The organism is Gloeobacter kilaueensis JS1 (assembly GCF_000484535.1).
Lineage (GTDB): Bacteria > Cyanobacteriota > Cyanobacteriia > Gloeobacterales > Gloeobacteraceae > Gloeobacter > Gloeobacter kilaueensis.
On the sequence record NC_022600.1, the window covers coordinates 2,381,201 to 2,495,173 of the forward strand.

Annotated in this window: 106 protein-coding genes and 1 CRISPR repeat array (2 of these 107 only partly in view); of the genes, 59 read left to right on the top strand and 47 right to left on the bottom strand. The window is 61.2% G+C overall.

Annotated elements, in window-relative coordinates; translation table 11 throughout:
- On the top strand, positions 1–1,877 hold the 3' portion of the coding sequence (locus tag GKIL_RS11015; RefSeq protein WP_245595837.1) for a transglycosylase domain-containing protein. 217 nt of this gene lie to the left of the window's left edge; 1,877 of the gene's 2,094 nt are visible here — the last part of the coding sequence; its start codon lies off the left edge, out of view; it ends in the stop codon at positions 1,875–1,877.
- A 51-nt stretch (positions 1,878–1,928) separates the two neighbouring features.
- Here GKIL_RS11015 and GKIL_RS22640 read toward each other — a convergent pair whose 3' ends face one another.
- From GKIL_RS22640 to GKIL_RS25270, 5 genes are all read right to left on the bottom strand, one after another.
- Positions 1,929–3,578: a WD40 repeat domain-containing protein gene (locus tag GKIL_RS22640; RefSeq protein WP_023173669.1), complete on the bottom strand. Its 1,650-nt coding sequence runs from the start codon at positions 3,576–3,578 to the stop codon at positions 1,929–1,931.
- Positions 3,579–3,612: 34 nt separating this feature from the next.
- A complete protein-coding gene (locus tag GKIL_RS11025) occupies positions 3,613–4,467 on the bottom strand; it encodes a hypothetical protein (protein WP_023173670.1) in 855 nt (284 codons plus the stop codon).
- 196 nt (positions 4,468–4,663) lie between these two features.
- Positions 4,664–4,942, bottom strand: a complete 279-nt coding sequence (gene rpsS, locus GKIL_RS11030) for a 30S ribosomal protein S19 (RefSeq protein ID WP_023173671.1) — start codon at positions 4,940–4,942, stop codon at positions 4,664–4,666.
- An 8-nt stretch (positions 4,943–4,950) separates the two neighbouring features.
- Positions 4,951–5,793: a 50S ribosomal protein L2 gene (gene rplB, locus GKIL_RS11035; protein WP_023173672.1), complete on the bottom strand. Its 843-nt coding sequence runs from the start codon at positions 5,791–5,793 to the stop codon at positions 4,951–4,953.
- Positions 5,794–5,913: 120 nt separating this feature from the next.
- On the bottom strand, positions 5,914–6,180 hold the full coding sequence (locus tag GKIL_RS25270; protein WP_023173673.1) for a hypothetical protein: 267 nt from the start codon (positions 6,178–6,180) through the stop codon (positions 5,914–5,916).
- A gap of 347 nt (positions 6,181–6,527) precedes the next feature.
- Between GKIL_RS25270 and GKIL_RS11045 the strand changes: the two genes are divergently transcribed.
- From GKIL_RS11045 to GKIL_RS11060, 4 genes are all read left to right on the top strand, one after another.
- Positions 6,528–7,472 (top strand): ribose-phosphate pyrophosphokinase, encoded by a 945-nt coding sequence (locus GKIL_RS11045; protein ID WP_187293929.1) that lies wholly within the window; start codon positions 6,528–6,530, stop codon positions 7,470–7,472.
- A gap of 76 nt (positions 7,473–7,548) precedes the next feature.
- Positions 7,549–8,268 (top strand): TIGR00297 family protein, encoded by a 720-nt coding sequence (locus GKIL_RS11050; protein ID WP_023173675.1) that lies wholly within the window; start codon positions 7,549–7,551, stop codon positions 8,266–8,268.
- A gap of 145 nt (positions 8,269–8,413) precedes the next feature.
- Positions 8,414–9,067 carry an orange carotenoid protein N-terminal domain-containing protein gene (locus GKIL_RS11055; RefSeq protein ID WP_023173676.1) on the top strand — a complete coding sequence of 218 codons (654 nt, stop codon included), beginning with the start codon at positions 8,414–8,416 and terminating at the stop codon, positions 9,065–9,067.
- A 103-nt stretch (positions 9,068–9,170) separates the two neighbouring features.
- Entirely contained in the window at positions 9,171–9,554 is a 384-nt protein-coding gene (locus tag GKIL_RS11060) for a nuclear transport factor 2 family protein (protein ID WP_023173677.1), read from the top strand.
- Here GKIL_RS11060 and GKIL_RS11065 read toward each other — a convergent pair.
- The gene (locus GKIL_RS11065; protein WP_023173678.1) at positions 9,551–10,411 is read right to left on the bottom strand and encodes an alpha-ketoglutarate decarboxylase; all 861 of its coding nucleotides are present in this window, start codon (positions 10,409–10,411) and stop codon (positions 9,551–9,553) included. The two genes, GKIL_RS11060 and GKIL_RS11065, sit on opposite strands and share 4 nt — an antisense overlap.
- Positions 10,412–10,656: 245 nt before the next feature.
- Between GKIL_RS11065 and GKIL_RS11070 the strand changes: the two genes are divergently transcribed.
- Positions 10,657–10,995, top strand: a complete 339-nt coding sequence (locus GKIL_RS11070) for a P-II family nitrogen regulator (RefSeq protein ID WP_023173679.1) — start codon at positions 10,657–10,659, stop codon at positions 10,993–10,995.
- Positions 10,996–11,051: 56 nt separating this feature from the next.
- Positions 11,052–14,648, top strand: a complete 3,597-nt coding sequence (gene uca, locus GKIL_RS11075; RefSeq protein ID WP_023173680.1) for an urea carboxylase — start codon at positions 11,052–11,054, stop codon at positions 14,646–14,648.
- Positions 14,649–14,697: 49 nt separating this feature from the next.
- Here the strand turns inward: uca and GKIL_RS11080 are convergent, their stop codons facing one another.
- The 3 genes from GKIL_RS11080 to GKIL_RS22645 form a co-directional block, all read right to left on the bottom strand.
- A complete protein-coding gene (locus GKIL_RS11080) occupies positions 14,698–15,666 on the bottom strand; it encodes an orange carotenoid protein N-terminal domain-containing protein (RefSeq protein WP_023173681.1) in 969 nt (322 codons plus the stop codon).
- Positions 15,667–16,023: 357 nt separating this feature from the next.
- Positions 16,024–17,250, bottom strand: coding sequence for a methionine gamma-lyase family protein (locus GKIL_RS11085; RefSeq protein ID WP_023173682.1), 1,227 nt, complete (start codon positions 17,248–17,250; stop codon positions 16,024–16,026).
- A 61-nt stretch (positions 17,251–17,311) separates the two neighbouring features.
- On the bottom strand, positions 17,312–17,755 hold the full coding sequence (locus tag GKIL_RS22645; RefSeq protein WP_023173683.1) for a YybH family protein: 444 nt from the start codon (positions 17,753–17,755) through the stop codon (positions 17,312–17,314).
- A 158-nt stretch (positions 17,756–17,913) separates the two neighbouring features.
- Here GKIL_RS22645 and GKIL_RS11095 point away from each other — a divergent pair, with 158 nt between their 5' ends.
- Complete coding sequence (locus GKIL_RS11095; protein WP_023173684.1) at positions 17,914–18,279, top strand: hypothetical protein; 366 nt, start codon at positions 17,914–17,916, stop codon at positions 18,277–18,279.
- Between the two features lie 95 nt (positions 18,280–18,374).
- Here the strand turns inward: GKIL_RS11095 and GKIL_RS11100 are convergent, their stop codons facing one another.
- The 3 genes from GKIL_RS11100 to GKIL_RS11110 form a co-directional block, all read right to left on the bottom strand.
- Positions 18,375–18,848, bottom strand: coding sequence for a lysozyme inhibitor LprI family protein (locus tag GKIL_RS11100; RefSeq protein WP_023173686.1), 474 nt, complete (start codon positions 18,846–18,848; stop codon positions 18,375–18,377).
- Between the two features lie 62 nt (positions 18,849–18,910).
- Complete coding sequence (locus GKIL_RS11105) at positions 18,911–19,426, bottom strand: DUF2808 domain-containing protein (protein WP_023173687.1); 516 nt, start codon at positions 19,424–19,426, stop codon at positions 18,911–18,913.
- Complete coding sequence (locus GKIL_RS11110) at positions 19,420–19,737, bottom strand: Rieske (2Fe-2S) protein (protein ID WP_051382775.1); 318 nt, start codon at positions 19,735–19,737, stop codon at positions 19,420–19,422. Before GKIL_RS11110 ends, GKIL_RS11105 begins: the two co-directional genes overlap by 7 nt.
- Positions 19,738–19,848: 111 nt before the next feature.
- Here GKIL_RS11110 and GKIL_RS11115 point away from each other — a divergent pair, with 111 nt between their 5' ends.
- Together GKIL_RS11115 and GKIL_RS23595 are read left to right on the top strand one after the other, a co-directional pair.
- On the top strand, positions 19,849–20,097 hold the full coding sequence (locus tag GKIL_RS11115) for a FitA-like ribbon-helix-helix domain-containing protein (protein ID WP_023173689.1): 249 nt from the start codon (positions 19,849–19,851) through the stop codon (positions 20,095–20,097).
- Positions 20,090–20,506, top strand: coding sequence for a type II toxin-antitoxin system VapC family toxin (locus tag GKIL_RS23595; RefSeq protein WP_245595933.1), 417 nt, complete (start codon positions 20,090–20,092; stop codon positions 20,504–20,506). The genes GKIL_RS11115 and GKIL_RS23595 overlap by 8 nt, the downstream gene beginning before the upstream one ends.
- Here the strand turns inward: GKIL_RS23595 and GKIL_RS11125 are convergent.
- The 6 genes from GKIL_RS11125 to ispG all read right to left on the bottom strand — a co-directional run bounded on the left by GKIL_RS11125 (position 20,503) and on the right by ispG (position 27,111).
- Positions 20,503–21,072 (bottom strand): Uma2 family endonuclease, encoded by a 570-nt coding sequence (locus GKIL_RS11125; RefSeq protein WP_023173691.1) that lies wholly within the window; start codon positions 21,070–21,072, stop codon positions 20,503–20,505. The genes GKIL_RS23595 and GKIL_RS11125 overlap by 4 nt on opposite strands.
- A 349-nt stretch (positions 21,073–21,421) precedes the next feature.
- On the bottom strand, positions 21,422–22,165 hold the full coding sequence (locus GKIL_RS11130) for a CE1 family esterase (protein WP_023173692.1): 744 nt from the start codon (positions 22,163–22,165) through the stop codon (positions 21,422–21,424).
- A gap of 108 nt (positions 22,166–22,273) precedes the next feature.
- Positions 22,274–22,993, bottom strand: a complete 720-nt coding sequence (locus GKIL_RS11135; RefSeq protein WP_144080375.1) for a hypothetical protein — start codon at positions 22,991–22,993, stop codon at positions 22,274–22,276.
- 35 nt (positions 22,994–23,028) lie between these two features.
- Complete coding sequence (gene tnpC / locus GKIL_RS11140; protein ID WP_023173055.1) at positions 23,029–24,462, bottom strand: IS66 family transposase; 1,434 nt, start codon at positions 24,460–24,462, stop codon at positions 23,029–23,031.
- Between the two features lie 647 nt (positions 24,463–25,109).
- Positions 25,110–25,685, bottom strand: coding sequence for a HEAT repeat domain-containing protein (locus GKIL_RS23605; protein ID WP_023173695.1), 576 nt, complete (start codon positions 25,683–25,685; stop codon positions 25,110–25,112).
- Positions 25,686–25,911: 226 nt separating this feature from the next.
- Positions 25,912–27,111, bottom strand: a complete 1,200-nt coding sequence (gene ispG / locus GKIL_RS11145; protein WP_023173696.1) for a (E)-4-hydroxy-3-methylbut-2-enyl-diphosphate synthase — start codon at positions 27,109–27,111, stop codon at positions 25,912–25,914.
- A 158-nt stretch (positions 27,112–27,269) separates the two neighbouring features.
- Between ispG and GKIL_RS11150 the strand changes: the two genes are divergently transcribed.
- Positions 27,270–27,563 (top strand): ferredoxin, encoded by a 294-nt coding sequence (locus tag GKIL_RS11150; RefSeq protein WP_023173697.1) that lies wholly within the window; start codon positions 27,270–27,272, stop codon positions 27,561–27,563.
- 48 nt (positions 27,564–27,611) lie between these two features.
- Here the strand turns inward: GKIL_RS11150 and GKIL_RS11155 are convergent, their stop codons facing one another.
- Both GKIL_RS11155 and acsF read right to left on the bottom strand, forming a co-directional pair.
- Entirely contained in the window at positions 27,612–27,953 is a 342-nt protein-coding gene (locus GKIL_RS11155; RefSeq protein WP_023173698.1) for a YtxH domain-containing protein, read from the bottom strand.
- 45 nt (positions 27,954–27,998) lie between these two features.
- Positions 27,999–29,045, bottom strand: a complete 1,047-nt coding sequence (acsF, locus tag GKIL_RS11160) for a magnesium-protoporphyrin IX monomethyl ester (oxidative) cyclase (RefSeq protein ID WP_023173699.1) — start codon at positions 29,043–29,045, stop codon at positions 27,999–28,001.
- Positions 29,046–29,186: 141 nt separating this feature from the next.
- On the opposite strand from acsF, the gene GKIL_RS25275 reads away from it, so the two are divergent.
- Both GKIL_RS25275 and GKIL_RS11165 read left to right on the top strand, forming a co-directional pair.
- Entirely contained in the window at positions 29,187–29,327 is a 141-nt protein-coding gene (locus tag GKIL_RS25275; protein WP_187293802.1) for a hypothetical protein, read from the top strand.
- On the top strand, positions 29,324–29,782 hold the full coding sequence (locus GKIL_RS11165) for a GNAT family N-acetyltransferase (protein ID WP_023173700.1): 459 nt from the start codon (positions 29,324–29,326) through the stop codon (positions 29,780–29,782). The genes GKIL_RS25275 and GKIL_RS11165 overlap by 4 nt, the downstream gene beginning before the upstream one ends.
- Here GKIL_RS11165 and GKIL_RS25280 read toward each other — a convergent pair whose 3' ends face one another.
- Positions 29,783–29,944 (bottom strand): hypothetical protein, encoded by a 162-nt coding sequence (locus GKIL_RS25280; protein WP_023173701.1) that lies wholly within the window; start codon positions 29,942–29,944, stop codon positions 29,783–29,785.
- Between the two features lie 171 nt (positions 29,945–30,115).
- Between GKIL_RS25280 and gltX the strand changes: the two genes are divergently transcribed.
- The gene (gltX, locus tag GKIL_RS11170; RefSeq protein WP_023173702.1) at positions 30,116–31,738 is read left to right on the top strand and encodes a glutamate--tRNA ligase; all 1,623 of its coding nucleotides are present in this window, start codon (positions 30,116–30,118) and stop codon (positions 31,736–31,738) included.
- Positions 31,735–32,205, top strand: coding sequence for a hypothetical protein (locus tag GKIL_RS11175; RefSeq protein ID WP_023173704.1), 471 nt, complete (start codon positions 31,735–31,737; stop codon positions 32,203–32,205). Before gltX ends, GKIL_RS11175 begins: the two co-directional genes overlap by 4 nt.
- Here the strand turns inward: GKIL_RS11175 and GKIL_RS11180 are convergent.
- From GKIL_RS11180 to ndhM, 5 genes are all read right to left on the bottom strand, one after another.
- Complete coding sequence (locus tag GKIL_RS11180; protein WP_023173705.1) at positions 32,202–34,163, bottom strand: hypothetical protein; 1,962 nt, start codon at positions 34,161–34,163, stop codon at positions 32,202–32,204. The genes GKIL_RS11175 and GKIL_RS11180 overlap by 4 nt on opposite strands.
- A gap of 162 nt (positions 34,164–34,325) precedes the next feature.
- Positions 34,326–35,441 carry a glycosyltransferase gene (locus GKIL_RS11185; RefSeq protein WP_023173706.1) on the bottom strand — a complete coding sequence of 372 codons (1,116 nt, stop codon included), beginning with the start codon at positions 35,439–35,441 and terminating at the stop codon, positions 34,326–34,328.
- A gap of 12 nt (positions 35,442–35,453) precedes the next feature.
- Positions 35,454–36,869: a S41 family peptidase gene (locus GKIL_RS11190; RefSeq protein ID WP_023173707.1), complete on the bottom strand. Its 1,416-nt coding sequence runs from the start codon at positions 36,867–36,869 to the stop codon at positions 35,454–35,456.
- Between the two features lie 99 nt (positions 36,870–36,968).
- The gene (locus GKIL_RS11195) at positions 36,969–38,609 is read right to left on the bottom strand and encodes a CTP synthase (RefSeq protein ID WP_041243896.1); all 1,641 of its coding nucleotides are present in this window, start codon (positions 38,607–38,609) and stop codon (positions 36,969–36,971) included.
- Between the two features lie 80 nt (positions 38,610–38,689).
- Positions 38,690–39,028 (bottom strand): NAD(P)H-quinone oxidoreductase subunit M, encoded by a 339-nt coding sequence (gene ndhM, locus GKIL_RS11200; RefSeq protein ID WP_041244670.1) that lies wholly within the window; start codon positions 39,026–39,028, stop codon positions 38,690–38,692.
- 138 nt (positions 39,029–39,166) lie between these two features.
- On the opposite strand from ndhM, the gene typA reads away from it, so the two are divergent.
- Both typA and msrA read left to right on the top strand, forming a co-directional pair.
- Positions 39,167–40,975, top strand: coding sequence for a translational GTPase TypA (typA, locus tag GKIL_RS11205; protein ID WP_023173710.1), 1,809 nt, complete (start codon positions 39,167–39,169; stop codon positions 40,973–40,975).
- Between the two features lie 59 nt (positions 40,976–41,034).
- Positions 41,035–41,697 (top strand): peptide-methionine (S)-S-oxide reductase MsrA, encoded by a 663-nt coding sequence (gene msrA / locus GKIL_RS11210; RefSeq protein ID WP_023173711.1) that lies wholly within the window; start codon positions 41,035–41,037, stop codon positions 41,695–41,697.
- A gap of 20 nt (positions 41,698–41,717) precedes the next feature.
- Here msrA and GKIL_RS11215 read toward each other — a convergent pair whose 3' ends face one another.
- Both GKIL_RS11215 and GKIL_RS11220 read right to left on the bottom strand, forming a co-directional pair.
- Positions 41,718–42,506, bottom strand: coding sequence for an ABC transporter permease (locus tag GKIL_RS11215; RefSeq protein ID WP_023173712.1), 789 nt, complete (start codon positions 42,504–42,506; stop codon positions 41,718–41,720).
- Positions 42,503–43,486 (bottom strand): ABC transporter ATP-binding protein, encoded by a 984-nt coding sequence (locus GKIL_RS11220; RefSeq protein ID WP_023173713.1) that lies wholly within the window; start codon positions 43,484–43,486, stop codon positions 42,503–42,505. Before GKIL_RS11220 ends, GKIL_RS11215 begins: the two co-directional genes overlap by 4 nt.
- 172 nt (positions 43,487–43,658) lie before the next feature.
- Here GKIL_RS11220 and GKIL_RS11225 point away from each other — a divergent pair, with 172 nt between their 5' ends.
- The 7 genes from GKIL_RS11225 (at position 43,659) to thrB (ending at position 49,355) form a co-directional block, all read left to right on the top strand.
- Complete coding sequence (locus GKIL_RS11225; protein WP_023173714.1) at positions 43,659–44,936, top strand: Glu/Leu/Phe/Val family dehydrogenase; 1,278 nt, start codon at positions 43,659–43,661, stop codon at positions 44,934–44,936.
- A gap of 151 nt (positions 44,937–45,087) precedes the next feature.
- Entirely contained in the window at positions 45,088–45,552 is a 465-nt protein-coding gene (gene ruvX, locus GKIL_RS11230) for a Holliday junction resolvase RuvX (protein WP_023173715.1), read from the top strand.
- On the top strand, positions 45,524–46,072 hold the full coding sequence (locus GKIL_RS11235) for a DUF3727 domain-containing protein (protein WP_023173716.1): 549 nt from the start codon (positions 45,524–45,526) through the stop codon (positions 46,070–46,072). The genes ruvX and GKIL_RS11235 overlap by 29 nt, the downstream gene beginning before the upstream one ends.
- Positions 46,072–47,103 carry an endolytic transglycosylase MltG gene (mltG, locus tag GKIL_RS11240; RefSeq protein WP_023173717.1) on the top strand — a complete coding sequence of 344 codons (1,032 nt, stop codon included), beginning with the start codon at positions 46,072–46,074 and terminating at the stop codon, positions 47,101–47,103. Before GKIL_RS11235 ends, mltG begins: the two co-directional genes overlap by 1 nt.
- Before the next feature lie 32 nt (positions 47,104–47,135).
- Positions 47,136–47,669 carry a YqeG family HAD IIIA-type phosphatase gene (locus tag GKIL_RS11245; protein WP_023173719.1) on the top strand — a complete coding sequence of 178 codons (534 nt, stop codon included), beginning with the start codon at positions 47,136–47,138 and terminating at the stop codon, positions 47,667–47,669.
- Between the two features lie 213 nt (positions 47,670–47,882).
- Positions 47,883–48,431, top strand: a complete 549-nt coding sequence (locus GKIL_RS11250) for a hypothetical protein (RefSeq protein WP_041243899.1) — start codon at positions 47,883–47,885, stop codon at positions 48,429–48,431.
- The gene (thrB, locus tag GKIL_RS11255; protein WP_023173722.1) at positions 48,432–49,355 is read left to right on the top strand and encodes a homoserine kinase; all 924 of its coding nucleotides are present in this window, start codon (positions 48,432–48,434) and stop codon (positions 49,353–49,355) included.
- Here the strand turns inward: thrB and GKIL_RS11260 are convergent.
- Both GKIL_RS11260 and GKIL_RS11265 read right to left on the bottom strand, forming a co-directional pair.
- Positions 49,339–50,316 (bottom strand): sulfate ABC transporter substrate-binding protein, encoded by a 978-nt coding sequence (locus GKIL_RS11260; protein WP_023173723.1) that lies wholly within the window; start codon positions 50,314–50,316, stop codon positions 49,339–49,341. The genes thrB and GKIL_RS11260 overlap by 17 nt on opposite strands.
- A gap of 120 nt (positions 50,317–50,436) precedes the next feature.
- Positions 50,437–51,177: a sulfite exporter TauE/SafE family protein gene (locus tag GKIL_RS11265; RefSeq protein WP_223173767.1), complete on the bottom strand. Its 741-nt coding sequence runs from the start codon at positions 51,175–51,177 to the stop codon at positions 50,437–50,439.
- A 553-nt stretch (positions 51,178–51,730) separates the two neighbouring features.
- Here GKIL_RS11265 and GKIL_RS24765 point away from each other — a divergent pair.
- The 4 genes from GKIL_RS24765 (at position 51,731) to GKIL_RS11280 (ending at position 56,924) form a co-directional block, all read left to right on the top strand.
- Positions 51,731–51,937: an FG-GAP repeat domain-containing protein gene (locus GKIL_RS24765; protein WP_023173726.1), complete on the top strand. Its 207-nt coding sequence runs from the start codon at positions 51,731–51,733 to the stop codon at positions 51,935–51,937.
- 2 nt (positions 51,938–51,939) lie between these two features.
- Positions 51,940–53,943 carry an FG-GAP repeat domain-containing protein gene (locus GKIL_RS11270; protein ID WP_023173728.1) on the top strand — a complete coding sequence of 668 codons (2,004 nt, stop codon included), beginning with the start codon at positions 51,940–51,942 and terminating at the stop codon, positions 53,941–53,943.
- A 51-nt stretch (positions 53,944–53,994) separates the two neighbouring features.
- Entirely contained in the window at positions 53,995–54,561 is a 567-nt protein-coding gene (locus GKIL_RS11275; RefSeq protein ID WP_023173729.1) for a Uma2 family endonuclease, read from the top strand.
- Positions 54,562–55,214: 653 nt separating this feature from the next.
- Positions 55,215–56,924, top strand: a complete 1,710-nt coding sequence (locus tag GKIL_RS11280; RefSeq protein WP_023173730.1) for an integrin alpha — start codon at positions 55,215–55,217, stop codon at positions 56,922–56,924.
- A gap of 126 nt (positions 56,925–57,050) precedes the next feature.
- Here the strand turns inward: GKIL_RS11280 and GKIL_RS11285 are convergent, their stop codons facing one another.
- On the bottom strand, positions 57,051–58,730 hold the full coding sequence (locus GKIL_RS11285; RefSeq protein ID WP_023173732.1) for an N-6 DNA methylase family protein: 1,680 nt from the start codon (positions 58,728–58,730) through the stop codon (positions 57,051–57,053).
- A 3-nt stretch (positions 58,731–58,733) separates the two neighbouring features.
- Entirely contained in the window at positions 58,734–60,776 is a 2,043-nt protein-coding gene (uvrB, locus tag GKIL_RS11290; RefSeq protein ID WP_023173733.1) for an excinuclease ABC subunit UvrB, read from the bottom strand.
- Between the two features lie 143 nt (positions 60,777–60,919).
- Between uvrB and GKIL_RS11295 the strand changes: the two genes are divergently transcribed.
- The 6 genes from GKIL_RS11295 to GKIL_RS11320 are packed head-to-tail and all read left to right on the top strand — an operon-like array spanning position 60,920 to position 65,451.
- A complete protein-coding gene (locus tag GKIL_RS11295; RefSeq protein WP_041243901.1) occupies positions 60,920–61,117 on the top strand; it encodes a hypothetical protein in 198 nt (65 codons plus the stop codon).
- Positions 61,118–61,173: 56 nt separating this feature from the next.
- Complete coding sequence (locus GKIL_RS11300; protein WP_023173736.1) at positions 61,174–61,908, top strand: segregation/condensation protein A; 735 nt, start codon at positions 61,174–61,176, stop codon at positions 61,906–61,908.
- On the top strand, positions 61,838–62,314 hold the full coding sequence (gene scpB, locus GKIL_RS11305) for an SMC-Scp complex subunit ScpB (RefSeq protein ID WP_041243902.1): 477 nt from the start codon (positions 61,838–61,840) through the stop codon (positions 62,312–62,314). Before GKIL_RS11300 ends, scpB begins: the two co-directional genes overlap by 71 nt.
- Positions 62,315–62,321: 7 nt before the next feature.
- Positions 62,322–63,260 carry a hypothetical protein gene (locus GKIL_RS11310; RefSeq protein WP_023173738.1) on the top strand — a complete coding sequence of 313 codons (939 nt, stop codon included), beginning with the start codon at positions 62,322–62,324 and terminating at the stop codon, positions 63,258–63,260.
- 53 nt (positions 63,261–63,313) lie between these two features.
- The gene (locus GKIL_RS11315) at positions 63,314–64,345 is read left to right on the top strand and encodes a Gfo/Idh/MocA family protein (RefSeq protein WP_023173739.1); all 1,032 of its coding nucleotides are present in this window, start codon (positions 63,314–63,316) and stop codon (positions 64,343–64,345) included.
- Entirely contained in the window at positions 64,342–65,451 is a 1,110-nt protein-coding gene (locus GKIL_RS11320; protein ID WP_023173740.1) for a DegT/DnrJ/EryC1/StrS family aminotransferase, read from the top strand. The genes GKIL_RS11315 and GKIL_RS11320 overlap by 4 nt, the downstream gene beginning before the upstream one ends.
- Here the strand turns inward: GKIL_RS11320 and GKIL_RS11325 are convergent, their stop codons facing one another.
- Positions 65,452–65,937, bottom strand: coding sequence for a bifunctional nuclease family protein (locus GKIL_RS11325; protein WP_023173741.1), 486 nt, complete (start codon positions 65,935–65,937; stop codon positions 65,452–65,454). It lies immediately after the preceding gene.
- 234 nt (positions 65,938–66,171) lie between these two features.
- On the opposite strand from GKIL_RS11325, the gene GKIL_RS11330 reads away from it, so the two are divergent.
- From GKIL_RS11330 to lpxB, 6 genes are read left to right on the top strand one after another with little or no spacing between them, the layout of a single operon-like run.
- Positions 66,172–68,169 (top strand): BamA/TamA family outer membrane protein, encoded by a 1,998-nt coding sequence (locus GKIL_RS11330; protein WP_245595839.1) that lies wholly within the window; start codon positions 66,172–66,174, stop codon positions 68,167–68,169.
- Positions 68,169–69,215: a UDP-3-O-(3-hydroxymyristoyl)glucosamine N-acyltransferase gene (lpxD, locus tag GKIL_RS11335; RefSeq protein ID WP_023173744.1), complete on the top strand. Its 1,047-nt coding sequence runs from the start codon at positions 68,169–68,171 to the stop codon at positions 69,213–69,215. The genes GKIL_RS11330 and lpxD overlap by 1 nt, the downstream gene beginning before the upstream one ends.
- A 2-nt stretch (positions 69,216–69,217) precedes the next feature.
- Positions 69,218–70,075, top strand: a complete 858-nt coding sequence (gene lpxC, locus GKIL_RS11340; protein WP_023173746.1) for a UDP-3-O-acyl-N-acetylglucosamine deacetylase — start codon at positions 69,218–69,220, stop codon at positions 70,073–70,075.
- Entirely contained in the window at positions 70,072–70,518 is a 447-nt protein-coding gene (gene fabZ / locus GKIL_RS11345) for a 3-hydroxyacyl-ACP dehydratase FabZ (RefSeq protein WP_023173747.1), read from the top strand. The genes lpxC and fabZ overlap by 4 nt, the downstream gene beginning before the upstream one ends.
- Before the next feature lie 37 nt (positions 70,519–70,555).
- The gene (gene lpxA, locus GKIL_RS11350) at positions 70,556–71,419 is read left to right on the top strand and encodes an acyl-ACP--UDP-N-acetylglucosamine O-acyltransferase (protein ID WP_041243904.1); all 864 of its coding nucleotides are present in this window, start codon (positions 70,556–70,558) and stop codon (positions 71,417–71,419) included.
- 4 nt (positions 71,420–71,423) lie between these two features.
- A complete protein-coding gene (gene lpxB / locus GKIL_RS11355; RefSeq protein WP_023173749.1) occupies positions 71,424–72,584 on the top strand; it encodes a lipid-A-disaccharide synthase in 1,161 nt (386 codons plus the stop codon).
- A gap of 166 nt (positions 72,585–72,750) precedes the next feature.
- Here lpxB and GKIL_RS11360 read toward each other — a convergent pair whose 3' ends face one another.
- On the bottom strand, positions 72,751–73,779 hold the full coding sequence (locus GKIL_RS11360) for an IS110 family RNA-guided transposase (RefSeq protein ID WP_023171280.1): 1,029 nt from the start codon (positions 73,777–73,779) through the stop codon (positions 72,751–72,753).
- Positions 73,780–74,167: 388 nt separating this feature from the next.
- Here GKIL_RS11360 and GKIL_RS11365 point away from each other — a divergent pair, with 388 nt between their 5' ends.
- Positions 74,168–74,938: a Uma2 family endonuclease gene (locus GKIL_RS11365; protein ID WP_041243905.1), complete on the top strand. Its 771-nt coding sequence runs from the start codon at positions 74,168–74,170 to the stop codon at positions 74,936–74,938.
- Here GKIL_RS11365 and GKIL_RS11370 read toward each other — a convergent pair.
- On the bottom strand, positions 74,935–76,368 hold the full coding sequence (locus tag GKIL_RS11370; protein WP_023173752.1) for a sensor histidine kinase: 1,434 nt from the start codon (positions 76,366–76,368) through the stop codon (positions 74,935–74,937). The genes GKIL_RS11365 and GKIL_RS11370 overlap by 4 nt on opposite strands.
- Positions 76,369–76,630: 262 nt before the next feature.
- Here GKIL_RS11370 and GKIL_RS11375 point away from each other — a divergent pair, with 262 nt between their 5' ends.
- The gene (locus GKIL_RS11375) at positions 76,631–77,512 is read left to right on the top strand and encodes a hypothetical protein (protein WP_023173753.1); all 882 of its coding nucleotides are present in this window, start codon (positions 76,631–76,633) and stop codon (positions 77,510–77,512) included.
- Here the strand turns inward: GKIL_RS11375 and GKIL_RS11380 are convergent.
- Genes GKIL_RS11380 through pdxA form a run of 4 tightly spaced genes read right to left on the bottom strand, consistent with a single transcriptional unit; the run spans position 77,509 to position 81,051 of the window.
- Complete coding sequence (locus GKIL_RS11380; protein ID WP_023173755.1) at positions 77,509–78,207, bottom strand: peptidylprolyl isomerase; 699 nt, start codon at positions 78,205–78,207, stop codon at positions 77,509–77,511. The two genes, GKIL_RS11375 and GKIL_RS11380, sit on opposite strands and share 4 nt — an antisense overlap.
- A gap of 37 nt (positions 78,208–78,244) precedes the next feature.
- Positions 78,245–78,625, bottom strand: coding sequence for a YkgJ family cysteine cluster protein (locus tag GKIL_RS11385; RefSeq protein ID WP_023173756.1), 381 nt, complete (start codon positions 78,623–78,625; stop codon positions 78,245–78,247).
- Positions 78,622–79,998 (bottom strand): L,D-transpeptidase family protein, encoded by a 1,377-nt coding sequence (locus GKIL_RS11390; protein ID WP_023173757.1) that lies wholly within the window; start codon positions 79,996–79,998, stop codon positions 78,622–78,624. Before GKIL_RS11390 ends, GKIL_RS11385 begins: the two co-directional genes overlap by 4 nt.
- A gap of 3 nt (positions 79,999–80,001) precedes the next feature.
- Positions 80,002–81,051, bottom strand: a complete 1,050-nt coding sequence (gene pdxA / locus GKIL_RS11395; RefSeq protein WP_023173758.1) for a 4-hydroxythreonine-4-phosphate dehydrogenase PdxA — start codon at positions 81,049–81,051, stop codon at positions 80,002–80,004.
- Positions 81,052–81,190: 139 nt separating this feature from the next.
- On the opposite strand from pdxA, the gene GKIL_RS11400 reads away from it, so the two are divergent.
- From GKIL_RS11400 to GKIL_RS22655, 4 genes are all read left to right on the top strand, one after another.
- Entirely contained in the window at positions 81,191–82,567 is a 1,377-nt protein-coding gene (locus GKIL_RS11400) for a UDP-glucose dehydrogenase family protein (protein WP_023173759.1), read from the top strand.
- 217 nt (positions 82,568–82,784) lie between these two features.
- Positions 82,785–83,939, top strand: a complete 1,155-nt coding sequence (locus tag GKIL_RS11405; protein WP_023173760.1) for a cob(I)yrinic acid a,c-diamide adenosyltransferase — start codon at positions 82,785–82,787, stop codon at positions 83,937–83,939.
- 228 nt (positions 83,940–84,167) lie between these two features.
- Positions 84,168–85,715, top strand: a complete 1,548-nt coding sequence (gene amaB, locus GKIL_RS11410) for an L-piperidine-6-carboxylate dehydrogenase (RefSeq protein ID WP_023173761.1) — start codon at positions 84,168–84,170, stop codon at positions 85,713–85,715.
- Between the two features lie 167 nt (positions 85,716–85,882).
- Complete coding sequence (locus GKIL_RS22655; RefSeq protein WP_023173762.1) at positions 85,883–86,722, top strand: phycobilisome rod-core linker polypeptide; 840 nt, start codon at positions 85,883–85,885, stop codon at positions 86,720–86,722.
- On the opposite strand, the gene GKIL_RS11420 is transcribed toward GKIL_RS22655, so the two are convergent.
- The 3 genes from GKIL_RS11420 to GKIL_RS11430 are packed head-to-tail and all read right to left on the bottom strand — an operon-like array spanning position 86,711 to position 89,739.
- Positions 86,711–87,982, bottom strand: a complete 1,272-nt coding sequence (locus GKIL_RS11420) for a glycosyltransferase (protein ID WP_023173763.1) — start codon at positions 87,980–87,982, stop codon at positions 86,711–86,713. The genes GKIL_RS22655 and GKIL_RS11420 overlap by 12 nt on opposite strands.
- Positions 87,979–88,653: a Coq4 family protein gene (locus tag GKIL_RS11425; protein ID WP_023173764.1), complete on the bottom strand. Its 675-nt coding sequence runs from the start codon at positions 88,651–88,653 to the stop codon at positions 87,979–87,981. Before GKIL_RS11425 ends, GKIL_RS11420 begins: the two co-directional genes overlap by 4 nt.
- Positions 88,654–88,695: 42 nt before the next feature.
- Positions 88,696–89,739 carry a choice-of-anchor tandem repeat GloVer-containing protein gene (locus GKIL_RS11430; protein WP_187293803.1) on the bottom strand — a complete coding sequence of 348 codons (1,044 nt, stop codon included), beginning with the start codon at positions 89,737–89,739 and terminating at the stop codon, positions 88,696–88,698.
- Positions 89,740–90,172: 433 nt separating this feature from the next.
- Between GKIL_RS11430 and GKIL_RS11435 the strand changes: the two genes are divergently transcribed.
- A complete protein-coding gene (locus GKIL_RS11435) occupies positions 90,173–91,006 on the top strand; it encodes an aldo/keto reductase (RefSeq protein WP_023173766.1) in 834 nt (277 codons plus the stop codon).
- Here the strand turns inward: GKIL_RS11435 and GKIL_RS11440 are convergent.
- Positions 91,003–91,221: a hypothetical protein gene (locus tag GKIL_RS11440; RefSeq protein ID WP_041244680.1), complete on the bottom strand. Its 219-nt coding sequence runs from the start codon at positions 91,219–91,221 to the stop codon at positions 91,003–91,005. The genes GKIL_RS11435 and GKIL_RS11440 overlap by 4 nt on opposite strands.
- 27 nt (positions 91,222–91,248) lie before the next feature.
- Between GKIL_RS11440 and GKIL_RS11445 the strand changes: the two genes are divergently transcribed.
- Entirely contained in the window at positions 91,249–91,632 is a 384-nt protein-coding gene (locus tag GKIL_RS11445; protein WP_081705227.1) for a GIY-YIG nuclease family protein, read from the top strand.
- A 57-nt stretch (positions 91,633–91,689) separates the two neighbouring features.
- Here the strand turns inward: GKIL_RS11445 and GKIL_RS11450 are convergent, their stop codons facing one another.
- Complete coding sequence (locus tag GKIL_RS11450) at positions 91,690–93,078, bottom strand: TIGR03985 family CRISPR-associated protein (RefSeq protein ID WP_023173769.1); 1,389 nt, start codon at positions 93,076–93,078, stop codon at positions 91,690–91,692.
- Between the two features lie 75 nt (positions 93,079–93,153).
- On the opposite strand from GKIL_RS11450, the gene crn3 reads away from it, so the two are divergent.
- The 9 genes from crn3 (at position 93,154) to GKIL_RS11495 (ending at position 108,946) form a co-directional block, all read left to right on the top strand.
- Positions 93,154–94,116: a CRISPR-associated ring nuclease Crn3/Csx3 gene (gene crn3, locus GKIL_RS25730; protein WP_023173770.1), complete on the top strand. Its 963-nt coding sequence runs from the start codon at positions 93,154–93,156 to the stop codon at positions 94,114–94,116.
- Between the two features lie 93 nt (positions 94,117–94,209).
- Positions 94,210–95,955, top strand: a complete 1,746-nt coding sequence (locus GKIL_RS11460) for a Cas10/Cmr2 second palm domain-containing protein (RefSeq protein ID WP_023173772.1) — start codon at positions 94,210–94,212, stop codon at positions 95,953–95,955.
- A gap of 19 nt (positions 95,956–95,974) precedes the next feature.
- The gene (locus GKIL_RS11465; RefSeq protein ID WP_051382795.1) at positions 95,975–98,485 is read left to right on the top strand and encodes an RAMP superfamily CRISPR-associated protein; all 2,511 of its coding nucleotides are present in this window, start codon (positions 95,975–95,977) and stop codon (positions 98,483–98,485) included.
- Positions 98,475–99,989 carry an RAMP superfamily CRISPR-associated protein gene (locus tag GKIL_RS11470; protein ID WP_023173775.1) on the top strand — a complete coding sequence of 505 codons (1,515 nt, stop codon included), beginning with the start codon at positions 98,475–98,477 and terminating at the stop codon, positions 99,987–99,989. Before GKIL_RS11465 ends, GKIL_RS11470 begins: the two co-directional genes overlap by 11 nt.
- Positions 99,986–100,555: a type III-D CRISPR-associated protein Csx19 gene (gene csx19 / locus GKIL_RS11475; RefSeq protein ID WP_023173777.1), complete on the top strand. Its 570-nt coding sequence runs from the start codon at positions 99,986–99,988 to the stop codon at positions 100,553–100,555. Before GKIL_RS11470 ends, csx19 begins: the two co-directional genes overlap by 4 nt.
- Positions 100,552–102,684 (top strand): TIGR03986 family type III CRISPR-associated RAMP protein, encoded by a 2,133-nt coding sequence (locus GKIL_RS11480; protein WP_023173779.1) that lies wholly within the window; start codon positions 100,552–100,554, stop codon positions 102,682–102,684. The genes csx19 and GKIL_RS11480 overlap by 4 nt, the downstream gene beginning before the upstream one ends.
- A 114-nt stretch (positions 102,685–102,798) precedes the next feature.
- Positions 102,799–103,911, top strand: a complete 1,113-nt coding sequence (locus tag GKIL_RS11485; protein ID WP_023173780.1) for a putative CRISPR-associated protein — start codon at positions 102,799–102,801, stop codon at positions 103,909–103,911.
- A gap of 193 nt (positions 103,912–104,104) precedes the next feature.
- Complete coding sequence (locus tag GKIL_RS22660) at positions 104,105–104,953, top strand: DUF1186 domain-containing protein (protein ID WP_023173781.1); 849 nt, start codon at positions 104,105–104,107, stop codon at positions 104,951–104,953.
- 306 nt (positions 104,954–105,259) lie between these two features.
- Positions 105,260–105,762: a CRISPR direct-repeat array (repeat unit 37 nt; unit sequence GTTTCCGTCCCCTCGCGGGGATTAGGTCCACTCGAAC).
- A gap of 505 nt (positions 105,763–106,267) precedes the next feature.
- Entirely contained in the window at positions 106,268–108,946 is a 2,679-nt protein-coding gene (locus GKIL_RS11495) for a M1 family metallopeptidase (RefSeq protein WP_023173783.1), read from the top strand.
- 239 nt (positions 108,947–109,185) lie between these two features.
- On the opposite strand, the gene GKIL_RS23610 is transcribed toward GKIL_RS11495, so the two are convergent.
- From GKIL_RS23610 to GKIL_RS11520, 3 genes are all read right to left on the bottom strand, one after another.
- Complete coding sequence (locus tag GKIL_RS23610) at positions 109,186–110,466, bottom strand: RNA-guided endonuclease InsQ/TnpB family protein (RefSeq protein WP_023173785.1); 1,281 nt, start codon at positions 110,464–110,466, stop codon at positions 109,186–109,188.
- A gap of 92 nt (positions 110,467–110,558) precedes the next feature.
- Entirely contained in the window at positions 110,559–111,023 is a 465-nt protein-coding gene (locus GKIL_RS11515) for an RpiB/LacA/LacB family sugar-phosphate isomerase (protein ID WP_023173786.1), read from the bottom strand.
- Positions 111,024–111,034: 11 nt separating this feature from the next.
- Positions 111,035–112,519: a TldD/PmbA family protein gene (locus GKIL_RS11520; RefSeq protein WP_023173787.1), complete on the bottom strand. Its 1,485-nt coding sequence runs from the start codon at positions 112,517–112,519 to the stop codon at positions 111,035–111,037.
- 209 nt (positions 112,520–112,728) lie between these two features.
- On the opposite strand from GKIL_RS11520, the gene GKIL_RS25285 reads away from it, so the two are divergent.
- Together GKIL_RS25285 and purB are read left to right on the top strand one after the other, a co-directional pair.
- Positions 112,729–112,872 (top strand): hypothetical protein, encoded by a 144-nt coding sequence (locus GKIL_RS25285; RefSeq protein WP_023173788.1) that lies wholly within the window; start codon positions 112,729–112,731, stop codon positions 112,870–112,872.
- Positions 112,873–112,937: 65 nt separating this feature from the next.
- Positions 112,938–113,973 carry the 5' portion of an adenylosuccinate lyase gene (purB, locus tag GKIL_RS11525; RefSeq protein ID WP_023173789.1) on the top strand. 260 nt of this gene lie beyond the right edge of the window, so the window shows 1,036 of its 1,296 coding nt (coding positions 1–1,036); it begins with the start codon at positions 112,938–112,940; its stop codon lies beyond the right edge, outside the window.

The window sequence follows — 113,973 nt, forward strand, 5'->3', positions numbered from 1 at the left end:
TCGCAGGCCAGCCCATCGCGATCGTGCGCGGGGAGGCGAACCGCCAGGTGGTGCGCCTTGCCAACATCTCCCCCTACTTGAGCCGGGCGGTGCTCGCCATCGAAGACGACCGCTTCTACGAGCACTCGGGCATCCGCATCGACACGCTGCTGCGGGCGGCGGTCGCCAACTTCATGGAGGGCCGCACCGTCCAGGGCGGCTCGACGATCACCCAGCAGCTGATTAAAAATCTTTTTCTCAGTCCCGAGCGCTCGCTCGATCGCAAGGTGGCGGAGGCGGTGCTCGCCCTGCGGCTGGAGCAGTCCTTCGACAAAAAGCAGATCCTCGAGATGTACCTCAATCAGGTCTACTGGGGACACAGCTACTACGGCATCGAGACCGCCGCCCGTGGCTACTTCGACAAGCCCGCCAAAAATCTCAATTTGGCAGAGGCGGCGCTGTTGGCCGGAATGCTGCGCGCTCCGGAGGTCTATTCGCCCGTGCGCAATCTCAATAAGACGATCGTTCGTCAGCGGGTGGTGCTCGATCGGATGGTGGAGCTGGGCTGGATTACCAAAGCCGAAGCGGACAAAGCCAAACTCACAAAGCTCAAAGTGGCCCGCAGCAAGTCGCTCTTTACCCTGACCAAAGCCCCTTACTTCAGCACCTACGTCATCCAGGAATTGATCCGCAAGTACGGGCGCGACAGCGTGCTCAAAGGCGGCCTGCGCGTTCAGACAAGCATCGATCTGCGCCTGCAGAATATCGCCGAGCAGACCGTCAAGCGCGCTGCCGTCTCGCTGCGCGACCGCCGGGTGTCCCAGCTTGCCCTGGTGGCGATGGACCCGCGCACCGGCTATATCAAGGCAATGGTAGGCGGCGTCGATTTTAACAAAAGCCAGTACAACCGGGCGACCCAGGCGGCCCGCCAGCCCGGCTCCACCTTCAAACCCTTCGTCTACTACGCCGCCCTCGCCAGCGGCAGGTACACCCCCGACACGCCGATCGACGATTCACCGGCCTGCTTTGGCGGTTACTGCCCCAAGAACTACGACAGCCGCTACTGGGGCGGGATGACCGTGCGCTACGCCCTGGCCCAGTCGCGCAACGTGCCGGTGGTCAAGATCGCCAACAGCCTCGGCATGAATCAGGTGATCCTCCAGGCGCGCCGGGCCGGGCTTACCAGCCCCCTCGAACCGTACCTCACCACCGCCATCGGGGCGGGGGGGCTCTCACCCCTTGAGCTGGCACGGGGCTACTCGGCCTTTGCCAACGGCGGCTATCGGATCACTCCCACGGCGATCTTGCAGGTGACCGACCAGCAGGGCAATATTCTTGAGCAAAATTTGCCCGTGCGGGAGCACACCCTCAAATCCGGCTCCGTCAAGCTGCTCAACTCGATGCTGATGGGGGTGGTGAGCGGCGGCACTGGGACAGCGGCCCAACTGAATGGCGGCAGGCCGGTGGCGGGCAAGACCGGCACGACCTCCGACTGGCGCGACGCCTGGTTTGCTGGCTACGTTCCGCAACTGGTGACGGTGATCTGGGTCGGAAACGACGACTTTCATAAACCCCTGGTGCGCTCGACCACCGGCGGCACCTACGTCGCCCCGGTCTGGAAAGCCTTTATGGATCAGGCCCTCAAGGGCCAGCCCGTCCTGCCCTTTCCTGGCTACGAACCGGCCAAACCGGACGAAAAAGCGGACAAAGAAGCTAAGAGCGGCACGTCCGACGAAGAAGCCCCCAAACCGCGCCGCCGTCGCCGCCACCGCGCCGCACCGCCCGTCGATGCCGAGGCTGCCCCTGCTGCTCCTTCGACGCCTTCACCGGCAGCAGAACCCGCCCCTGCTGCTCCTTCGGAGTTGCCGCCCCAACAGCCCCAGGAGCCGTCGCCCTAAAGCCTGGTGAGGGGCTATGCCTCCCGTACTGACCCATCCCCCGTACCAGAGTTAGACGGCGCTTGGCCTGTGGCCGGTTGTGGGCACTGCCGAGGTGACGCTCAAGCCGGCGGGCTGCCAGACGCGCAGGGTGGCGTCGCGGATGCCGCCGTAGAGCAGATGGCCATCGGGGCTGAACTTGAGCGATAAGATCCACTCCGGCTGGCGGAAGGTGCGCAGCAGTCGTCCCGAGTCGGCCTGCCAGAAGCGGACGGTGCCGTCGATGCTGCCGCTTGCGACCAGTTTGCCGTCCGGCTCCAGGGCCACCGCCGTTACCCGGTCGCGATGGCCGCGCAGGCGGGTGCGCAGGCGGCGGGTGGGCACATCCCAGAGGGCCACCGTCCCGTCCCAGCTGGCGCTTGCCAGGGTGCGGCCATCCTGGCTCCAGTCGAGGGCGCGCACGGCGTCGGTGTGGCCTGTGAGGGTGGCGAGCAAGCTGCCGGTGGCCGGGTCCCAGAGGCGAATTTTGTGATCTTTGCCGCCACTGGCGAGGAGGCGCTGGTCGGGACTGAAGGCGACTGCAAAAGTCCAGCTCCGGGTGCGCAGACCGCGCAATAGCCTGCCGGTGCGCAGATCCCAAAGCCGAATGGTCCGATCGACGCCGCCGCTTGCAAGCTGGTGGCCGTCGCTGCTGATTGCCAGCGACCAGACCGGCTCGGTGTGGCCGACCAGGCTCGCGAGCAAGCTGCCGGTGGCCGGGTTCCAGAGGCGAATCTGTTGATCGCTGCCGGCACTGACCAGCGTCTTGCCGTCGGGTGTAAAGACAACCGTGCGCACCGGCCCGCGATGGGCGCTCAGCTTGCGCAGCACCAGCCCACCGTCGGCGCTCCAGAGCTTGACCGCGCCGGTGGCATCGCCACCGGCGTAATAGTGGCCGTCGGGGCTGATCGCCGTCGCCCAGATCGGGCTGGTGTGACTGACGAGCAGCCGCTCGCTGGCCCGCACCCAGGGCTGTTGCGGCGGCAGGGCGGCAACAGTTGGTCTGGAGGGGACACTCGCCCTCGGGCCGACTGTTGCAGAAGAGCGATACAGGTTGACGAACCCCGTGGCACAGACGACGATTGCCGCTGCGCTCGCCACCAGCAAAAGCGAGGGCCGCAATCCGCCTGAGCGCTCCTGCGGCAGTACTGCCCCCACTGCACCGAGCCGCTCGCTGGGGGCGAACAGTCGAATCGGCTGCCGTTTGCGGTAGATCGCTACAGCACTTTCTTGCAGTGCCCTGGGCACTGCAATGCCGGGACGGAGGGCCGCGTGGGCGATCAGATCGGCGAAGGCGGACGGGGCAGGCGGCTGTTTTAGATAGCGGCGCTCGATAAATTGGGACGGACCTGCCTCCAGACAGGCAAAGATCGCCGAAAGTTGCTCCTCATCGAGCGGGGCACACAGGCAGTAACACAGAAAGTACGGCACGTTGGCCCGGCCCATCTCATCGCGGCCATCGTTGAACAACCAGCCAAACAGTGTGCGCTCACTCGCCGGATCCCAATGCACGATCGCTGCTCGAAAATCTGGGGGCGGCGGTGCGTAAGCGTCCCAGTAGCGCGCCACGATCTGCTCGCTAAAAGCATCGACCGTATCCGCATCGACGCGGTCGCAGGCCAGGGTGACAAAACCTTTTTCTGGAAGGCTGGTATAGATCAGGGGTTCTAAGGAGACAGACATAGCGATGAAGAGCGATACAGAACAACGATAATCCTCAGCGGGTTTTGATGGGCACAGACTGCTGGGTGGGCGGCACCAGCAACTTTTCCAGCACACCCGGTTCTAGTGGCAGCGCCGTCTTGCCGCCTATCAGTCCAGCCAGCCAGCGACTCATCGCCTGTGCCCAACCGTCGCGCTCAGCAGCATAGATCTCAGAGGCCAGCCAGACAAATGCCTCCGCTGCGTGCTGTACCTCGATGGTAGACTCAGCAGCCTGGGTGCGAATATTGACTCCACTCAAAAAGCCCCGGCACTGACTGCCCAGCGCCTGCAACTGCTCGACAAAAACCTGCAACTTCTGCTGCAGTGCAGCGTACGGATCGCTCGCCTGCAGCTGATCGCACTTGGTAAGCACGATCGCAAAGGGATAGCGCAGGTGATTGAACGCCGCCAGCCGGGCAATCGTCAGCGCCTGATCGCGGATGTCGGCTGTTTTTTCGAAGTAGCCTTCCTCGTGCAGTAGCGCCTGGGCATCGAAGAAGATGCAGCAGCCGTGGGAAGCCCAGGTCAGCTCTTGAAACGCAGCGCTCTGCTGATGGCAGATTTCGCCCGGAACATCCTGCCAGCGAAAGTGGCAGAGGGTGCGCCTGCCAAAAACTCCCCGGCCCTGGAGGGTGAAATAAAAGCTGCTGATACTGGCGGTGGCGGGCGGATACTCGCCGGTGCGGACCATGTAATTTAAAAGTTTGTCGATCCGCTCTTGCGATTCTAGATTGCGGCATTCGAACCAGAAGGGCCGTGCTCGATCCGGGCGGGTGCGTGAGCAACTGGCAGCCAGAAAGACTGTCTTGCCCACTCCCCGCTGACCAATGCTCAAAAGGGTGAAGGTTTTATGGTTTCTGGGGGGCATAAGCGTCGTTGCGCCGTGACGATAAGCTGAACGTTGCGCAGAGCTTACGAAGGTGGAAGGGCAAACTCCCCTCGCCCAGATGTTAGCGCGCATCGCCGCAGTTGATGCACCCTGCCGACAATCTCAATGACTGTTAACGTTCATCGGCGCACAAAAAAACCGGTGGAGTGTCCACCGGTCCTTGCGTGTGGCTCTCTTAGCGTTTGCCCTTTTTGTCTTTGCCTGCGTGGCCTTTGAAGATGCGGGTGGGCACAAACTCGCCCAGCTTGTGGCCGACCATCTGCTCGGTGACGTAGACCGGGATGTGGTCCTTGCCGTTGTGGACCGAGATGGTGTGGCCGATCATCTGCGGTACGACCGTCGAGGCGCGCGACCAGGTCTTGATGATCCGCTTTTCGTTTTTGCTGTTTAGCGTCTCGATCTTGCGCAGCAGGTGATCGGCGACGAATACGCCCTTTTTGAGTGAACGTCCCATGACTGTGATTAACCCCGACCGGAGACGGTTTTACGACGACGAATGATGAACTTGCCCGAGGGCTTTTTGCGGTTGCGGGTCTTGGTGCCGAGGGCACTCTTGCCCCAGGGGGTCTGGGGTTTGCCGCCGATCGGGCTTTTGCCCTCTCCACCACCGTGGGGGTGATCGACCGCGTTCATGACCACGCCCCGGTTGTGGGGCCGCTTACCGAGCCAGCGCTGCCGACCGGCCTTGCCGATCGAGATGTTTTTGGCATCGAGGTTGCCGACCTGACCGAGGGTGGCGTAGCACTCCTTGCGGACGATGCGCACCTCGCCGGAGGGCAGCCGCAAGGTGACGTAATCGCCCTCTCTGGCCACCAGCTGGGCGACAGCCCCCGCAGCGCGGGCCATCTGGCCGCCCCGACCGGGCAACAGCTCGATGTTATGAACGTTGGAACCGAGCGGCATCTTCTCAAGGGGCAGGGCGCAACCGAGTTCGATCGGCGCGTCCTCGCCGGCACTGATCTGCGCTCCTACCTTCAACCCGACTGGATGAAGGATGTAGCGCTTTTCGCCATCGGTGTACTGCACCAGGGCGATGCGGGCGTTGCGGTTGGGATCGTACTCGATGGCGAGCACCTCCGCCGGGATGCCCCGCTTGTCGCGCTTGAAGTCGATCAGGCGATACTTGCGCTTGTGGCCGCCACCGCGAAAGCGGCTGGTGATCACACCCTGGTTGTTGCGGCCCTGCTTGCGGTGGTTGTACTTGGTGAGCTTTTTTTCGGGCTTGCTCTTGGTGACCTCGGCAAAGTCTGCACCGGAGCGCTGGCGCGTGCCCGGTGTCATTGGCCGATATTTACGAATGCCCATAGTGCATCTGCTCCTACTTACTGCCAGACAGGCAGTTCCGGCGGGCGGCTGGACCGGCTTGTTGCCGGTGCCACCACAATAGCGACAATGCACAAGTGTACAGAATTTTGAGACGTTCGTCTAGATCGACGCGGCCTTCTTGTTGAGAAACTGAATATCCGCCGGGTTGACGAAGTGGCAGCGCGCGTGAAAACCGTCTTCGGAATCATCCACGCAAATATAAGCCCAGCCCGCCTCCGTTTCTTCGATGAGCGTATAGGTCTCCTCGGAGACGAAAAATCCCTGGTGGTTGCGCGTGTCCGGCAATACCTTGACGTGGGGCTTGACGCCGTGGACACGGTTTTCGGCCAACTCACCCGCACGCATCTGGATGATCTTGCTCTCCATAGCTCGACACCTCCGAGTATTCCTGGATACCAAACTGGGTGCTGTCAGAGTACCATTCGCCTGCTTCATATGCGCTCACAATCAAGGCATTTTTAATTAAGTTTGAATACGTTTTCAACCTGTGGACTCCGGACATCGATCGCGGTCGTCCCTTTGATCCCCGCGCCCAGATGCCGCTCCAGGTAAGCTGGACGGCAGCGGGACTGTGTTAAACTGTCTGCGGCCCCATCCGGCAATTTGACTGGTGGTAGCGCCTGGCTGGTTCGACACCTCTATATATGGAGTCCGAAGTGGTTCTACCTGCTGATTTGCTGCCGCGCCGGTCGGCCCTGCAACCGGTCCGCCTGATGGGCGACGAGCGCCTGCGCCTGTTCTCCGGTTCAGCCAATGCGGAGCTGGCGCAGCTGGTGGCCCGCTATCTGGGGCTGGCACCGGGGCCGCTGGTGCGCAAGTCCTTCGCCGACGGCGAGGTTTATGTACAGATTCAAGAATCGATTCGTGGCTGCGACGTCTACTTGATCCAGCCCACCTGCGCGCCGGTCAACGATCACCTGATGGAGATGCTGATCTTGATCGACGCCTGCCGCCGCGCTTCGGCCCGCCAGATCACAGCGGTCATTCCTTACTACGGTTACGCCCGCGCCGACCGCAAGACCGCCGGGCGCGAATCGATCACAGCCAAGCTCGTCGCCAACTTGATTACGGCAGCAGGGGTGGACCGGGTGCTGGCGATGGACCTGCACTCCGCCCAGATCCAGGCGTACTTTGACATTCCCCTCGATCACGTCTACGGCTCGCCGGTGCTTTTGCAGTACATCAAGGACCGCCAGCTCGAAGATATCGTGATCGTCTCCCCCGATGTGGGCGGTGTGAGCCGGGCGCGGGCCTTTGCCAAAAAGCTCGACGACGCTCCCCTGGCCTTTGTCGATAAGCGCCGCCAGGCCCACAACGAAGTCGAAGTGATGAATCTGGTGGGCGACGTTCACGGCAAGACGGCGATCCTCGTAGACGACATGATCGACACCGCCGGTACGATCTCCGAGGCGGCCAGAGTGCTCTTAGAGCGCGGTGCCCGCGAGGTCTACGCCTGTGCCACCCACCCGGTCTTTTCGGCCAACGCCATCGAACGGCTCTCCGACGGCACCTTTACCGAAGTGATCGTCACCAACACGATCCCCGTCGCTCCCGAGCGCCGCTTTCCGCAACTGCGCATCCTCTCCGTAGCTGATCTGCTGGGTGAGGCGATCTGGCGCATCCACGAAGATTCTTCCGTAAGCAGTATGTTCCGCTAGCCTGTCTGAATTTTTTGTTGCCCAGATTTGCTGCCGGACCAGGCTACCGCCCACACAAGCGAGGGGGCATCAGCCGATGCAGAGTGTCACCAACTGGCTCGCTGCCCTTGTTGTCAACACGGTTCTGCTGTTGCCGGCGATCCCGGCAAAGTTGCTCACCAACTGGGGCCTTCTCAACGCCTGGATCTTGGGAGTGATCGTCTGGGGCGGTCTGGGCTGGCGCGGCTACTCGATCGTGCTGGTGTACTTTGCTGCCGGTACGCTCATCACCCGCGTCGGCTTTGCGCGCAAGGCCGCCAGGGGCATCGCCGAAAAGCGCGGCGGACAGCGCGGACCCGAGAACGTCTGGGGTTCAGCGGCGGTCGCTGCCTTCTGCACCCTGGGCTATCTGGTCCATCCCCAGCCGCTCTGGCAACTCGCTTACACGGCGAGCCTCGCCACCAAGCTCTCCGATACGACGGCTACCGAGGTCGGCAAAGCCTACGGCAGAACCACCTTTTTGATTACGACCCTCAGGCCCGTCCCAGCCGGTACCGAGGGGGCGGTGAGCGTCGAGGGCACCCTTGCCGGGATCGGGGGTTCGCTCGTCATTGCACTGTGTGGCCTGCTGGTAGGCTTTGTCGATAGCTGGGGCTTCTTATGGTGTCTGGTGGCCGCCTTTGTCGCCACCACCTGCGAAAGCCTGATCGGAGCGACGATTCAGCAGCGCGGCTGGCTCACCAACGAGATGACCAACGTGCTCAACACGGCCATCGGTGCTCTGGTGGCTGCCGCTCTCGCCATCTGGACGCGTTAATCGCGTTAGCAACACTGCCAATCTACGACATCCTTACTGCGATCCCGTTCAGATGTAATAGACAGTGTTCTTTCGCAGGAGGGAAGAACGGCTCTGTAACCTCTCTTAGGGTGGTAGTACAAGCAATTCAGGAGAGCCATTCTTTATGGACGAACAACAGAAGAATCCAGTAGATGTCGAGCGCACCTACGAACAGGCGGCAGAATTGATGCAACCGGCAAAAGAACGGACCGGTCAGACGTTTGCTCCAGCAGGAGAGGGTACCCGCATTTCCAGTCAAGAAGTCTCCGATATCGTCGATAAGGCTCTCGACAGTGAAGCTCCGGAAGCCGCTCGTTCAGAGGTTGTTCAGCAAACGGTCGAGCAATTCAAGACCCTCGATGTCGATAGCAAACTGGCGGTCCTGTACTACCTGTACGAGGCGATGGGCGAATCCGTGACCCCCGCTGCCCCCGGTGCTGCTGATATAGAATTGACCAATGCTTTCTTCAGCGAATTCAATGCTCTACCCCAGGGCGAAGCGCAGTTAGAAGCGATGCGTTCCCTCGTGCGCTGCGACGACAACGCCCTCGGTCGCGAGTACGGCAAGCTCAGCGAGAACAACAAGCTCCTTATCTGGTACCTGCTTGCCGAGCGGATGGGCAAGGACGTGATCGCGATGCCGGAGGACTACCAGCTCAACGACATCGGGCAGCAAAATCTTGTTCACGTCAAGGAACTGGACTTTGAGCAGCAGATCACTTTCCTGCGGGATGTGGTCGAGCCGATGGGCCGCAATCCGATTCAAAGGGCAGTCTAAACTCCTTCGATCAAGACTGGGGCTATTTGTCAGATGGCTCCAGTCCTCGCTGAAAAAAGTTGCATTCATTTTGCCAGCCACTACCAGTCAGGGAAGGCCACAGTTGGAACCACTCACCAGCGAAAAAGCGACCCATTACCCCAGGACCGTTGCCCGCTACGTCGAGGCTTTCAATACTCAGGATCTGGAGACTCTCGGTGCGTTATTTTTGCCGCAGGCGGTGCTTGTAGCACCCGTCGATGTCCAGGTCCGGGGCCGCGAGGCAATTGTCGATTACATCGCCCAAAAGGGCCAGGGAATGCGCATCGAACCGCTCGACATCGAACTGGTAGAAGACACGATTTGCCTGAGCGGCAGAATCCATGCTCCTGCCTTTCACCTGCGCGCCCGCTGGCACTTTCGCCTTATAGACGAACAGATTGCCCGGCTGCACCTGCGCCTTTTGGCCTCGCTGCAGGAGTTGCTGCCGCTCAAAGACCAGGCTTAGCGCAGGCGCAGGGGTTCTGCGAGGGTGAGGGTGAGCGGCTTATCGGATTTGACAATCACGACCGGGGAACTGGCGCTCGCTGCACCGGCTCCGGCTCCGATGCCACCGCCCACCAGAATCGGAATCAGGCCGAGGCCGCCGGTAAAAAGCGAGATGATCGCCCCACCCGCCGCGCCGATCAAAGCGCCGTTGCCCGCCTCCGCCCCGACATTGCGGCGCGGGTCGGTCTGGGTAGGCAGGGTCTCCGTCTGGGCCTTGAAGTTATAGATCCGATCACCTATCGCCACGCGCTCGGCGACAAAGCGCGAACCCTCCGGCCAGTGGGAGCGGTCGCGGAGTTCCCGCCGGGCGGTGGCAGGATCTTCTTCTTTCTCGTTTTTGACCGGCTGGAAGGAGCCCCAGACGGTGCTGCCTTTGGGGATGACCACATCGCCCAGCGTATCGCGCACGTCGTCAGCTACCTGCAGGGTCATCGCCAGGGTGTCGGTCGGGCTGTAGGTCAACTCGCGCAGGACCGAGGCCGTAAACTGGGTGCCCTTCGGCAGATCGTACTGGGTGGTGGTGACCTCGAATTTGGGCACCGCCGGTACCAGCGGCTGGGCGGTCGCCGTCGGTTGAACGGGGGCGGGCGACGAAGTATCGTTTGTGGTACCCGGTGAGGCAGGCTGCGGGGTACGCGGCTGCAGATTCGGCGGCGGCGGGATGATCCGCGTCGCTCCGGGAGACGTCAAAGTGGGTGGATTGGCGCTGCTGTTGGCTGGGGCGGGTGGCTTGGTGAAGTTGAACTCCCGCGCCCAGGCGGCCAGCGGTGCCGCCAGATAGCTCGCGAACAGGGCAGTGGCGATGGCCCGACGCATAATGCCTCCACAAACATCGACTGTAAGGGGTCGGTCAACCAGAACGAATGACAAAAACTTACGCCAAGACTACCAGAAAAACTAGATGTGGTGGAACATTTCATTAGACAAGGGGGTGAATCCCTACTTGTAGGCTTCCATTTTTCGCTGACTATTTCGCTCGAAAAAATGGTAGTCTCACCAACATCGCCCGGTGATGGCGGGTGCTATCTAGTAGGCGGTCTGGAGTCTGGTGGAGTAGAAGCTTGAAAAAAATAGAAGCAATTATTCGACCTTTCAAGCTTGACGAGGTAAAGATCGCCCTCGTCAACGCGGGCATCATCGGCATGACCGTGAGCGAGGTGCGCGGCTTTGGTCGTCAAAAAGGTCAGACAGAGCGCTACCGGGGCTCCGAATATACGGTCGAATTTCTGCAGAAGCTCAAAATCGAGGTTGTCGTCGAAGAAGATCTTGTCGATACGGTGATCGACAAGATCATGGTTGCTGCCCGCACCGGCGAAATCGGCGACGGCAAGATCTTCATCTCCGACATCGACAGAGTTGTGCGCATTCGTACCGGCGAGCGCGACGACGAAGCGCTCTAGAATCCGGGCGCTCTTTGTACCGGATTCGTCGATTTTCTGCATTGCCGACCGCCGCCATGTTTACGAAAGTGCTCGTCGCCAACCGTGGCGAGATCGCCTGCCGCATCATCCGTACCCTCGAACGGCTGGGGATCGCCTCGGTAGCGGTCTACTCGGAGGCGGACGCCTACGCGGCCCATGTAGCGGCGGCCAGCGAGGCGGTGGCGATCGGACCTGGGCCGGTGGCCGAGAGTTACCTGAGAGCCGATCGGATCATCGAGGCAGCCCGGCGCACCGGTGCTGAGGCTGTCCATCCGGGCTATGGTCTTTTGAGCGAGAACGCCGATTTTGCCGGGGCGTGCGAGGGGGAGGGGCTTGTCTTTATCGGGCCGACGCCGGCCCAGTTGCGCAGTTTTGGCCTGAAGCACCGGGCGCGGGAGCTGGCGGCTCAAAGCCAGGTGCCGCTGTTGCCGGGAACGGCGATCCTGCAGAGCCTGGAGGAAGCGCAGCAGGCAGCATCCCGCATCGGCTACCCGGTGATGCTCAAAAGCACTGCCGGTGGCGGCGGTATCGGCCTGCGCCTCTGCCGCAGCGAGGCGGTGCTCGCCGAATCGCTGGCAGCGGTCCAGCGCTTGAGTCGCAACAACTTTGCCGAAGAAGGTGTCTACCTCGAAAAGTTCGTCGAGCGGGCCCGCCACATCGAGGTGCAAATTTTTGGCGACGGTCAGGGGCGGGTGGTGGCTCTGGGCGAGCGCGACTGCTCGATCCAGCGGCGCAACCAGAAGGTGATCGAGGAGACGCCGGCACCGCACATCGATGCAGCAGCCCGCCAGGCGCTCTTTGCGGCGGCGGTGCGGCTTGCTCGCTCTGTAAACTATCGCTCCGCCGGCACGGTGGAATTTATCTTTGATGCCCAGGGGGAGGCATTTTATTTTCTGGAGATGAACACCCGCCTGCAGGTGGAGCACGGCGTCACCGAGGCGGTGACAGGTATCGATCTCGTCGAGTGGATGGTGCGGCTGGCAGCCGGAGACGCTTCTTTTTTAGAGGAGCGGGTTAAAAGTACTGGCCATGCAATCGAGGTGCGCCTGTACGCCGAGGATCCCCTCCGGCAGTTTCGGCCCAGCACCGGCACCCTGAACGAGGTGCGCCTGCCCACCTCCGTCCGCTGCGACGGCTGGATAGAACGGGGAAGCGAGATTACACCGTTTTACGATCCGCTCCTGGCCAAGCTCATCGCCGCCGGTACCACGCGCCCTGAGGCGCTTGCCCGCCTTAGAGGCGCACTGGCGGAGTGTGCCATTGCCGGGGTCGAGACCAACCTCGACTACCTGCAGCAGATTACAGCCGACCCCGCCTTTACCCAGGGCCAGCTCACCACCCGCTTTCTCGATCACTTTCACTACGCGCCCCGCTATCTTGAAGTCATCGAAGCCGGTACCCAGACCACGATCCAGGACTATCCGGGCCGGGTCGGCTACTGGGATATCGGGGTGCCGCCCTCTGGGCCCATGGACGCCCTCGCCTTCCGGCTCGCCAACCGCGCCGTGGGCAATCCCTCCTGGGCGGCGGGCCTTGAATGCACCCTCCAGGGGCCGGTGCTGCGCTTTTATACGGACGCACTGATCTGTCTTGCTGGGGCGGCGATGGCTGCGGAGCTGGACGGTGAAGCTGTGCCTTTCTGGCAACCGGTGGCGGTGGCCGCCGGGAGTTGTCTGCGGCTGGGAACGGTCGGCTCGGGCGGCTACCGCACCTATCTCGCGATCCGGGGCGGCTTCGATGTACCTGCCTACCTGGGCAGCCGTTCGACTTTTACCCTGGGCCGCTTCGGCGGCCACCGGGGGCGGACGCTGCTGGCCGGGGATCTGCTGCCGGTGGGCGAGGAGCCAGAAGAGGGCACCGCACCGGCGGCGCTGCCGGCGGCGCTCATTCCGGACTATCCGGGTGCGTGGGAGATCGGGGTGATGTATGGACCCCACGGAGCACCGGACTTTTTTAGTGACCGCGACATCGAGGTTTTTTTTGCCAGCGCCTGGCAGGTCCACTACAACTCCGCCCGCACCGGTGTGCGCCTCATCGGCCCCAAACCCGAATGGGCGCGCAGGGACGGCGGTGAGGCCGGGTTGCATCCTTCTAATATCCACGACAACGCCTACGCGATTGGCACCATCGACTTTACCGGCGACATGCCCGTGATCCTCGGCCCCGATGGGCCGAGTCTGGGGGGCTTCGTCTGCCCCGCAACCATCGTTCAAGCAGAACTGTGGAAAGTCGGTCAGCTCAAACCCGGCGACAGCGTGCGCTTTTTTCGCCTGAGCTTTGAAGACGCCTGTGCCCGCGAGCGCGCCCAGGACGAAAGCATCCGCACCCTCAAGCCTGCCTCGATCGCATCGCAGATTGCCGGTCCCACCGATCGGGCGGTGCTGGGGCAGATCGAGGCTCCCATCGCCGTCGTCTATCGCCAGTGCGGCGACAAGTACCTGCTGGTCGAATACGGGCCGCCGGTGCTCGACCTCAACCTGCGCTTTCGCGTCCACGCCCTGATGGAGTGGTTAAAGGCCCGTCCGCTGCCGGGGATGAAGGAGCTGACCCCCGGCATCCGCTCGTTGCAGGTCCACTTCGACAGCCGCCTGCTCTCAGCACAGGCGCTGCTGGAAGCTCTGGTGGCCGCCGAGGCGCAACTACCGGCTATCGACGAGCTGGAGGTGCCCAGCCGCATCCTGCACCTGCCCCTGAGCTGGGAGGACGAATCGACGCTGCTTGCCATTCGCAAGTACATGCAGTCGGTGCGCGACGATGCCCCCTGGTGCCCGAGCAACATCGAATTTATCCGGCGGATCAACGGCCTTGAAAGCATCGACGAGGTGCGCGAGATCGTCTTTGCTGCCAGTTATCTGGTGCTCGGACTGGGGGATGTCTACCTGGGAGCACCGGTGGCCACGCCCCTCGATCCGCGCCACAGGCTCGTGACGACCAAGTACAATCCGGCCCGCACCTGGACGCCTGAGAACGCTGTGGGCATCGGCGGAGCGTACCTGTGCATCTACGGGATGGAAGGTCCGGGCGGCTACCAGTTCGTGGGCCGCACGGTTCAAGTCTGGAACCGCCTGCGCTCGAGTGCCGACTTCGAGGCCGGTAAACCCTGGCTGTTGCGCTTCTTCGATCAGATTCGCTTCTATCCGGTCACAAGCGCCGAACTGCTGCGCTTTCGCGACGCTTTTTTGCAGGGCCGAGAAAAACTGCGCATCGAAGCAGAAACCTTCAGCCTGCGCCGCTACAACCAGTTTCTCCAGCAGATTGCCCCACAGACGGCTGCTTTCAAAGCGAGACAGCAGGCCGCCTTCGAGCAGGAGCGGGAGCGCTGGCGGCTGAGGGGCGAATTTGACCGGACGGCGACAGAAACGGTGGACCTGCCCGCAGATTCTGCCGACGAACAGGTTGCACTCCCTGCCGGTGCGGTTGCCGTGCGCGCCACTTCCACGGCCAACGTCTGGCAGATCGCCGTAAACAAGGGGGACCGCGTCAGCGAGGGCGACACCCTGGCGGTGCTGGAGTTGATGAAGATGGAGATGACGGTTGCCGCTCCCGTTGCGGGGGTGGTGCTCGACATCCTTTGCACCCAGGGGCGGCTGGTCAGTGCCGACCAGGTGCTCTTTGCACTGCTGCCTGAATAGGAGCCGCCAGGGGGCGCTCAAGCATCGCCCCCTGGCGGCTGGTTGGGCGCTAGCGGTAGCTGGGGGGCCGCAGGTTGAGCAGCTCCTCAGGAGAGCCGAGCATGTCGATGGCGACGAAGAAGATCTTGCCGTCCGGGTTGAGGGCAAAGCGCCAGGCGAGGTTCATCGCCACGTTCACCCCAAACCAGGGCGTCTGGACTTTGCCGGTGACGCGCAGTTGCTTCGAGCCGTCCGGCAGCACCTCGGCGATGCCCTGGGCCGGTCGCATATTGAGACCTTGAGCCTCCTCGCGCATGTACTTCAAGATCGCTTCGCGGCCAACGATCGGCTTTTGAAAAGGCGGCTGCAGGGCACCGTCCTCGGCAAACAGATTCACCGCCGTCTCAAAGTCGTCGCGGTTCATCGCCTCGAAGTAGGCGAGCGGCGTCGGATCGTTGATGCCATCCACCTTCAAGCCCGAGACCACAGGCTCGGTGCGCTCGAACTGGAACTCTTCGGCCTTCGGAGCGGGAGCCGGAGCGACGCTCGCATCGAAGCCCATGTTCACGACGATGTCGCGCAAAACCTGGATCTGCTGGCCGCCGTCGAGCTTTTTGATCGTGTTGAAAAGATCGTTGGCAGCAGACGACAGCTGGTAGTCCTTCGGTGCGGGGGCGACCAGACCCTGGGCCATCCACTCCGCTAGCTGGTACCAGAAGCCCAGCTTGGTGTTGGCGCTGAAGTAACCGTAGGAGCGGCTGATGGGCGTATCGGCCCGGCTGGCGATGTCGATCATCACCTGGGTCTGCTCGGCACGGGACTTCTGCTTGATCTCGTTCAGCAGGTTTTCCACCAGGCTCATGCTCGCCGCACCTAAAGCAGCACGGGTGATCGAGCGGCCTGTCTCGGTGTAGGCGAACCAGAGCAACCCCAGCCGATCCTCGATGCTCAGACGATTGAACTCTTCGAGGATGGCGGGAATGCGGCTGGGTGCGACACCGGCAAAAATCGCCTGTGCCGACGCGAGCGTAAACGGCATATTCGAGACCTCCAGTTGGGTTCGGTGGCAAGGGCAGCCCGCCACCGAACTGCCCGGACAATCGGGGCTATTCGGCGCGCAGCTGCTGCTAATAGCAATGGGAGAAAAAGAGGACTACAAGGACAAAGCCACGACGCTCAATCTAGTAAGAAAGCCATCGGATAGAACATCGGCGGCAAGCGCAACTGCAGACCCCTTACCTCCAAAAGGAACGCTTTGTAGGTTTGCTCGTGCAAGAAGGGCAAGGAGTGGAACGCCTGATAAACATTTATTAACTTTTGTTAACCCTTCTAGATGCAACTTATCGCGGATAGGTAGGACTGTCAACCTCCTGACTGGTCGTCGTCGATCCGGGCATTACTCGCCCAGGGCTTCAAGGGCAGCCTCCAGGGCGATTTCGACGTGGGCCAGGTGGGTGCCGCCCTGCAGGTAGACGACGTAGGGTTCGCGCAGGGGACCATCCGCCGACAGTTCGATGGTGCTGCCTTCGATAAACGTGCCCCCCGCCATGACGACGCTGTCGGCGTAGCCGGGCACCACGTCCGGCACTGGCTCTACGTAGCTGTCGATAGGCGAACTGCGCTGGATCGCCCGGCAAAAGGCGATGAGCTTGTCGGCAGAACCGAGGCGCAGTGCCTGGATGACATCGGTGCGCGCTTCGGTTGGACGGGGCTGCACGGCGTAGCCCAGTCGATCAAAGATGAAACTTGCCAGTTGAGCACCCTTGATTGCCTCGCCCACCACCTGGGGAGCCAGAAAAAGCCCCTGCATCAACAGCCGGTTGAAATCGAGCGAGGAGCCGCCTTCGCTGCCGATGCCGGGGGCGGTAAGTCGGGCACAGGCCCGCTCCACCCACTCGCTGCGCCCCGCCAGATAGCCGCCTGCCGGGGCGATCGTGCCGCCGGGGTTTTTGATGAGCGAACCGGCCACCAGGTCCGCTCCGACGTGGGTCGGTTCGCGATCTTCACAAAATTCGCCATAGCAGTTATCGACAAAGCAGACCGTGGCAGGGTTCTGGGCTTTGACGCGCTCGACGATGCGTTCGATCTGGTCGATCGAGACGCTCGCTCGCCAGCTGTAGCCGCAGGAGCGCTGAATGGTCACCAGGCGCGTCTCAGGCCGCACGGCGCGATCGAGGGCTTCCCAATCGATCTTTCCTTCGGAGGTCAGAGCCAGTTCGCGGTAGGAGACGCCAAAATCCCGCAGGGAGCCCTGCCCATCGCCGCGCAGGCCGATCACTTCCTCCAGCGTGTCGTAGGGAGCCCCAGCGACGGACAGTAGCTCATCCCCTGGGCGCAACACGCCAAAAAGGGCGCAGGCGATCGCGTGGGTGCCCGAGACGAACTGCACCCGCACCGCCGCCTGCTCAGCGCCAAAGACGCGGGCAAAGACCCGATCGAGGGCGTCGCGTCCCCGATCGCCGTGGCCGTAACCGCTCACCCCGGCAAAGTGGTGGGCACCGATCTGCTCGGCTTGAAAAGCAGCGAGGACGCGCTGCAGATTTTTTTTGACGCGGGCATCGACCGCAGCAAAGACCGCTGCCAGCTCCCGGCGAGCCCCGGTAAACAATTCGACGTAGGACACAGACAACCTCGATTTTCAGCGATCCTGCAGGCCGCTATCGACAAAGCTGTCCTACTTTGCCCTATTTGGGCGGATCGGGGCTACCGAGATCGCTGATGACCTTCCAGCTGCCGTCCGTCTGTTTCTTCCAGACCGTGAGGTACGAGCCGCTGCTTGTGACCGGCTTGCCGCCGGGACCGACGAAGGACGATTCGTAGCGGCCCAGCGTGTAGCCGTACTCGCCGCTGCCTTCGCCCTTAATCGGCTTCCACTTCAACTGAAAACCGGGTTGGCTGAACCCGGCCCCGTAGTAGGCCCGCAGGTCTTCTTTGCTGGTAAGGGGCCGACCGGCCATCACCGTCGCATCCGCTGCAAAGTACGAAAGAAAGCCCTCCAGTCCCCGCTTTGCCGTCGCTTCCGCAAAGTCGGTGTCGGTGCGCACCAGTCCGTCACCGACGGACTGGGCAAAAACGGGCAGCGGTCCCAGTGCCAGCCCGACGATCCCCAGGGCGATCCAGTAGCGCATCCGCTCTCCTTGCTGCTATCCGGCCCCCTGGACAGCAGGAGCCCGACTACGGTTCCTGATTCTACCTCCAGTGAAGCGGCGATCTCTTTCTATCGGTGGTGGAGAGCAGCGCACTGGGTTAGGAGGATCGATATAACTGTGAGAAATGGTCTTTTGCTATGCCTTCTTCGATCAAAGCTATTGCCCTGCTCACTGGCCTGGTTCTGACGGTGGTCAGCCCCCTGAGCGCTCAGGAAAGGCCGCCCAGTCCGATTGCTCCGTCCAGCGCGCCGACTACTCCCAGCAAGACCCTGCCCGAAATCGTTCCCTGCGACGGGAACACCAGTTCTACCGGTGCCCCCAAAGACAAGATCGCTGTCACACCGCCCGCCGACAGCCCTGCTACCGATCGCGGTGCGGTCGTGAAGCCGCCGTTTGCGACAAAAGGGGATCGCGGAGCGGTGATCTCTCCTGACAAACAATCCGGTATGCCCGACAACCTGCCCAAATGCACCCTTCCTGCTCAGCCGAGCCAACCGAAGTAACAGCCCGGCCCGCGAATCTGTACGTGCAATTACGAATTTGGGGAACGATCGAAGCGACCGGAGGCGCAGGCTGAGATTTGACGCTACCTGTCGCATTAGCCTTTCGTCTGGTCAGAATGGGTTGCACTGGAGCCACAACGGCTTGCCAGTGGGCGATTAACCGCTGAGATGCGGATGCTGCCGGAACAGACTTCGCCCTCGGGCACACCTTCTACCCAGCGCTTGAGAAACTGGATGCGCTCGCGGGTCAGTTGCGTCAGTTCCTGGCAGCGACACATCGGATAGACGCTGCCGTATTCGAGCTGAGGATTGTTCGACGGAAAGCGCGAATCTAGATGGGCGTCTCGGTAAGCGATCCAGGCCCGCTCGGCGCGGGTGAGCTTGTCTAGAAACTGTTTCTGGCCGCTGTACTGCCTGCGGATCTGCTGATAGACGCTGTTGAGCTGGCCGTCCGCTTTTTGATATTCCCCGCACGCCTGGGTGTTGAGTTCAAGCTGGCTCTGGCCATGGGCAGCAGGAAGTACCAGGCAGGTCAAAAGCGATACGAGCAAAAGAGGATGGAATTTCATCTGACGGCATCGACGGATGGACCAATTGTCCCATCTCGACGCTCAGAAAGTCGCACTCGGCGCTAGCGGTGGCCGCCGCTCGGGGCATAGAAATTGATCCGCCCGAAGCTCAAAAATTGCAGGTGCGGTGCCGGTCCGGCTGGGGCGGCGCTCACCTCAAAAAGATAAGTGCCACCGAGGCGGGGGTTGCGCATCGGGTAGAACTGGATGTTGATCTTGCTGCCTGGCGGCACTGGCTGGGCAAAGTTCAGTTGGGCCGTATTGTTCTGGACTGCGTAGTTCTGCAGCGCAATCGCCTTGCCTGCGCTGTCGCTCACCGACACCATGTCGGCACTCGGCACTGCGATCCGATCTGGAAAGCCGATATACAAACTACCCACCGCTTCACCGTTGGCCGGTACCGCCACATCGAAGCTGTAGCGGGCGTAGTTGTAGGTCGTGCTGTAGTTGTCGGTTCCAGCGTGCAATAGCGTCGGGATATGTTCAAAGTACGTCTCGCCCCGCACGTCTACTGCCATTGCCGGAGCGGCAACGGCCACGAGAACACCCGTCAGAATAAGCGCAATCAGTTTCAACATACCTGGATATAGAGCTGGCCTTCCTCGATCGTAACGGGATAGGCGCGAGTGTCAAAACCGGCCCGGTCACAGCGGCCTGTCGCCGGATCGAACAAAAAGCGGTGCCACGGGCAACTCACCCACGTCTGCCCATCCTCAAAGACCTGGCTGCCGGCCACCAGCGGCGCTTCCTTGTGGGGACAGAGATTATCGAGGGCATAAAAAGCTCCATTTACCCTGAACACAGCGATCTCACCGCCTGCCCATTCGACGAGATGGGGTTTTTGAGCACTCACCTGTGCAGCCGGTCCTGCCCAGAGCCTCTGCGTCATTCTTCACAGATTGTGGAACTGCGTCGAATCCAGGCTACCGCATCGCCCGCGATCGCAGCTTCAGCAAACAGGTCTGCTAGCATACTGCCAGCGACTGCCGGTGCTACTCTCATGGCCGATATTCTGGTACGCGACCTTGATCCTGAAACAATTGAGCGGTTAAAACAACTTGCTCAGAGCCACAATCGCTCATTGCAGAGCGAGTTGAAAGCGATCCTCGAAGTAGCAGCCAGAACACAGCGCATACACGCGGAGGTCGTAGCAAGTATCGACGCCCTCAGAGCTAGCCTCAAGCCAAGCAACCGCACCGCTGTCGAACTGTTGCGCGAGGAGCGGGACAATAACGAGCCTTATCGTTGATGCAAGCGTTGCTGCTGGCTGGTTCTTTCCAGAAGTTTACTCTGAGTCGGCAAGGCAGCTTCTAAATGAACCCTACAGGTTGATCGCACCAGATCTTTTCTTACACGAGTTGGGCAATATTGCCTGGAAGAAAGTGAGACACAGAGAAATGGCCTCAACTCAAGCCGTTCAATTGATGCGAGATTTGCGCGATCTTTCAATGCTGCAAATTCGTGCAGCCACCTCAGTGGCTGTTGCCGAGCAGGCTCTGGAAATTTCCATGCGCTACGATCGAAGCTTCTACGATAGCCTCTATCTTGCCCTTGCGTTAGAAGAGCAGCTTCCACTGATCACTGCCGATCGCAAACTCTATAACGCATTACAAGGAACTGACTTAAGCTTCACTATTCTTTGGGTCGAGCGAGTCTAATTTTCCTGGCCAAGAATTCGTTCTGCACTCAGATGTAAGTCCGCAAAAGTCGGCGAGATAATTGCCTGAGTGCTTTCAAACATGGTTTCCTCGTAGAGCCCTTCTACGAGAACCAGGACGCTCACCTTCTGTTCCAGTGGATCGATGATCCAGTACTCACCCACCCCGAAACCTGCATATTCCGAACGCTTGTAGCGGTAGTCGCGGGTGATCGATTCAGGACTCACCACTTCCACGACCAGCGGCGGTGGTGTTTGAAGCACAGCGGCAGTGTTTTCGATGTCCTCCAGCTGTTGGGCAGTAAGAATGCACAGGTCTGGAATACGCACCCGCCTTGCAGTGGTCTGGAGGCCCGTTCCGCTCTGCCGTACCTGCCAGTCCCTTTTGGAGCGATCGATCTCAGCCTGCAAGCGAAACAGCAAAAATCTCAAGATGCGCTCGTGCCTGCCGGTGGCCGGAGTCATTGCCGCGAGGGCTCCATCAACCAGTTCATGGCGGTAGTCGGTGCCGTCGTCATAGTGCAGATACTCCTCGTAAGTGAGCAGACGACCGGTGGGAACCTCCATACTTCCTCTGAACACAGGTTGAGATCACCATAGCCCTGCACACCTGCTCACGTCCACGAAGACCGGCAAATTTCGGGACGCGCCTACTGAGTGCCGCCCCACGGATCGAGGACAGACAAATTAGAGCTTTGATGGGGCTATCAGTACTTCGACGCTCTCGCTCCCCATACCAGCCAGGCAAACATGGAGCTAGCCGGAGATTGTACCGTTTGGACCTCCAGGAAAAAATTGAACTGAAACCCGTTTTGATTCTAGAGCACCGCTCTCGCCAGCAGGCCATGCACTACGAGTGTTTCAGCAAAGCGCTGCTTACCTGCCTAAGTCTCAAAGTCCGGTTCGTAACCGAACACTACTTGAACTCATAATGTACATACTTTGGTGCATTAGAAAGTTGATGCTCCTTGAGGAAATTCCAGGCGTCCTGATTGATCTGGTCGGCGATGGCATAGTAGTTGTGGTTGTGGTCCGGTATTTCCTTAAGTTCAATGGGAAAGCCACGTTTTTTTAGGACATCTCGGGTCGCCCGTACAAATTCCATTGGAAAAAATTCATCGCGTGTTCCCACCTGAATAAAGATTGGAATCTTACGATCGGCGCTGTCGATGATTGAGTACTGTTGCGGCAAAAGAGCACCAGCACTAACTGCCGCTGCTGCGAAATATTCTGACTCATCCAGAGCCATAATCAGACCAAAAACGGCTCCAGCAGAATGGCCGAACAGGTACACGCGCTGCGGATCGATCGGGTAGCGTTTCTTGAGCGATTCGACGAGGTTGAAGAGAAATTCAGGCCCGTCTACCGGTGTGGTCCACCCCGCCCGATCGCTGGCATCCGGACCAACCAGAACAATGCCTTCCTTGCTAGCACAATCTCGCCATTTTTCTAAAAGCAGCCTGCCGTCCCGCCCGGAGCCATGCAGCATGACAATCAGCGGGGCAGGAGCTTTGACATTATCAGGGACAAATGTGTAGTAAGTTCGGTCTCTGCCTTCAGAACTTATACTCTGTCTAGTGATTTCTGCAGCTGATACCGGAAAAGCAATGCATAAAAGTAAAGTGAAGCATAGAAGAAACCGTGCGATTGTTTTTGGCATCTATAAAGCTCCAAAAGTGTCCAATCATTTGCTGCTGTTCACCTAAAAAACGTAATTGGAGAGGAGGATCAGAACACCTCCTCTCCAAAGCTAGGGAAGCGGTTGGGCTCAAGGTAGTACTTGGAAGATCACATCCCAAGCCCATCTGCCGACACTGTTTTCTGCTCCATCGAAAACCCTCGAGCGGTATCTAAACTGATTACCGTACTGATCGACTTTTCTGGACTCCTTGTAGTTCAAGCTGATCCGGCTGACATCCGAGCTGCTAAGTGGAAGCATCTCACTCGATTCAGAGATGCCATTGTGGTTGATGTCAGTCCACAGAAGCAATGACGAATAAATCTTGTCTGCTGCGGTTATGAAGCCGTCACTGTCACCACCATTTTCAGATTTGTCGTACTCCGCAAGTGCGGCAAAACCATTGGGTGAGCCTGAGTCAGGCTGAGGTGAGAAATTACCGAACAGCTCTGTTCCATCGTCAATGATGCCGTTTCCATTTCTATCTAGTACTAGAAATGCATCATCTGAGCCAACAATTGGCCAAGCCGTGTGAACCTTTTTGCCGTTGCCAGCAAAGTCAAACCACACGCCCTCTTTTGCGCTAGTTAGCGCGAATCCGTTGTTGGCCATATCTATCAGAAGCGGAGTGCAGCCAGTTGGACTTGGTATGCAACTACTACAATCCGTAATGATCCCTCCTTCTGGTGTGATCACATCAACACAGCCGCCTGAACCGCCTCCAGTTGGGAACTGGACATTTAAAGGTGGATCATTATCAACAGATATATTGAATGTACTATTTCCATTATAGCCGGTTGCAGAATCCAACTTGAAATCATTTGGCGTAGTGTCTGGGTAACTGTTCAGGTGCTGGTTTCCGGGATCAGTGACGGTTGAGCAAAACCCCCATGATAGGTTGCCTGCAACGCTCGCACGAAAAACTCCATCGCCGAGCGGCCCTGCCGCCGACACGATTGGATCACACTCAACAAGTCCGCCGTCTGGGCATACCCTGCCTGCGACCGGCTTCCTCCCGACACTTTGCGCCGGGTCACAGCCAAGCGTAAGTTCCGCTCCGACAGATTGTTGTCCGGACGCACCGCCGGATTCGACAAAAACTGCCACCACTGCCCAGCGCGCTCCTGCAACGAGCGCAGCAGTTTGCTCCCTGCATAGGCTGCTTTCGGTTGCCAGGTGCGGATCGCCTGCTCCACCCGCACCCGAAACTGCTGCCCCCAACTTTGCCAACTCGCGCTGTCCCCGTCCTGCTGCCACTGCCGGTAGCGCTTGAACGCTTCGTCAATCAGCTCAATGAAGACCGCGCCGATGCCTGCTGGCTCGGCTGGATGGAGGGCGAGTTTTTTGAAATGCCGCCGCAGATGGGCCAGACACTTTTGCTGCGCCTGCACCTGATAGCCGTTGTAGGCACTGAAGTCATCACTGACGAGGGTGCCACAAAAGCGCTCGCCCAACCGACCACGCAGTTCCAAACGCGAGCGCGTCTGCCCGGCATGAAATAGACTCAGCCGCTCGCTGCCAAAGTGCCACAACCACTCTTTACACCCAGCCACCGGCCAGGGCGTCTCATCCACATACACCACCGCCTCAGTGGCCAGATGCTGCCAGGCCGCCTGCACACTGGCAGCGACCGCCAGGGCCGTGCGCTCCTTGACTGCCGCCAGCGTCCCCACCGCAGGCCGCCAGCCGCACAAGCTCTCGACGAATTCGGCTTGTTTGTCCAGACTGAGATGGCCGTAGTGGCCCAACCAACTCAGCACCGCCATGAGCGTGGCATCCAGCTCAAAGTGACCGACCAGACGGCTGGGCCACTTTGGGGTGTGGGTGCTCCGGCAGTGCGTACAGCATCCAGTCGGGCGGCGAAACTCGACGATTTCGAGAGGCCGCTCGGCAAAACAGGCCACCTGCCGCGCTTCGACGCTCAGGGTCTGCCACTGCCTCCCGCCGCACTGGGGACACTCCCCCAGCGAGACCGCTTCCAAACGGTCTGGGGTGCCGAAGCCTTTGCGGGTTTTGCCCTGATGGCCGGGCTGAGCACCCGGTTTTCTTTTCGGAACCTTGGGTTCTCCTTCGGGCTTGGGTTTGGGTGATTCGGGCTTTGTGAGGAGGTCTGCGGAGGGGGGACGGCTTGAGGTGGTGCTGTCGGTGGCCAGACGGGTTTGCAACTGTTCAACGATGCCCCCCAGGCGGGTAATGTACTCCAGCAACAAGTCAATCGCCTGCGGCTGGGGCATCTGCAATAACTCGTCACGGCTGGGCAGGGGTGGTAACGCACTCATACCGAAAGCGTACAGTCTGTTATCGCTCCGTCAAGACCAGCACGTGAATGCTTACGTGTCTGGACCATCTGCTGCTAGGCTCACGCCGTCTAGAACTAAAAACGATATTTCAGCAACTTGCACTGGCCCGATTGGCTGAGATGCAAAGGCGTAAGAAAAATTTGGAGAACCATTATTTGCGTTTATAGCTAACTCTTTCGGGTCGTATGAAATCTTGAAGTCTAGTTTGGTTATGGCTTCTCCACTGCTAGGTTCATAAACTACTCTAATTGTTACATGCTGGCCAGGACTTGCTTCAATCAAGCTTTGCTGATAGTAAAGTCTCCCTGCCTATGCTGAGGCTTTAGATAGGCATGAGAGGCAAAAAAATAAAGTAAAAGTATGAATGGAGATACAGAGAGGATTTCTGATTACTTTTAAGATGCTCATCTGCTTATTGCTCCGCTGCTAAGGAATGTGAGATTTTAGTTCAACTCTTCAGTTCTGTGTCTGTCAGCACAAACTGGTGAATATCGCTTATTCAAATTGGAGAAGGGCTTTGACTGCCTTTCAAAGAACATACTTCCATGTTTGTGTCTTCTGACTTTAGCTACATGATGGTGACTGACGTTATGATGCTAATTTAGCATCATCCTACTTACATATGGTTATTGACAAGATTCCTGTCTGTACCTAACAGGATAAGGAGTATCACTATCAGGAATGCAACCACCTTCTTGCAGAACTTTTAGTGTTTGAATTGCTTCTGAGCGAATTACAGGATCGCTCGAGTGGGTCAGCATTTTTACTGCTGAAATCGCCTTGCGTGCCGGTAAACCAATATTTCCAAGCGCAGAGAGTGCGTTTGCACGAACACTAGTATCTTCATTCTTCAAAGCGGCAGCGCTGAGTGCATCAACAGCATTATCCGGTGCTTGCGCTGCGAAAAATCCCATGGCAAGTGCGGCATTCGCTCGGACAAGTGAATCAGGATCGGTATCCAAAGTCTTGATAAGAGCATCCACTGCCTCCTGATTTATTGGTCGGATACTTCCCAACCATGACACTGCAGCGATGCGGCTAGAGGGCTCACTCTTACGAAGATTTTGAAGTGAAGGTTCAAGCATTTCTGTCGTTGCTTCTTGAGCGTAGCTCTTCTTCACCTCAATAGTTGCCGCGCTCAAACAGAGCGATGTAGTAAGGAGTGCCAGAAGCAAACCGTGCCAATTACGCTTGCCATTCATAAATTTATTACTCTCACAATTTATGGGAACAGCTTATTTCTGGAAAGTTGCCTTGTCAATGCCACAAAAGAAAATTCACAAGAATTGAGGGTACAAGATAGGAGATCTAAATACTCAACACTGGTTGAGCGCCAAGAAATACTCACCCTGGCTGCAGTAATCAGCTACTGCTTCCCAACGAAGTTGGTGTTCCAGCAAACCTGCACCGCGTTCCAACTTGATGTGCTTAAACCTCGGGCGGTTCGACCCAGCGACCGTCGGCTTTGATCAGATTGATGAGTTCGGCGACGCCCTCGCTTTCGGGCACTTTTTTGATCTCCTCGCGGCCCCGGTAGAGGGCAATAATCCCCGGTGTGCGACCGACGTAGCCGTAGTCGGCGTCGGCCATCTCGCCAGGACCGTTGACGATGCAGCCCATGACGGCGATGTTGAGGCCGGTGAGGTGCTTTGTTGCTTCGCGGACGCGGTGGAGAACGGTTTCGAGGTTAAAGAGCGTGCGCCCACAGCTCGGGCAGGCGACGTACTCGACCATCGTCCGCCGCAGGCCGAGAGCCTGCAGGATGCCATAGCAGACCGGAATTTCTTTGATTGGATCTTCGGTGAGCGAGACGCGGATCGTGTCGCCGATGCCGTCGGCCAGCAAGGTGGCGATCCCGGCGGTGGACTTGATGCGTCCGTATTCGCCGTCGCCCGCTTCGGTGACGCCCAGGTGAAAGGGGTAGTTGAGGCCGCGCTCGTCGAGCATCTTTGCAGCGAGGCGGTAGGCAGCGATCATCACCGGCACCCGCGAGGCTTTAAGCGAGACCACCAGATTGTGAAAGTGCATCTGCTCGCAGATTTCGAGAAACTCGATCGCCGATTGGACCATGCCCTCGGGGGTGTCGCCGTATAGATAGAGCATCCGCTCCGAGAGCGAACCGTGGTTGACGCCGATGCGCATCGCCTTGTCCTGCTCGCCCAGGACATCAATCAAAGGTTTGAGATCTTCGCGGATCTGAGCTTTTGCCCGCTCGATGTCTTGAGGGGTGTAGTCGCCCAACCGGGCGCGGCGGAAGATAAAAAGCCCCGGATTGATGCGCACTTTATCGACGTGGCGGGCCACCTCCAGGGCGATCGGTCCGCCGTCGTGGTGTACGTCCGCTACCAGAGGTACCGGCTGGTAGGTGTCTTCGAGGCTCTTGCGGATGCGCTCCAGGGCGCGGGCGTGGGCGATGCTCGGCACGGTGACGCGCACCAGTTCGCAACCGGCCCGGTGCAGGTTGGCGATGGCTGTGACCGCCGCCGCCGTATCGAGGGTGTCCTCGTTGATCATCGATTGAACGACGACGGGGGCGTTGCCGCCGATCGTGACGGTACCGACTCGCACCGCTCGGGTGCGGCGGCGGGGAGCAAGCAGGGCGGGAGCGGTCGAATCGAGCGTCTGCATCGGTTTGCTGGCGATTACTTTCTTTTAGATTGACACGAAATCTCGCCGCAATCAGGTGAGGAAAAATACCTAGCTCAATCTCGCCAATCCCTGAAGGGCATGTGGTACCTTGAAAAGTTGTGGCTTCTTAGTCCTTCACAATCGGGAGAACAACCGACATGGCAACTTACAAAATCACCCTGGTGACCCCCAGCGGCAAGAAGGAGATCGATTGCCCCGGCGACGAGTACATCCTGGATGCCGCCGAGCGCCAGGGACTCGATCTGCCCTTCTCCTGCCGCGCGGGTGCCTGCTCGACCTGCGCCGGCAAGATGGTGAGCGGCACCGTCGATCAGAGTGATCAGTCTTTCCTCGACGACGATCAGATCGCCGCCGGTTATGTGCTGACCTGCGTCGCCTACCCGACCTCCAACAGCACGATCGAAACGCACAAGGAAGACGAGCTGTACTGAGGCTTTACGACGACCTGCAGGGGAGTCGTCTCCCCTGCGGCAGCATCTTCAGGCATTTTCGGGGGCGGGCGGCACGGTGCCCTGCCCATTTTTTTCTTGGCTCAGGGAAACTCCGTCGTTCGGGGCACTCGCCCGGCTTGTCTCGATCGCCTCGTTGAGCCTGGCGATCGTCTCATCGAGACTCTGACGGGCAGATTCGACGAGCTTATCGATGCGCTCCTGGGCGTTTTCGCTCACCTCCCCGGCAGTGCCTGGCAGAGCATCGAGCGAGCGCTTGAGCAGTTGGCGCGTCTGTTCGCCGGAACGGGGAGCGAGCAGCAAGCCGAGCACGCTGCCCACCGCCGTCCCCAGGAGCAATCCCCCAACAAATGCACCGGCACCTCTGGCCATGGTTGCCCCTCCCTCGATTGTGAAAAACAGCAACGGCTGCTGGTTCTAGCGTACTGTCTGGGGAGCGGGTGCTGCCAAGGGTTTGAGCAAGAACAACTGCACAATTGCAGCGATGAGGCCGAGGTAGATCGGTAGCTTTGCCAGGCGGCTTTTCGCTTTTAAAGCCTCCAGCTGCAGGTTGTAGTCGGCACAGCGATCGAGCAGGGCTAAAAAGCGCGGGTTGTCGAGATCGAGGATGATCGGAAAGACTTTGCCGCTGTCGAGGTTGGTCTTGCGCAGCACATCCATCGCGTAGTGCGAAGCGTCGAGGCCCAGGGCAGCGTAGAGGTTGTGTGGCTTGCGGTCGTTGAGGTACATCGTCAGGCAAAACGACAGCAAGAAAAAGCGTATCCACAGCCGGTTGATCGTGCCCTGCAACAGATGCGGCTGGCTTTTGAGCACCAGGCCAAAAAAGTCGCCGTGGCGGTTCTCGTCCTGGCACCAGTTTTTGAAGTAGCGAAAAAGCGGGTGGATGCGGTTTTGAGGCTGGGTCTCCAGATGCCGAAAGATGGCGATGTAGCGCCAGTAGCCAATTTTTTCAGATAAGTAGGTGGCGTAGAAGATGAACTTGGGTTTGAAGAAGGTGTACTGGCGCTGGCGGGCCAGATAGGGCAGATCGAGGGCGAGATCGAGGTCGGCCAGCGACTTGTTGAGAAAACCGGCGTGGCGGGCCTCGTCGCGGGACATGCACTTGAAGCACTCGGCCAGCAGCGGGTTGCTGTCTTTGAGGCGGCGGGAAATTTCTTTGTAGAGCAAAAAGCCCGAAAATTCGGAAGTACAGGAGCGCTCAAGAAACTCGACCATCAGATCGCGCCAGCGCGGATCGAGGGCAGCGGCTTCGGCCTCGAAGCTGCCGTCGGCGGGCCGCTCGAAGTGCTTGCGGTTGTAATCGACTCGAAATTCAGCGAGCATCGCCTCGAAGTCGGCCCGCATGGGGGAGATGTCAAGTCTGGCCATCGCCTCGAAGTCGGTGGTGTAAAAGCGGGGCGTCAGCAGTGTCTCTTTTTTTTGGAGCGGCGCTTCGCTCTTTGCCTCGCGCAGGGCGTCTACCATAGCAGCCAGTTTTATCGAAGATCACGGTGCTAATCAGTCTACCAGCAGCGGCGCTGCTTTCTTGATGGCCGTGACAGAACGTAAGTGATAGGTCGGCCACAATAGAAAAAAGACGGCGTGAGCGCCGCAGGTGGTATCGGTATGCGTGGCAATTTGATCTTCGCTGCAGTGTTGTTGGTGTTTTTGTTTGCACTGGTGCTGGTCAGCTCGCGGGCCTTTTTGCCGGCGGATATGAAGGCACCAGCGCGCATGGATGCTCCTGCTGCCGGCAGTGGGCCGTGAAGGGGCTGCCGGAGGGCTATCACCTGCGCGGCGGCAAAGCCCAGGACCGGCGGCTGTTGCGCCGCTTTTTGCTCGCACTTTTTGCGGAGCAGTGGCCGGGGCAGACTGCTGCCCGGAGCGTCGATGGCCTGCTCGCCCGCGTGTTCGACCTGCGCCTCACGCCGCTGTGGTGGGTGATGCAGGGCAGCGAGGCGATCGGCTGTCTGTGGCTGGGGCGGGCCTGGGACCAGTTCAGCGGTACTCAGAATAGCTACATCCACCTTCTTTATGTGCAGCCGGAGCACCGCCGCCGGGGGATCGGTCGCTTTTTAATTGAATGGGCCAGCGAGATTGCCCGCGATCAAGGCGATAGCCAGCTTACGCTCCAGTCTCTCCCTGAGAACACCCCTGCCCTCTCGCTTTATAGGGCGATGGGCTTTCAGACGCGGGCCCTGTTTTTAACTAAGACGCTGTGATTAAAAATCGAGCAGATTGAACAGGGAACCTACGACCTCCCAGGCGTGCATCCCGACGACCAGGTCGATGCCGAGGGCACTTTTGATAGTGTACAGCAGCATCGCAAAACAGAGGCAGGCCAGCACAAGGTCAAGAAGACCCGAGGAGGAAGAAGATTTCACCGGTACAACTCGTCAGGTGTTGATATCTTTAGTTTCGCGCCGGCTGCCCCAACCAAGATGAAGGAAGTGTAAGGGCCATATCAATTTTGTGTGTGGTTTGGCTTCGGAGGCTGCCGCTTCCAGTTGCAGCGGGGCAATCTACGATAGAAAAGTTGATCTGCGGTATTGTTTGTGACCGTCCGCGTCCGCATCGCTCCCAGCCCCACCGGCTATCTGCACATCGGCACTGCCCGCACGGCTATCTATAACTATTTGTTTGCCAGACAACGGGGCGGCAAGCTCATCCTGCGCATCGAGGACACCGACCGCGAGCGCTCCGAGCCGCGCTATACCCGCTCGATCCTAGAAGGGTTTGCCTGGCTCGGGATCAGCTTCGACGAAGGCCCGGTCTACCAGTCCGACCGGCTCGGGCGCTACCGCGAGGTCATCGAAAAGTTGCTTGCCGGTGGCCATGCTTACTACGACTACACCAGCGAAGCAGAACTGGAGGCCCTGCGCGACGAGCAGCGCGCCGCCGGTCTGGCTCCGCGCTACGACAACCGTCACCGCGATCTGAGCGCCGAAGAGCGGGCGGCCTTCGCGAGGGAGGGACGCCTGCCGGTGATCCGCTTCAAGATCGAAGCGTCCCGCGAGGTGCGCTGGAACGACCTGGTGCGCGGCGAGTTGAGCTGGAGTAGCGCCGATCTCGGTGGAGACATGGTGATCGCTCGGGCCGATGGGATGCCCCTCTACAACCTGGCGGTGGTGATCGACGACATCGACATGGCGATTACCCACGTCATCCGGGGCGAGGATCATATCGGCAACACCCCCAAGCAGATTCTGCTGTATGAGGCTCTAGAAGCAGCGGTTCCTGCCTTTGGCCATGTGCCGCTCATCTTCAGCCCCGAGGGCCGCAAGCTCTCCAAGCGCGAAGGGGCGACGGCGGTGATCGACTTTGAGCGCATGGGCTACCTGAGTGAGGCGATCGTCAACTACCTCGCCCTGATGAGCTGGACGCCCGCCGACGGCCAGGAACTTTTTAGCCTCGACAGGGCGGCGGAGAGCTTCGACATCGGTCGCATCAGCCACTCGCCCGCCCGCTTCGACTGGGACAAGCTCACCTGGATGAACGGCCAGTACCTCAACGCCCTATCGGCTCGCGAGCTGACCGAGCGGGCGACGCCCTTTTTGCTCGCCTCCGGTTTTACCCTGCGCCCCCAGGACGGACCGTGGCTGGAGCGGGTCGTCCCCCTGACTGGCCGGGGGCTGGGGCGGTTGAGCGAAATTGGCAATGCCAGCCGCTATCTATTTGCCGAAGCGGTGAGCTTCGAGGCCGAGGCGCTGGGCATTCTGCGCCAGTCGGGTATCGCAGCTATCTTGACTGGCTTTCAGCAGGCGGTGGCCAGCCTCGATGGCCAGTTGCGCCAGCACTTCGAGGCGCACTTTGCTCAGATTGCAGCCCCGGTCGAGACCGACGAAGCGCTCTTCGAGCGGTTGTTCTTTGAGCAGGCACCGCTGCGCACTGTGCTTTCTAGAGAGGCGAGTGACGAGCAGCTCGAAGCGGTGGGCGCTCTTGTAGGCGATCTGCACCGGCAGGCGGAAGCAGCGCTGCCACAGCTGCTGCCGGCTCTGGCAAAGGAACTGGGCCTCAAAAAAGGCGCGCTGATGCGGCCTGTGCGCTGTGCGCTCACCGGCTCAGCCCACGGGCCGGATCTGGTCGAATCGATCGTGCTGTTGCACCGGCGCAACCGGATCAGGGGCAGGCTTGAGCAGGCGCTCGCACTCGTGAGCGCCCCTGCGGTCGTTCCATGAGCGGCGGAGCTTCCAGGCGGATCTGGGTCAGCGCCCTGCTCACAGCGAGCCTCGCTGCCCTCCCTCCCGCTTTCTCCCAGGCCACATTCCAGCCCGTCAAGCCCGAGGAAGCGGTCGGTTCCATCCTCTCCCTCAAGCAGTTCAAGCGCCAGATGCGGACTTTGTTCTCGCGGCGCAACGACTGCCAGGACGCCCCCTGCCTCAATGCGATCGGCACCCAGATCTGCGAAGCGCTCGGAGCGCTCGACGTGCGGATCGCAGGTCAGCTTACGGGGCAACCCACCGGCGGCACCAACCTGCCCACCCTCTCGATCGCCCAGGGCGATTTGAGCCTGATGCGGCTCATCTACAGCCAGTGCAGGCCCACCAACGCCCAGTACTGGCAGTTCGCTTCGGTGCTGCACGTGAGTTACCAGCCCCAGCCCGCCATCGACTCGCAGGTGCAGCGCGCCTTTGGCCTGCGCTAATCGCTCAACAAAAAGATGAGAGGCCGCACGTCCTCGGCGGCGGTCCACTCCCAGTACCTGACCAGGATCTGATAGACCATCAGTCCCGTCTCGCCCTGGCCGGTGAGGATGTAGTTGAGCGACTGCTCGGTCATGTTCTTGCGCGTCAGACCCAAAAAGATCGACACCGGATCCATCAGTTCACTGATGTAGGCGATCGTGTTGGCGATCGCCACTGCCCCCTCTACCTCGATCGTAAAGTTCTTGCCCTCCTGGCGGATGAAGAGCCGCAGGCCGCCGGAAAAGTCGCTGCAGTCGTCGCGCAGGTTGACGTGCAAAAAGGCGAAGGGATGCTCGGTGGTGTAGTAGGTGCGGATCTGGTTGGCCTTGCGCTCGCGGGGGGCGGCGGCGTTGCTGATGAGCGGCACCAGGCTGACCTGCTTGCAGCAGAGCTTTGGCCACAGCGCCGCCGATTCGTCGTCGGCAAAGGTGACCCGCTCGACCCGCAGCTCGGTCGCTCGCCTCAGGCGCGTGCCGATACCGACGGCCAGGATAAAGATGATAAAGAAGCTCGCGATGATAAGACCGTCCGGGCGCTCGCGGATGTTGTCGAGGAGCGTGTAGGCAAAGACAGCGACCAGGGCCCAGAAATAATAGCTCAGGTTGCGCAGTCGCCGGTTGCCGGTGAGGGCTGCTTCGCTTCTGAGGGCCAGGGAGACCGCCACCGCCGCCGAGAGGATGAGCACCAGCACCCCGGTGGCGTAGGCTCCGCCCTGGGCGTTGACGTTGGCTCTAAAGATGCTCACGACCACCAGATCGATCACCAGCAACGCCAGCACCAGCGGGCGGTTAAAGCGCACCCAACTCGGTGCCATGCCAAAGCGCGGCAGATAGCGCGGAATCAAATTGAGCAGCCCCGCCATCGCCGAAGCGCCGGCAAACCAGAGAATCGCGATCGTCGAGATGTCGTAGACCGTGCCCCACCCCTCGCCCAACAGCCGGTGGCAGAGGGTCGAAAGGGCGTGGTCTGAAACTGACTTGTATTCTGCTGGTGGAATCAGCAGGGTCGTAATAACGCTGGAGGTAATCAACAAAAAGCTCATCAAGACCGCCGCCGTCGTCAAAAGCGCCCGGCTGGCCCGAATCCGTCCCTCCGGCACGGGTTTGCGCGCATCGTCGGCATCGCCTCTAATCAGCGGCATCACCGCCACCCCCGTCTCAAAGCCGCTCAGGCCCAGGGCCAGTTTCGGAAAGGTGAGCCCCGCCAGAATCAGGATCATCGTCCAGTCGCCCTTGAGGGTAAGCGCCTGCTGCCAGTTGGCGAGCAGCTGCGGCTGCTGCAGGATGACGGTGAAACTCTTGAAGATGACCAGCACGTTGAGCAGAATGTAGGGCACTCCGACCGCCACCGCCAGGCCAATCGCCTCGCGAAAACCCAGCAAGAAAACCAGCGCGAGCAAGACCAGCAGCACGACGGTCACCGGGAACTGGCCGCTACCGAGGTACGGCTCGACGAGCGGGTTATCGACCAGGTGGGCGGCGGCGTCGGAGGCCGACAGCGTCATTGTGATCACAAAGTCGGTCGAGGCAAAACCGATGAGCACGAGCACGAACAGCTTGCCGTACCAGCCTGGCAGCAGTCGTTCGAGCATGGCGATCGAGCCCTGGCCGATGTAGGAGCGCCTCGCGACCTGGATGTAGATCGGCAGGGCACCGGCGAGGGTGACCACCACCAGAAGCAGCGTCGCCAGAGGCGAGATTGCCGCCGCTGCCAGCAGGGCCAGCCCCGGCTGATAGCCCAGGGTCGAAAAATAATCGACGCCAGTGAGCCAGAGTACCGCGTACCAGGGCTGGGTCTGCTCACCGTGGTGGTCCCCTCCCGGACCCCCCTCCGTCAGCCAGCGCCCTAGAGGCGTCTTGGCTGGGACTGAGTCGGGAACCGGTAACAGCGGCAGCGATTTGATGCCGGAAGTCGTCATGGCAGAGCCCACGTAAGACGAACGGACTGTATCTAAAGGTAGCGGATTGACTGGGGCAAAAACCTCTACCCCCAAACAAAAACACCGAAGCTGGGAAGCTCCGGTGACAAACTAGCATCGAGGGGGTTGGGGTCTGTACACCGGTATCTAGGCACGAGCATTCTAAAAATTAAGATCGCCCCGCAGAGCCCTCTCGATGCAACCGCGCACCGATTCTAAAAAGCGCTCCTGCGAGAAGCCCTCGGCGTGGGCGCGGATGATGCGGGAGGACCAGTCGCGCTGCTCGGCGCGCCAGACCGCCGACATCAGCGACTCGACCGATTGCTCGCTAAAGAGTACCCCCGTCTCGTCGGGGACCACCGTCTCCGTCGCTCCGCCCCGGCCAAAGGCGATCACCGGACGCCCGCACGCCTGCACTTCCACCGGCAGAATGCCAAAATCTTCTTCGCCCGGAAAGATCAAAGCCCGGCAGTTGGCAAAAAACTCCGCCAGTTGCGCGCGCGGTTGGTGGGGATAAAAGACGATATTTTGGCGCGCCACCGAGCGCAACCGCTCCAGTTCTGGCCCTTCGCCCACCACCCACAGGGGCAGGCCGAGTCTATTGAACGCTTCGACAGCCAGATCGAGGCGCTTGTAGGGCACAAAGCGCCCTGCCACCAGATAGTAGTCGAGGCTGGGCGTAGCAGCGGGGACAAAAAACTTGGTGTCCACCGGCGGATAGACGAGGGTCGAAGAGCGGCGGTAAAACTTGGCGATCCGCTGCTGGATGTAGCGGGAGTTGGCGATCAGATAATCGGGCCGCTGGGCGGCCTGGTAGTCCCAGGTGCGCAGCAGGCTCAGCACCGGCGGCATCAAAGACCCGAGGAGCGGCTTGCGAAAGTTGCGCTGGTACTCCCAGGTCATATCCCACAGGTAGCGGGTGGGGGTGTGCATGTAGCTGACGTGCAGGGCGTCCTGGCGGGTGAGCACGCCCTTGGCGAAGGCGTGGGCACTCGAGATGACCAGATCGTATTCGCGCAGGTCGAAGTTCTCGAAGGCTACCGGCAATAGCGGCAACAGGTACTGCAGGCGCTGCTGGTAGTTGGCCGTTTTGCCCAGGGGAATTTTTTGGAGAAACGACGTGCGGATGTCACGGCTGCGCCAGCACGCCGGCAGGGTCTCGGCGCTGTAGTAGCTGGTGTAGATCGGCACATCGGGAAAAAGCTGCAACAGTGCTTCGAGGACGTTCTCGGAGCCACCGTGCTTGATGAGGTAGTCGTGGACGAGGGCAACCTTCACCAGGTGCTCCCATCAGCTGCCAGGCTTATAAATACCAATTTCGCGAACGACATTGGTCCCAGTCTCCAGCCCAAAACTCACTCCTATGGCATCGTAGTTGACATAGTAGCGATCTGGGCGGTTTGCGCGCGATCGTTCTGGAAATGGAAACAGTTCGTTATAGCCGCCGGTGCCGGGAGGGCCGTAGGCTTCGACGATGTCGCTGTAGGTCGAACCGATGCGGATACCCTTATCGGTGGCGGCCCCCGGTGCCGTCGTGTAGATGCGGTCAGCAAAAAAGTTGATGAGCGAGGAGGCCGGCTTGTAGTTGAGGACGATGTAATCGGGGACAAACCAGATCTTCAGCTCGTCGTTGGGCCTCATGACGTTGCTCTGGCCGCCCGGAAAGTACTCCACTGCTCCAGCGAGGCCCAGATCGCCCGTCCCGGCGTTAAAGCCCAGCTGTTTGTCGCCGATCGTGCTGCGCGCCGGAAAGACGGTCGGCTGCAGCGTCTTGCCTGGCTGGGAGGCGAGCAGTTCGACCGCCCTGGCGAGGGGATCGGCTCCTGTCTGCTCGGTGGGCTCGACGCCGTCGGCAAAGCCCCGCCCATCGCCGGTGCGCCAGCGACCGCTCACCAGCCTGACCGCCGCGCCGCTGGGCAGGGCGAACGTTTCCGAGTAGAGGTCGGCTCCCGCCGTCGTGCTGCCTAAAACCTGGGCCCGGCCACTGCGGCCCAATAGAGCCGCAAGCGCTTCTGCCCCGGTGCGGGTGTTCTTGCTCACCAGTACGACCAGAGGCGTATCGTAGGCGATCCCGCGCAGTTTGCTGTCCCAGCGCCGGGTTCGGTTGCGCGCCCCGGCGGTCTGAACGAGGGGTTTGATGCTGGCCGGAAGAAAGTAGCGGGCTACGTCCGCCACCGACTGGGGATCGCTGCCGCTTGCCCCGCGCAGATCGAGGATGACGCCCCGATGATAGTCCGCCTGGTGCAGCGCCTGGCTCACCTGAGAAGACGATCCCGCTCCCAATAGCGAAATGCGAATTTGAGAGATTCCGTCGCCCACCGGCGTCACCTCCACCGCCGAGCGGTCGCGCTCGCGCTCGGCGCGCCACTGCTCGGCACTCAATAGCGCGTCGCCCCGATTGCCGTACTTGCCCAATAGCCGCTCGATCACCTCGTGCTCGACTTTGAGCGGGTCGCGGCCCTTGTTCTCGACATCTTGAGCGACGATGAGTTCCCGGTAGCTGCGCTCACTACTTAAAGAAGCGGTGCGGCCACCCTCGTCGAGGGACTGCTCCTGCAGCAGGTGGACCACCGTCTCCAGGTCCGTTCCTGACTGGTAACTGCTCGCAATCTGAGGCGCTGGCTGAGCTGAGGCCGGTAGAACCGGTCCACCGATAAGCAACACCAGCCATAAGCTTGTCCCGGCTCTCCAGGAAAATCTGGCCATCGCAGCTACCCTCCGGGCTCTTCCCCTTTAATCTAGATGTAGGGGTTGAGAGCAGCATAGCTGATGATCGGCCACCAGGACAAGTGTAGAACCCTCTCGCTAGCCCACCGTCGAAGGCAGGGCGATGGGAGACCGCTGCTCGCTGGTGCGGCGCTCGAGGGCGGCGCGCACCAGGCCAAAAAACAGCGGATGGGGCCGGTTGGGCCGGGACTTGAACTCAGGATGGAACTGGGTGGCAATAAAGTACGGGTGATCGACGAGTTCGATAATTTCGACCAGGCGCTCGTCCGGCGAGGTACCGCTTACCAGAAAACCCGCCTCGGCGATCGCCTTGCGGTAGGCGTTGTTGAACTCGTAGCGGTGGCGGTGGCGCTCGTAGACGAGGGGCTCCCCGTAGAGTCTGGCCGCGAGGGAACCTTCGTGCAGGCGGCAGGGAAAAAGGCCCAGCCGCATCGTGCCGCCTAGATCTACCACGTCGGCCTGTTCGGGCAACAGCGAGATGACCGGGTTGGGGGTGCTCGGGTCGAACTCGGTGCTGTTGGCCTCGATCATCGCGACGTGCCGCGCCCACTCGATCACCGAGCACTGCATGCCGAGGCACAGGCCAAGAAAGGGCAGGCGACTCTGGCGGACAAAGGCGATCGCCCCCACCTTGCCATCGATGCCCCGCGTGCCGAAGCCCCCCGGCACGACGACCCCATCTACGTTTGTCAGAAAATACTCTGCCCCGCGCTCCTCGACCGCTTCGGCGGAAACCCACTCGACTTTAACTTCCGCGTCGTGGGCGACAGCGGCGTGGCGGAGCGCTTCGACTACTGAGATATAAGCGTCGGAGAGGCGCACGTACTTGCCGACGATCGCAATCGTCACCGAGCGCGACGGATGGCAGACGCGATCGACCAGCACCTGCCAGTCGCGCAGGTCGGGCACCCTGCGCTCAAGGCCCAATAGAACCAGTGCCTGCTCTGCTAAGCCCTCGCGCTCGAGGTTGAGGGGCACAGCATAGATCGTCTGGGCGTCCTGGCAGGTGATCACTGCCTCGACGGGCACGTCGCAAAATTCGGAGATTTTTTCTTTGATGCCGTTGTTGAGGGGCCGGTCGCTGCGGCAGACAAGAATATCGGGCTGGATGCCGATCGAGCGCAGTTCTTTGACCGAGTGCTGGGTGGGCTTGGTCTTCATCTCGCCCGCCGAGCCGATAAAAGGGATGAGGGTGACGTGGGTATAGATGACGTTCTCGCGGCCCACATCCTTGCGGAACTGGCGGATCGCCTCCAAAAAAGGCAGCGACTCGATGTCGCCCACGGTGCCCCCCACCTCGACGATCACGACCTCGGGGTTGGTGTCGAGGGCGACCCGGCGGATGCGCTCTTTGATTTCGTTGGTGATGTGGGGAATGACCTGGACGGTGCCGCCCCTGTAGTCGCCCCGGCGCTCCTTGTTGATCACACTTTGATAAATCAGGCCGGTGGTGACGTTGTTGAGCTTGGACATGTCGGTGTCGGTAAAGCGCTCGTAGTGGCCCAGATCGAGGTCGGTCTCGGCCCCGTCGTTGGTCACGAACACCTCTCCGTGCTGAAACGGGCTCATCGTGCCCGGATCGACGTTGATATACGGGTCGAGCTTCAAGATGCTGACCGAGTAGCCCCGCGACTTGAGCAGACGGCCAAGGGAAGCGGCGACGATGCCCTTGCCGATCGAGGAGACGACACCGCCCGTCACAAATATGTACTTTGTCATAACCGACATCACCCACGAACGCCCTAATCCAGGCGATTATAGCAATCCGAGTCCGGGCTTTTGTGCGTGGAGAACGGCGCTCAGCTTTTGGAACCGCCCACCTGCGGACGGCCCATGCTGAAGTTGAGGACGCGGCTATCGAGGTTGTAGGCGATCTCGCCTTTTTGCAGCAGGCTACGAATAAAATTCTCAAGATCGGAGCCGATGCGCCGCAGGTTGTAGTCGCTCAGGGCCTGGCCGCTGTACTGGGCGACGAGCCGCTCGAATTCGGAGTAGACCTTCTGCAAAGCAACGTCGTTCCAGATAAATTCGTTGTCTGGATCGATGTCGAGGGTGAGCTTGCGGTCGCTCGGGTAGAGCACTTCGGCCTGGACCTCGGCGGCGAAGATGTGGACGTGGCGCGTGGTGGATTTGAGCATGAGCGTCGCTATTTTTATAAATTTTAACACCGGCTCTCTGTCCCGCAGGATTCGCTGCCCGAAGCAGCCGCAACGGGCCGAAAATGCTAGCATGGGTTTGTCTAAACTTTTGTAAAACCAGGCTTCGAGCACCATCCAATGGAAACCAACCGTCTGAGTCCTGCTCAGATCCGCAACATCGCGATCATCGCCCACGTCGATCACGGCAAGACGACCCTGGTCGATGCACTCCTCAAACAGTCCGGCATCTTCCGCGACAACGAGGTGGTGGAGACCTGCGTGATGGACTCGAACGACCTCGAGCGCGAGCGCGGGATCACGATTCTGGCCAAGAACACGGCGGTGCGCTACCGCGATCATCTGATTAACATCGTCGATACTCCTGGCCACGCCGATTTTGGCGGCGAGGTCGAGCGCGTACTGGGCATGGTCGAGGGCTGTCTTTTGATCGTCGATGCCAACGAAGGCCCGATGCCCCAGACCCGCTTCGTCCTTAAAAAAGCGCTCGAAAAGGGCCTCAAGCCCATCTTGCTCGTCAACAAGATCGACCGGCCCCAGGCGGATCCGCACCGGGCGATCGACAAGGTGCTCGACTTATTTATCGAACTGGGAGCCGACGACGATCAAGTCGATTTTCCGGTCCTCTACGCCTCCGGGCTGGCGGGTTTTGCCAAAAACGAACTGGCCGACGAATCCAAGGACATGCAGCCATTGTTCGAGGCGATCCTCCGCCACGTCCCGTCCCCGGTGGGCAACCCCGACAAGCCTTTGCAATTGCAGGTGACCACCCTCGACTACTCCGAGTACCTGGGCCGGATCGTAATCGGCAAGATCCACAACGGTGTCCTGCGCGCCGGTGAGACGATCGCCATCGTCAAAGATTCCGGACAGATCCAGCGCGGCAAGGTGGCCAAACTTTTTGGCTTCGAGGGCTTGAGCCGCACCGAACTGGCAGAGGCATCGGCGGGCAACATCGTGGCGGTGGCGGGTTTTGCCGACGCCAACATCGGCGAGACGCTCACAAGCGCCGATCATCCCGAGGCGCTACCGCTGATTCGCGTCGATGAACCGACATTGCAGATGACCTTCTCGGTCAACGACTCGCCCTTCGCCGGCCAGGAAGGCAAGTACGTCACCAGCCGCAAACTGCGCGAGCGGCTTTATAAAGAACTGGAGACCAACGTCTCGCTTCGGGTCGAAGACACCGACTCGCCCGATCGCTTTTTGGTCTCCGGGCGCGGCGAATTGCACCTGGGCATTCTTATCGAGACGATGCGCCGCGAGGGCTACGAGTTTCAAGTCTCCAAGCCCCGCGTCATCTTCCGGGTGGTGGACGGCCAGGTCTACGAGCCCTTTGAGCTACTGGTACTCGATGTTCCCGACGACACTGCCGGTGGTTGCATCTCCAACCTGGGCCGCCGCCGGGCCGAGATGCAGAACATGCAGAGCTTCGGCAATGGCCGCACCCAGCTCGAATTTGTAATCCCGGCCCGTGGTCTGATGGGCTTTCGCTCCGAGTGCCTGCGCCTGACGCGGGGCGAGGGGATCATGAGCCATTCTTTTGTTGACTACCGCCCCTCGGTAGGCGAGATGGAAACCCTCAGAAACGGCGTGCTCGTTGCCTTTGAAGAGGGAGAGGCCACCTACTACGCGCTGCAGAACGCCGAGGACCGGGGTCTGTTTTTTATCACCCCCGGCACCCGCGTCTATGCGGGCATGATCATCGGTGAGAACAACCGCCAGCAGGACCTCGAACTCAACATCTGCAAGACCAAAAAGCTCACCAACATGCGCTCCGCCGGCGGTGAGGAACTGGTGCAGCTCAAGACGCCCATGATCATGAGCCTCGAGCGCGCCCTCGAGTACATCAACGACGACGAACTGGTAGAGGTGACGCCCCGATCGATCCGCCTGCGCAAGCTGGCCCTCAAGGCTGCCCGCAAATAAGATCGATCCACCAGCCCCTGCCCCACGAATACTTTATAGAACCTCCTGGAGGGATCGCCATGTGGTTGTTCGACAAGCTCGACACCAAAATCAAGATGCCCAGTCCCGAGCAGGCGCTGCCGGGCCGCCAGCAAAAGATGCCCGTGCCCGAAAAGCACTTCGTCAACGGCCATCCGCTGGTGCCACCTTTTGCTGAAGGATACCAGACGGCCATCTTTGGCCTGGGCTGTTTCTGGGGGGCCGAGCGCAAGTTCTGGCAGACGCCCGGCGTCTACACCACCGCCGTCGGTTACGCCGGTGGCTACACGCCCAACCCCACCTACCGGGAAGTCTGCACCGGCAAGACCGGCCACAACGAAGTCGTGCTCGTCGTCTTCGATCCGGCAGCGGTGAGCTACGAGGAACTGTTAAAAGTCTTCTGGGAAAGCCACGATCCGACCCAGGGGATGCGCCAGGGCAACGATGCCGGCACCCAGTACCGCTCGGGCATCTACACCACCACCCCCGCACAAAAACGGCTGGCCGAAGCTTCCCGCGACGCCTATCAGGCGCTCCTGACAAAGGCCGGTTTCGGTGAAATCACCACCGAAATCCTCGACGCGCCCGCGTTCTACTACGCGGAGGACTACCACCAGCAGTACCTGGCCAAAAATCCCAACGGCTACTGCGGTCTGGGCGGCACTGGCGTCGGTTGCCCGGTGGGGCTATTCGAGAACGCCTAGAACGATTGCAAGTCGTGTGTTTATGCTCCCATGCCCGAGTACTGCTTGAGGCCGCGCCGCCAGAGCCAGCGGTTCAGCCCAAAAAAGAGAATCCCCCAGAGGAACATCACCAGCAGCCCCCGTGGCCAGTTGACTGGTAATCCGGCGATGACGCTGGCTGGAAAGTAGACCAGGTACGGAAAAGGGGTCCAGAGGGCGATCTCGCGCACGACGGGAGGAAAGATCGTCAAAGGAGCGATGAGGCCCGAAAGATAGGCGTAGCAGAGAAACCACAGTTCTTCGATCGCACTGGCCCGCTCGGTCCAGAAGGCGAGCAGGGCAAAGGTGTACTGAATCAAAAAGCGCAGGGCAAAGACGAGCACCGCCAGAGCGGCGAAGGCGAGGGCGTTGCGCCAGTCCGGTATCCAGAAGGCACTCGGGTAGAGCAAGAAAAAAAGCCCGACCAGGAGCACGATAAAGGGCAGCCGTGCCAGTCTTTCGCTCACGTGGCCTGCGACGTGCCGCCAGACCGGGTCGATAGGCTGGAGCAGGTAGGAGGAGAGCCGCCCTTCGACGACTTCCCGCTCGAACTCCCAGACCACCCAGACGACGGTGAGCTGGCGGACGACAAAGACGGCGATAAAGTAACGGGCAAAATCGAGCGGCCCCAGGCCAAAGCGTCCGCCCTGGGCCGCCTGGGTCCACAGTCCCAACAAGATAATCGGCAGCGAGCCGGAGAGCGCCCAAAGTAACAGTTCCGCCCGGTACTCGAGCATGTAGGCGTACTGCACGGCGAGCAGCGTGCGGGTCTTATGCCACAGATCGTTCAATTGACGCTCCCGGTCGAGAAGACTTTGCCGATCACCTCGTCGATGGGCGGATCGCTCACTTTGAGATCGACCACCTGCAGTTCCGCCAGGAGCCGGGCGACGGTGCGGGTGAGGCTGTCGCGCTCAACTAGAAACCGCGCCTCGCACCTGGCGAGCATCTCGACTTCGCCAAAGCCCACCAGTTCCGCCTCGCTGTAGGGACGGCCAAATTCGGCGCGCACCTCGCGGTAGGGCGCAAAGCGATCGAGCAGGCCGTCGAGGCTGCCGTCGTAGATGAGCCGCCCCTTGTGGATGAGGAGCACGCGCTTGCAAAGGGCGGTGATGTCGGCCATGTAGTGGCTGGTGAGCAGCACCGTCGCCCCGTAGCGCTCGTTGTACTCTTTGAGAAACGTGCGCACGGCGGTCTGGGCGTTGACATCGAGACCCAGGGTGGGTTCGTCGAGAAAGAGCACCGCCGGTCGATGCAACAGGGCGGCGAGCAATTCTGCCTTCATCCGCTCACCCAACGACAGCTTGCGCACTGGCTGGGTAAGTTTGTCGGCAAGGGCGAGCATCTCGCTCAGTTCCCCGACGCGCTCGGTATAGTCGCGGTCGCTCAGGCCGTAGACGGCGGCGTTGACTTTCAGCGAATCGAGGGCCGGTAGATCCCAGATGAGTTGCTGCTTCTGGCCCATGACCAGGGTGATCTTGCTCAAGAAGGCCGCCTCGCGCCGAAAAGGGACGAAGCCCGCCACCTCGACACTGCCCCCAGAAGGATAGATAAGCCCGGTGAGCATCTTGAGCGTCGTCGTCTTGCCCGCTCCGTTCGCCCCCAAAAAGCCCACCACCTCGCCCGGCTCGATGGCGAAGGAGACCTTCTGAACCGCCTCCACCAACCTGTACTTGCGGCGCAAAAAATGGCGGAGCGTGCCAACAAGGCCCGGTTCCTTGTCGGCGACCGGATAAACCTTGCTCAAATTCTCGCTTCGGATGATCGCCATACTCCAACTGTAGTGGCCCGGAGCACTCCCAGGCCGGGGAAGGACAAACCGCCAGGCAAGAAAATGTAGCAAAAGATACCGAGTATGACGTTCTGTTGCCGCCCCTTTCGCCGGGGATCAAAAGTTTTGTAGCATTAGATACGGAATTAAACTTCTCGCCAAGGAAAGCCGTATGGTTATCAGTCTCGATGAATCGCCGAACCCGGCCTACATCTGTCCGGCGGATATTGCCTGCACCAACCTCGATCGCGCCGCACAGATCCTGCAGTTAGATCCGGGAGCGGTGGAAGTGCTGCGCACGCCCCATCGGGTGTTGACGGTTTCGATACCGGTGCGGATGGACGACGGCCAGATTCACGTCTTTGCCGGCCATCGGGTGCAGCACTGCAACATTCTCGGTCCCTACAAGGGCGGGATGCGCTATCACCCGAGCGTGACATTGAGAGAAGTGTCGTCGCTCGCGATGTTGATGACCTGGAAATGTGCGCTGTTGGGCATTCCCTACGGTGGGGCCAAAGGCGGCATCGCCGTCGATCCGCAAGCGCTTTCGGCGGGCGAACTGGAGCGGCTCACCCGCCGCTTTACGAGCGAACTGGTGCGCGACATCGGGCCGCAAATCGACATTCCCGCGCCGGACGTGGGCACCGGGGCGCGGGAGATGGCCTGGATGATGGACACCTACTCGATGAGCGTCGGGCACGCCTCGCCGGGGGTGGTGACGGGCAAGCCCCTCAGCGTCGGCGGCTCGAAGGGGCGCGACGCTGCTACCGGGCGGGGGGTGGTGATTGCCTCGCGCGAGGCGCTTCTCACCGGCAAAAAGAGTCTGCGCGGCGCGACGATCGCCATTCAGGGCTTTGGCAAGGTTGGCAAAGCTGCCGCCCTGATTTTTGAGCAGGAGGGAGCGCGGGTGATCGCCGTCTCCGACGCCTCCGGTGGCCGCTACGACCCGGAGGGGCTGGATATCGAGCGGCTCGCCGACTACGTGCGCGACGGCAGCCGCCTGATCAACTCTTCGCAAGGCCAGTTCATCTCGAATGCGGAGTTGCTGACCCTCGAGTGCGACGTGCTCGTTCCTGCGGCCCTCGAAAACCAGATTACCGAGGCGAACGCTGCCCAGGTGCGCGCCCGGATCGTCGCGGAAGGGGCAAATGCGCCGGTGACAATCGAGGCGGACCGCATTCTGGAGGAGCGGGGCGTCACCGTTTTGCCGGATATTCTCGCCAACGCCGGTGGCGTCGTGGTGAGCTACCTCGAATGGGTACAGGGGCTGTCGTACCTGTTCTGGGACGAGGAAAAGGTCAACCTCGAACTGGAGAAGTTGATGGTCGCCGCCTACACCCGCGTCCTGCAGCAGGCCGTCAAGTTCCGCCTGCCCCTCAGACCCGCCGCCTATACCCTCGCTGTGGGCAGGGTCGTCGAGGCGTTCAACCAGCGCGGCCTCTATCCGTGAAGCCACTACCGGGACAAACCCGGTAGCTTCCAGCCCTTGCGAGCCAGACCTTCCTTGGCACTCCCGCTCCCTTACGGAGAGGATTGCCTGCCCGCTGTCCTTTGGGGATGCCCCTTCTGCTAAAGTTGGAGGGGCAATCGCGGGGCAGCGGGTGGTTTCTGTTTTGGGATTGGATGTAGGCAGCAAGCGCATCGGCGTGGCCGGTTCTGACCCCACCGGTCTGATTGCCAGCGGTCTTGAGACGCTCGTGCGCTCCGAACTGAGCACAGACCTGGAGGTGATTCGCGCCTGGGTGGACCGGCGGCGGGCGCAGGCGGTGGTCATCGGTCTGCCGCGCAACATGAATGGCTCGCTCGGCCCCCAGGCCCACCGCATCCGCTACTTCGGCCAGCAGCTGGCCCAGGTGATCGATGTGCCGATTCACTACGTCGATGAACGCCTCTCCACCGTCCAGGCTGGGCGCTCGCTCCAGGGAGTCTCCGCTTCCCGACGCAAGGCACTCATCGACCAGCAGGCGGCTGCGATCATTCTTCAACAGTGGCTCGACACGCGCCGCTGGCAACAAGATCCCAATCAGGAATCCCCAGATGAGCGACACACTAACGCTGAAAGATGAAGCGGGCCGGACTCTCGCCTGTGAGCTGGTCACAGAACTGGAGATCGACGGCGCGCAGTACGGGCTGGTCGTTCCCCAGGCGACACCGGTCCGATTGATGGCCTGGGAAGCTGCCGACGACGAGGACGGCAACGGCGAGGAGGAGGATACCCTGCTTGCGGACCTCGACGACGAGGAGATCGAGCGGGTCTTTCAGACCGCCAGGGCGGTCCTGGCCGAGCAGGATCTCAAGCTGGTCGATTCGGCCTACCTGCTTATCGTCGAGGGCGACATTCCCAACGCCGACGAGGCCGAGTTTTATTCGATCGCCGACGACGAGGACAACGAAGAAGAAGAAGAGTACCAGTTGCTTGAAGAATTTTTCTTTGAGGACCGCCGCTACGGCATCTTTACACCCCTCGACCCGGTGATGCTCTTTGTCGAGTTGCCTGCGGAGGGCGAGCCGAGGGTTCTCGAACCGGAGGAGACCGCCCGCTTGATGCCGAACTTTGAAGAGGCGCTGCTCGATCTGGCGGAGTAGTGTTCTGCCGGCGGCTACTGCTATTACTTGTGCTGGCCGGTTGTGCCCTTGCTGGGGGCTGGTTCTGGGCCGCTCAGCCCCCCGAGCGCACCCGGCCCGTGCGCGTCGTCGTCATAGCCGGTAGCGGCAGCCTGCGCATCGGCGAACAGCTCGCTGCTGCCAAAGCAATCCGGTCGAGCTGGGCTTTTTGGGCGCTGGTCCGCTTCAAAGGCTGGCAGGACCAGCTCAAAGCCGGTACCTACGAAATTCCGCCGGGCCGCTCGCTTGAGGCCGTTGCCGAGCAGATCCGCAAGGGGGAGACGCTGCGCTTTCGCTACCGCATCCTCGAAGGCTGGAATACGCTTCAGATGGCCCGCTACTTTGAGCAACTGGGCTACTTCAAGATAGAAGATTTTCTGCGGCTCACAAGAGGCCCGCAGATGCTCCGCCCCCCCTGGTTGCCCGCCGGGATCGACCGGCTAGAAGGGTTTCTTTTTCCTGACACTTACGATCTTCCAGCTGAGAAACTGAGCGCCCGCACCGCCGTCACCCAGATGCTGGGTGCCTTCGAGCGATTGGCTCTGCCCCTCTACCGCACCCAGCCCGATCCGCCTCGATCGCTGAATGAATGGGTCACCCTCGCCAGTCTGGTCGAAAAGGAGGCAGCGGTGAGCGAAGAGCGCGCGGTCATCGCCGGGGTCTTTGTGAACCGCCTGCGCATCAACATGCCCCTTGCCTCCGATCCGACCGTCGAGTACGCCTTTGGTATCCGCCAGAGCGCCGAGCGGCCCCTCACCTACGCCCAGGTACGCCAGCCTTCGCCCTACAACACCTACATCCAGCCTGGCCTGCCCCCGACTCCCATCGCCTCGCCGGGGCTTGCCAGCCTGAGGGCTGCCCTCCAACCGGCTTTGACGCCCTACCTGTACTTTGTCGCCCGCTACGACGGCACCCACGTCTTCAGCCGCACCGAGGCCGAGCACGAGCAGGCCAAAAAACGCATCCGCGCCGAGCGGCTGGCCCGCCGGGGCGCAGTTGGAGCCGGGCGTTAGCTGGTAGAATCGAAAAAGTTTTTGTGCGACGGATGGCTGGTAAATCGCTGCTGCGGCCCGACTTGATCGTTGCGGGGCCCGTCTCGGAGCTGAGCTTCGAGTGGCTCAAACAGCGCCACGTCGCCGGGCTCATCCTCGATCTCGACGACACGCTGCTCGCCCTGGGTGAGCAGATCGTCAACACAAAAGTGATGGATTGGGTGGCCCGCGCCCGGCTGGAGTTCAATCTCTGGATCGTGAGCAACAACCCCAACCGGCCCTTTATCGAGTCGATTGCCCTCTCGCTGTCGTTGCCCTATGTCAACCGGGCAGCCAAACCGTCGCGCCGCGCCCTGCGCCGGGTGCTCGAAGAGATGCAACTGCTTCCCGAGCAGGTGGCGATCGTCGGCGACCGGTTGCTCACCGATGTGCTGGCCGGCAATCGCCTCGGCCTTGTCACCGTTCTGGTCGAACCACCGGGACCCAGCCGGATACTGCGCGGTCGCCTGCTGCGAGCAGTGGAGCGCCTGGTCTTTCCGGACGTTCTGATTCGGCCTACTGGCAATCCCTCCGTAGGCAGATCTTAAGAAAAACTGTGGTTCTACCAGGCAGGGTGTTTTTTGGGCGTAGTATGTATTCTTGATAGAGATGGGGCTTGGATTTATAGCCCTAACCCATAAATCCCTGCTAAATTTTCGGGGCCAGGTTCTCTCCTTTCGGAGGCAACCTGGTTTTTTAATCGCTATCCTGAAGCTATGAGAAAGCAGCCCAAACGCCCGAGCCATCGCAAGCAGCGCCCGATGCCCATGCGGCGCTTCGAGGAAGCGGCTGAGACGCTCGAAGAAGAAGAAGGCAAGTCCCGGCGGCCCGCCGCCGACGAGTTGCTCGACAGCGAGGATCTGCCGCGCTACTTGCGGCGCACGCCCCAGCAGAGCACCGGCGGCCTGGTGCGCTTTTCGCTCATCGCCACCGGGGTACTGACGATCTTTTTAGCTGCGCTGGCCTTTGTGTTGCGTCCGGAACCCAATCCGGTGCTGCCCGACGGCGTCAAGATCAAGCAGGGTGTGGCGGTGCTCGCCTCGCCGCGCGGTTTTACGGCGACCCTCGACGCCCCCGGCACCGGCAGCCGCCTGCTGATGATCGAGGATGGCCGGGGAAGCGACAAAGAGCGCGACGGTTTTATCTGGTTCAAGGACGTTCCTTCCCGCACTGTACCGGCGGGCAACTACGCGCTGGAGCTGTCTGCCCCCGGCTATCAAAAACAGCGCCTGCCTGTCACCGTCGCTGCTGGTCGGCCCCAGCTTCTGGGCTACAACACGCTCACCGCCCTCAAGAAAGTAGGCCAGTAGTTGCACGCGCTGAGGGTCAGGGTACCAGCCACTTCCGCCAACCTCGGTCCCGGCTTCGATTGCCTGGGGGTCGCCCTGGCCCTCTACAACGAGTTCACCTTCAGCGCCGCTGAAAGTTACAGCTGCACGGTCACAAGCGGCGTCTCCAAGAGCGATGCCCTGCAGGTGAGTACCGACACCAGCAACCTGGCCTGGCGCGCCTTTGGCTATTTATTTCATCAATATGGTGAGCCGGTGCCGCTGGTGGATCTTGCAATTGAGATGAACGTTCCCCTGGGCCGGGGTCTGGGCAGTTCGGCGACAGCGATCGTGGCGGGGGTGGCAGCGGCCAACGCCTGGCTGGGTTCGCCTCTGAAGCGTCCGCAGTGGCTGGAAGTCGCCGCCCGGATCGAGGGGCATCCCGACAACGTCACCCCGGCGGCGCTGGGAGGCTGTCAGCTCGCCCTGTTGGGCGACAGCGGAACGCTCATCACCTGTCCGATCAAATGGCACGACAGCCTGGTGCCGGTCCTGGCGGTGCCGGATTTTGCCCTCGCCACCAGCAAAGCCCGCGCCGTTCTGCCCAAAAGCGTTCCCCACGCCGACGCCGTCTTCAACGCCTCCCACCTCGCCCTGCTCATCCGGGCGATCGAGAGCGGCGATGGCCAGTGGCTCACCGAAGCGCTGCAGGACCGGTTGCACCAGCCCTACCGCTCGGAGTTGATCCCCGGCTGGCAGCAGGTGCGCGAGGCGGCCCGCGCTGCCGGGGCCTGGGAGGTGGTCATTAGCGGTGCCGGGCCGAGCCTGCTTGCGCTCTGTCCAGTAAGCGCTGCCCAGGCGGTCCGACAGGCGATCGCCGATGTCTGGCCGGGGGCGACGATTCTGCTGCCGGGACTCGACCGGGAGGGTTGCCAACTCGGCGATCCGGCTACTTTTGCACTGTGAGCTGATCGAAGCTGCCACCGTCGTCGAAGTGGTCCCGCTGGGCCTTGCGCCAGCCGCCAAAGACCTGTTCGACCGTCACCAGCTTCAGTCTGCCAAACTGGGAAGTGTAGCGGTGGGCAACGCTCGCCAGGTGGGGCCGGTAGTGGTGGCGGGCGACGATCGTCTGGCCCTCGAAGCTGTAGAGGTACTCCAGATACGCTTTCGCGAGTGCGGTCGTTCTGTGCTTTGCGGTGTTGCCATCGAGCCAGCTCACCGGTGGCTCCGCCAGAATGCTGAGGGAAGGGGTGACGATCTCGAAGCTGTCCCTGCCCAATTCTTCTAGCGCCAGGTACGCTTCGTTTTCCCAGGCGAGCAGTACATCTCCCAGACCGCGCTGCACGAAGGTGAGCGTCGCTCCCCGTGCCCCACCGTCGAATACCGGGACGTTGTGTAGCCATCGGCCCATATAATCGCGGATCTTTATCTCGTTGCCGTTGTACTTTTTGCTCGCCCAGGCCCAGGCCGCCAGGTAGTTCCAGCGCGCTCCGCCGGAAGTTTTTGGGCTAGGGGTAATCACCGCAATACCAGGCCGGGCCAGATCCTCCCAATCGACGATCTTTTTGGGATTGCCCTTCCGTACCAACAGCACGATCGTCGAAGTATACGGGCAGCTGTTGTCCGGCAGGCGCTTCTGCCAGTCCGCCGGGAGGAGCCCAGCATCGTCGTGCAGAGTATCGATGTCGTAGGCGAGGGCGAGGGTCGCCACATCCGCCTCCAATCCAGCGATGAGCGCGCGCGCCTGCTTGCTGGAGCCACCGTTGGACATCTCGACGCGCACCGCCTGGCCTGTCCTCTGTTGCCAGTAGCGGCTGAAGGCGGCGTTGTAGTCCGCGTAGAGCCGACCGGTCGGATCGTAGGAGGCGTTGAGAAGCGTCACTGGTTCGGCTGTGAGCGCACCCTGCCATCCCAGTAGTGCGCTCATCACCGCGAGGACCAAGTAAACGCTGCGTCGTCGAAAGCACGCAGGAGGACTCGACATTGCCGGCTCTCTAAGATCGCTGCGCATCAGACTATAGCAGCTATCTATCGGTCCAGGGCAATCTCAAATTTTTGTGAGCATCTGCCAGCCCACCATCAAAAGCAGCGAATACAGTGTCACCTGCAGGGCTGTCTTTGGAACCAGTGGACAAAGCTTCGCTCCGATCAATACTCCCGGCACCGTTCCCAGCCAGATGGGCAGCACCAGTTGCCAGTTGATATTGCCCAGGCTGGCGTGTCCAATCGAAGTAAAAATAAGCAAGATTGCAGCCTGTACGATGTCTGTGCCAACCAGCTTCCAGGGATCGAGGCGAAAAAAGAGCAGAAGTGCAACCGCAAATAAAGAACCGGAGCCGACACTGGTGAGACCGACGATTGCTCCGAGGATAAAACCGACAACCATCGAGAGGATCCGGCCTGTCGTCGTCGAAAGATCGAATTTTGGAGAATCGGGCAGCTTGAATTTAAGATAGCGGCTAAATATCAGCCTGCCCAGATAAAGAGAAGAAACGCCAATCAGCACGAAGCCGACGACGTGGATGAGCATCATATCCAGTTGAGCGATTCCAAGGGAACGGGCGGCAAAGATCGCACCGATACCGGCAAAAGAGCCTGGAATACTGCCGAGGGCCAACCACCTGACAACTTCGAGATCGACTGTCCCCTGCTGCCAATGTTTGTAGCCACCTACCACCTTCATCAAGGTCGCGGAGACGACATCGGAACCGATGGCAATCGATCCAGGGATATTGAATACTAAAATCAATAGAGGCGTCATCAGTGCCGCGCCGCCAACGCCTGTCATTCCAACAACTATACCGACAAGAAGGCTAGCAAGCGAAAGTTTAATGTCCATATATTTTTACCAGCAGGAGGGAAGATCGAACGAAGAACAGGCAGGCGCAAACGATCGCGAAGCGCTAAATCCACGAAACAGTTCAAAGTTTGAGAGAGTCGTGAAACGGGGTGGTAGATGCAGTAGAAGGCAGAGCGGTGGCGGCGATTCGGACAATATTGATTACATTAGCCTCTCAGCATAGAGGTTTTGGTGGATAAACGTTGAAAATCTGGTAAAAAGTGAAGCAAATGAAAGATCCTGCAGATCCGAAATAAAACTTGCATTCAACCGTTGAACGTAAAATAAATTTCTTTGTTGCGTGTTATGTAAAATAAACTGCACTTTGCATATTTCTATGGTCTGAACAACACATCAGAGGCGGTGGGGATGGCGCTACTGGAGCGGTTCTTTTATAGATGTCTTTTGTGATACACAGTCGTTGCCGGGGCTGGAGGGGATAATACGCCTCGGACCGGCTTGTCTCCGCTTCCATTGTTTTGGTCAGTATGAGGTGTGTGTCATGAAGATGCCGCAAGTTCGTGAGCGACTTGCACTATCGTTGCAGCTGCCGCTCTGTCTGGCTGTCAGCGGTCTCAGCCTGTTGACAGCGCTGGCCCAGCCAACGAAGGCTGCGATCAGCTTTGCGGCTCCACCGACCTTTGCCCTGGGTACCACTCCAAGCGCAGCGGTCTCTGGTGACTTCAACGGCGACGGCAAGCCGACGTAGCGGTGACCAACGCCGGTTCAGATAATGTCTCAATTTTGATTGGCAAGGGCGGCGGTCAGTTCAAGCCGGCGCGCAATTTTGCTGTGGGCGATGGTCCGGTTGCCCTGGTGGCAGGCGACTTCGACGCTGACGGCGATCTCGACCTGGCCGTCGCCAACGCCAACGCCAGCACCGTCACGCTGTTGCGCAACAACGGCAGTGGCCGCTTTCGCACCGCAGCCACCCTGGCAGTCGGCTCAAAACCCTACAGCATCAAGACCGGTGACTTCGACGGCGACGGCGATCTCGACCTGGCGACGGCCAATTACGGTGCCAACACCGTCACCGTCATCCTCGATCAGGGCAAAAAGTTCGCTGTGACCCAGAACGTCTCGACCGGCGGGCAGGGGGCGATTTCGCTGACACCGGGCGACTTCGACGCTGACGGCGATCTCGACCTGGCGGTAAGTAACGGGGCTTACGGCAGGGGCACGATCACTCGTCTGACCAACAACGGCAGCGGTACCTTCGCAAGCGGCACCCCCGTCTTCAGCTTTTACTTTTACATCACCCCGGTGGCGATCGTCGCCGGTGACTTTGACGGCGACGGCGACACGGACCTCGCCACCACGACCAGCAGCAACTACTTCTCCGATTACGTCGCGCTGCTACCCAACAACGGCAGCGGCAGTTTCCCGAGCGTCAGGTACATCCGGACCTCCACAGGGGCATTTTCGATCACTGCAGGCGACATCGACGGCGATGGCGACTCAGACTTTATCGTGCCGGGGATCATCGACAACACCGTCTCGGTGCTCGTCAACCAGGGTGCTAACAACTTCGTCGAGGGGCTCCCCCGCTTCATGCCCGGCAACAAACCCCGAGCTGTGGTGCTTGGCCGCTTCGACGACGATGCTCTGCCGGACGTCATCAGCGCCAACAGCGACGGTGTGGCCGCGCTGCTCGTCAACCTCGGCGGCGATAGCTTGGCCGCACCGCAGGCGCTGAGAGTGTTGGGCGACAATCCGGTGGCGGTCGTGAGCGGCGATATCGACGGCGATGGTGACATCGATCTTTTAAGTGCAAGTTTCTTTGGCTTTGGCAAAGATGTCACGATCTTCAAAAACCAGGGCAACGCCCAGTTCACAGCCACTGCGCTGCCGGTGGATCAACTCAACGATCTGAACCTGGCCGATCTAGATAAAGACGGCGATCTCGACTTGGTGACGGTTGGCTCCGGCGGCACGAAAATCCTGCTCAACGACGGCAGCGGCAACTTCAGATTGCTATCTACCTTCTCCGGCAGTGCGAACGCCATCGGCACCGGCGATCTCGATAACGATGGAGATCAAGATATCGTTGTCGTCAAAAATTCCAACAATACCGTTCAGATATTTCTCAACAACGGCAGCGCTTCCTTCAGCACTGGCCAGAGCACCAGTAGCGGCGGCACCAACCCGAGCGATCTTGTTCTTGGCGACTTCAATGGCGACGCCAAGTTAGACGTGGCGGTGACCAACCGCAATTCCAACCAAGTCTCTGTCCTGCCCGGTCAGGGCAACGGTACCCTGGGCAGTGCCAGTAACTTCAGTGTCGGCAATACGCCCGATGCCCTGGCAGCAGGGGATATAGACAACGACGGCGACCTGGATCTGGTCACAGCCAACAGCTTCACCGACACCCTGTCGCTGCTCATCAACTCCGGTAGCGGCAGTTTTGGACCGGCCCAGACTTTGAGCGGAGCCGACAACCCGGAAGATGTTGCTTTTGCGGACCTCGACAACGACGGCGATCTCGACATTGTTGCTGCCGGCGTGTACGCGGCCACCGTTTTCCAGAATCAGGCTGGTCAGTTCACGCTGCCACCGGTGAACGCGACAGTCGCCATCAGCAGTACCGGTCTGGCCACAGGCGATCTCGACGGCGACGGCGATCAGGATCTGGCTGTCAGTTCCAGCCTTGTCTTCAGTTCTTCTTATACCGTCAGTGTCCTGCGCAACCAGCTGGTTCCCAACCCCATCCCCTGAGAGGGGCCGCGCCGAACTAAGTAAAATAGCAGCAACCAGAGAACAGGCATTATGCAACAGGCAGCGGGCGGGCGAATGCGCTGGACGGCACGGGAGCTGGAATGGTTGCCGGACAATGGCAATCGCTACGAGATAGTCGATGGAGAATTGCTCGTCACCCGAGCGCCCCACTGGAAGCACCAGGAAGTCAGCCTGCGCCTCGGTGCCGCCCTGGATGCCTGGTCAAGCCGCACCGGTTTGGGACGGGCGGCGGTAGCACCGGGAATCTGCTTCAGCGACGCAGATAACGTGATTCCGGACGTTGTCTGGGTCAGCACCGCCCGCCTGGAAGTTCTGCTCGACGAGGCCGGGCATCTGAGCGGGGCACCGGAACTGGTGGTGGAGGTGGTTTCTCCCGGCTCCCAAAACGAGCGCCGCGACCGGGAACTCAAGCTCAAGCTCTACTCGCTGCGCGGAGTACAGGAATACTGGCTGGTCGATCGCACTTTAGAGCAAATCGAAGTTTATCGGCGAGAAGAAGCGATGTTGAAGCTGACCGGTACGTTCCTGGCGGCTGAAACGCTCACGACTCCCCTGCTGGAGGGGTTTGCCTGTCCGGTTGGTGCTTTGTTTGCCTGAGGGGCAAGTTCAAAATTCGAAGGGTAAAGCACTCTGCGCGGGATCGAGATCGAGCGCCTGATTGGGAGAAACCGGTGTTGTCAGAGAAGTTGTCGTGTGTTCTGCCCTTGAGCAGCTTGTGGCAAGTGTATCTCTTCTTTTAAAACTTTGGCCCTGGGCGGATTGAGATGTACCTGATTTGGGATCTCTCAGTTGTGGATATCCCTTGACCACCGCGACGGATTCTGCTCCCTCGCCTACTGGTAGACCACTCGGCGCTGCTTGCGAATCTGGACATCTTCGCCGCGATGGCGTTGTCCTGCTCCCCGAATGGGGGGTCGGGAGTGAGGAACTTCAGGCGGCTATGATGATGCTCTTTGCTGTACCAGAGCCCGTCTTTCGCTGCCAGTCCTGCAGACGCTGGCTTTTTTTGGTTAGCGGTTTATCTGGAGATTCAGAAAGCTGACACTTAATCAGCGTGCGCAGCGTGCAGCGTCTGGAGAACTGTCAGTCAATCAGCCCTCAACCCCCAGCGATCAGCTCACTGTGTTCGGCACGACCTGGAAATGTTGAGATGGGGCTGTAGAGTGTAGGGTAGGGTGACTGCGCTGGTGGCAGGAGTGGTCCGCCCCGGCAGCCAAAAGTCCCCTCCCTTCCACTGACAGGAGCAGAAGATGTTTCTCCGGCACGGTCTACCTGGCAAGCGCTATGCAGCGGCAACGTCGCTCTACCACACTCGGGGGTGGCTGAGTGTATCGCTCAGTGTGTGTTGGCTTTTAAGCACGGCGGTGCTGCCACCAGTGGCGAGGGCATTGCCCGTGGAGGACGAGGTGGCGGTGCCAATCAGAGGTGCGGGCTTCGTCATCAACGGCAGCAATGTGTATGATTCCTCCGGCCTTTCTGTCAGTGGGGCAGGCGATGTCAATGGCGATGGACTGCCAGATGTGATTGTCGGGGCTTCCGGTGCCTCCCCGAATGGTCAGGCTGCTGCTGGTCGCAGCTACGTAGTCTTTGGCAAGCGCAACGGCCAGCCGGTGGATCTAACTGCCATCGACAGCGGCAGCAGCCCAGACGGTTTCGTCATCAACGGTAGCCAAGCGGGCGATCAATCCGGCCGCTCTGTCAGTGGGGCGGGGGATGTCAACGGCGATGGACTGGCCGATGTGATTGTCGGGGCTCCCTCTGCCGACCTGAATGGTCAAACCTCTGTCGGTCGCAGCTACGTGATCTTCGGCAAGCGCAACCTCAAGCCAGTGCAGTTATCTGCCATTGAAAGCGGCAGCAGCCTGGACGGCTTCGTCATCGACGGCAGCAATGTGAACGATGAAGCTGGCCGCTCTGTCAGTGGGGCAGGCGATGTCAATGGCGACGGACTGGCCGATGTGATTGTCGCAGCTCCCTATGCCTCCCCCAATAGTCAATTCGAGGCTGGTCGCAGCTACGTGGTCTTTGGCAAGCGCAACCTCAAGCCAGTGGAGCTATCTGCCATTGAAAGCGGCAGCAGCCTGGACGGCTTCGTCATCGACGGCAGCAATGTGAACGATGAAGCTGGCCGCTCTGTCAGCAGTGTGGGAGATGTCAACGGCGATGGACTGGCAGACCTCATCGTCGGGGCTTTCCGGGCCTCCCCGAATGGTCAAACCTATGCTGGTAGCAGCTACGTGGTCTTCGGCAAGCGCAATCGTAAAGCAGTGGAGCTATCCGTCATAGAAAGCGGCAGCAGCCCAGACGGCTTCGTCATCAACGGCAGCCAAGCGGACGATTTCTCTGGCTATTCTGTCAGTGGAGCCGGGGATGTCAACGGCGACGGACTGGCAGACCTCATCGTCGGGGCTGAGGGTGCCGACCCGGAAGAGACTGGTCGCAGCTACGTGGTCTTCGGCAAGCGCAACACTCAGCCCGTGGAGCTATCTGCCATCGAAAGCGGCACCAGCCGTGGCGGCTTCGTCATCAACGGCAGCCAGTCATTCGATAGGTCTGGCCGTTCTGTCAGTGGGGCAGGCGATGTCAACGGCGATGGACTGGCTGATGTTATTGTCGGGGCTTTGTACGCCGACCCGAATGGTCAACCCAATGCTGGTCGCAGCTACGTCATCTTTGGCAAGCGCAACCTCAAGCCAGTGGAGTTATCTGCCATCGAAAGCGGCAGCAGCCTAGACGGCTTCGTCATCGACGGCAGCCAAGCGGGCGATGAAGCCAGCGTGGTCAGTGGGGCGGGGGATGTCAATGGTGACGGACTGGCAGACCTCATCGTCGGGGCTCCCTTTGCCGACCCGAATGGTCAAACCTATGCTGGTAGCAGCTACGTGGTCTTCGGCAAGCGCAACCTCAAGCCAGTGGAGCTGGCACAACTGGAAAAGACTGGGTCCTCCCCCTCTCCTTGAGCCGCACCGGAGGATCTGCTAGCTTGCCCAGTTACGGCTCAACTGCTGCTCAAAAAGACAGTTTTGCCACCATTGCCGACAGGGTTTGCCTGTCCGGTGGGTGCGTTGTTTGCTTGATCGTCGGGCTCAAAATTCAAAGGCCAGAGCACTCTGCGCGGGATCGAGATCGAACGCCTGCCACACCAGCGCGTCCAACTGGCGCTCCAGAGCCGCCACAGGACTGCCCAAGGGCAGGCTGTAGATCTGCTGGGCGAGGCCAACCAGTTGCCGGGACTGGGGACGATCCGGCCTGGGGAGGGGAAATTTTTCGACGTACTGACTCATGAAGCGGCGGCGACCGGCGTAGAGCTTGTTGTGGAAGCAGTGGTCGTAGAAGTGGGCGATAAAGCTCGAATTGCCGACTGCGAGTGCCAGCCAGAGTGCATCGCGCTCTGAGGATTTATCGCACCGGAGCCAGTAGCAGTCGCCGTTGACGACGCTGCCGGTCTCGTCGAGCCAGAAGGTGGGCTCCTCGACGATGTCGCGAAAGACGAGTTTAGGCGCAGCCCAACCGTCCGGATCCTGGGGAACCCACAACTCGTACCACTGGCGGTTGGCTGCTAGTAAATAACTGCGGGCGATAAGAATCTGACGATGTTTTTCGAGGTAGCGGGCGGTGCGGGGATAGGCATCGAGGGGAACAGCCACCCGCCGCCCTGCGACGACCTGGTGGGGATAGACGATCTGCCAGGCGGTCTGGGAATTGGCTCGAAAGCGCCCGGCTCCGTGGTGGGTGGCGAGGGGTTTAAGCAGTTCCGGGCGCTCCTCCGGCGGCCATTCCTGCCAGTCGGAGCGGATGAAGACACTGTCGGCACAGGTTTTTACGCCGACGCGAATTTTGCCCAACTCGCCAAAAGTCTTCCAGGTCCGGCTGCGCACTCTAGCGAGCCAGTGCTCAGAGTTGCCGGTCGTCATCCGCCACAGCGCACCGGGGGGATCCGGCGCGAGCGTGCCGTGGCGCACCTCAAAGCGGCGGCCATCCGTCACCTCGACGACGCCATCCAGATTCAGAGCGGCCAGGGGGCTGGCTGCACAGCCGGTAGCCGCTGCGCTCGTCCGGTAGATCGAACTGAAGGGAGTGTCCGCTGTCGTGATCGGGCTGTCTGTTCCTTCGAGGAGCACGACCGCAGGCAGCACCGCCGCCGCAAATAGCTGCGTGTCCCCCAGATCCCAGATCGCCCGCAGTTGAAAGCGCTCGCTCAGGGCGCGGCGCACACTCGCCCCAGCCCGGATGCTCATGAAGCGATTGGAGAGAATCAGCCCGGCAACGCCCGTCGGAGCAAGCAGCCCGGCGATGCCCAGAACGAACGCCTGGTAAAGATCGAGGCGGCCCGTCAACCCGAAGCGCCGGGCCAGGGCACGGGACTGGTCGCTTCCGAGAATCTGGGTGCGGACGTAGGGCGGATTGGCGATCACGATGTCGAAGGGGCCAGCCGCCGTCGGCTTCTCGCTGGCGACATCGAGAAAGCAGGTTCCTTCGACGGTAAGAACAGCCGGGGCGAGGCGTGCCCGCGCCCGCTCGCAGGCGGCTGTGTCCGTCTCGTAGCCGTGGAGTGTCACCCCGGCGGCCTCGGAGCCGAGTTTGGCAAGCAGGCTTACGAGCAACTGGCCGTCGCCCAGTGCCGGATCGAGAATGCGCAGGGGCCGTTTCCGCTCGCCGGGCAGATAGCGGACGATTTGCTCGGCGACAAAGTCGGCAAGTGCTGCCGGGGTGTAGGTCGCTCCCTGTGCTTTGTGAAAATCCGGTGACTGGAAGCGGCCCCCCACGCGCTACTTGCCCAGGAGCCGTTCGCGCAGCCTGTGGATCTTGTCTCGAAATTCGGCGGCCTTCTCGAATTCGAGCTTGCGGGCGGCATCTTTCATCTGGATTTCAAGCTGGGTAATCAACTCCGGAATGTCGGCCAGATCGAGGTTGGCAGGGGCGGCCACCGCCGCTTCGAGTTCCTGCTGGCCCAGGCGGCGCGAGACAGCCAGGTAGTCGAGGATGCTGTTGGTATCGAGGCGCTTGACGATGGGCTGGGGGGTGAGACCGTGGGCCTCGTTGTAAGCCTGCTGGATGCGGCGGCGGCGCTCGGTTTCGAAGATCGCCTTTTCCATCGAGTCGGTGAGCCGGTCGGCGTACATGATCACCTGGCCGCGCACGTGGCGGGCGGCTCGACCGATCGTCTGGATGAGCGAGCGCTCGGCGCGGAGGAAGCCTTCTTTGTCGGCGTCGAGGATGGCCACCAGCGACACCTCCGGCAGGTCGAGCCCTTCGCGCAGCAGGTTGACGCCGATGAGCACGTCGAAGTCGCCCTGGCGCAGCGCCTGGAGAATCTCGATGCGCTCGATGGCTTGAATTTCAGAGTGCAGGTAGCGCACCCGCACCCCCCGCTCTTGAAAGTACTCGGTCAGATCCTCGGCCATGCGCTTGGTGAGGGTAGTGACCAGCACCCGCTCGCGCCGCTCGACGCGCAGTTGAATTTCGTGCAGCAGATCGTCTACCTGGCCTGCGACGGGCCGCACGAAGACCTCGGGGTCGAGCACGCCGGTGGGCCGGATAATCTGCTCGGCGATATGTTTGCCGCTGAGCCGGTTGGTCCCCGGGTCGATCGTGCCCCCGGACTGTTCGACTTCCCAATCGCCGGGGGTGGCGGAGACGAAGATCGCCTGTCGGGCCTTTGACCAGAATTCGGGAGCCTTGAGGGGCCGGTTGTCGGCGGCGGAGGGCAGGCGAAAGCCGTGGTCGATGAGCACCTTCTTGCGCTGGGCGTCGCCGTTGTACATGCCGCGAATCTGGGGAACGGTGACGTGCGACTCATCGACGACCAGAAGCCAGTCGTCCGGAAAATAATCGACCAGGCAGGAGGGCGGATCGCCCGCCCGGCGTCCGGCCAGGTGGCGCGAGTAATTTTCGACGCCGTTGCAGTAGCCTACCTCGCGCAGCATCTCGAGGTCGTAGCGGGTGCGCTGGCGCAGGCGCTGAGCTTCCAGCAGTTTGTTTTCGCCCTCCAGTTCGGCGATGCGCGCCTCCAGTTCTTGCTCGATGGCGATGCAGGCTTGTTCGAGCTGCTCTTCGGGGGTGACAAAGTGCTTGGCCGGATAGATGTTGAGGCTGTTGACCGAGCGCAACACTTCGCCTGTCACCGGGTCGATCCAGCGCACCGCCTCGATCTCGTCGCCAAAAAATTCGACGCGCACCACCCGGTCCTCGTAGGCAGGGCCGATTTCGAGGACGTCGCCCTTGACGCGAAAGCGGCCCCGGCCCAGTTCGACGTCGTTGCGCTCGTACTGCACGGTGACAAGCTGCCGCAGGATCTCGCGCTGATCGACGCTCGCTCCGACTTTGAGCGGAATCGCCGCTTTTAAGTATTCTTCGGGCATCCCCAGGCCATAGATGCAACTGACTGAGGCGACGACGATCACATCGCGCCGCTCGAAGAGCGAACGGGTGGCCGAGTGGCGCAGCATGTCGATCTCGTCGTTGATGCTGGCGGTTTTTTCGATGTAGGTGTCAGTCTGAGGAATGTACGCCTCGGGCTGATAGTAGTCGTAGTAGGAGACAAAATATTCGACGGCGTTGTCAGCAAAAAATTCGCGCAGCTCGTTGCACAGTTGAGCGGCGAGAGTTTTGTTGTGGGCGAGCACCAGCGTCGGTTTTCCAACTTTTTCGATCACGTTGGCGATCGTGAAGGTCTTGCCGGTGCCCGTCGCCCCCAGCAAGGTCTGGTAGCGCACCCCCGACTGCACGCCGGCGGTCAACTTCGCAATCGCCTGGGGCTGATCGCCGGTGGGCTGATAGGGAGCGGAGACTCGAAATTGATCGTCTGCCATATGTGTCCAAAAGTTCACATCACCTGGCTATTGTAGCCGATGGTGGGCCAGGGCGGTGGCGATTGAGCGGGATCGTTTCGCGGCGGTCGTGCTTCATGTTAACGTTTTGGGTGCTGAATTTTCCAACGGACGTTAAAGCCGGTATGAGCAATGTCCTGGACCGCCTTTTCCAGCAGGCGGTGCGCAAGTTAAAAAGCAGGGGCTACAAGGTCGAAGCAGACAGCAGCAATTCTCCCTACTACATTGTCTTGCGCTCGAACGGCTTTCCGGTCGATTCACCGTCGGGAAACTGGCAATTTTCAAAGATGGATGTGATTCGTTTCTCCGAGCAAGAACCTTAGCGGGCTGAAGGTTTCCAGGTGCTATTGTTGATGACAACTGGCCCTGTTACGCTGCGATGCCCAAAGATGCGATCGGTATTTTGATTGACCTGGCCCGCCGGGGGGAGATCGATCCCTGGGACATCGATGTGGTGCAGCTAACCGATCGCTTTTTGCATTCTTTGAGCCGCCTCGACAGCGCCGATCTGCCCCGTTCCGGCCAGGCGATTTTTTATGCGTCGGTGCTGGTGCATATGAAGGCGGAGATCCTCGAAGGCCGGATGCTCGAACCGTCCCCTCTCGAAGCGGATCTAGACGAAAGCGATCTCACTGCCGCCGGGTTGCCGGGGGTCGCCCTGGAGCGGTTGATCCGGCGCAGGCCGGCGGTACCGGCGATCGTCGAGCGGCCCCTCACCCTCAACGACCTCATCGCCCACCTGCGGGAGGTCGAGCAGATCGAGCGGCGGTCTGCCCGCGAACGGCCCAGCGAGCGCCGCACCCTCATCAAGGGGCCGCCGGTGCGCACGATGGCCGAAGTCGAGCACCTCGCCCACCAAGAAGACCTCGAAGCGCTCGTCAGCGAACTGTGGCAGGTGCTCACCAGCCGGGGTGTAAGAGCGTTTGAAGTTTTGCTAGAACACTATCGAGACCGGGTCGGGGCTTTTTTGGGCCTGTTGTTTCTTGCCCACCGCGACCGGGTCGTGCTCGAGCAGGCCGAATTTTACAGAGATATCGAGATCTATGCAGTCAACCAGCCTGAAGACGCGCCTGGAGGCGGTGCTCTACCTCAAAGCCCGCCCGCTCAACCTTGAGCAATTGAGCCGCTACGCCGAGTGCAGCAAGGACGACTGCCGCGAGGCGCTGCTCGAATTACTCGACGACTACGCCCGGCGCGACAGCGCCCTCGAAATTGCCGATACCGCCGGGGGCTACGCCCTGCAGCTGCGTCCGCCGCTGCAAGATCTCATTCAGCGGCTGGTGCCGACGGATATCGGTATCGGTGCCCAGCGCACCCTGGCGCTCATCGCCCTCAAAGGACCATTGCCCCAGAGCGAACTGGTCGAGTTGCGCGGTTCCGGTGCCTACGATCAGGTGCGCGACCTGGTGCAGAAGGGTTTTATCTCGCGCCAGGTAGAGGGGCGTTCTTATAAGCTGCGGGTGACCGAGAAGTTTTACCAGTACTTTGCCATCGAAGACGTGCAGGATCTGGTGAGGTAAGACCGCGATGGATCTGCAGAATCGACGCACCAACTTGCTTTTGCTCACGGTTCTTTTGCTCACGGCGATGCTGGTGGCTGGGGTGATGGTGCTTATCTTCCAGGAGCGCCAGTCGCCCGGCCCGGTCAAGAGTGCGCAGTCGGGCAGCCTCAAGGTGCAGACGATTCAAAAATGGCTCCGCCAACTGCCCGATCAGGTGCAGCTCGAAAAGGCGCGCACCCTCGCTGCCGGCGGCCAGAGCGCGGATTTGCTGGCGGCGGTGGGCCAGCTCAGTGCTGTAGGCCGCGAGTCACCGGTCTACCTCGAAGCCCAACAAAAGATGCGCCTCTGGAACCGCCAGGTGCTCGAAAAGGCGCGCAAGGAAGCCGAAAGTCCCTCGCCGCGCGCACTGCAGGCAGCGATTGCTCTGGCTGTGCGGATTCCGGCTGCCACCCCCGGCTACGAGCAGGCCCAGGCTCAGGCGCGGCAGTGGCAGCAGGCTCTCAACAGCGCCACCGCCGTTGCCACTGCTGCACCGCCCGCCCCCCCGCCGCTTATTTCTGCTCCTTCTCCCCAGGGCCGCCCCGCTCCGAGAAGCCAGCCAGCCCCTTCGCTCAAAGAAAGCGATCTCGAAGATGAACAGCTCGTCGATGGTGTCACCCTCAGTGCCATCAGGGTGCGCGTGCTGCAGAGCGGTGAATTTCGGATCACCGCCCAACTGGCCAACAACTCCACCCAGCGCTACGTTTTTTTGCCAGGGTTTATCAAACTCACCGACGGCAACAACACCGATATGAGTGCAAAAATTAAACTGAGCAGCCCCGACGGGATCGTCGATCCTGAGGGCGTCGTGCGCCTGACAATCATCGGTCAGGGGGGCTGGCAGCCGCCCTATCGCCTGGCAATCAACGAGATGAGACCGATCACAGGCCAGCCGCGCAACTTTAATTTGCTCATCGCGCCCTGATGGCCAAACGGTTTCAATGGTAAAATCCTGATGTTTTGTCAAGTGGATTTTCCATGGTGCAAAATCCGGGCGATGGGCCTATCCGCGTTGGGGTGATCGGCGTGGGTAACATGGGTCAGCACCACACCCGTGTGCTGAGCCTGCTCAAAGATGTCGTCCTCGTCGGGATCGCCGACACCAACGAAGATCGCGGCCTCGACATTGCCAGCAAGTACCGCGTGCGCTACTTCAAGGATTACCGCGAACTGATTGGCCACGTCCAGGCGGTCTGCATCGCCGTACCGACCCGGCTACATTATCTGGTCGGCCAGGACTGCCTGAAGCAAGGTGTGCATATTCTGATCGAAAAGCCGATTGCAGCGGACATCACCGAGGCCGAACAACTCGTCAATCTCGCCGCCCAGAACGGTTGCATTCTTCAGGTGGGCCATATCGAGCGGTTCAACCCGGCTTTTCGTGAGCTGCGCAACGTGCTCAAAAACGAAGAGTTGCTGGCCTTCGAGGCCCATCGGATGAGTCCCTATTCGTCGCGGGCCAACGATGTCTCCGTCGTCTTCGATCTGATGATCCACGACATCGACCTGTTGCTTGAGCTGGTACCGCATCCGGTAGCGAGGATGACCGCCGCCGGCAACAACCGCGCTTCCCACATGGGTTATCTCGACTACGTGACAGCCACGGTGGTCTTCACCAACGGCACGGTGGCGAGCCTTACAGCGAGCAAAGTCACCCACAGCAAAATCCGTACCCTGTCCGCCCACTGCAAAAATTGCCTGGTGGAGGCCGATTTTTTGAGCAACAAAGTGCGCCGCCACCGCCCGCCCGATTCGGACTACACCACCGAGTACGGCCAGGTGCTCTACCGCCAGGCCGGGATCATCGAGGAGGTGCAGACCAGCAACATCGAGCCCCTCAGCGCCGAGCTGGAGCACTTTATCTTCTGCGTGCGCGGCGGCAATCAGCCTTCGGTGGGCGGCGAGCAGGCGCTCAAGGCATTGCGGCTGGCCGCCGACATCGAACAGATGGCCCTCGACGGCAAGACGTGGTACGGTAGCGACCCGGACCTTGGGGATATTCTCTCTTGATTCCAATTCTTGATCTGTCCCGGCAAACCGCAGCACTCCTCCCTCAAATCGAAGCTCTCTGGCGCGAGATTACCACCAGCGGCAGCTTTGTCCTGGGCCGGCACGGCAGAGCCCTCGAAGCAGAGATTGCCGCCCTCAGCGGCACCCGCTTCGCCCTGGGCGTCGCCTCCGGCACCGACGCGCTGCATCTGGTGCTGCGCGCCCTGGGTCTGGGGCCGGGCGACGAGGTGATCACGACGCCCTTTAGCTTTATTGCCACCGCCGAAGCGATCTCCTACTGCGGCGCGACGCCGGTCTTCGTCGATATCGACCCGGCCACCTTCAACATCGATCCGGCGCGCATCGAGGAGCGGATCACCCCGCGCACGCGGGCGGTTCTGCCGGTGCATCTATTTGGCCAGGCCGCCGATCTGGAACCCATCCTGGCGGTGGCCGAGCCCCATGGCCTCGCCGTCGTCGAGGACTGCGCCCAGGCGATCGGCACGCTCTACAGGGGCCAGCCGGTGGGTTCTTTTGGGGTGGCGGGCTGTCTGAGCTTTTATCCGACCAAGAACCTCGGTGCCTTCGGCGACGGCGGCATGGTCGTCACCTCCAATCCAGAATTGGCCCACCGGATCGCCTCGCTGCGCGTCCACGGCTCCCACGAGCGCTACTACCACGACGAGGTGGGCTACTGTTCGCGCCTCGACGAGTTGCAGGCGGCGGTCCTGAGAGTCAAACTGCCCCACCTGGAGCAGTGGAACCTGCGCCGCGCCCAGATCGCCGATCGCTACGACGCGCTTCTGGCCGATCTGCCCCTCATTACCCCCGCCCGCGCCGCTTACTCGACCCATACTTTTCACCAGTACACTGTCCGCACCGATGCCCGCGAGCGGGTGCTCGCTCTTTTGCGCGAGTGGCAGATTGGCTCGGGCGTCTATTATCCGGTGCCGTTGCATCTTCAAAAAGCCTACGCCCACCTGGGCTACCGGCCCGGCGATCTGCCCAATGCCGAAAAAGTGGCCGCCGAGGTCTTCTCGCTGCCGATGTATCCCGAATTGGACGACGAGCAGATCGATCAGGTAGCAGCCGCTCTCGCTGGGGCAACGGCGGCGGTCAAAGTCTGATTACTTGTTGCTGATAAAGTCGTTGGGATTGAGGGTATCGAGAAAGTCGCGGAACGCTTCGCGCTCGGCCTCGTCGGCTTCTTGATCGACGGGAATCGACGCTTCGGCGATCACTTCTTCCATCGCCCATATAGGCGTCGCCGTGCGCAGGGCGAGGGCGATCGCGTCGCTGGGCCGCGAGTCGATCTCTTTGCGCAGTTTGCCCCGGCGCGTCGTAATGATCGCGTAGAAGGTGTTGTTTTGCAGGGAATGGATGACAATTTTCTCGACGTGCAGATCCCATTCCTTGCACAGTCCGGCCATCAGGTCGTGGGTCATCGGGCGCGGCGATTTTTGACCTTCGAGGGCCTGCAAAATGGCATTTGCCTCGGCTTTGCCGATCCAGATGGGCAGGGCGCGGCGGTCGTGCAGGTCGCGGAGGATAACGATCGGCAGGCGGCTCGCCGCATCGAGGGCAATCGCTGCAACCTTCATCTCTACCGCCATAGGGCACCCCGCACGCTTCGAGAACTGATGCTATTTTGCGCCTGATCCTACCTGATCCGCCAGTGGCTTTGCCAACCGGATCGGCGTGTATTTTTGTCGTCCGAACAGGGGGAGGGCTGTGGCAAGCTGGCCCAGTCGCGGTAAACTTAATTGACCTATCTGCATCCGCCTTTTTTCGCGGGACCGCGCCCGCATCCGCTGCACCCTACAGGCTTCGCGCTCATGCATCCATCTTTGAGTCGTTTGACGATTGCTCAGGCTACCCTCACGGCGCTGGTGGCAGGCCAATGCCTTGTCATCCCCTCCGTGCTCGCCCAGGAGAGCAATCCTACTGCTACCCCCCCGGCGACAACCGCTGCTCCCACTCCCCCAGCGGCTTCCGGCGGATCGCCCTTTGGTCAGACCAATCCCGCCGCTTCGCCCTTCGGGCAGGTCCAGTCCAGCCCGGCTCCGAGCACCGGCGGTGAGCCGGCTGCCGACCAGGCGGGCAGCAAGTCCACCGAGCCCCAGGTACTGGTGGCGGAGGTGCGGGTTGTGGCCACCAAGGGCCAACTCGGCCAGTCGCTCGAAGAGCGGGTCTACGACGCGATTCGCACCCGGCCCGGCCAGACGACGACGCGCTCGCAGCTGCAGCAGGACATCAACGCCGTCTTTGCCACCGGCTACTTCGCCGATGTCAAGGCCACCCCCGAGGATACGCCCCTCGGCGTGCGGGTTACCTTCGACGTTTCGCCCAACCCGATCCTCGAAGGGGTGAGTGCCGAGGGAGCGACGCTGTTACCCAAGCAGGTAGTCGAGGACACCTTCAAGCCCCAGGTGGGCCAGACGCTCAACTTCGGTGAACTGCAGCGCGGCGTCAAGTCGATCGAAGAATGGTACGCCGAGCGCGGCTACGTGCTTGCCAAGGTAGCGGACGTTCAATCGACCCCCGACGGCAAGGTCAAGCTCGTCGTCACCGAGGGCGTCATCGAAGATATCCGGGTCAAGGGCAACACCCGCACCCGCGACTTTATCGTTACCCGCGAGGTCGGCCTCAAGCCCGGCGATGTCTTTAACCGCAACGCCATCCAGCGCGACCTGCAGCGGGTCTATGGGCTGAGCATCTTCAAAGATGTCTCCCTCGATCTGGCCCAGGGCCAGGATCCGCAAAAAGTCGTCGTCAACGTCAAAGTCGAAGAAAAAAGCACCGGCTCGATCGCTGCGGGCGCGGGCGTCAACTCGGCCTACGGCTTTTTTGGCACGCTGTCTTTACAAGAAGCGAACCTGGGGGGCAACAACCAGAAGGCCGGCCTCGATGTGCAGGGCGGCGGCCAGATTTTGCTTTTTAACCTGAGCTTTACCGACCCCTGGATCGCAGGCGATCCGAACCGCACCTCCTATACGGCCAACCTCTTCAACCGCCAGCAATTTAGCTACGTCTTCAACGGCGGCGGCGTCGGCGTTCTCAACCCCAGGACAGGCTTCATCGAGACCCCCCGCGAGAACCGGCTGGGCCTGGGCCTCGTCTTTGGTCGGCCCCTCGAAAACGGCTGGCGCGCCTCGGCGGGCACCCGCTTTGAAACGGTCCAGTTGCGGGACTACCTGGGCCGCGCCTACACCGTCGATAACCAGGGCAACCCGCTCACCGTCAGCGGCACCGGCACCGACAAGCTCTTTTTCTTGCAGGGGGCATTGGTGCGCGACACCCGCGACAACCCCAACACGCCGCGCTCCGGCTCGGTGTTGCGCGGGTCGCTCGACCAGTCGGTGGGTCTGTTGGGCGACGCCTTTTTTACCCGGCCCACGGTTTCCTATAGCCAGTACATTCCGGTAGACGTCCTGCCCTGGGGCAAGGGCAAGCAGGTGCTCGCCTTCAACAGTTCGATCGGCACCGTCTTTGGTAGCCTGCCTCCTTACGAAGCGTTCACCCTGGGCGGCGGCAACTCGGTGCGCGGCTACTACGAGGGCAGCCTCGGCACCGGTCGCAGCTATATGATCAACTCCGTCGAGCTGCGCGCTCCGATCTTCGATCCGGTAGGAGCGGCGCTGTTTATCGACTACGGCGATACGATCGGCTCCCAGGCTTCGGTGCTCGGTGCCCCCGGACTGGTGCGCGGCAAACCTGGCGGCGGCCTGGGTTACGGCATCGGCCTGCGCATCCAGTCGCCCCTTGGTCCCCTGCGCATCGACTTTGCCGCCAACACCCAGGGTCTGCCCAGCCAGGTCCACTTTGGGCTCGGAGAAAAGTTTTAGTGGGCAGTACCTTCAGCGCTGCTGCCCTGGCTGAACTGGTCGGCGGCAGGCTGATCGGCGACCCGGATCGGCTGGTGAGCGGTGCCCGACCGCCGGAGGAAGCCGAAGCGAGCGATCTTACCTTTGCCCTCGATCCGCCGGCGCGGCGGCTACTGGAGGGCACACGGGCCGGTGTGGCCGTCACGCCCCAGATCTGGCCGCTCGATCACCTCACTCAGATCGTCGTCGAGAATCCCCGGTTGGCGATGGCGCGGCTGCTGGGGCACATGTTCCCGCAGCCGATCGCCCTGCCGCCGGTGGGCATCGATCCGGCGGCGGTGGTCCATCCGAGTGCGCTGATCGACTCGACAGCCACGGTGGCGGCTCTCGTCTACGTCGGTCCCCAGGCCCGCATCGGTGCTGGCACCTACCTGTATCCGGGCGTCTACGTCGGCTCGGGGGTAGTGGTGGGCAGCAATTGTCTCATCTATCCCAACGTCGTGCTGATGGACGGCGTCTGTCTGGGCGACCGGGTCATCGTCCACGCGGGCAGTGTCCTGGGTTCCGACGGCTACGGCTTTGTACCGACACCCGAGGGCCATCTCAAGGTGCCCCAGGTCGGGACGGTGGTGGTGGGCGACGACGTCGAACTTGGAGCCAACGTCGCAATTGATCGAGCGACGATGGGGTTTACCTGCATCGGGACCGGCACCAAAATCGACAACCTCGTGCATATCGGCCACAACGATCAGGTGGGCCGCCACTGCCTGATCGTCTCGCAGGTGGGGCTGGCCGGTTCGGTGAAGGTGGGTGACCGCACGGTGATCGCCGGACAGGCCGGGGTAGCCAACCAGACGACGATCGGGGCGGACTGCCTGGTCTTGGCCCGCTCTGGAGTGACCAAGGATCTGCCGGATCACTCGAAGGTGTCGGGCTTTCCGGCACAGGAACACAAGCAGGAACTGCGCCAGCAGGCGGCGCGCTCGAATCTGCCCCAGATCTTTGAGCAGTTGCGCCAGTTGCAGCAGCGCGTCCAGCAGCTCGAAAAAGAGATGGGGAGGCTCTGATTGTGCAGTACACCCTCGCTCGCCCCGTCGAGTTGGTCGGGACGACCCTGCACCGGGGGCTGGCGGTGCGCCTCGCTCTTTTTGCAGCTCCCGCCGGCACTGGCCGCCGCTTCGTGCGCAGCGATCTAGACGGTGAACCGACTATCCCGGCGGTGGCCCGCTTCTTTCGTCCCAGTGCCCTCTCGACCACCCTTGAGCGCGAGGATGGTGCAAGTATCCAGACCGTCGAGCACCTGCTCGCCGCCCTCTACGGCCTGGGGATCGACGACTGCCGGATCGTCGTCGATGGGCCGGAGTTGCCAATTCTCGACGGTTCGGCCCGCCCCTATCTTGAGGCGATCGAGCGTGCCGGGTTGCTCGCAGCCTCCGTGCCCCGGCCCACCTACCGCATCGCTGCGCCCGTCACCGTCTACGAGCGCGACGCCTTCGTCTCGGCTGTGCCTACGAGCGAGGCGGGACTGCGCCTGAGCTACGGCATCGATTTTCCGGCTCCCATCGGCCAGCAGTGGTTCAGTCTCCTGCTTACCCCTGAGAGCTTTGCCCGCGAGGTGGCCCCGGCCCGCACCTTTACGATGCGCTCGCAGATCCAGCAACTGCTCGATCGGGGTCTCATCCAGGGGGGCAGTCTCGCCTGTGCCCTGGTGGCCGATACCGACGGTTGGATCGAGCCGCCCGCCTGGCCCGACGAACCGGCCCGCCACAAACTGCTCGACCTGCTGGGGGATCTGAGCCTCACAGGCGTCGCGCTGAGCGGCCATGTGATCGCCTACAAGGCCGGTCACGCCCTGCACGGCCAGCTGGCCCACCGCCTGTTCGAGGCTAGCCAGTCCCATTTTTCGCTTCTAGATGTCGCCCGATGACCACCGAGAACGTCGTACTGCAAAACGTCGAAATTCAGCAGCTGCTCGCCCACCGCTATCCTTTTTTGCTGGTGGACCGCGTGATTGCCTACGAGCCGGGCAAGCGGGCCGTCGGCCTCAAAAACGTCACCTTCAACGAACCGCACTTCCAGGGCCACTTTCCTGGGCGGCCCCTGATGCCGGGCGTACTGCTCATCGAGGCGATGGCCCAGGTGGGCGGCATCGTCTGTGCCCAACTGCCCGAAGCCAATGGCCGCATTCCGCTTTTAGTCGGCGTCGAGAAGGCCCGCTTCCGGGGCCAGGTGATACCGGGCGATCAGGTGATCATCACCGCCGAGGATCTGCGCACCCGCATGAAGCGCTTCGGCATCATGCAAACCCGCTCCGAGGTCGGTGGCAAACTGGTAGCGCAGGCAGAGATCATGTTTTCCCTGGTAGATTGAGTCCAGATGTCTTGCTCATGCCACAATCATCAAAGTCATGAACCCAACCGCTCTGAGGACGCCTTTGATTCATCCCACCGCTGTCGTTGACCCACGGGCAGAACTCGATTCCACTGTGCAGGTCGGGGCGTTCGCGGTGATCGGTGAGCATGTACGCATCGGACCCAACACGATCGTCGGCCCCCATGTGGTGATCGATGGTTGGACGCAAATCGGAGCAGACAACGAAATCTACAACGGTGCGACGATCGGAACCCCGCCTCAAGATCTCAAGTACAAGGGTGAACCCTCCTGCGTGCGCATCGGCGACGGCAACCGCATCCGCGAATTTGTGACGATCAACCGGGGCACCGTCACCGACGAAGGCAACGAGACGGTCCTGGGCAACCACAATCTGCTGATGGCCTACGTCCATGTCGGCCATAACTGTGTGATCGGCAACAACGTCATCATCACCAACACCGTCGCCCTGGCCGGGCACATCCATATCGAATCGCAGGCGCGCATCGGAGGGATGGTGGGCCTCCACCAGTTCGTCCACGTCGGCAGGCTGGCGATGATCGGGGCGATGGCCCGCATCGACCGCGACGTGCCGCCTTTTACCCTGGTCGAGGGCCATCCGGGGCGCGTCCGGGGGCTCAACTGGGTCGGCCTTGAGCGCGCCGGGATCTCAGACGCCGCCGGGCACGACCGCGAGAGCTACCGCCTGCTCAGACAGGCGTACAAGTTGCTCTACCGCAACGGTTTTCCGCTCGAAAAAGCCCTGCAGGAGGTGCAGAGTCTGGCGGGCAATCCCTACATCGACCATCTGCTCACGTTCTTGCAGCATTCGGCAGGCTCCCCCGCCCGCCGGGGGCCGACTCCGGCGGCCCGCCGGCGCACTGTGGGCGAAGACAGTTAACCCGATGGCCTCCCAGCGCCTGTTTATCAGTACCGGCGAGGTCTCAGGCGACCTGCACGGCAGCTTTTTGATCCAGGCGCTGCGCGAGCGCCGTCCGGAGCTTGAGATCGAAGCCCTGGGCGGCCAGCGGATGGCCGCCCTCGGGGTGCCGATGCTGGGCGATACGATGACGCTCTCCTCGATCGGCGTGGTCGAAGCGATTCCTTATATCCTGCCTACCCTGCGCATCCAGAACCGCCTCAAGTCTTTTTTTGATCGCTACAGGCCGGATCTGGTCGTGCTCATCGACTACATCGGTGCCAATGTCCGCGTCGGGCGGCTCGCCCGCAAGCTGGGCATCCCAGTGGTCTATTACATCGCTCCCCAGGAGTGGGTCTGGAGTACCTTCCGGGGTGATACGGCCCGGATCGTTACCTTCAGCGATCTCATTCTCGCTATCTTTCCGGAGGAAGCCCGCTACTACGAGCGCCACGGCGGCAACGTGCGCTGGATTGGCCACCCGCTCATCGATATCGCCCAGGCCCGGACCAGCCGGGCCGCCTTTCGCGAGTTGATGCAGACGCCCGAAGCGAGCCCGGCAGTGGTGCTTGCCCCGGCCTCGCGCTCCCAGGAGTTGCAGCACCTGATGCCGTTGTTGTTCGAGACCGCCAGGGCGATCGAGCACACCCTCCCGGCAGTGCGCTTCTGGATCTCCGCCTCCACCCCCCGCTTTCGAGAGGCGATCGAACAGGCTGCTGCCGCTTCTGGAATCGCTTTTCAGTTCGTACCGGAGGGCCGCAACTATGACGCCCTCGCCGCCGCCGACCTGCTCCTCACCAAGTCCGGCACCGTCAACTTAGAAGCGGCCCTGCTCGATCTGCCCCAGGTGGTCGCCTACCGCGTCGATCCGCGCACGATCTGGGTGGCGCGCAACTTGATGGGCTTCAAGATTCCTTTTATGTGCCCGGTCAATCTCGTGGACATGTCGCCCATCGTGCCCGAATTTTTGCAGGAAAAGGCGACGGTCGAGGCACTCACCGCCGCCAGCCTCGAATTGCTCACCAATCCCCAGGCTGCCGCTCGAATGCGCTCAGAGTACGCTCGCATCCGCGCCCTGCTCGGCGATGCGGGGGTCGTCGATCGCGCCGCCGATGCCATCCTCGAAATGCTCGACAAGCGCGGCTGATGCTGACCAGGTAGACAAAGCTGAAACCGTCCCCACCCCTCCACACCCCCCCTGCCCCCGCTCTCCTCCTCCTGCCCCCCGAATGGGGGGCTGCCCCGCCGGGCAGAGGAGAAGAGATACGGTATTGAGAGTCAAGCAGCCTCCTCCTTTCTTCTCTTCCTCCGCCCTACTGCAAGCAAACCAACCTGCCGTGCTCTGCATCGAAAGGCGTGTCTGTTTTCACAACCGCCCAGGCAATGTGTAAGAGTTTGCGAGCCGCAGCGCAAAGCGCTACCTTTGCCGGTTTACCGGCTGCTCGTAGCCGCTGGTAAAAGCTTTTAATCTGCTGATTGCAGCGGATCGCACTCAAGCTCGCCATATACAGCGCCGTGCGTAAGCGGGCATTGCCTGCATGGCCGATGCGCTCTGGTCTATGAAGGCTGGTGCCGCTACGGTGGGAGCGGGGAGCGAGACCCGCGTAGGCCACCGCCGCTTCCACCGTTGCACAGCAGCCGAAGTTGAGGGTACTCACCAACACCCACCCAGCGGTGACAGACCCAATGCCTTTGATAGTGCGCAGCTTGGTTGCAGCTTGATGCCAAAGCGAGTCTTGGGCGAGCAGCGCTTCTAGCTGAGCTTCCATCTGCGCAATCTGCTCATCGAAGGTGTGGCTCAACTGCTCCAGACTCGCTTGTACCGCCGCCACCACCAACGGAAATTGCCGCAGAGCGTGCAACTGGTTGTGCAGTTGTTGGCGTTGCTGCAGCAAGGCATCGCGATGCTGCAGGCGCTGTTGGAGTTGGTAATAAATCTCAGGCGGCGGCTGCCAAAGACCAGGTTGCAGGGCGGCAGCGAGTTGGGCAAGCGTCTGGGCATCAAGCGCATCGCTTTTGGAACGCTTGAGCAGTGCCCTGGCAAAGTAATGAGACTGAGCGGGGTTGACCACACTGACGGCAAAACCTTTGAGCGCCAGAAATGTGGCCAGTCGCATCCAGTAGGAGCCTGTGGCTTCGATGACCACTAACACCTCAGCGGCGGTGGGACAGACGGCGAGTAAGCGTTCGGCCAATTGGCAGTGTCCTTCGGGGGTTTGGGGCAGTGTGATGGCAGCGGTAGGCTTTGCGTGGGTGAGCAGCCAGGCGGCAGTGACAGTGAGTGCCGCCACATCAATACCGACAAATAGCTGATAGTCGTTTTGTGAACCGTCTCGCTGCATGAGTGTCTCCAGTTGAAGCTTCAGAGGAGGTAGGCAAGTTCCGCAGGACGGCAAAAGTCTAGCCTCGTGATACGTGGTCAGTGCCACTCGATACGGTTCAGCTTTGCCGGTCCTTGATAGCGGGGGACAATCTCTTCCACGCGGTCAAAGCCGCAAGGGGGGGCACAGTCCTCACCGCTACCTTGGAACCAATAGCAATATACGAGGGGGGGTTCACTGTAACTGGGCTGCAGGTGGGATGGGTGAAGTCGGTTGCAGATTTGTCTTATTTTTCTTCTGGGACGTAGGGCTGCTTTGATCTGACGTTTAATCACCTCCAGCTACTTGGTCGATCAAAGGGCGACAATCTGCCGGATACACTGAAAGTCAACGCGCTTCTTGATCAAGAATGAATGCCTTCAAACCCGGTTCTCCACTACCGCTGGCAAACCCCTCTTTGCCAACGATGTACGATTTACCAAGCGAGAACCCCGAGGAACCCGGTTTGCCCGACCAGTTCCACGACTGGCAGCCCCAACTGCTCAGCCAGACCTTTCGACCCCTGGCTGTGCCCATCGAGCAGGTGCTTACCGCCGCTGATTTGAATATCTACTACGATCCGAACAATCCCAAGTACTACAAGCGCCCGGACTGGTTTGCAGTGGTGAGTGTCCCCCGCTTCGTCGAGGGCGGCAGGCTCAGCTATGTGCGCTGGCAGGAAGGGCGCTCGCCCCTCGTCGTCGTCGAACTGCTCTCACCGAACACGATCGAAGAAGACCAGGGGCTGACGCTGCGCGGCCAGCAACCGCCCTCGAAGTGGGAAGTGTACGAGCAGATATTGCAGGTGCCCTACTACGTGCTCTTCGACCGGGTAGACGACACACTCCAGATATTTCGTCTGGAAGCGGGGCTTTATAGAGAGCAGTCCGAGAGTCGTCTGTGGATAGAGGAGCTGCAGATCGGTTTGGGTTTGTGGAGGGGAAGGTTTGCCGACTGGGAGCGGCAGTGGCTGCGGTGGTACGACAGTGAGGGGCAGTGGATTCCCAGCGAGCAAGAGAGAGTTGCTCTGGAGCGGCAACGGGCTGAATCGGCGGAGCAGCGCGCCCAGTTGGCCGAGCGACGGGCCCAGGCGCTTGCCCAGAAGCTCAAAGAAGTGGGGATCGATCCAGACAGTCTTTAGCGTTCGGGTCGCGCCATCACCAGGATCTCGGTGTGGATGCGCGTGCCTTGGCCGGGGGCGGTGTGCAGGGTGCTGTGGGCCTGGGCACCGACAATCTCGACCCGGCGCAAGTAGCGCTCTAACGAAAAGATGCCGGAGTGGGGACGGCGGTCCTGGGCAGTCTGCACGTCGAAGCCGGGGCCGTTGTCGCGCACTTCGAGGGTGTAGCGGATGAACTGGTTCTGGCGCACCCCACTGAAGATGATGTCGGCGCGCACCTGCTCGTTGTCGAGGCGGGCGTACTTGATCACGTTCCAGCTCAATTCTGAAAGAACCTGATAGAGCGTCGCGGCGATGCGGCGGTCGCGGGCGCTCTCGGCCAGGTTAAAAGCGAGCGCTTCCCAATCGGCGGCTTCGAGAAGCTCACCTTCCCAGAACCACTGAAAGTGCGACTCGACGCCGCGCCGGTTTAACCGGTCGCAGATGGGCTCGATCGCATCGACAAACGTCTGGCCACGGGCGAACTTGTCCTCGGTGCCGTTGCGCAGTACCCGCAGCTCGTCCTCGACTTCCTGGCAGCGCTCCATCGCCTCCGCCAGCCGCCAGGCGTAGTGACCAGCCTCCGGCTCGTCGGAATTTTCCAATTCATCGATGATTTCGCGCAGAAGTCCCTGGGCGCTCATGATGCTCTGCTGGGCCGTATTGTGCAATTCTGAACTGAATTCGGCCCGGTGCTGGGATTCCCAGGCGGCGAGGGCGCGCCGGGCTCTCAGTGGATAAAAGCGGTTGAGTACCTGCACGAACAGTCCCGGCACCGCTGCCCCGCAGACCACCGCCGCCAGCACCGGCTGCGAGGGCGAAAGCGTCACCAGAGCAGCGAGAAGCAATGCTAGCAGGCCGCTACCCAGTACCAGGGGCAGCACCCGCCCGAGCGAGACAAGCCGCTCTTGATCGAGAATGCGCGTCCAGGCCATCTGCTCCTGGAGCGCCTGCACGAAGCTCGCTGCAAGCCAGATGCTCAACACGAGAAAGGCGGCAATCTGTGGCTCTGCGATCAGGGGATAGGCTACCAGCGCGTCGAGCCAGGCCGCCGAATCGAGGGGGTTTTGAACGAGCTTCAGGAGCGTCGAACCCCAGGGGGGACGCACGAAGAAAGGAAAGTCTGCGACCACGCCCCTCAGTTCATCCGTCTGGGTCTGCATCTGCCTGAGCAATTCGCGGCTTGCCGGATCGCTGCGGTTGTCGAGCAATCCCTTGGCGAGCGAATACACCTTCAATGCCTGATCCGGCTTTCCGGCTTTGATCAAGGTTTCCGCGTAACTGGACCAGCCTAAGACCTCGCGCTGGGGCAGGTTCCACTGGTGAGCCAGCGGAATCTGCACCTGCGTATAGTACGTACCATCTGGGAGCAATGTCTGCAGGCTCCAGAGCACCAGCGCACTGGCGAACACGCCGGCACCTAGGCTTGAAAAAAGTAATTTCCACTGCCGGGTCTTTAGCCAGTTCAGGACCGGGAGCCAGGGAGAGTGGATGGTCGTGGGCCGGAGCGATCGCGGCTTTGGGGAACGCTCAGGCGGTTTTCGGCGTCGCAAAAGCCGGGCTGTCCGTCGAACAGCCGCCCGCAGCTGGCGTTGGTTCAAAAAGGTCTGCATTCCAGTGCGCTTACTCCGAGCCAGTAATCGGCTAACCTATTGCCAAGGGTAATCCAGGCCGATGCTTTTGCAATTGCGCGTCCTCAAAAACGAGGAATTTGCCGAAGGGGAAGTCTATCGGTTCCAGGGCCAGATCGTCCGGCTGAGTTGGGAGAGCGACGGTCGCCTCAGCGTTGGTCGCAGCCGTCGGCCTTTACTGGTCTTTTATCAGTACGAGAATGGCTGCCGGGTGCGCTGTGTGCCCACCGAGGCCGTCAGGCTCAACGGCCTGCCGCTGGAGGGCGAGCAGCGCCTGAGCACCGGCGATCAGCTCCAGCGCACCGACGGCTGGATTGCCCAGGTGAGCAACCTGATGTTGCGCGACGGCCAGCAGGAGGTACCGCTGGCGACTAACGCCGCCGTGCCGGCCCGGCTGCCGAGCTGTCTGGCCCAGTTGCTGATCGCGGCCCTCAGTTGTGCTGCCATCCTGGGTAGTACGCTGGGGGCTGCCCGGAAGTTGCCCGACGCCATCGCACTGCTGAAGGATGCACCTGCGGATGAGCGCTCCCAGCCGGACGGTGCCGAGCGCAGCGTGCGCGACATTGCCCTCAATCTCAAAGAAGCCCTCTCCCAGACCGGCGAGACGCGCTCGGTCTCGGTGGACGAACTGCTCGTTCAACTGGCCTACTACCGCAACACCGCCCAGCAACTGGCCCTGCTGCATCCGAGGGACGAGTTGGCCACAACGGTGGCTTCGGCGCTCAACAGCTTCTATCAACTTTCAGCTGGCCTGGGCCTCGAAGATCCCGAATTTTTCCCCAAAGCGATCGACGCGGCCAACAGCTGTCTGACGAAGCCTGATAAGAGCAAAGACGACGAGCTGTCGCTTTTTTTTCGCTCCCTGGCTGCTATCAGCCTGCGCGAAGCCAGGGCCCGGCTGGTCTATTCCCAGCGGCGCTCTTAACCCCCTGAGACGACGGTGGCAGAGAGAATCTTGTCGCCGACGCGGATCTGATCGACGACTTCCTGGCCCTTGAGCACCTTGCCAAAGACAGCGTATTCGCCGTCGAGCTGGTGGGTGTCGGCGAGGGTGATATAAAACTGCGACGAGGCGGAGTTGGGATTTTGGGAGCGGGCCATCGCCAGTGCGCCCCGGTTGTGGAGCAGCACCGGCGGTTGCTGGCGGGGAGAGAGGCCGTTCTCGCTGTAGGTGCTGCCGTAGAGCAACTCGCCAGGCTTGCCGTCCTTGCCGGTAGGCCGGATCTCGAAGGGAATCGTGCGCTCGCTGCGGGTGGCCGGGTCGATAAAGCCGCCGGTACCGTTGCCGCGTGGGTCGCCCCCCTGGATGACAAAGCCCGGTACGACCCGGTGAAACGTCAGGTTGTCAAAAAATTTGCGCTTGACCAGATCGACGAAGTTACCGGCGGTGACCGGCGCATTGTCGCCGTCTACCTCCAGGACGATCGGGCCTTTATTCGTCTTCAGTTCGACCGTCGCCTTGCCCTTGAGCCTGGGCAGGTTGGCCGGAACGTTGGCGGAATTGGTCACCTTGGGATTCTCCTGTGTACTGGCCGGTGGGACAACTGCGCTGCAGGCACTGACCGCCAGAATAAAGGCTGAGGCGAGAAACAGGCGGAGGGTCAGTCGCATCCGTTGCATCGAATTGATTCCTTGCGAACTTGCTGGCCGCAAACTATCATGCCATGCCGCCGTCGATATCCGCAGGCTCTCCACTGAGCTGCTGCTCGAAGCGCTGCCGTTCAAGGCTGGCCGCTCCCCAGACGCTATCGATGTGCTCGCGGCAGCAGTGGATCGCCCATTCTGTCAGATCGTCCGGATCCTCGCCGTAGAGATCCTGGAGCACCTGGGGCGAAACCCGACAGAAGGCCGGGCGATTCGCGTAGATGCCGCAGCGGCGCGTCGTTTTTTGAAAGTGGATGCACCAGCCGTCCGCTCCCACCAGCGAGTGGTAGAGCGCCAGCAACTCCGCGCTCAGGTACTCGGCTAAAAAGGGCCGCTCCGCCGGAGCCAGATAGCAGCAGGCTCCACAGTTCTGGACGCACTGCCAGCTTTTCATGTAGCAGCACGGGCAGGGGTGTGGCGGTAGACCGTCACCGGCACCCCGAGCGCTGCCCAGCGCCAGAGCCAGCCTGCATCCTCGCGCGCGTTCGGCCAGCGGCGATTGTGGTTGCGGGTGGACATATTGACGCAGCCGTGGCTGACCGGGGTGCCGAAGGCGTTGTGCCACCAGGCTCCGTGAAAGGCGTAGCCTTCGTGAAAGTACTGGGCGTAGGGGACGTTCTCGACGACGTAGTAGCCCGGCTGGCCGGGTCGGGCGCTGCTGCGCATCGTCTTGATGGGATAGCGGGCATAGATATAGTAGGTGCCGCTCACCGTGGGCGTACCGGCCTTGCCGGTGCTGACGCTGAAGGTGCGGACGACCTCGCCAGCTTCGATCGCCTCGACTTTTTGGGTGTCGAGATAGACGACGATCCGCCGGTCGCTGCCGGTGGAGAAGTGATAATCGAGCGCCCGCTCCAGATGGCCACCCCCCAGGGCCACCAGCCCCGCCGGGTCGATGTGGACGGCGATCGTGCTGGCAGCAGGCCAGGCCGGACGGGGTGTAAACTGCAGCCGCCTTTTGCCCAGCCACTGCCAGCGGCCTGCAACGGCCTCGCCGTCTTTAACTTGAACGGCGATGTGGGCGCTCGCTGCTTCTCGATCGAGAAGCGGCTCGCTGAAGGTAAAAAGCAGCGGCAAGGCAAGGCCAACATCGCTCAGACCCTGGGCGTCGAGCTTAGCAGTCAGGGGCGGCGGGGCGACCAGTTGCAGGGTGAGGGGCGGCAGGGGGATGCCGGCGCTGGTCGTCCAGTTGAGTTGGACCGGGTAGCTCTGGCCCTGGCGATAATTTTTGGCCACCACCCGGAAGCGGCGCTGGGAAGCTTCGCCCTGCACAGTTAAATCGAGCTGGTCGCTCTCCAGTTGCAGCCCGCCCACCGGTCGGTCGAACTGGAGCGCCACCGAACCGTCCGCCCCCAGGAGCCGGGTGGTCGTGCCCTGTAGCTGCGGCATCGCCGCCGTCTCAAAGGAGAGCACGCGCCCGGCAGTCTGGCCGGTCCAGTCGCGCACCACCTGCACGTTCACCGTATAGCGGGTACCGAAGGCCAGGGGCGGCGCGATGCGAAAGTGCGCACTCTGCTCAGCGCCTGCGACCAACCTGCCGCTGCTGTCGCGCACTGCGATCTGGGCGATGCGGCTGCCGAGGCCCACAGTCTGGAGGGTGACGGCGTGGCGCGGGTCCACTCCGGTGCTGCCGGCAGCGGGGATCATGCTCACATCGAGCGGGATGAGCTGCCACCAGGCAAAAAGACCCAATAGAGCGGCAACCACCGTTCCCGCCAGCCAGCTCGTCGCTGCATTCCAGACAAAGACCGCTTTTTGAGCGCCCAAGGCTTACCTCGCGTGTGCAACAGACAACGATGCGCGGCGACCAGCCAGCTCAGCCGCCAGTTCGATCGCCGCTACCATACTCTGGTGGCGGGCGACGCCCTGGCCAACGATGTCGAAGGCGGTGCCATGATCCGGGGAGGTGCGGACGATGGGGAGGCCAATCGTCGTATTGACGGCCTGATCGAAGGCGAGCATCTTGACCGGAATCAGTCCCTGGTCGTGGTAGAGCGCCAGATAGCCGTCGCAGGCAGCGGCGGGTTCCCCCGCCCAGGCGCGGGCCGCGTCGATCCAGAGGGTGTCGGGCGGTACCGGGCCTTTGATCCGATAGCCCCGCTGCTGCCATTCTGCAATCAGGGCCGTGAGCCATTCGCGCTCTTCGCTGCCGATCTGGCCGTTCTCACCGGCGTGGGGATTGAGGCCCGCGACGGCGACGAGCGGCTCGTCCAGACCAAAATCGCGCTTTAAGCTGTCGAACAGCAGTTGCAATTTGTCGCGCAACAGCTGGGGGCTGAGGCTCGCGCTCACCTGGGCGAGCGGAATGTGAGTGGTGGCAAGCAGCACCCGCAGCGCCCAACTGCCGGTGGCCGGGCGCGCCGCGAAGAGCATCCCGTAGCGTTCGCTGCCAAAGGCGTGCGCCAGCACCTCGGTCTGGCCAGGATAGCGGTGCCCGGCCAGATGCCAGGCGGACTTGTGGATGGGGGCGGTGACGATCCCAGCCGCCTGGCCCGCCTGCACCGCTTCGATCGCCGATTGCAGGTAAGCGAAGCTCAAGTCCCCCGCCCCGGCAGCGACGATACCGGCAGCCACCGGCCCGCCTGCGGGCAGATCGACGATCTCGAAGCTGTCGGGAGCGGCGAGGGGAGCGACCGATCGCTCCCGCAGTTGCCAGTAGGTCCCCTCGATCAGCTTCCGGCTGCCGTGGACGATCGGTCGGCAGCGCTCGCGCACCGGGGCGAGGGCCAGTGCCTTTAGAACAACCTCCGGCCCGATGCCTGCCGGATCGCCCAGGCTGATCGCGAGGGAAGGAATCTGTCTGTGTAAAGCCGCGTTCATGCCAAACTTTGCAGTCTCTTCAAGCAAAGAAGCAGGATTTTCCTACTTTTGCCAGATGCTCTTAGCGTACTCTAAGAAGAAGTGCCAGTTACAGGTTCCCTTTCTGGGTGCTTTTTGCAACCGTATATGGAGTGAGTGTATGAAAGTCGGAGTGATTGGAACAGGATACGTCGGGCTCGTCACCGGAGCCTGTCTGGCCCGCGTCGGGCATCAAGTTTTCTGCATGGACAACGACACTGCCAAAGTCGAGCGCCTCAAGCAGGGGATCATGCCCATCTATGAGCCGGGGCTCGAAGAACTGGTCCAGCAGGATGTCGATAGTGGATTGCTTAGTTTTACCGATAGTCTGGCCACCGTCGTCCAACACGCCGAGGTGCTATTTATCACGGTCGGCACCCCTTCCCGCCCGGACGGCTCGCCGGATCTCTCGGCGGTGCGCGCCGTCGCCCGTTCGGTCGGCCAGCACCTCGACAGCCGCTACCGGGTGATCGTCAACAAGTCCACCGTTCCAGTCGGCTCCGGCAACTGGGTGAGGATGCTCGTCGAGGACGGTGCCCGCAGCCCGGTCGCTGCCGCCGCAGGCGATGGCGGAGTGGCTGTCCTGCAGGCTCCGCCGGAGTTGCACTTTGACATCGTGAGCAATCCCGAATTTTTGCGCGAAGGCTCGGCGGTCTGGGACACTTTCAACCCCGACCGGATCGTGATCGGCGCTGAGAGCGAGCGGGCCGAGCAGGTGATGCGCGAACTCTATAGCTACTGGGTGGCCCCCGAGGAGCCCGACCGCACCCCGGTGCCGCTCGTGGTCACCGATCTGGCCTCCGCCGAGATGATCAAGTACGCCGCCAACGCCTTTCTGGCGACCAAGATCAGCTTCATCAACGAGATCGCCAATATCTGCGAGCGGGTCGGAGCAGACGTGTCGCGTGTCGCCCAGGCGATCGGCCTCGACAAGCGCATCGGCAACCAGTTTCTCAACGCCGGTGCCGGTTGGGGCGGCTCGTGCTTTCCAAAAGATGTCTCAGCTCTGGTGAGCACCGGCCAGGAATACGGCTACGAGTGTTCGCTCCTGCGGGCGACGCTCGCAGTCAACGATACCCAGCGCAAGCGGATCATCGAAAAGCTCCAGCGCGAACTGCGCATCCTCAAAGGCCGCACGATCGCCATTTGGGGACTGGCCTTCAAACCCCACACCGACGACATCCGCAGCGCCCCGGCCCTTGAGGTGGCGACGCAACTATTGAATCTTGGCTGCCGGGTGGTGGCCCACGACCCGATCGTCACCGCTGCCCAGGCCCAGGTGCAGGTGCCGGATCTGCAGGTGACGCCCAGCGCCCTCGCCGCCCTCGAACAGGCGGACGCCCTGGTGGTGATGACCGAGTGGCCCGAGTACGCCCAGTTCGATCTGGCCGAGGTGAGCCGCCTGCTGCGCGGTCGGGTCGTCGTCGATGGCCGCAACTGCCTCAAGCGCGAGGCGGTGCAGGGAGCGGGCCTCGTCTACGTCGGCATCGGTCGCTAGCCTCCGTCTGCCCAACTCAAAGCGTCCGTCGGGGTGCAGGAACGCTCCTGCACCCCGACGGACGCTTTGCTCGGTTACATTGAAGGGGCACGGGTGGCCCTGAACTCTACCAAACACTACATATAGAACTTCACACGGCACAAGCTGCTAAATATGGACTGTATGTGGTACAGTATGGCCGTCGGTCCAGGCGCAACCGCTCCCACTAGAGGCTTTCATGGCGGAGATTGGCATCCTCACAGCCCAGGTGATTCCCGATCGGACGATTGGCCAGATCCATGTCTACGATGGCCTGGGCAAGGGCAAGTCCCAGGCTGCTCTGGGTGTGGTCCTGCGCTCGATTGGTCTGGGCATCGCCGAAAAGCGCGACAACCGCGTGCTGCTGTTGCGTTTTCTAAAAGGACCGGGGCGCGAGTACTCCGAAGATGCGGCGATCGAGGCGCTGCGCCGCGCCTTTCCCCACCTGATCGACCAGGTGCGCACGGGGCGGGCCGAATTTTTTGGCGCTGAGCAGGTGATTCCCTTCGACAAAAAAGAAGCCCGCCGGGGCTGGGACATCGCCAAGGGGGCGATCGCCTCGGGATTCTATTCGGTTCTGGTCCTCGACGAACTCAACCCGGTGCTCGATCTGGGTTTGTTGCCGGTGGCGGAGGTGGTGAGCACCCTGCAGCAAAAGCCCCAGGATCTGGAGGTGATCATCACCGGGCGGGGGGCACCCAAAGAAATTCTCGACGTTGCCAACCTCCACTCTGAGATGCGCGCCCACCGCCGCCCCGAGCCCACGGGTAACGGCAACGGCAACGGCAGCCATCCCCAGCGCGACTCCGGCATCGAGATCTACACCGGCGCGGGCAAGGGCAAATCGACTTCTGCCCTCGGGCGGGCGCTGCAGGCGATTGGCCAGGGCATCTCCCGCGATCTCTCGCACCGGGTACTGATCATGCAGTGGCTCAAGGGCGGCTCGGGCTACACCGAGGACGCCGCGATCCGGGCGCTGCACCAGAGCTATCCCCACCTCATCGATCACCACCGCTGCGGGCGCGATGCGATCGTCTGGCGCGGCAAGCAGCAGGAACTCGATTACGTCGAGGCAGAGCGCGGCTGGGAGATTGCCCAGGCAGCGATTGCCTCGGGGCTTTATAAGACGATCATCCTCGACGAACTGAATCCGACGGTCGATCTTGAGCTGTTGCCGGTGGAGCCCATCGTCAAAGCCCTACTGCGCAAGCCCCGCGACACCGAGATCATCATCACTGGCCGCTGCTTCAAGCCGCCTGCCTACTTTGAGCTGGCGACCATCCACTCCGAGATGGTCTGCCACAAGCACTACGCCGAGCAGGGCGTCGATCTCAAGCGCGGCGTCGATTTTTAAGCTGTCTACCTGTCCAGTGCATCGAGTAACCGTTCCGGGCCGTCCCCTCGGCCCGGATTTTTTTGGGCAACCCGACTTCGCTCGGATGGTCCGGCCCACCGCAGTATCATAGGATCTGGCCCGCATGGCCTGCTGCTCAAGTGCGCTTCAAGCTCGACTCCGCTGGCTGTAGGTGGCGGGACCGCTACTGTGTCGCTGATTCACCCCGTCTTGCTGGAGAAATCTGCCATGTCCGCTTCGATCGCCGCCGATCCTGCCCATTCCCTTGCGGCGGAGGCCACCGGTCTGCTCGCCCGGCTCGGTGTTCCGCCCGAAAAATTGAAAGCCGGCAGTCTTGAGGTGCGTTCACCCATCGACGGCAGCCTGCTTGCCCGCCTGCAGACCCATACGGTAGCAGACGTGCAGGCGGCGATCGAGCGCGCTCACCGGGCATTCTTGAGCTGGCGGGAGGTGCCGGCACCCCGCCGGGGTGAGCTGGTACGGCTTTTGGGCGAGGAGTTGCGCGCCCACAAGAGCGAACTGGGCCGCCTGGTCAGCCTGGAGGCGGGCAAGATCCTCCAGGAAGGACTGGGCGAGGTGCAGGAGATGATCGACATCTGCGACTTTGCCGTTGGTCTGTCCCGTCAGCTCTACGGCCTCACGATCGCCACCGAGCGGCCTGGCCACGCGATGCGCGAGAGCTGGCATCCGCTGGGTGCGGTGGGGATCATCAGCGCCTTTAATTTTCCGGTGGCCGTCTGGTCGTGGAACGCCGCCCTCGCCCTCGTCGCCGGTGACAGCGTGATCTGGAAGCCCTCCGAGAAGACGCCCCTCACTGCTCTCGCCACCCAGGCGCTCTTTGAGCGGGCGGCGGAGCGCTTCGGCACAGCTCCTGACGGTCTGAGCGAACTGATTGTCGGCAATCGGACGGTGGGCGAAGTGCTCGTGGACGACCGGCGCGTGCCCCTCGTCTCAGCCACCGGTTCGACCCAGATGGGCCGCGCCGTCGGCCAGCGGCTGGCCGCCCGTTTCGCCCGCGCCCTGTTGGAGCTGGGGGGCAACAACGGCATGATCGTCTGTCCCTCCGCCGACCTCGATCTGGCCGTGCGCGCCATTCTCTTTGCCGCCGTCGGCACCGCCGGTCAGCGCTGCACCACCCTGCGGCGGCTTTTTATTCACCAGAGCCTCTATCAGCCCCTGATCGATCGGCTGGTCCGCGCCTACGATGCGGTGTCGGTCGGCAATCCCCTCGAAGCGCCCACCCTGGTCGGTCCCCTCATCGACAGGGATGCCTTTGAGCGGATGCAGCAGGCGCTGAGCGATGCCCGAGCCGAAGGGGGAACAGTGATTGGAGGCGAACGCCTGCTCGCCGATCGCTACCCGGACGCCTACTACGTCCGTCCGGCCCTCGCCCTGATGCCCGCCCAGAGTGCAGTGGTGCGCCGGGAGACTTTTGCACCCATCCTCTACGTCCTCTCCTATGGCGAGCTATCGGAGGCCATCCACCTGCACAACGACGTGCCCCAGGGACTGTCCTCGTCGATCTTCACGACCGACCTGCGGGAGGCGGAACGGTTTTTGTCGGCCACCGGCAGCGACTGCGGCATCGCCAACGTCAACATCGGCCCGAGTGGAGCCGAAATAGGCGGTGCCTTCGGCGGCGAAAAAGAAACCGGCGGTGGCCGCGAGTCCGGCAGCGACGCCTGGAAAACGTACATGCGTCGTGCTACAAACACGATCAACTACTCGCACGAGCTTCCCCTCGCCCAGGGCATCCAGTTTGCAATCGAAGGCTGAGGTTCCGTCTCACAATTGTGACAACTCTTGATAGTTCGAGAGCAGAGCCCGGCAGGATAATACGTGAGACGAAGGTTCTACCGCCTTCGCCTTGATGAGGAAGTGGCAGTCAGGTTGCCTCTACAGGCAGCCCTGTTTTTTACGGCCAGTTATCAGGAGAACCCACCATGAATCTGCTTACCAGCAATAACTCGCGGGGCGGCAAGCTGTTCAAGCTCACCGTCGATCCGACTCCGGCAACGACCCATCTCTCGTGGTCCAGTCCTGAGACCTACGACCCGAGTGCTACGACTTACAGCCTGCTGGTCTCTCTCGACCGCCTGCTCAACGAGATGACCTACATCAAGGCCAAGGGAGGCCGGATCATCGAGGTCGTCCCCGCCGACGAAGCCTCGGTAAGCGAGCAGAACCGCCTGGATCTGACTGCCGTCGGTGCCGAGCCCCGCGCGGTCGAGCTGTGGTCCAGCGATTCGGTTACCGATCTGCAGACGATCATCGCCGCCACCTACAAGCAGATCTTTGGCAACACCTACGTCCTTGAGAGCGAACGGCTGACCCAGGCAGAATCGCTACTCACCAACCGCTCAATTAGCGTGCGCGAGTTCGTGCGTCTGCTCGCCAAGTCCGATCTCTATAAACAGCGGTTCTTTTATTGCACCTCGAACGACCGCTTCATCGAACTCAATTTCAAGCACCTGCTGGGCCGTCCGCCCTACAACCAGGCCGAGATTGCCGAGCACCTCGATCGCTATCAAACCTCCGGCTACGACGCCGACATCGACTCGTACATCGATAGCGACGAGTACAGCCAGGCTTTTGGCGAGACGATCGTGCCCTACTGGCGCACCTTCAACTACCAGGTGGGCCAGTCCGGCGGTGCCTTTGGCCGTACCCTCAGACTGTATCGAGGAGAGGCGGGCAGCGACACCAACCTCAACCGCACCGGGCAATTGCGCAAGATCGAACCGAGGGAGCTGTTGGTCTCGGGCCGGAATCTAATCAGCTAGCACCTTGCGCCCGACAAAGACCTGCTCGCAGATCTGGGCGGCCCGCTCCACCCCACCGGAGCCTGCAATCTCCGCTTTGAGCCGCCCGGCGGCCTCGCGGTAGGCAGGCTCCTCGATTACCCTGACAATCAGCGAACGCAGGGCGTCCGGGTTCAACTGCGCCGGCCAGAGCACGCCGCCGGTACCCGTCCAGAGGATGCGGCGGGCGATGGCAGGCTGCTCGTGGACCTGGGGCAGTGCCACGACTGGCAGGCCGAGGGTAAGGGCGTCCAGCGTCGTGTTGAGGCCCGCGTGGGTGAGCACCGCCGTCGAGCGCTGGATCACTTCGAGCTGCGGAGCGTAGGCGACGGCGATCGGATCGCCGGGCAGGTCGGCCACCGTGCGCTCGTCGAGCCCGCCGCCGTGGGCAATCACCAGCTGCACCCCAAGCCCGGCACAGGCCGCTGCGATCAGCTTGAAGATTTCGGGCCGTCGATTCTGGATCGTGCCCAGCGAAGCGTACAGCACCGGTTGGCCAGCGAGGCGCTCGAAGGGGAAGGCAGGCGAGCGGGAGCGCGACGCTCCCCTCAGGGGACCGGTGTAATGAAAGTGTCTGGGCAATTGCCGACGCGGAAAATCGAAGCCGCTCGGCTGCTGGCTGATCTGGGCAAAGGGCGAATCGGTGCCCCCCCAGCGCGTCCGCCGGGGAAGATGCCAGTGGGCGCGCTGCTGCTGCAGCGTCCGCCAGAGCTTGCGGGTCAGCCAGTCGAGGGTGGCATACCCGACCCGGTTGCGCACCCGGCCCCACAGATCGGGCCGGTAGTCCCAGGGCGACGGGGCAGGGGGAATGTCCAGCTCGCGGTTGAGGGCCAGGGCACAGCAGACCGTGACGAAGGGCAGGCCCAGATATTCGGCCACTGTGCTTCCGGCAAATACCGTCTGGTCGATAAGCAGAGCCTCGATGCCCAGGGCTTCGACGGCGGCGGGTATATCCCGAAACAGGGCGCGGGCCTCGCGCTCGTAGTACTCGATGGTGTACTTGAGATTGGCCTGACCGTCGAGGGCACTCACCTTCGCAAGAATGCCCGCCCACGATCCCGGAGGGCACTCCGCCTCCAGCACAGGATAGTAATCAAAACCTTCTGCTTCTACCTGTTGCTGCCAGTCGCGCACCATCAAAAAGACGGGGCGGTGCCCCTGGGCTTGCAGGCGATGGGCAAGGGCGGCGATCGGATTAAAGTGTCCAGTCGCCGCCGGAAGAATCACACCGAAGATCCTCATGGCAGGTAGCGGCCCACCAGCTCGACATCGATGTCCAGCTCGGCCCGCCACTGGGTCAGGGATTTCTCCCAGTGCTCCTCCCACTTTTGAGCAAGGAGCGGTTTCGCTCGCGCTCCCAGCCGATAGCCGACGGCAATCCGGTCGAGCAACTGTTCCAGTTCGTCGGGAGCGGTAAAGAGCACCTTCAGCATCCCCCCAGCCAGCAGCACCACCGGCAGGGGCAGGCGGGTCTGGGCCAGACAGAACGCCTGCAGCCCCAATTCGCCGCTGACGTCGCTACCCAGGGCGGTAATCAGGTGCCAGATGTCGTGGGTCTGGCGCAAGCGGGTGAGCAGGTACGCGGTGTCGTCGGTGATCGGCAAGGCGCGGTAATAGTTCGGGTCAAAACCCGTCTGGTCCATGTAGGCGGCAAAGGACTGGCCGAGCGAACCGGCGGGCAGGCGGGCCAGGGCCGCCAGATCCGGCGGCGGTGCCAGATAGCGCTCGGCGATCAAAGCTTCCATCCCCGGCTGGCGCTCGATAAAGGCGACTGCTTTTTTGGTCGCCTCCAGACGAATCAGGCCGTCTTCGATGTCGGGGGTCGCATCCGCCCGGCTCGGATCGAGGGCCAGGGTGAGTGCTCCGCGCAGCGTCGTCAGAAATTCAAGGCGCAAACCGCGTAGAGCGAACACCGGCACTCCTCCAGGGGGACGAGCGGATTGTAGCATCGCGCCTCAGGGGTCGAGTTTGAAGATCGTCCCGCTGCCATTTCTGCCACCGGTAGCTGTGGTGCCAAACAAACTGCCCCCCCGGCCAAGCGCCAGCCTGCCGTTGGGATTCGCCCCGTCGCTGCCGTTGAACGAGTAGAGCGTGCTGAAGGTGCCGTCTGCGGCAATTTTGAAGATGGTGCCCTGGCCAAAACTGCCGCCGCCGATGGTCGTACCGTACAGGTTGCCTTTTTTGTCGCGCACCAGAGCGGCAAACGGCGCGGAGCCATCGCTGCCGCCAAAGGCGTGCAGCACAGTAAAAGTACCGTCTGGAGCCAGCTTGAAGACAGTGCCCTGGCCAAAAAGACCACCTTCTGTAGTCGTGCCAAAAAGGTTACCGTCTTTGTCGCGCACCAGAGCGGCAAACGGGGCGGAGCCGTCGTTGCCGCTCAGCACGTGCAGAACGGTCACTGCCCCCCCGGCACTCATCCGGTAGATCGTACCCTGGCCGGTGGGTCCACTGGCCGTCGTGCCATAAAAGACGCCGGTCCTGCGATCGACGATCAAACCCCCAAAAGGATTGCTGCCCTCGCCGGCAAAAGCGTGCAGGACAGTCAAAGGACCGTCGGGAAGAAGCTGGAAGACGCTGCCACCAGAGAAATTGGCCCCCGTAGAAGCGGTGCCATAGAGGATGCCGCTCTTTTTATCGAGGAGCAGGCCAGCGTAGGGGTTGCTGCCATCGGCGGTGCTGAACGAATGAAGGACGTCGAAGCTACCGTCGTCAGCCAGCTTAAAAACAGTACCGAACCCAGACGCACCGCCCAACTCGGTCGTGCCGAACAGATTGCCCGATCGATCAAGGACCAGGTCGCCGGTGGGGAAAGCGCCGTTCGCAAGGTCGAAACTGTGCAGGACCGCGAAGCTGCCATCGGGGTCCAGCCGGAAGAGCGTGCCGAAATTGCTGTCTCCACCGCCGTTGGTCGTGCCGTAAAGAGCGCCTTTTTTGTCGAGCGTTACGCCCGAAACAGGATTAGCACCGTCGCTGCCGCTGAACGAATGCAGCGTTGTCAACGTCTGGGCCTGCAACGATAAAGCTCCACTGAGCACCAGAGCGAGAGCCACCACCCCATAGCGGAGGGATGACAGCAGCAAGTCACAGCAGGCTTTGCTCAGCGGGCGACGAAGGTGCCCTGCAGGAACTACCAGGGATGAAGGTGAACTCGATAAGAACAAATTCATCAAAATTCTCCTGATTGGGGGAGTAAAGGCGCACTAATAATAGCAGGAGGATTTCTCTTGGTTATCTTCCGTTAGGTTAATGTTCCAAGTATGAGAGACACGAAAGAGCGATAGATAAAATCCACAGTCCTGTAAAGCCCGTTTGTTCAAACGGATACTTAAGGATTGTGTTTGCTCTGGCAGGGGCACACATTGGTGTTCTGCCAGCAGGCGCATCCTGGCGCTTTCGTCCGGGCGTAGAGTGTGAAAAGCATGGAGAACCTGTATGCAGACTGTTGCCCTTCCCACTGGTGCAACCGTACCGGCCCTCGGTCAGGGTACCTGGCGGATGGGCGAAGACCCGCGCCGCTTTCGCGCCGAAGCTGCAGCGCTGCGGCTCGGCCTCGATTTGGGGATGACGCTCATCGACACCGCCGAGATGTACGGCGAAGGGGGCGCAGAGCAGGTGGTAGCCGAAGCGATCGGCGGGCGGCGGGACGAGGTGTTTCTGGTGAGCAAGGTCTATCCCCACAACGCCACCCACAAAGGAGCAGTCGCCGCCTGCGAGCGCAGCCTCAAGCGCCTGCGCACCGACCGGCTCGACCTCTACTTGCTGCACTGGCGCGGCGGGGTGCCCCTCGCTGAAACACTCGCGGCCTTCGAGCAACTGCTGGCCGGTGGCAAGATTCGCCACTGGGGGGTGAGCAACTTCGACGTGGGCGATCTGGAGGAGTTGACGGCCCTGGCGGGTGGGCAGGCAGTGGCGACCAATCAGGTGCTCTACAACCTTTCGCGGCGCAGCGTCGAGTGGCAGTTGCTTCCCTGGAGCCGGGCGCGCCATTTACCCTTGATGGCCTACTCGCCCGTCGAGCAGGGCCGTCTCTTGGGCCAGTCCGCTCTCCAGGCCATCGCCCATCGCCACCGGGCCACTCCCGCCCAGATAGCGCTTGCCTGGCTGCTCAGACAAAAGGACGTCGTCGTTATTCCAAAAGCGGGCAATAGCGAGCACCTGCGCCAGAATCGCGCCGCCCTCGATCTGGTGCTGACAGAAGCGGATCTGGCCGAACTGGACCGGGCCTTTCCGCCTCCCCGTGGACCGCGAGCGCTGGAGATGCTCTAATCCACCCGGCCCATAAAGTCGGGGCAGTCTACTGCTTGATCGGTGAGGGCGGCTTTGGGGTTGACCGGGCACTTGAGCACCATTTCGCCGCTAAAGTAACGGCAGCGGGTACAGGGAATCGCGTGATGGTGCCGGATCTGCCGCCAGTTGCGGCGCGTGCTGCGAGCCAGGCTAAAACTCAGATAGCCGATCCCAAGCCAGAGCAGGACGAACAAAATAAACTGCAGCGGGATCCCCAAAAAATGGATCATCATAGCCAGGGACGGGATGAAGTGCAGAGCCAATTTGCCACTGCCGGGGACCGATTGGCAACTACCGATGAGCCTATTGCCCAGGTTACGGTCTACCTCGTGCGCTGCCGCAATGGAGCCCTCTACTGCGGCCAGACAAGCGACCTGGCCCGGCGGCTGGAGCTGCACGCGAGCGGTAAAGGAGCGCGTTTCGTGCGCATGGCTGGTTTTGCTTCTCTGGCCGCTGCCTGGCCGGTAGAAGATCGCAGCGCTGCTCTGCGCCTCGAAGCGGCGGTTAAGCGCCTGGGCAAGGCCACCAAAGAAGCGCTAGTGATCGATCCTGGAGCCACCGTTCTGCTGGCAGCAAAGTTAGGCATCCGGCTGGTAAACAACTAGAGCTTGCGTCTGGCTCATCAGCCTGCGCGCACCGTAATGGGCGAAGGGCGGTGACAGCTAAAGGTCTGCGTAGTGATGCAACTCCAGGCGCACTTCTTCGGCCATCTGTCGGCGTAGGGCCAGAGGTGCCAGAACTTCGCCGTGGGGCCGCCATTCGCGCAGGCGCAGGGTGAGATTGGTGTCGCCCAGGCGAACGAGGGCCTTGTAGTAAGCGTCACTGGTAGGGCGGCGGGCTACCAGGGCAAGCATCGGTTGCTGTTCTCGGGAGTCGGAATAGTGGCGGCGGATGAGCGACGGCAACTGGGCGTAGGGGATGGGGCCAAAGGTGGGGTGGCGGTGGGTATTGGCCAGCCAGCGGGCGGCATAATCGGCGGGAAAGCGCAGCAGAAGCAGGGCGGCGGGCAGGTAGAAGTTGAAGCCCCAGGCTTCGTTCAGCGCCTTGCGGACGTAAGCCGGAGTGGGTAAGTTTCCGTCTTGCCTGCAGGAGTGCAGAGCAACCGGAACCTGCGGATCGGCCCAGTCTAAGGGTTTCAGAGTCGTGGAGGCAATTCGGTCCAGGCGATAGTTGTGCCAGCCGATGTGGCCCTCGGGCCCCAGCCCGTAGGCACTCAGGTACTTGGCGCGGCGGACGTAGTGCAGGCAGACCGGATAGACGCAGATCTGCACTTTCCGGTCGGTGGACAGGGTGTAGGCGAAAGTGACAGGGCGTAGGTCGCCCGCCTCCCACCAGCCGCGCAGTTGTTCCTGATAGTCATCGACGCGCTCAGCGTCTTCCTCCGAAAGAATGTAATCGAACTCGACAAAGATGCGCCGGTCGGTGTCGTCGTCGCCCTGCCACTCGTTGACGAGGGCATACAGTTGAGGGTAGGCAAATTGAACGGTCTGGAGAGCCTGGGCGACGCTGCGGCGATAGACAGCAGGAACGGCGGACTGCTCCTCGGGCAGGAGTCGGGGGAACTCCTCCACAAGGCGGCGGCGGTACAACCCACTGGCTCCGTCCCGCTGCAACCAGCCCAGACGGCAAAGGTGTTGCAGGTCGTCGCGGAGCGAGCGGGCAACGATGGCGAATGGACGCTTCTTCAGGTACCGCCGAAGCAACTCCGGAGCTAGACCTGTGCGCCGGGACACCTCCAGGCACCAGGTTTCGACAGGTAGATCGGCATCGAAGCGGTGCAGCAGGGCTTCGAGAGAAAGAGTACAGAGGCAGCCAGGACAGCTAGTGCCATCGGAGGTGCGCCGCTCACCCCAGTCGTGGCCGGGAGCGTATAAGCACTTCATCAACCGGGGGGCGTTGAAGAGGTTGCCCGGTGCGCTCCCGTGGTTCCCGTCACCGTAGAGCAAGCGCAAAATCCACCACAGGCGCACCGCCCGCAGCATTCTGCCTGCCAGCTGTCCCCCGGCTAGGGCGTCCAGTACCGCTGCGTCCGGGGCGTACTCGAAGAACATCTAGACCTCTTCTATTGCATCGAGTGGAAATGGACTCCCGCCGTTGGAAGACCCCCTCTTCCAATGGGGAGGAAGATGTTCCTGTCCCCCCAAGCCAAAACCATGGACCTCCAGGCCGCCACCTTCGATCTCAGTGTCCCGCGCCACTGGCATGGATTACACCTGCAGGTGCTGGAGATCCGTCTGCTGCGTCCCGACCGGCGACTCGAACCGGAGGATCTGCCCCGCCTGCTTCTGCCCGAGCCAGTCCACGGCGTCGGGCTCGTCATCAGCGGCAGGGGACCGCTCTGGTTGTACGGCCACCTCGTCCACCGCTACCACAGTGCCGCCTGGATCGCTATCTACGATCCGCGCCTCGGGGCAGTGGTGGTCGAGAGCCACGTTCCGGGGGCATACCTCGGCCAGGTACTCCCCTTCGAGGCGATGCCCCCGAACATCCCCCGACCGCACCCGCCGGTTCTCGCCCCGGCAGTGCTGGTGGTGGGACCGCCCGATAGCGGCAAGAGCGTCCTGGCTCACGCGCTTTTCCAGGTGCTGCTGACCGAATGCCCGGAGGTCTTTTTGCAGCGGGCCAACTGGGACGGCGAGGGTAACTATCTGCTGGAACTGGGGCCGGAAACCACCCCAATCAGAACCAATGCCTTCGCCGCCGCCAATAAAGGAACGATGAGCGCTGGCTTCTTCGGTTACCACGCCGAGGCGATCCTGCACCTGCGCCGCCAGAAGGCTCTGGTGATCGTGGATGTGGGCGGTATGGTCCAGCCTGAGAAGCAGCCCCTCCTCGAAGCCTGCAGCCACTATCTCATCGTCAGTTCCCGCCCCGAAGCGGTCGAAGCCTGGCACACCTTCTGCCGCGACCGGGGCAACCTCGTTCCCGTAGCCGTCGTCCACAGCACCCTCAACCCCAGCGAGATCATCCATCAGCGCACCCCCTTCCTCGAACTTACCTGCGGTCCCCTCCGGCGCGGTACCCCCGTCCCTATCCCCGCTATGCTGCTGGACCGCCTGCGCTCCCTGCTGTTTCCTTCTCACTCATGAGTTTGTGTAACGAATGGTCAAATCCCATCACCCGATGACTGGACTCGGTTAACCTATCCTGCGGACCAATCGATACTGCAACCAATTCTCCCCATGTACCTGACCTTACTTGAAACTTCTGGCAACCAGAACTACATCTTCTCGACCAACAAACTGAAAGAAAATTTCGGCGCATCGGAGTTGACCTATCTGGCAGGAACCCGCTGGGTTCTGGAGGCGGTGGCAGAGGCCGGGGGACCGGCGCTCTGGAGCGACGACCCGGCCCGGCTGCGCCGCAACCTGCTCGACTCCTCCCTCAACCGGGCGATCGAATCGTCGGAGTCGGTTGCCGTAGAGGTGATCGTCGCCACCTCCGGCAAGGCACTGCTGCTCACGCAGACCCCCCAGACGGCCAAGGCACTCGTTCGGGAAACAACAGCGCGGGCACTACGGGAGGCTCCGGGGCTGGATCTATTCGGAGTGAGCCGGCAATTCGACTGGGATCGCGACCTGCTCGGCGAGGTCAACCGTTGCGTCCATCGCGCTTTCGAGGCGGAGCGGGCGAGTCATCCTGGACCGATGCTGCGCTCGTTGCGCTTGCCGGTTATAGACGAATGCGCCACCAGTGGCCTGCCCGCCAATATCCGGGTCTTGAATCCCCAGGACAGGTTCGAGCCCATTTCCCGGTCAAGCCACGCCAAAGCAGGGGCTGGACCCGGAGCTTTCAAGCGCATCGAGCGGCTTTTGCGCAACGCCCCCGAGGGCAGCAGGTTACCTGACAACCTTCGCGTCCTCGAAGACAGATTTGACAGGCTCGAATGGCTCGGAGTCGTCCACGCCGACGGCAACGGCCTGGGTGAAATTTTCCTGCGGTTCCACAAACACATCGAAGCCTGCACCGCCGGTGACAATCGCCGTTATGTCGAGCAACTGCGGCGGTTCTCGCTGGCCCTCGACCGCTGCACTGAGCAGGCGTTTCTCGAAGCGGCGAGCATCCTTGCCCCGGACCTTGCCCCGGACCGGCGCGATCGGTTTCTCCCCCTAGTGCCGCTGGTGTTGGGCGGCGACGACCTGACGGTGATCTGCGACGGCAGGCAGGCTCTCGAATTCACGCACAAATTTCTATGCGCCTTCGAGGACTACACCGCGAGCGAGCGCCTCGGAGACGACCTCTACAGAGGTATCGTGCCGGAACTGGCGAAGAAAGCGCTCGGGCAACCGCGCCTGTCAGCCTGCGCCGGGGTGGCCATCGTCAAGCGTCACTTCCCGTTCTCGCTGGCCTACGATCTGGCGGCTGACCTTATCAAAGAAGCCAAAAAAGTCAAATCGAAGATTCATCAGCCCGGTAAACCGACCGAGCCCTGGCCCAGCTCGGCCCTTGATTTCCACGTCCTCTACGACAGCTCGGCGGTAAAACTCGACGACATCCGAGGGCGGTTGGCAGTAGATAAGGGCAAAACCGTCCTGCACAGCCGTCCCTTCGTCGTTACTCCACGGGAGTTACTCGAAGGAGCAACCGGCTTTGACTGGGCCGAGCAGCACCGCATCGAGTGTCTAAAAGACCGCATCGCCGCCCTGAATAAACCTGGTGCCGTGAATAAGCCTAGTGAGGACGGTCGTCGCGCCCTGCCTAACAGCCAGATGCACCAGCTGCGCTCGGGACTATTCCTCGGCTATGAGCAGGCTGATGCCCGTTTCCGGCTCATCTACCACCGCTACGCAAAGCAGGGCCTAAGCAAGTTCAACCAGTCGGGCGATGAACAGGTGCCGTCTCTATTTCGGGTCGAATCGGACGGGGTGCGCTCCACCGCGTTGCTCGATGCCCTCGATGCGGCTGCTTTCTACGGTGCCTCTTCCTGAAACGAAGACGAGATCGAGCATGTCTAGAAAAAACAAAAGAAAAAACAGACAGAACCAGGGCAACTCCGCCACCCGGTCCAACTCCAGTCCGGCCAGCCAGGCGCGCTCCCAGGCGAACTCACCGCCCGGAGGCGGCTCTGCCGAGCGCCCCAGCCCGACGCTTCCCATCGATTTTGTCTTGAAAGTGAAGATGCTGAGCGACTGGCACGTCGGGGCGGGATACGGTCGTCCCGGCGACATCGACCGGCTCGTGCGCCGCGACCACGAAGACCTGCCGTTTCTTCCCGCCAAGACCCTCACCGGTATCTGGCGCGATGGCTGCGAATTGGTGGCCTGTGGTCTCGACGACGGCAACAAGAACGGCCCCTGGAGCCGGTGGGTCGAATACCTCTTCGGCGACCAGCCTGCCCTGGCAGAGCAAGCGTCGGGTCTGGCCCCGGTGGGCGCGGCCCTCTCGGTCAGACCCGCCCGCCTCGATCCTGCCCTGCGCCGCGTCCTGACGGAGCGGCGGGCTTTGCTGGAAGGGCTCACCTTCGTCAAACCCGGCGTGGCGATCGACGCTGCCACGGGAACAGCAAAGGACGACTTTCTGCGCTTTGAAGAAATGGTGCGCCAGGGCGCGGTGCTCCAGGCCGAGTGCAGTCTGAACGCCATCGCCTCGAAGAAGGGCCGAGAAGTAGCACTGGCTTTGCTTGCCGCCGGGGCGAAGATGGTCGAGCGCCTGGGGGGCAAGCGGCGGCGCGGCAACGGACGCTGCGAATTTACCTTGCATCACCCCGAGACCGAAGGCTGGCTCGCGGTCCTCGAAAGCACCGAAGATCCCGGCCCACCGCCCGAACCGATGCCCTGGCCTCCTGCAGACGGGACAGCGGCGGACGAGCCAACCTCCGGGGGGAGCTGGCAGCGGCTGGTACTCAACATCGAAGCCCGCACCCCCCTCGTCATCGCCGCCCGCACCGTGGGTAACGTCGTCGAGACCCTGGACTACATCCCCGGAACACTCCTGCTGCCCATCGTCAGCCGCCGCCTGCAGCAACTGGGGGTGCCCCTGGGGGCGGCTATCGTCCGGGGCGACCTGGTCGTCACCCCCGCGACGCTGGCGGTAAACAAAGAACGGGGCCAGCCCGTGCCGAACGCGCTGTTCGAGCGCAAGGGCAGCAAGGGCTTCGAGCAGGAAGGCAACCTGTTCAATCGCTTTGAAGAGAACATCGGAGGCCAGCTCAAAGGTTGTCGAGCAGGCTATCTTGGCAGGACCGACGCGGCCCACCTGCCCGTTCTCGGCAAGATTTCCCTGCGCCTGCAGACCCATAACACCGTCGCAGACGACAGGCAGCGCCCCGATGAATCCGTAGGCGGCGTCTACAGTTACGAGGCCATCCCCGCCGGAACCAGATTCCTGGCCGAGTTGCGTTTGCGCACTGAACTGGCAGAGCGGCTGAAAGCGAAGCAGGCCAACTGGAGCACTCTCCTCGGGGGCACCGAGCGCGTTGGCCAGGCCAAAAAAGACGACTACGGCCAGATCCAGATCTCCTGTGCAGGTAAATTCACCCCGTTCCCAGCAAGAAGCGAACAACCCTCACAGGCCCCATCCACCCTGACGGTCTGGCTGCTCTCGGACCTGCTGTTGCGCGACGAACGCCTGCGGCCCTCCACCACAGTCGAGACCCTGCGCTCTGCCCTGGAAGCGGAACTGGGGGTGAAGCTGCTGGTAGAGGGCGAGAGCGCCTTTACCCGCCAGCGCCGCACCGAGTCCTGGCACACGCGCTGGAATTTGCCCCGCCCCTCCCTCGCCGGATTGCAGGCAGGAAGCTGTGTCCGCTTCAGCATAAAAGACGGCCAGATCCGACTTGAAGATCTCACCCGCCTCGAAGCCGGTGGCCTGGGCGAGCGCCGGGCCGAGGGCTACGGCCAACTGAGCTTCGACGACCCGCTGTTGAGTACGAAGCTCTCGGAACTGACAGCGCTTCAGGAACAAGCCTCCGAGTCCCCTAAAAACAAGCTGGCGCTTATCAACGCCCAGAACCATGACCTCTACGCCTACGCCCGGCAGATCGAGCAGGAGGTGTGGCGGGCGAACCTGCGCCGGGTGGTGCTGGCGGTTGCCGCCTCGCCCGAGAAGCGCAAAGACTTGCTTGGCTTTAGTCTCGAAGACCAGGGAGGTAAGCCCCCCTCAAGCCAGTTGGGGGCATTGCGCTCGGTCCTGGTCGCCTGCGCCCGCAACAACCTTGAGCTTTTCAATCAGTGGCGCTCACGGCTCGAAAACAGCAGCAACCACCGGGAGCGTTGGCCTGAGTGCAGCCTCGAACGACTGAGCGAACTGGTGAACGATCCTGCTCGCATCTGGCAGGTGCTGAGCGGCCCTGAGTCAGAAGGGCGGTTGTCCCTGGAAGAGCTTGTCTGCACGAGCGACGGGCTGAACCGGCTCAAGAATGAACTGCGCTTCGAGGCGGTGCGGATGCTCGTGGACGCCTGTATCCGTGCCCACCGGCGCGAAGTCGAACAGCAGGAGGAGACACCCCATGGCTCGTAAAGTCAAAACTCGCGTGCGCCTCGAAGGCGAATTGGTCGCCCGCACTGCGCTGCACGTAGGCGGCATGGGCGGCGATGCCGACGTGGATCTGGCCCTTGCCGTCAACGGCAACGGTACACACTACATCCCCGGCACGAGCCTCGCCGGAGTCCTCAGAAGCTGGTTCGAGCACTTCGACGGCGGCACTGACCACTTCTGGGGGCCGCGCACGAGCCGGGAGCGCCCTGAAGAGGGACACGCGAGTCTCGTCATCGTCGAGGACGCCCCAATCAACGGGCGGGTCGAAACTGAAATCCGCAACGGCGTCGGCATCGACCGGCAAACAGGCACAGCAGCCACCGGCATCAAGTACGACCGGGGCGTGCTGCCTCGCGGTACGCGCATTCCGCTCAGGGTGACGATCGACTTTACCGACGAAGCCACCTGGGAAGCCGCCTCCGATTCCTGGTTCGCCCTGCTCGAAGCCCTCAAGCGCGGGCAGGTACGGTTCGGAGCGGGCAAGACCCGTGGTCTCGGACGGGTGCAACTCGATGCGCCGAGCGTGAAAGTCCAGCAACTTTCTACCCGCGCGGGGATGCTCGCCGCCCTCAAAGACGGAGGTGAAAGCGTCAGCTTCGAAACCCTGCCTGCCCCGGCAAAGCATAGCACCCGTCCCTGGCTGACTTTCACGGTCCACTGGCGTCCTCTCGGCCCCCTGATGGTCAAGTCGGGCGTCGATGGTCTGGCGGTCGATATGTTGCCGCTGGTCAGTGCCGTGGGGCTGGATGCGGTGCGCTTCTGCCTACCGGGCAGCGCCATCAAAGGGACTCTGCGCTCCTGGTGCGAACGTCTCGTCTGCACGCTCCTCGACCGGCCCGAGGTGCAGGAGCGCAATTCGGGAAGCCGTTTCCTGGCCCAGGTCGAGCAGCCCCTGGTAAAACACCTTTTCGGCAGTGCAAACACATACCGCGCCGCCGGTGTCCTGAGCGTGGACGACTGTTACGCGATTAACCAGATCGCCGCCGACCAGTGGAACGCCATCGAAACGGCCACCAGCGACGGCAGTCTGCAAAGCGCCCTTCGCACCAGTGGCCTGGACGGTAGGCTACAGCAGAGCTACCACGTCGCCATCGATCGCTGGACCGGCGGGGCCGCCGACAGCATGCTCTTCACAGTCCTGGAGCCCCACGCCCTCACCTGGGAACCGCTGCGCTTCGACCTCGACCTCGACTCGAAGCGCCTGGACGGATCACTCCAGTTCCCGATCCTCGCCCTGCTGCTGTTGATGCTGCGCGATCTGGGCAAGAACCGTATCCCCCTCGGGTTTGCCGCCCTGCGGGGTATGGGAGCGGTGGCCGTGGAGCGGGTCGAGATCGAGGGTAGCGGTCTACCGACCGAACTCTCCGGGTTGCAGGAAGCGACTCTGGTTGTTGGGGACTTCGCAGCGCTCGACTATAAGCTCCTCACCACCCTGCAGACCGCCTGGAAAAACTGGATAGACCAGCAGAGCGAGGAAGCACCATGAGCGAACGAGTATTACACGGACGCACGAGCAACAATCTATCCCTGGCCGAGGCTCTGACCAACTGCGCCGCGCCTCTCACCGGGGCGATCGCCCTGCTCTACAGCTCCAACGCTTGCACCTTTGCCCGCTTTGAGGATGGCCTCCTCATCGACGCTGGGGGCGACATCGACCTGACACCGGTCTTCGAGGCGCGGGTCTTTAACGAAGCGTGCGAACTGCGCTGGCTCAACACCCACGACGGTCAGGGCCGGGCGGTGCTGCTCTCGGAGACGCAGCAGAACGGCCTGGAAGAAGACATCATGCCTCTTCACTTCCTGGAAGCCCTGCCCGGAACCTATCTGCTCTGGGGCGAGCAGATCGATTCGGACTTAGCCACTGGTTGGAGCCGGGTGGGCCGATCGCGCATGGGAGCGATCGCTATCCCCCTCGCCCCACTGCCGAAAGGAGCCTGCGTCTACCTCCAGGTGCGCGAGTACCTGGGTGAAATCGGCGATCACGGCAACGTCGCTGTTGTCGAAGAATGTCTTACCGGTCTAAGCCTGAAACCTCCCGGAGCAACAGCATGACCCACTCCCGCTTCCACAACCCCTACAACTTCGTTCCCGCCCCACCGCGCCGATTGGGCGACCGGCACCTGGGCGATGCTATTCCTCCCAGCCACCATCGCCTCCACCCTGACCGCTACAGTGGGCGGATCGCTGTCACACTCACTACCGTCACCCCGTTGCTGCTCCTCGACACAGCCAGGGTGAGCGAGAATGACCAGACAAAGCACAAGACTTACCCTCTGCGCCTGGGAGCCGATGGCAGACCCTACCTGCCTCCCACCAGCCTCAAAGGTATGCTGCGCTCGGCCTACGAAGCCGTCACCAACTCGCGCCTGTCGGTCTTCTTCGGTCATGACAAGCGTCTGGCCTATCGCATGCCTGCCCGCGACGGCCTCAGCCTGGTGCCAGTACGGATCGAGGGCAACCAGATCCAGATTCTTTTGGGCACCAATAACAACCTGCCTGCCCTGCACAACGGCCACTGGCAGATACCGAACAGCGTCATGTATGCTGCCTGGCTACCTCGTTACGACACAAGCACTGGCGAAGTTTCAGCGGCAACTGCAGTTGGCTTCGCAGGTATGCAACACGGTGATCTGGCTGGTGCATGGTTAGAAGAAATAGAGCGTCTCCCACGTTCGCCGAGACAAAGACCATTCAAATACTGGAGAGTACGCAAGCTCGTCAGAGCGGGTGAGAACCTGGGAAGAGCACCACAACCCAGTCGTCCGAGTCGCTATCACGTCCCAACAGGACGTCCCATGCGCGAGCAAAAAGGTTATGTCTGCCTCACTGGTGGCACCGGCAACCCGCCGAAGCACAACATCGACGGCAAACATGATGAGCGCCTGTTCTTCTCAACAGCCGACCCGTTGCCCGTTGCCCCTCTCACCGCCGATTTGAAAACCCAGTGGCGCGAATTGATCCGCAACTACCAGAGCATCCACGCCGAGGAGCGCAGACAAAACCGTTCGGGTCCTCCCGCCCTCGCCCACTCCCACTGGTCGCGCCAGGTCGTAGGCGGTGAATCAGAAACCGAACTGAAAACCGGTACTCTCTGCTACGCCGCAGTCGATCGGGATCACGAGGGCCGGTACGGGGTATACGCCCTCTACCCGGTGATGATCTCGCGGGCGCTCTATGACGCGGCTCCCATCGACCTGCTCGACGCCTCACTACACCCGGCAACGGCCTTGCAGGAGCTTTCTCCCGCCGAGCGCGTCTTCGGCTGGGTGAACCAGGACGGAACAGGCAGCTACCGGGGCAACCTGCGCATCGGCCCAGTTACCTGCACTGCCGACGATGCCGCCGAGCGGTTCGCTATCCCAGGTGTCCCACTTGCGATCCTGGGGCAACCCAAGCCCCAGCAGATCCGCTTCTATGTAGCCGAGGACGTTGCAGGTCGAGCGCTACAGGCCAATACCCCCAAAGAAGACGGCTACATGCATCCATACGAGCGGATCAAACGCAGCCTGCGCGGGCGCAAGGTCTATCCCCACCATGCCAACCTGTCACAGAACTACTGGAATTCACCGACCCAGGATCGCACCCAGCGAGAACTCCAGGAATACCGACGACCCGAGAACGGGACCGAGCCCCGCGACGATCAGAACCGCTCGATCCTGGGCTGGGTGAAACCTGAACGGCAGTTCCGTTTCGACATCGACATCACCAACCTCTCGGAGGTCGAACTCGGTGCCCTGCTGTGGCTGCTGGATCTGCCCGAGCGTCACTACCACCGCCTGGGCGGCGGCAAGCCTCTGGGCTTTGGCAGTGTGCGCCTGTCGATCGACTGGAGCGGTACTGACCTGCGCACCGGCACCGGCTGGAGCGAGTACTACGCCGACCTGCTGGCCCAGACAACCAGTAGCCTTGCTGCCACGACCGGCCCAGTCGCGGCCTTCAAAAAAGCTGTCGCCAGCACCTACGGCAACAGCCAGCCTTTCGAGCGGGTGCGCTTCATCGCCGCCTTCTTGCGCTCTGCCCAGGGCTATGGTGACGGGCTACCCATCTACTATCCACGGATCACCCCTCACGCCAATCCTGCAGGGGAATCCTACCGCTGGTTCACAGCCAATGAAGATCCAAAACGCCGCAAATCGCTCCCGGATCTGGCCGATGGCCCTCACGGACTCAACCTGCCATAGCCACAGGCTGCACCAGCCCAGCAGTCTGTAGCTATGCGCCCTTAGGGAAATGGAAGGTCATCTCTGCCCACTAACTCTCGCGAAAACAATACCGTCGAAACAGGAATATCAGCAATGAAAGACACGCTTATCTGCACCGTCGGCACCAGCCTCCTGGGCAATTTGAAAAGAGCTGCAGATCAAAAACTTCAGAACGCCTACACATCTGAGAATTGGCCTGAGGTACTTTCTCTGCTAAAAAAGTTATCGGTAGATGCCAAAATCTGCGGTGCTGAGATCAACTCGACTGCAGCAATCGTCTCCAGGAACTATCTCGACCATTGTCAGCGGCTTATCTTGCTCTACTCAGATACGCCAGATGGTGAAAACGTCGGCAAACTCCTGCAGAGCTACTTCGACAGCAGTAAGGAGCTTGCATTCAAAGAAGTCTCAGCAAGACCTCTCAAAGGATTAACAGATAGAGACGTGCGCTCCTTTCAGAACAAGGGATTGCTCAGCCTGGTACAGGAGATCAGCGAACTTGTACGGAAATACGGCTTGGAATCGGTTCTCATCAATGCGACCGGTGGTTACAAAGCACAGATCTCCTTTGCTGGGATGATCGGCCAGGCGTTTGATATTCCTGTCTTTTATTTGTTCGAGAACTTCTCCGAGATCATCGAGTTGCCGCCGCAGCCTATTGCTCTTGATTTGAGCCTGTGGCTGGAGAACTACGCTGCCTTCGAGCAAATCGAGGAAGCGGAGGGGGAATTGACGTTCCTGGAGGATCTGCCGCTTGATATTCAGCAACAGGTGCCTGCATTGATGTTCAATCTGACCCCTGAGGGTGGCAAGCATTTCATTGAACTCACCGCCATGGGCTACCTGTTTCATGAGCGTTGCCGCCTTCAGTTTCAGCGCCAGGAGACCACACTACTGAACCGGATACCACAGACGGACCTTCTGCCGGAAAGGAAAAGAATTGATCTGAGAGACGATCACGGGAATGATTTACTGATGAAAATCTCGAAGAAACTCTGTCAGTCGCCCTACGTCATCGAGGTTGTCAACTCGCTTCCCTGGAATCCAAAAGCAACAAAACCAATCCGCCGCACTACGCATAATGGCCTGATTGACTTCGTGATGGTTCACACCGACCGTGGCCTGGGAGTATGCCTCCGCACCACCGGCAGAACACGGGTAGAGACAAATACGATCGCCGCCCATCTGGCAGATCGCTACGGTTAGCCCTGGAGCGGTTCTCGGTTCACTGCTGCACAGCAATCGTTGCTACTTCTTTTGTCTGTCGGGGCGGGTTGCGTTTGTCTTCCGCTGCGCCTCCCAGACTCTCCGAACGTTAGTATGAACGAGGTCTGGAGGGTGAAGTTTCTGTAGACCCCGACCAGCCAAAGCTGTGTCGAATCGCAGGAGCGGGCGGGTCATGGCAGAGACAGACGAGGACTTAAAAGGGCTGGGAGGCCGGGGCGAAGGCTACAGTGCTGTAGTCGCGCAGTTGTTGAGGTTGGAGACACCTGAAGCGATGGAGGGTCTTCCCGACGGCGATTACCGCGCCCTGGGACTGGGAGAAGCGCACGTGGACGAGTTGCGGGCGTTTGCCAGGGAATATGCTCCTTTGCGCCTCGATAGCAAAAACTGGAATTCGCCCGAATATTGGGCTGCAGCCCATGCCTGGCGGGCGCTTACCCAGATCGACATCGAGGCGGCGGTGGAGACGATGCTCGACCTGCTGCCCCGGCTCGCGGACGACGAATGGTTGCACTCCGATTTTCTTGAGGTGGCGCAGCGGATCGGACCTGCGCAGCTGCCCCGGCTGCGGGCTTTTCTCGAAGAGGAGGCCAACGCTCCAGCCTCAGACGCGGTGACGACCGCTCAGACGCTGATTGCCGAGCAACATCCCGAGGCTCGCGACGAAGTCGTTGCGGCACTGGTGCAGATATTGGAGCGGGCCAAGACCAACAGCGAATGGCTCAATGCCGTCCTCATCGATGGGCTGATAAGACTCAAGGCGGTCGAGGCGGCGGATGTGATCGAACGCGCCTATGCTGCCGATGCCGTAGACCCGATATTTGTGGGCGACTGGGAGGATGTCCAGGTAGAACTCGGGCTCAAAGACCGACCACCATCTGGCCAGTCATCGCCCTTGTTGCCGCGTGTGTCGAATCGGAGTCACCTGGAGCCGTCTGGCACGAGCAAGAAGTCTGTCTCGGCCTCGCGGCGGCAGATGCAAAAGCAGTCGCGCAAGCAAAACCGCAAGTCCAAACGCAAGTAGCATCAGCCGTTGAGAAGCGTCCAATGCACGGCGAGCACGAGCGCGTATCCATCCCCTCGCGGGGATTAGATCCACTCGAACTTCACATCCAGCAGCACCACCCGGCCCTGCTGGGCTACGACCGTGCAGCACACAACCGGGCGTATCCGTCCCCTCGCGGGGATTAGGTCCACTCGAACGAAAGACAATGACCAACTCCAGCAGCAAGTTATCGAAGTTTCCGTCCCCTCGCGGGGATGTAGGTCCACTCAAACCGCAATGGCTGAACGACTGTTGCACAAACAGCTGGTCGAGGCTGCGCGCGGTGTTTCCGTCCCCTCGCGGGGATTAGGTCCACTCAAACTTTGGCATTCAATATAATTTTCGCTATTCTGAATGGCGAGTTTCCGTCCCCTCGCGGGGATTAGGTCCACTCAAACTTCTTCGTGCTGAAAAGGAGTGCTTGTCTGATGATCTGGCGAGTTTCCGTCCCCTCGCGGGGATTAGGTCCACTCAAACATGGTGAATGCGCCATTGTCCGACGCTGAAGCGTTGATGTGTTTCCGTCCCCTCGCGGGGATTAGGTCCACTCGAACGCGGTGAAGTTGTTCGAATCCGGCAACGCCTGCCAGGTTTCCGTCCCCTCGCGGGGATTAGGTCCACTCGAACGAGGGTCGCCTCCGGGCCTTTCTGGAAGAATGGGACATCAAGTTTCCGTCCCCTCGCGGGGATTAGGTCCACTCGAACACCCACAACGGCGATCAGTTGCCCGTGCGCTACCTGGGCGGCAAACGTTTCCGTCCCCTCGCGGGGATTAGGTCCACTCGAACCCTATCGTCTTAACATGGGCTCAGTATAAAGGTTTCAAGGTTCGATTGCGCGAGGCCGCGTTACACGGCTTTACGAAGCGTAACATCTGCCTTTTGCGGGGACTGTAGCAGTGGTATCTGCAACACGATTACGATAGGTGTTTTTGAGCTATCTGTCAAGCAAAAACCTTTCGAGGCTTGGTTCCAGGTTATTGCAGCTCGGAAATATTGGTGGGATCTTGACTGACAGATTTGAACTGGTTCAGGCGTTTACATAAGTTTAAGATGCTGGAGTGCTTGTCCGGTGCGGCTTTGGTCTGCTTGCTGGCCTCGTCTCGGGTAGTTTTTGCGTTAAGTCTTGTAAACGAGATGCCGAAGTGTAGGGAGAGGCCAACTACAAACTCCTTTCACCGCTGCGCATACCCGTGGGTCGCCAGGCTGGCTACATCTTTTGTCGGCTCGATTGCATACTGTTCAAAGTGTGCGCCTTTGCTATGTTCTGTGTCTGAACAACTGGGGAGGAACGATGCTGAGCCGTCCGTTGGTCTATTTGCTGGCAGGTCTGGCCTGGGCGCTCTCGCTGGTGGGTCCGGTCCGGGCTGAGCCCAAATTTGCCTTCGAGAATACGCCCGGCCAACTGCCCAAAGAGGTCGTGCCCCAGAGTTATGCGATCGCAATTACCCCCGATCCCAAGAGCCTGACTTTTAGAGGCTCTGAGACGATCACCGTCAAGGTGCGCAAGGCCACCCGCACAATCACCCTCAACGCCCTTAATCTGCAGATCACAAACGTCCGGCTCGACGATCAGACCGACGGCACGATCTCGATCGACCCTGACAGGCAGACGGCGAGCTTCGATTTTCCTCAAGACATCCCAGCCGGGATTCACAAGCTTGCCCTCGATTTTGCGGGCAGGGCGAACCTGCAGGCCGAAGGGCTCTACTACGTGCGCTACCAGACAAATGAAGGCGGCAAGGTGATGTTCGGCACCCAGATGGAGCCCACCGACGCCCGGCGAATGTTTCCGCTCTGGGATGAGCCGGTCTTTCGCGCCAGTTTTCAGCTGAGCGTCACCCTGCCCCAGAGCATGAGCGCCGTCTCCAACATGCCCGTCGAGCGCGAGGAGCCTTTAGGCAGCGGCCTCAAGACCGTGCGCTTCGCTCCTACCCCGCCGATGGCGAGCTATCTGGTGGTGCTCTGTGCCGGAGAATTTGAATCGCTCAAGGACACGGTAGACGGCATCGATATTTCTGTGGTGACTACAAAGGGCAAAAAGGAGACGGGCCGCTACGCCCTGGAGGTGCTCAAGCAGATTCTGCCCTACTACAACGATTATTTTGGGGTGAAGTACCCCCTGCCCAAGCTCGACATGATCGCCGTGCCGGGGGGCTTCAGCGGGGCGATGGAAAACTGGGGCGGCATCACCTACAACGAGGCGATCCTGCTCTTTGACCCGGCCCACTCCACCCAGCAGACCAGAGAAGCGATCTACGGGGTGGTCGCCCACGAGGTCGCCCACCAGTGGTTCGGCGATCTGGTGACGATGGCCTGGTGGGACAATCTCTGGCTCAACGAGGGCTTCGCCTCCTGGATGTCGGCCAAGGCCACCGACCACTTCAACCCGGACTGGCAGATCTGGCTGCGGTCGAGCGGCTCCAAAAATACGGCGATGCTCTTCGATGCCCGCCGCACCACCCACCCGATCCAGCAGCCGGTTACCAACCCCGCCGAGGCGGCGAGCGCCTTCGACGAGATCACCTATCAAAAGGGCCAGGCGGTGCTGCGCATGTTCGAGAGCTACCTGGGCGAAGACAGGTTTCGGGCCGGGATTCGCGCCTACATGGCCGCCCACCAGTTCGCCAACACGACGACCGCCGATCTGTGGGAAGCGCTCGGCCAGGCGAGCGGCCAGCCGGTAAGTTCGATCGCTGCCGGTTGGACCGAGCAACCGGGTTTTCCGCTGCTTTCCGTCGAAGGCAACTGCCACGCCAGCCGCTACAACCTGACCCTCAACCAGAGCCGCTTCACGATCAACGATCCGAAGGCCCAGCCCCTGCTCTGGCAGATCCCGATCACCTACGGTCAGGGTTTGCCCGCCGACAACCAGAATTATCTACTGGCGGCCAAAACCGGGGCGCTGATGAGCGCGAGTTGCCGACTGCCGCTCAAGTTCAACCTGGGCGACACGGGCTACTACCGCGTCCGCTACGCACCGACCCTGTTCAAAGCTCTCAAGCAGCGCTTTACCCAGTTACCGGCGGCGGACCGGGTGAATTTGCTCAGCGACAGTTGGGCCGCCGTGCAGGCCAACCAGGCGCGGGCGAGCGATTATCTGGCGCTTGTGAACGTGGCGAAGGGCGACAGCGAACTGGCGGTCTGGCAGCAGATCCTGGGCAGCCTGAACGAGATCGATCGGCTGGAGATCGGGCGGCCCGGTCGCATTCCGTTTCAAGGCTACGCCCGCACGCTGCTGGAACCGGTCTACCGACGGGTAGGCTGGGACGCTGCGCCGGGTGAAGCTGGGACGACGAGCCTGCTACGCACCAGCGTGCTCACTGCCCTGGGCCGCTTCAAGGACGAATCGGTGATCCGCGAGGCCCAGCGCCGCTTCCAGGTCTTTTTGAAGGCTCCTGACAGCCTGCCTCCCAACCTGCGCCCGGCGGTCTTTAACACGGTGGGCCGCTACGCGGATAGCGGGACTTACGAGGCGCTGTTGACCCTGGGCCGCAAGACCACCAGCACCGAAGAAAAGCGCCTCTACTACGGAGCCCTGGCCGGAGCCCTCGATCCGAAACTGGCCCAGCGCACCCTCGCCCTCGCCCTCAGCGACGAACTGGAGCCGAACCTGGCGACAAATCTGGTGCAGACGGTGGCAGAGCGGGGCGAGCAGCCGGAACTGGCCTGGGAGTTTGCCCAAAAGCACTACCAGCCGCTTCTTGAAAAACTTGCCTTCTTCCGCCGCTACCGCTATCTGCCGAATCTGGTCGCCAACTTCAGCGACGCAGAGTTTGCCCAGCAACTCGAAGATTTTGCCCGCGCCCACCTGCCCGCCGATGCCCAGGCTGAGGTGCGCAAGGGCGTCGAATCCGTTCGCGCCAGTGCCAGCATCAAACAAAAGCAACTGACGAATATCGACCGCTACGCCTGCGATCAAAGCAAGACCCCTGGCCAGCGCACCCCCCAGGTCTGCGTCGGTGTAGAATAACCCGCAAAGTCTAACGGAGAACCTTCAGCGACATTCGCTCACGAGATTATCAAAAGCTTGGCGACATCGGGGCCAAAAAGCTTGAAATGTCTATCGTTAAGCGTAACTATTCGATCCACCTGAACCTTGATGCCAGCTTGAGCGATGGCCAGATCGTAGATTGTACCGCCGCTAATGCTGTACTTTTCTGTACGCCTGAATATTGCCCGCATATCTTCAACGTGACGTACTCCCGACGCTCATCCTACGGATAGAGCGCGGGCTTCTCCAGCCTTTCGGCTTTCACGTTTTATAGTGAGGCGAACGCCCAACCCCACTTTCTTGATCAGCATTCCAGAGTTTACGTCGCGCGACAGCTCCACCCCACAATGGGGGCAACTGTGCCAGCGATCCGACAACTGTTTTGGAACACGCTTCAAGCACTTTGCACAATGTTGAGATGTTCCCGCCGGATTGACTTTGATGACTTGCTTACCAGCTTTTTCAGCTTTGTAAGGCAAAATTTCATTCAAGAATCTAGCGACCCCAGCATCAGCAAAACTTTTGTTCAGTCCCGACTTCGCTGATTGACCATTCGCCAGGAATCTACCCTCTTCATCCTGCTTTGGTTTGCATCGGCACGACAGATTAGAAACTTTCAAATCTTCAACAAACAGTACATCAGCGCGGTCTAACAGTTCACCTGCTGTTTCAAAGTGCCACTGACGACGTGTACGGGCGATGGTTTGGTGAAGTCTGCCGATGCGTTGACCAAGCTTGCGACATGCTTTAGAACCCTTCTTGCGCAGGGCAAACTTGACTTGCAGTTTTGCCAACTTCTCTTCAGCTTTGCGCAGGAACTTGGGCGATTCGTTGGTAAAGCCGTCAGAACATGCCACAAAGTACTCCAGCCCCGCATCCACGCCCATGCTATTGGCTTCTGTTGGGACAATGTTGATAGATGGGGCGTCAGGCACAGAAACATCTTCTAAAACTAGCTGTACATACCAGCCATCGGGCTTTTTTGTCACTGATGCTGTTTTGATGAAAAAGCCATCTGGAATTGGACGGTGTTGAGTCAACTTGACTTTCCCTAACTTAGGCAGAGCAATACGGTTACCCATGAACGGTTGAGCACTGAGTTGCGGGAAAGTAAATGTGCGATAGCGACCCTTGCCTTTAAACCTTGGCTTACCACTCCTGTTTGCTTTGCTATCCCCTTTCAAGTACCGGGCAAAGGCGAGTTCGACACGTTTTACCATGTCTTGCAGTACATGGGCATGAATATCTTTGTACCATTCGCGTTCTTGCTTAAGAGGTACGAGAGAACGCTTCTGGCTGTAGTAGTTGGGCGGTTCTTTGAGTTTTGGTAAATGGCATAGGAGCGGACAAGCGTTGATTGAACAACGGTTCCTCTCGTACCAATCAAATCGTTCAGCGAGCAAATAGTTGTATTGATGGCGCAACATATCCAGCCACTTGTCCATGCGACAACGCTGTTCATAAGTTGGCAAGAGCTTGTACTGGTAAGCAAGTAGCATAATATGGACATTATATCACAAATGCAGTTGAGGATGCGATTCTTCCCGACGCTGAATCAAAGATTACAGCGCGGGGCTGCTCGCGTAAAAGCTCAAAGGTGAAGTGACCGGACAGACTGGTTACGGGCCTCCTCGATCGCCCGGATCTGTTCGACGTAGACCCGCTCGCTCGCCGGGCAGTCGGTGCCGAACCAGGCATCGAGGATTTCGCGCAACAGGTCCGGGGTGGTCGTGCGCAGCGAAAGGGCGAGCACATTGGCGTCGTTCCAGCGCCGCGCCCCGGCTGCTGTCTGGGCGTCACCGCAGAGAGCGGCGCGCACACCGGTCACCTTGTTGGCGGCGATACTCACCCCTGTTCCGGTATAGCAGCAGACGATGCCCAGGGCGCTCCTGCCGCTGCCCACCGCCTCGCCCACCGCCTCGCCCACCGCCGGCCAGGCGTCGCCCGTGCCCGCAAGCGGTCCAATCAAGAGCAACTCGTGGCCGCGCCCCTCCAGTTCCTGCACCAGGGCGTCGGTCAGATAGTTTTTTTCGTCGCTGCCGACTGCAATTTTCATCTTTTTCCCTCTCAAGCCGGGCCGCCGACTTCGATATTGCGCACCCGCACCGGCACGCAGGCGTGGCTCATCTGGGCCACCTGCATCGGTTCCCCTTTGCCGCAGATGTCGGTGCCCCACTGCTCGCATTCGGATTCCGGACCGATGGCATCGACGCTGTTCCAGAAGTCGGTGGTCATTGCGCTATAGGTCACGTCCTTGAGCATATGAACGATCTTGCCTTTTTCGATCTTCCAGAAGGCGTCGCCGCCGAACTGAAAGTTGCGCCGCTGCTGGTCGATCGAGTAGCTGCCGATGCCGTCGATGAGAATGCCTGCTTCGGTATCTGCGATCATCTGAGCGAGGGTAGCGGTGTGGCTGCCCTCCGCTGCTCCCGGTACAAGGCCCAGGTTCGGAATGCGCACCATCGGCACCGAAGCCCAGCTGTCGGCAAAGGCACAGCCGTTGCTCTGTGGGCGTCCGAGGCGGTGGGCCGTCTCGCGGTCGGTGAGATAGTCCACCAATAGACCGTCGCGGACCACCAGCCATTCCTGGGCCGGCACACCCTCGTCGTCCCAGCCGCAGGTGGCCCGTCCGCCCGGCTGGGTGCGGTCGGCCCGAAAGTTGACCCAGGGGGCGGCGTAGCGCAAGTGACCCAGTTTGTCGGTGGTGGCAAAGCTGGTCCCGGCAAAATTGGCCTCGTAGCCGTAGACGCGGTCCAGTTCGGTCGGATGACCCACCGATTCGTGAATCGTCAAAAACAGGTGGCTCGGTTTGAGGATCAAATGCGTGCGCCCTCCCTGGGAAGCTCTGGGGGCGCGTACCTTCTCGATCGCCTCGTTCGCCACCCGCTCGACCTGGGAAAACAGGTCCGCCGCATCGACGTGCTCGTAACCGATATTAAGGGGAGGCCGCTCGTAGGAGCGCTCCTGGGCGTCGCCCTCTGCGACCGCCGTGCAGCTGAAGCCCGGATAGCTGCGGTAGAGCGTCTGCTGGATGCGGGTGCCTTCGCTGTTGATAAAGAGCTTCTCCTCCCGGCCCAGGCGCAAAAACGACCGCGCCTTGCGGATGCCCTGGTGGGCGAAGCTGAGCAAACGTTCGTTAAGTTCTAAAAGCAACCGCGCTTTTTCTTCGACCGTCACTTCAAAAGGATCCTGGCGGATGGGCGTCGTGTAATGGCCCTGTTGGACGGGGGCCGTTACCAGTTGGGCCGGCTGCTTGAGCGTGGTGCGGCTCGCCTGGGCGGTAAGGACGGCCAGATCCACGACCCGCTTGACTTCTTCAGGGGTGCGGCGGTGGCTGGCGGCAAATCCCCAGGCTCCCCTCCAGAGCACCCGGACTCCAAAGCCGCTGCTGGTGCGATCGCTCAACTCCGCCAGCGAGCGATCGGAGGCGGTGAGCCGCTGGTTGCGGTAACTGGCAAAGCGCACGTCGCCGTACTCGCACCCGGCCTTATAAATCAGATCTACCGCCAGTTGGGCCAGATCGAGCTGGGTGAGGGGAGCTAGCTGGACCATCCTGCCTCCGCAAACGTGCTTTTGCCTATTATTTATTGTGCTGCACCCAACAGGATGGTCCGCCCGCGTGCGGGCAGCGCCGCTTCGTCCCGGTTTGCCGTTACAAAAATTGAAAATCTTTGGGCCAGGCTCTTGACAGACCCCGGAGCGGCCTCTAAGTTAAGAATTATTACTGCAGCTTAACTTTTCACTCAGGGCGGAGCGACTTTATGAAATCCGTAGAAGAGCGGTCCTTCGACATCGAGGAGCTGAAGCAGTACTTCTTCGCCGACCGCCAGCCGGTCGAGGAGTTCGACCTCGAAGCGATGCGCCGCCACTTCGACGCGTTGCTCCAGCGCGGCGCGGCGCGTTAAGTTTTGCAAGCGGCAGCAACGCTTTGTTAGACTTGGAGGCTGTTGCCGCTGTACGGATAGATCGTGTGATCGAGCGCTATACCCTGCCCGAGATGGGGGCCTTGTGGACCGAGGAGCAAAAATATCGCAACTGGTTAAAGGTTGAACTGGCAGCCTGCGAGGCGCTGGCCGAAAGAGGCGAGATCCCGCCGGATGCCTGGGAGGAGATTCGTAGCAAAGCGGGCTTCGATCTGGAGCACATCGCCCAGATCGAGGCAGAAGTGCATCACGATGTCATTGCCTTTTTGACCTCCCTGGGCGAGAAGGTGGGTCCAGCGAGCCGCTTTATCCACCTGGGCCTTACCAGTTCCGACGTCCTCGATACGGCTCTGGGCCTGCAGATGACCCAGGCTCTCGATCTGATTGCACTGCGGCTTGCGGATCTGGTTGCTGTTGTGCGGCAGCGGGCCGGTGAGCACCGCGACACGGTGATGATTGGCCGCACCCACGGCATCCACGCCGAACCCATCACCTTTGGTTTCAAGCTGGCAGGGTGGCTTGCGGAGCTGTTGCGCCACGCCGAGCGCCTGGATGCGTTGCGCCCCCGGATCGCAGTGGGCAAGCTCTCTGGGGCGGTGGGCACCTACGCCAACATCGATCCGGCTATCGAGGCGCGGGCCTGTCAGTTGCTGGGCCTCAGCCCGGACGCTGCCTCCACCCAGGTGATCAGCCGCGACCGGCACGCCGAATTCGTCCAGGCACTGGCGCTGCTGGCCGCATCGATCGAGCGCTTCGCCGTCGAGATCCGCAACCTCCAGCGCACCGACGTCCTCGAAGTTGAAGAATACTTTGCCAGAGGCCAGAAGGGCTCCTCGGCGATGCCCCACAAGCGCAACCCGATCACCGCCGAGCAACTGACGGGCCTGGCCCGCCTCATCCGCTCCAACGCCCTCGCCGCCCTCGAGAACATGCCCCTGTGGCACGAGCGCGACATCTCCCACTCCTCGGTCGAGCGGGTGATTCTGCCGGACAGCACCATCCTCGCCCATTACATGCTCGTCAAGTTTACGGCCCTGGTAGAGCGGCTGCAGGTCTACCCCGACAACATGCTCGCCAATCTCA

Bases quoted from the DNA above. Each gene is read 5' to 3' on its own strand.
- GKIL_RS22640 (WP_023173669.1), bottom strand. From the start codon at position 3,578: ATGTCTGTCTCCTTAGAACCCCTGATCTATACCAGCCTTCCAGAAAAA.
- GKIL_RS11025 (WP_023173670.1), bottom strand. From the start codon at position 4,467: ATGCCCCCCAGAAACCATAAAACCTTCACCCTTTTGAGCATTGGTCAG.
- rpsS (WP_023173671.1), bottom strand. From the start codon at position 4,942: ATGGGACGTTCACTCAAAAAGGGCGTATTCGTCGCCGATCACCTGCTG.
- rplB (WP_023173672.1), bottom strand. From the start codon at position 5,793: ATGGGCATTCGTAAATATCGGCCAATGACACCGGGCACGCGCCAGCGC.
- GKIL_RS25270 (WP_023173673.1), bottom strand. From the start codon at position 6,180: ATGGAGAGCAAGATCATCCAGATGCGTGCGGGTGAGTTGGCCGAAAAC.
- GKIL_RS11045 (WP_187293929.1), top strand. From the start codon at position 6,528: ATGGGCGACGAGCGCCTGCGCCTGTTCTCCGGTTCAGCCAATGCGGAG.
- GKIL_RS11050 (WP_023173675.1), top strand. From the start codon at position 7,549: ATGCAGAGTGTCACCAACTGGCTCGCTGCCCTTGTTGTCAACACGGTT.
- GKIL_RS11055 (WP_023173676.1), top strand. From the start codon at position 8,414: ATGGACGAACAACAGAAGAATCCAGTAGATGTCGAGCGCACCTACGAA.
- GKIL_RS11065 (WP_023173678.1), bottom strand. From the start codon at position 10,411: ATGCGTCGGGCCATCGCCACTGCCCTGTTCGCGAGCTATCTGGCGGCA.
- uca (WP_023173680.1), top strand. From the start codon at position 11,052: ATGTTTACGAAAGTGCTCGTCGCCAACCGTGGCGAGATCGCCTGCCGC.
- GKIL_RS11080 (WP_023173681.1), bottom strand. From the start codon at position 15,666: ATGCCGTTTACGCTCGCGTCGGCACAGGCGATTTTTGCCGGTGTCGCA.
- GKIL_RS22645 (WP_023173683.1), bottom strand. From the start codon at position 17,755: ATGCGCTACTGGATCGCCCTGGGGATCGTCGGGCTGGCACTGGGACCG.
- GKIL_RS11095 (WP_023173684.1), top strand. From the start codon at position 17,914: ATGCCTTCTTCGATCAAAGCTATTGCCCTGCTCACTGGCCTGGTTCTG.
- GKIL_RS11100 (WP_023173686.1), bottom strand. From the start codon at position 18,848: ATGAAATTCCATCCTCTTTTGCTCGTATCGCTTTTGACCTGCCTGGTA.
- GKIL_RS11105 (WP_023173687.1), bottom strand. From the start codon at position 19,426: ATGTTGAAACTGATTGCGCTTATTCTGACGGGTGTTCTCGTGGCCGTT.
- GKIL_RS11110 (WP_051382775.1), bottom strand. From the start codon at position 19,737: ATGACGCAGAGGCTCTGGGCAGGACCGGCTGCACAGGTGAGTGCTCAA.
- GKIL_RS11115 (WP_023173689.1), top strand. From the start codon at position 19,849: ATGGCCGATATTCTGGTACGCGACCTTGATCCTGAAACAATTGAGCGG.
- GKIL_RS11125 (WP_023173691.1), bottom strand. From the start codon at position 21,072: ATGGAGGTTCCCACCGGTCGTCTGCTCACTTACGAGGAGTATCTGCAC.
- GKIL_RS11130 (WP_023173692.1), bottom strand. From the start codon at position 22,165: ATGCCAAAAACAATCGCACGGTTTCTTCTATGCTTCACTTTACTTTTA.
- tnpC (WP_023173055.1), bottom strand. From the start codon at position 24,462: ATGAGTGCGTTACCACCCCTGCCCAGCCGTGACGAGTTATTGCAGATG.
- GKIL_RS23605 (WP_023173695.1), bottom strand. From the start codon at position 25,685: ATGAATGGCAAGCGTAATTGGCACGGTTTGCTTCTGGCACTCCTTACT.
- ispG (WP_023173696.1), bottom strand. From the start codon at position 27,111: ATGCAGACGCTCGATTCGACCGCTCCCGCCCTGCTTGCTCCCCGCCGC.
- GKIL_RS11150 (WP_023173697.1), top strand. From the start codon at position 27,270: ATGGCAACTTACAAAATCACCCTGGTGACCCCCAGCGGCAAGAAGGAG.
- GKIL_RS11155 (WP_023173698.1), bottom strand. From the start codon at position 27,953: ATGGCCAGAGGTGCCGGTGCATTTGTTGGGGGATTGCTCCTGGGGACG.
- acsF (WP_023173699.1), bottom strand. From the start codon at position 29,045: ATGGTAGACGCCCTGCGCGAGGCAAAGAGCGAAGCGCCGCTCCAAAAA.
- GKIL_RS25275 (WP_187293802.1), top strand. From the start codon at position 29,187: ATGCGTGGCAATTTGATCTTCGCTGCAGTGTTGTTGGTGTTTTTGTTT.
- GKIL_RS11175 (WP_023173704.1), top strand. From the start codon at position 31,735: ATGAGCGGCGGAGCTTCCAGGCGGATCTGGGTCAGCGCCCTGCTCACA.
- GKIL_RS11180 (WP_023173705.1), bottom strand. From the start codon at position 34,163: ATGACGACTTCCGGCATCAAATCGCTGCCGCTGTTACCGGTTCCCGAC.
- GKIL_RS11190 (WP_023173707.1), bottom strand. From the start codon at position 36,869: ATGGCCAGATTTTCCTGGAGAGCCGGGACAAGCTTATGGCTGGTGTTG.
- GKIL_RS11195 (WP_041243896.1), bottom strand. From the start codon at position 38,609: ATGACAAAGTACATATTTGTGACGGGCGGTGTCGTCTCCTCGATCGGC.
- ndhM (WP_041244670.1), bottom strand. From the start codon at position 39,028: ATGCTCAAATCCACCACGCGCCACGTCCACATCTTCGCCGCCGAGGTC.
- typA (WP_023173710.1), top strand. From the start codon at position 39,167: ATGGAAACCAACCGTCTGAGTCCTGCTCAGATCCGCAACATCGCGATC.
- msrA (WP_023173711.1), top strand. From the start codon at position 41,035: ATGTGGTTGTTCGACAAGCTCGACACCAAAATCAAGATGCCCAGTCCC.
- GKIL_RS11220 (WP_023173713.1), bottom strand. From the start codon at position 43,486: ATGGCGATCATCCGAAGCGAGAATTTGAGCAAGGTTTATCCGGTCGCC.
- GKIL_RS11225 (WP_023173714.1), top strand. From the start codon at position 43,659: ATGGTTATCAGTCTCGATGAATCGCCGAACCCGGCCTACATCTGTCCG.
- GKIL_RS11235 (WP_023173716.1), top strand. From the start codon at position 45,524: ATGAGCGACACACTAACGCTGAAAGATGAAGCGGGCCGGACTCTCGCC.
- GKIL_RS11245 (WP_023173719.1), top strand. From the start codon at position 47,136: ATGGCTGGTAAATCGCTGCTGCGGCCCGACTTGATCGTTGCGGGGCCC.
- GKIL_RS11250 (WP_041243899.1), top strand. From the start codon at position 47,883: ATGCCCATGCGGCGCTTCGAGGAAGCGGCTGAGACGCTCGAAGAAGAA.
- GKIL_RS11260 (WP_023173723.1), bottom strand. From the start codon at position 50,316: ATGAGCGCACTACTGGGATGGCAGGGTGCGCTCACAGCCGAACCAGTG.
- GKIL_RS11265 (WP_223173767.1), bottom strand. From the start codon at position 51,177: ATGACAGGCGTTGGCGGCGCGGCACTGATGACGCCTCTATTGATTTTA.
- GKIL_RS24765 (WP_023173726.1), top strand. From the start codon at position 51,731: ATGAAGATGCCGCAAGTTCGTGAGCGACTTGCACTATCGTTGCAGCTG.
- GKIL_RS11275 (WP_023173729.1), top strand. From the start codon at position 53,995: ATGCAACAGGCAGCGGGCGGGCGAATGCGCTGGACGGCACGGGAGCTG.
- GKIL_RS11280 (WP_023173730.1), top strand. From the start codon at position 55,215: ATGTTTCTCCGGCACGGTCTACCTGGCAAGCGCTATGCAGCGGCAACG.
- uvrB (WP_023173733.1), bottom strand. From the start codon at position 60,776: ATGGCAGACGATCAATTTCGAGTCTCCGCTCCCTATCAGCCCACCGGC.
- GKIL_RS11295 (WP_041243901.1), top strand. From the start codon at position 60,920: ATGAGCAATGTCCTGGACCGCCTTTTCCAGCAGGCGGTGCGCAAGTTA.
- GKIL_RS11300 (WP_023173736.1), top strand. From the start codon at position 61,174: ATGCCCAAAGATGCGATCGGTATTTTGATTGACCTGGCCCGCCGGGGG.
- scpB (WP_041243902.1), top strand. From the start codon at position 61,838: ATGCAGTCAACCAGCCTGAAGACGCGCCTGGAGGCGGTGCTCTACCTC.
- GKIL_RS11310 (WP_023173738.1), top strand. From the start codon at position 62,322: ATGGATCTGCAGAATCGACGCACCAACTTGCTTTTGCTCACGGTTCTT.
- GKIL_RS11315 (WP_023173739.1), top strand. From the start codon at position 63,314: ATGGTGCAAAATCCGGGCGATGGGCCTATCCGCGTTGGGGTGATCGGC.
- GKIL_RS11325 (WP_023173741.1), bottom strand. From the start codon at position 65,937: ATGGCGGTAGAGATGAAGGTTGCAGCGATTGCCCTCGATGCGGCGAGC.
- fabZ (WP_023173747.1), top strand. From the start codon at position 70,072: ATGACCACCGAGAACGTCGTACTGCAAAACGTCGAAATTCAGCAGCTG.
- lpxA (WP_041243904.1), top strand. From the start codon at position 70,556: ATGAACCCAACCGCTCTGAGGACGCCTTTGATTCATCCCACCGCTGTC.
- lpxB (WP_023173749.1), top strand. From the start codon at position 71,424: ATGGCCTCCCAGCGCCTGTTTATCAGTACCGGCGAGGTCTCAGGCGAC.
- GKIL_RS11360 (WP_023171280.1), bottom strand. From the start codon at position 73,779: ATGCAGCGAGACGGTTCACAAAACGACTATCAGCTATTTGTCGGTATT.
- GKIL_RS11365 (WP_041243905.1), top strand. From the start codon at position 74,168: ATGAATGCCTTCAAACCCGGTTCTCCACTACCGCTGGCAAACCCCTCT.
- GKIL_RS11375 (WP_023173753.1), top strand. From the start codon at position 76,631: ATGCTTTTGCAATTGCGCGTCCTCAAAAACGAGGAATTTGCCGAAGGG.
- GKIL_RS11380 (WP_023173755.1), bottom strand. From the start codon at position 78,207: ATGCAACGGATGCGACTGACCCTCCGCCTGTTTCTCGCCTCAGCCTTT.
- GKIL_RS11385 (WP_023173756.1), bottom strand. From the start codon at position 78,625: ATGAAAAGCTGGCAGTGCGTCCAGAACTGTGGAGCCTGCTGCTATCTG.
- pdxA (WP_023173758.1), bottom strand. From the start codon at position 81,051: ATGAACGCGGCTTTACACAGACAGATTCCTTCCCTCGCGATCAGCCTG.
- GKIL_RS11400 (WP_023173759.1), top strand. From the start codon at position 81,191: ATGAAAGTCGGAGTGATTGGAACAGGATACGTCGGGCTCGTCACCGGA.
- GKIL_RS11405 (WP_023173760.1), top strand. From the start codon at position 82,785: ATGGCGGAGATTGGCATCCTCACAGCCCAGGTGATTCCCGATCGGACG.
- amaB (WP_023173761.1), top strand. From the start codon at position 84,168: ATGTCCGCTTCGATCGCCGCCGATCCTGCCCATTCCCTTGCGGCGGAG.
- GKIL_RS22655 (WP_023173762.1), top strand. From the start codon at position 85,883: ATGAATCTGCTTACCAGCAATAACTCGCGGGGCGGCAAGCTGTTCAAG.
- GKIL_RS11420 (WP_023173763.1), bottom strand. From the start codon at position 87,982: ATGAGGATCTTCGGTGTGATTCTTCCGGCGGCGACTGGACACTTTAAT.
- GKIL_RS11435 (WP_023173766.1), top strand. From the start codon at position 90,173: ATGCAGACTGTTGCCCTTCCCACTGGTGCAACCGTACCGGCCCTCGGT.
- GKIL_RS11445 (WP_081705227.1), top strand. From the start codon at position 91,249: ATGGATCATCATAGCCAGGGACGGGATGAAGTGCAGAGCCAATTTGCC.
- GKIL_RS11450 (WP_023173769.1), bottom strand. From the start codon at position 93,078: ATGTTCTTCGAGTACGCCCCGGACGCAGCGGTACTGGACGCCCTAGCC.
- crn3 (WP_023173770.1), top strand. From the start codon at position 93,154: ATGTTCCTGTCCCCCCAAGCCAAAACCATGGACCTCCAGGCCGCCACC.
- GKIL_RS11460 (WP_023173772.1), top strand. From the start codon at position 94,210: ATGTACCTGACCTTACTTGAAACTTCTGGCAACCAGAACTACATCTTC.
- GKIL_RS11465 (WP_051382795.1), top strand. From the start codon at position 95,975: ATGTCTAGAAAAAACAAAAGAAAAAACAGACAGAACCAGGGCAACTCC.
- GKIL_RS11470 (WP_023173775.1), top strand. From the start codon at position 98,475: ATGGCTCGTAAAGTCAAAACTCGCGTGCGCCTCGAAGGCGAATTGGTC.
- csx19 (WP_023173777.1), top strand. From the start codon at position 99,986: ATGAGCGAACGAGTATTACACGGACGCACGAGCAACAATCTATCCCTG.
- GKIL_RS11480 (WP_023173779.1), top strand. From the start codon at position 100,552: ATGACCCACTCCCGCTTCCACAACCCCTACAACTTCGTTCCCGCCCCA.
- GKIL_RS11485 (WP_023173780.1), top strand. From the start codon at position 102,799: ATGAAAGACACGCTTATCTGCACCGTCGGCACCAGCCTCCTGGGCAAT.
- GKIL_RS22660 (WP_023173781.1), top strand. From the start codon at position 104,105: ATGGCAGAGACAGACGAGGACTTAAAAGGGCTGGGAGGCCGGGGCGAA.
- GKIL_RS11495 (WP_023173783.1), top strand. From the start codon at position 106,268: ATGCTGAGCCGTCCGTTGGTCTATTTGCTGGCAGGTCTGGCCTGGGCG.
- GKIL_RS23610 (WP_023173785.1), bottom strand. From the start codon at position 110,466: ATGCTACTTGCTTACCAGTACAAGCTCTTGCCAACTTATGAACAGCGT.
- GKIL_RS11515 (WP_023173786.1), bottom strand. From the start codon at position 111,023: ATGAAAATTGCAGTCGGCAGCGACGAAAAAAACTATCTGACCGACGCC.
- GKIL_RS11520 (WP_023173787.1), bottom strand. From the start codon at position 112,519: ATGGTCCAGCTAGCTCCCCTCACCCAGCTCGATCTGGCCCAACTGGCG.
- GKIL_RS25285 (WP_023173788.1), top strand. From the start codon at position 112,729: ATGAAATCCGTAGAAGAGCGGTCCTTCGACATCGAGGAGCTGAAGCAG.